A 115,343-nucleotide genomic window follows, 5' to 3' on the forward strand; every position below is an offset into this window, starting at 1 on the left:
CTCGGCGCTTTCTGCTGGACCACAAATCGAAGGCACAACATGCCCGGCATGATCCACGCCGCATGCCGGGCCGTAGCGACGTCTTCAATCCTTACCCGCCATCGCGCATACGACGAAATTCCCGTGCTGCTTGGTTGATAAGCGGGAAAGTACTTTCATCCAGCGTACGATGGTCGGCACCACAGGGCTGAATCTAATGACCTGATATTCAATAGCAGCCTGTAAACGCTTATACGGGTGAGGAATGTGATGCCTCCCTCAGGAAAGGACAGAAACCGTATGTTGCCAGATTCCATTTTCGATGCAGCCATCGGGCAGAAACGGGGGGCTGCCTCGGTAATGGTCAGTGCGGCGCTACGTAATTCCATCCTGTCAGGCATATTGCCTGCGGGCCAGCCCCTGCCACAGTCGGAATTGGCGGCGGGGTTCGGCACCAGCATCATCCCCGTGCGGGAGGCACTGAAGCAACTGGAAGCTGAAGGGCTTGTCACCTTCATGCCCAACCGGGGGGCCATGGTTACGGGCATGTCGGAACAGGATATTATTGAATATTCCGAAATCCGTGCCTCGTTGGAAGAAATGGCGGCCCGTCATGCCGTCAGCCGGATGTCGCGCGTTGATCTTGCGCGGGTGGAGGACGCCTATGATGCCTTTGTGCAGGGTGCGGCACGGGCAACGGGCAGACATCATTCAGGCGAATTGAACCGTGCTTTCCACAATGCGATTTATGCCGCCGCCCAACGCCCGCGTCTGCTGGAAATGATTGATGACCTGCACATACGGCTTAACCGCTATATCCGCAGCCATCTTGAAATCAAAGGGCGTAAGGAAGTCACGGATATCGAACATGAGGCCATCATGCAGGCCTGTCGCCGTCGCGATGCGGAAGAAGTTGCACGCCTGACAAAACGGCATATTCTGGAGGCCGCCGATATTTCCCTGCAGGTCATTCGCGGGCGCATACCGGACTGACAGGCACCCTTTGGCGGGCACATGACAGGGGTGTTGCGTTAATCTGGCTGCGATAGAATGCAGCCCTGTATTCGCGGATCGGGGCACCAACTCGCCTGTTCAGGATAGAACCCGCATCGTTATTCATGTCCGGTCACGCTGTTTATGGTGTGCCGCCAGAAGTCTTTCCGGTTGCCAGCATAACGGTCACCGCTGCATGGTAATGGACAAGCTAGGACCCTACGGTCTGACCAGACGTCAGCCATCAAACATCGTTCCCGATAACCGGGCCGAAAAGAAACAGGAAGCAGTTCAGCCCAGCGTCATCAGGCTGGCGTTACCACCGGCGGCCGTGGTGTTGATGCTCACGGACTGTTCTTCCAGCATACATTCAGCACAGGGCAGCCCACTCCCCGTCAGCCATGCGGAAACGATCGGCCGGTTTTCGTCACACAGTGCCTGTCGGGCGGTGGCGAAGGCCGCATCATCCTTGTCACTCAGGATAATGCTACAGGATTCCGCCGTGGCGCTATCCACAGGCCGGACCCTTGCCCGCACGGCATTAGGCAACGTGGCGTACCATGCAGGCGGCACGACATTGCCCAGTACAAGTGCGGTATTTCCCCCGGCCAGCACAAGGGATATCTGGTCATAAAGCGTCGCCGTGCAGGTTGCGAGGCATAGGACATTGCCGCGACCGGTCAGGTTATAAAGGTTTTCTTCCCCGACCGGGCCGGGCAGGGCCAACGTGCCACCGGTCAGGGGGCTGTCACGCAGGGTCACGGCTGTATTGACCGCAGCCGTTTCCCCCTGTCCCCGCAGCCAGTCTGTCCATGTGGACATTGCTACAGGTGTGTGCCCCTGTATCAGAAGCGGCAGAACGGGTGCCTGCGCCAGCAGCCTGCGCAGGATAAGCGGGCCGCCCGCTTTCGGGCCGGTACCCGACAGGCCACGCCCGCCAAAGGGCTGGACACCCACCACCGCCCCGATCGTATTGCGGTTTACATACAGATTGCCTGCATCCACCCGTGAGAGAACATGTTTCACTGCGGATTCAATACGTGTATGCAGTCCAAATGTCAGGCCATACCCGGTTGCATTGATGTCAGCCAGTAGCTGATCAAGATTGCGGCGGGAATACCGCAATACATGCAGGACCGGGCCAAACACTTCCTTTCCCATTTCCTGCACGTTCAGGATTTCGATCAGGGTGGGAGGAACAAAGCTGCCACCTGCACAGGCCTTCGGCATGGGGGGAGCAAAGACCGGTGCGTTTTTGTGACGAAAAGCGTCGATATGCCGGGTAATGTCCTGTGCCGCCCCTACCGTAATGACCGGGCCGACATCGGTGGAAAGCAGGGCGGGATTGCCCATGCCCAGTTCCCGCATGGCGCCGCGTAGCATGGTCAGGACATGATCCGCACAATCTTCCTGTAAGCATAGCAGCCGCAGGGCGGAGCAACGTTGCCCGGCACTGTCAAAAGCCGATGCCACGACATCCGCCACCACCTGTTCGGCCAATGCCGATGAATCAACAATCATGGCGTTCTGCCCCCCTGTTTCCGCAATAAGCGGTACAGGCTGGCCGGTATGCGTGCGTCGTGTCGCAAGCTGGCGGTTGATACCCTGCGCCACGGTGGTGGAACCGGTGAACATGACGCCCGCGATCCGGTCATCCCCCACCAGTAATGCGCCAATATCCCCTGCCCCGGTCAGCAGTTGCACAACGTTTTCGGGAATCCCGGCTTCGTGCAGTATCCCTATGGCCAGGGCCGCAACCAGTGGAGTTTCCTCCGCCGGTTTGGCCACAACCACGTTACCAGCCGCAAGTGCTGCCGCAATCTGGCCCAGAAAAATGGCCAGCGGGAAGTTCCACGGGCTGATACACGCCACCGTGCCAAGAGGGACATGCGTGGCGTTATCAAAATCCCTGCGGATGGTGGCGGCATAATAGCGCAGGAAGTCCACGGCTTCACGCACTTCGGCAATGCCGTTTGGCAGGGATTTCCCGGCTTCCCGTGACAGTAGGGCCAGCAGTTCATTCTGACGGGATTCCAGCAGGCTGGATGCTCTTTCCAGAATGGTGGCACGGGTTGCAGGCGGCGTACTGGCCCAGTCGGCACACGCGGCCCCTGCCCCCGTTATCGCCTGTCTGACAATCTCCGGTGTCGCAGCGACGACTGTCCCGACCTGATCGCGATGATCGGCGGGGTTGGTTACGGGCATGGCCATGCCATCATGCTGCGCACCGGCAACAAGGGGAACGGCTGTCCAGCTTTCCGGGGCTTTTTCCAGCCCGGCCGCCAGTTCGGACAGGACCCGGTCATCGGCCAGATCCAGACCTGCTGAATTGCGGCGTTCCGTGCCGAACAGATCACACGGCCTGCGTATTTCAGGGTGGGGTGCGCCATAAGGGACAAAGCTGCGTGCGACGACCAATGGGTCTGCCACCAGCTTCGCAACCGGAATGGCTTCATCGCCGATCTGGTTTACGAAAGATGAGTTTGCACCATTTTCCAGCAACCGCCGCACCAGATAGGCCAGCAGGGTTTCATGTGTGCCAACCGGGGCATAGATACGGGTCGGGCGATTGAGCCCATCTGGCCCGACCACCTGTCTGTACAGCGGTTCACCCATGCCGTGCAGGCACTGGAATTCATACGATCCCACGTCAAACGGTTCACCAGCCAGCGTGTGGATGGTCGCCAGCGTGCGGGCATTATGCGTGGCAAACTGGGGAAAGACCACATCGCGTGCCGCCAGCAGCTTGCGTGCGCAGGCAATGTAGCTGATATCGGTATGGCATTTGCGGGTATAGACGGGAAAGTCAGGAAGCCCGTCAACCTGTGCTTTCTTGATCTCGCTATCCCAATACGCCCCTTTTACAAGGCGGACCATCAGGCGACGGTTGCTGCGGCGCGCCAGATCAATTATGTAATCCAGCACATAGGGACAACGTTTGCCGTAGGCCTGTACAACAAAACCGATGCCGTTCCAGCCTTCTAGGCCCGGCGTGTGGCACAGTATTTCCAGCAGGTCGAGTGACAGGTCAAGCCGTTCACTTTCTTCCGCGTCGATATTGATGCCGATATCGTAACTGCGTGCCAGCAGGGTCAGTTCCTGCACTACGGGCAGCAGTTCGGTCATGACCCGTTTACGCTGGGCACGGGCATAACGGGGATGCAGAGCCGAGAGCTTGATGGAAATGCCAGGGCGTTCATATACGTTGGCGCCACGGGCGCTGCGCCCGATGGCGTGGATGGCGTGAAGGTAGTCCTGCCGGTAGCGGTTGGCGTCAGGCGCGGTAAAGGCGGCTTCGCCCAGCATGTCATAGGAATAGGAAAAACCGGCTGCTTCCAGCTTTGCACTGTTGTCACGGGCCAGTTCGATCGTCTCGCCCAGTACGAACTGCTCACCCATAAGCCGCATCGCAGCATCGACCGCCCTGCGGATGACAGGCTTCGTACCGCGGGAGACAAATCCCAGCAGGGCGGATTTCAGGTTGTTTTCGTCATGCCGGGCAACGATCGTCCCCGTCAGTGCCAGTCCCCACGCGGCGGCATTGGCAAAAAGCGGCCGATCACGTGACACATGTGCCAGCCAGTCGCCATCGCCGATCTTGTCTTCAATCAGTGCATCACGTGTGGCCATGTCGGGAATGCGCAGCAGTGCTTCGGCCAGACACATCAGGGCCACGCCTTCGGCTGAGGACAGGGCAAATTCCTGCACCAGCGTTTCCACAAGACCGGGACTGCGTCCGGCGCGCAGGCCATCCGCCAGGCGGGTCGCCAGGACGTCAGTCCGCCCGTTTTCAGTGGGGTCAAGGGTTGCTGCGGATGTCAGTGCCGCAACACATTCGGCTTCCGGTTTACGGATTGCCTCGATAACAGCCTGACGTAAGGGAGACCGGGATGAAAACGCGGGAGCGAACGTGTCATGAAATGACATGAGTGTCTGTTCCGGTATGTGAAAAGGTATCCTTCTGGCACGCGGTACAGAAGGTTCTGGCATCAGAATGATATCTCCATCGCACGATAATATACGATTTGCAATATAATATATAAAATAGCCTGGCAGTTATCGTGGTTGCGTGGCCCGTGCGGGTTCAGTTGCAGGATGAATACGAATAAAATATGTAAAAACAAATAGTTAATAGATGGCAGCACCGTTTCAACGTTGCCGCCATCTCCATCGCTTTCAGGGAAAATCTGGGTTGCGCACGGTTCCGTGCGACCTGAACCGTGACGTGGATGCTGTTGCCGGGCTGGTCGGCATCACGCGGCGTCAGTCAGGTCTGTCATGGTCATGCTGCCCGGACGGATCTGTCAGTCGGCCGTGCCTGCCATGCGCCACACGATGCCGCCGACATCATCGGCGACCAGTAATGCCCCGACGCGATCAAGCGTCAGCCCCACTGGACGACCATGCACATGCGCCTCGTCGGGCGTCAGGAAACCGGTCAGCACATCAACAGGCGTCCCTGATGGCTGTCCATTCGCAAAAGGCACGTAAATGACCCTGTAGCCGCTTTTGGGGCGCCGGTTCCATGATCCATGCTGGGTAACAAACAGTCCATGGCGCCATGTCTCCGGCAGCATGGTTGCATCATGCGAAAACGCAATGCCAAGCGAGGCCGTGTGGGGACCCAGCGCATAATCAGGCGCGATCGCCTTTGCTACCAGATCCGGGCGCTGTGGTGAGACACGTGTATCAACATGCTGCCCATAATAACTATAGGGCCAGCCATAGAAGGCCCCTTCCTTCACGGATGTAATGTAGTCGGGCACGAGATCACTGCCAATTTCGTCCCGTTCGTTGACGACTGCCCACAGCGCGCCACTCTCCGGTTCAAAGGCCAGTCCATTGGGGTTGCGCAGCCCCGTCGCATAGGGCGTCAGCTTTCCTGTGGTCAGATCGAGCCTGTCTATCCTCGCACGCCCCTCCTCCACTTTCATGCCATTATCGGCGACATTGCTGTTGGACCCGATTGTCACATACAGAAAACGACCGTCCGGGCTGGCAAGCAGGTTTTTCGTCCAGTGATGATTATACCCCGCTGGCAGGTCCGTGACCTTTATGCCTGGTGCGGAAATCTGCGTGTCACCGTCATGATAGGGAAAACGGAGAATTTCATTGGCATTTGCGACATAAAGGTCATTGCCAACCAGCGCCATCCCAAAAGGCGAATAAAGATGGTCCAGGAAAACCGTGCGGGTATCCGCTGAACCATTTCCCTTGGTGTCGCGCAGCAGGATGATCCGGTTCGGGCTGGGCGCTCCTGCGCCCACCTTTCCCATCACGAACCCCGCAATACGATTTTTTATCGTCGCAATGTCCGTTTTCGGCGAGTTGCTTTCCGCGACAAGGATATCGCCGTTGGGTAACCGGTAAAGCCATCGCGGGTGGTCGAGGTTTTTCGCATACGGCGCAACCGAAAGCCCCGCTGCCGGTACGGGTTTCTGCTCGCCCGACCAGCCGATGGGCGTTGCGACATTAACGGTCGGGAACAGGGTATGGTTTGGCTGTGGCAGGTGTGGATGGGGACCGGTTCCAGCCATGACGGGAAGCGAGGCCACTTCCGGATGCGCCACAAGTTTCCATGTTACGGCACTGAGCACCGCAAGGCCGATCACGCCGGCACTGCCCCAACGTTTCCATGTTTTCATGATGTTCTCCCGGTTTCATGTTATCAGCAGCATTCCGCAATCAATATGATGCATCTTCGCCATCCTGTGACAGAATAAAGCCCGGCCCCCCTGAAAGATGCCTGTGATCGCCCGACCAATGGCTGGCGCTTTCATGGCGTCCGCCGCGCGACAGGTTGGGTACGGGCTTATGACCGCAAACTGATTGGCCGCGTGGAACGGGGAATAAACTGCATTGATTTCCTTGCCCAAAAGCTTTGCGCCGGATCGACATGCACCATGGAAAAACCGGCAGCCCTCTGTCGAGGACGGATTGCCGATTTCCATGTTCATGTTTCACTATTCGTTGGTATGGAAATCGGACGCGGTGCAGACCGGCGCATAAGCACGCCATACAGTATTGCGGCACGGCCCCCGCCGATAAACAGGAACAGATGATGGATGGCATCGAATGCGGGGAGTAAGACGATCATGCCGCCCACCGCAACCGATATGACCATCGTCACCGGGTTGATCCCCGTGTGGTGCCGGTAAGGCAACGTGGTGTGTCCAGAATAAAGCGCGTTTACATCCATCATACCGCGACGCATGAAATAGTAATCTGTCAGTAAAATAGCGATCAGCGGCCCGATGGACGTGGCCAGCACGTCCAGTGTCAGAATGAGCGACCCTTCCTGTTCCCTGCACCCTCGCAAGAGGAGATCATCGGGCATGGCGGTCTGGAACAGGGAAGTATGGCGCTGGTCGGTCCGGCGCAGCAGGTAGCCGGTCTGCTCATGCAGTTCATCGGTGACATAGGGCGTGTTGTCTGTCCCATCCATGGTGCATTGCAGCCTTTTGTGGTTCCGCCTGTTTCTGGCGTGCAACCGGCAGGTCACTGGCCGGGGCGCCGTCAGCCATTATGTTCCGTCGGGGGCTGGCAGCATGGATTGGCCGGTCCGGCATGGTGGCAATCAGGATCGCCCTGTCGGCGATACATCTGGCAAAGACCGCAGATATCCCAGCGAACCTGGTCAGATTGGTCACCATGAAACCCGCAAGATTGTTGAAAGCATGTTTCCCCTGAAAGGTTAGGGGAAACATCACATGCCGGGTGGAAGTGCAAGCCTTATGGAGCCGTAAGCGGACTGACGATGTGCGTCTCAGGCTTCTTTCCTGGCTTGGTTTCCCGATGCGTGCCGGGGGTATTCCCCGTTGCACGTATCCATGAAAAGAGAAATGAATAACGCCTCTGTAAATGGAATATGAGCGATAAAATCATTGATGCGAGATCATAAGGAGACCAGCAGGCATTTTTGCGCGCTGTTGCCCGACATGGTGATCGGCGATAGCTTGGTGAAACGGACTTCTGTCAGCCCGATCCACCGACCGAGTATCTGACTGACCCGCTTGATGATTCCCTCGGAAGAAGGTGCATATTCCACCCCGCAATCAGGCACCACATAGGCTGCTGCCCGCTCAACCCGTCGGGGATTGCAACGACGGCACTGGCATGAACGGCTGGATGGGTGGCGATGATCTTTTCAACCTGCACGCCCGAAATCCGTTGGCCTGCGACCTTGACGACGTCATCGGAACGCCTAGGCATATGAAGGGCGCGGCTGGCCTGGATCATGCCTTCGTTAAATATGCGGTATCTGCTCCCACTGACTGTTGCCCAGACCATACCGTCGCATTCACATCTCTCCCTGAAAACAGAGAGAAAACACCACAGATCATATGGAAGTACAAGCCTCATCGGGCCGTGTGTTAACTGACGACACGCCCTAATCAAAGAAAGGGCTGCCTCAGGGGCCAATGCGGATACCGGATACGTCTACGGTATCGGACGCCTGCCAGGCCGCGGGCAATGCCTGCGGCCTGGCAGTCTGGTGGGACGGCCCTTGTACACGCGTGGGAAAATCTGGCGGCATGCAGTCTTTCGGCAGGCCAGGTCTGCTGCTCTGCTCTCCCACGAAGGGACTGCCATCATCCATCGCTGGCCCCATACCTGTTGGTACGGGGCCGGGCATACCGCCTGCCCCTGTCATGCCGTTGTCCCCCATGGGGAAACCACCCGTCATGCCGCGTCCGCTACCGACGCCGAAGCCGGTGGTTATGCTGCCATGAAGGCTGCTGTTACGCGAAGATGGGGCACGCCAGCATTTATCCGTATGGTCAGGGGGCTGCTGGCAGCCTGCCATCGTCGCCAGAAGGACAATCAGGAAGAACGTGATGGTACGGTCGGGCATGGACAGCAGCGGTATCTCACCTGTTGGGGGGAAACCTTAACCTGCTGTCCTGTTGTGTGCCCGTCACGAAATGTAAACCTGCGGCTTACCAGTCTTCAACCGTTCCGCTGTCTTCCTCATCCGGTTCAAAGGGATCAAGTGGATCATCGGTGTCCGGGTCAATTGTTTCGTCATCATTATCCCAGTCCGGTACATCCGGTTCGGGGTCATCCAGTGGATCGTCATCCGGGTCGGGCCCGGGGTCCCCAATGGGCGTGGGTGGCACCGTGGGCGGCGGGTCGGACGGCACGGGAATATCCGGATTATCCTTTACCTGCATCCTGAGCATGATGTTCCTCCGCTGGTAGGTCTGCGTGCAACGGAAACAGGAGGTGACAGGTTGCATCCATGCCCCTGCCTGCCTGCATGTTTCTCTGCCGGGTCTGTTCAGACACGCAGATATCGGAAACGTCAGGATGGGCTGCAAGGGGATATGCCGACCGGATGATATCCTTCATGACTGGTGGGAACAGAAGTCGGCAGTTAGCGCAACGGGACAGCCATTGTGCAATGTGCCGTCACGTTGATGCTTCCCCTGCCCTATTGCAGGAGACTGTCTGAAAAGTAACCCAGGGGTACATCCTGCAAATTATACTGAGCGGCCATATCAGCGCCATGGCATATGACATGGATCTGCCTGGCCCCTACGACTGCACGTACTACCTCGATTTTTCTGCCGCGCCTGATGCAGGCCGCATAATACGGCTGGAGCATGTGGCGATCGGGCCGGATTTTTCACCGCCATCCGTGTCACGCTGCGCAGAGCCTGTCAGGACAGCCATGCAGGGTGCATGCAGCGGACCCCTATGCACCCCGACGCTGGTACCGCCTGCCTGCCCTGATATGCGGGGCCGGATACCATGCCCGGCGCTGCGGGCTCGGCAAGGCGGTACGACCATCCACTCCCACCACCAGGCTGATGGTGGTATGGGGATTGTATGGGTTAGTGTTGCGCGGTCGTGGCGGACGTATTGGCTGCAACCGGCGTGCCTGCCGTGGGTGTTGCGGCGGGTGTGGCAGCCGGCGTGCTGGCGGGTATGACTGTTGCGGGCGGAGCCGCGTTGGTACCGGTTGCACCGCCGGTGGCCGACGTGGCGCCATCATCCAGTTGCACGATCTCATCGGGCTTGGCGAACAGGAAGCGGGCGTCCGGCTCATGGTGCAGCGAGTTGTCGAGTGTGCCGTCGCCCTGTTCGGTTTCAAAGCCGGTCATCTGGCCTTTGGCCACATGTCTGAAGATACTGTTCATGTTCTGGGCCACGAATTGCGAACGCGTGCCCTGCACGCCCGATGCGATGGCTGTGACGATCAGCCCACCGATCCCGTGCATGCTGGGGTTTGCCTGCACCGCGTTGACCTGGATGGAGCCGAGAACCACGTTATTGCGCGTTACGACCGCCTCGACCTGGGTCGCGGGGGATTTGTTCCAGCTCTGGTAGCCAATGGTGTCGCCCTTCTGCACGCGGGTAACACAGCCGGTCAGCACATAGGCATCGGGCACCGGGGTCAGGCTGACCGAGGGGAACACGCCATGCTTGCTGTTGATCTTCTCATACAGGGCCTTGGGCAGATGGTCCGCCACTTCCTGCGCGCGGGGGTTGCCAGCCTCGGCGGTAAATGTGCCGATCTGCAGCGGGGCTGCATGCGGTTTGAAATCGGACGAGAATTCATAAACCCATGAAGGCTCGGGGTATGCCTTGATGTCCTGCTTTTTAGGAATGGTGAGGTCCGGCTTCTGTTTGGCCGCCATGACCGCAAAATCATGATATGTCGTGGCCGACAGCGTGCCGCCGGGCTCGATTGCAAAGGGAACCGGGCGTTGTGGGTTACTGCAGGCTGCAAGGACACAGAGCGGCACGATCGGCATGATAGTTTTAAACAGTTTCATGAATGTATGATTTCCATTAAAAATTACGAAGTGTTGCTATGATATAATGACCCCAATTGCCATAATTTTTTCACATTTCATGAAAGAAAAATATCATTCTGTTCCATTTAAAAGATGTATGTTCTGTGCATTTATTGAATATTATATTTTCTTGGAGTATATAATATCTGTTGTTTTTTCTGAAATCCGGTTTCTTACTTCAAAGTATGCGGCATGAGTGCCTGTACCGCGCATGAAACGCCGGGTTCTGTTGACAACGTATCCGATCCCAAGCCTTGCCGCAGTGAAATTGAGGATGCTCATGAAGAACGGGCGGTTCTGTCGTAACGGGTTGCAATGCGCTGCTTCCATATCCCCGATCAGCCAGCATGGTGCCGGGGGCTGGAACCGACAGCTTTATCGCTTTGTAATCCGGGATCCGTCCGCCGGTCAGGACAAAGCCGGGAGGACAGTTCCTGACTGTCGCATCGGACGTGGTCCCTGCCCGTAAAGCCGCAGCGTGATCGACCGGAAGGTTCCGAACGAGCCCCCCTTCTGCGCCAGTGGGGCCGTGAGTGTAACTGGACGACATACGCTGCCAGTCAGCGCTCGGTTCCAGATCCACAAGGGGTTGCGGCAGGGCATCCCGGACACCCGTTCAGCCCACCGATGAAAGCGGATCTGCACGAAGTCCCATTTGCCATAGTGTTCATGCATATCAGCCGGTGGCAACCCGTCTGCAGGATATGCGGCATACCATTGAGTAACCGCGGATTATCTCTGGCAGTCCACGCCCGGCGGGAAGAAGCGGGCCAATTACAGCCCGCTCATTATCCGGCAGATCGCCGCGTGCCATGTCTGCTCCACCGTTCTGCCTCTACATGGCGCCAGTGGATCAGACCTCAGGCCAGCCTGACCGCCCTTTTGCCAACGTAACCCAGGTTACAGGCCACGCGCCAGACCATGCTGGTTGTTACCGGTGCGGCCAGTGGAGCTGTTTTCGGGGGAGAAATGATCTTCCAGGTGCTGTTCCAGTTTCTCCAGAGACATACCTTTCGTTTCTGGCAGGAACCTTGCCACGAAAATCAGAGAAATCAGGTTGATCGCAGCAAAGGCGAAGAAGGTCGATGCACCGATCCAGTGCAGGACGGCCGGGAACAGGAATGAAACTGTAGCATTGAAAACCCACTGTGCAGCAACGGAAAGCCCGGTCAGGACACCCCGCGCGCGCATTGGAAACAGTTCCGACATCAGCAGCCAGTAAAGTGGTGATACCATCATCTGGATGAAAAGCAGGGCCAGAAGAATGAAGCCCAGCGCCATCATGCTCTGCAATGGGGAGCCACCCATGACCAGCAATGTCCCCCCCAGGCCCATATGCGCGCACACAACACCGGCAAGGCCACCCATAAGCGTGAAACGGCGCGGAAACCGACCGATCATCCATATACCGAGAAAGGTCGCGCCCACGGCGACGACGCCCGCGCCGATTGTTGCGGTCAGGGCGGCTTCGGTGCCCAGGCCGGTCTGGCGCAGGATGATTGGCGTAAAATACATGAAGGCATTCACGCCGGTAAACTGGGCAGCAAACCCCAGCCCGATCCCGACCAGCAGCAGGCGCCGGATCCAGACTTCGCCCAGGGCTTCCCGCCATCCCAACTGGTCTGAATCCTCATTCACCTGTGCCTTGATCTCAACCATTTCCTTGTGGACCTGCCTGTCGGTCGACCGGATGAGTTCCAGCACCGTTCTGGCTTCGTCGGTCCGGCCACGACTGGCGAGCCAGCGTGGGGAGCGCGGCACGAAGATCAGGCCAAGCCCCAGCAGGAAGGCCGGAACCGCCGCGATCAGGAGCATGGTGCGCCAGATATCATTGGCGCCGGAATACCGCGCCAGCAGGGCACTAAGGATATAGGCGATCAGTTGCCCTGTGACGATCATCATTTCATTCTGGCTTACCAGCCGTCCGCGCCGGCTTGGGGGCGCCATTTCCGAAATGAACATAGGAACAAGGGCGGATGCGCCGCCGACGGCAAAGCCAAGTATGGCGCGCATCACGACCATGACCGGGACCGTCGGGGCCTGCGATGTGCCGATCGCACCGATCATGAAAATGACGGACAGTCCCATAAGGCTGTCACGTCGCCCTACCCGGTCCGCGATGATACCGCACAGCAACGATCCGACTGCGGCACCCAGTACCAGCGCGGACGTAACCAGGCCCTCGGTCAATGGGGTCAGGCCCAGCCCGCCCTGCGCGGGCGGAAGCTGCATGAACGGCAGCGCCCCGGCAATCACCCCTGTATCATAGCCGAACGCGAGCGCACCCATCGTGACGACCACAACAATTTTGGTAACCAGTTTCTGTGCGTCAGTAAGTTTTTTCATTCATGTATCCACAGCCTTTCAACTGTGTTCCCCCGAACGGACGGGCACTGAAAGCTGTCCATTTCTTTCATGCCAGGAAATCAGAAAACACCTGAAACACCTGTCGGGTTGCAAATTCTCTGTAATGCCGGAAATTCTGCTTATGTTATGTTGTATTATTTTCGTTATTTGATCGACGCTATCGGCTGATATTCACGGACTTCGTGAAACAACATCCGCTGCATTTTTACAGGCAACGAAATATTATTTACCTCTGCCGCCAACATGCATGCGGACATCTGATATCCGACCCCAATTCCATGGGCATGACTGTCTGCAGGCTGTCAGATTATCCCATGTCTGGAAATAGACTGTCGACCTGCCTGTTTAGGCGTGCGGGGATCACGATATTCAGGTCACCGGACAACCGTCGGCGCGTTGCACGGTTGGGTGTGCGCGTTCTGTCTGTCCGGGGACATGACACGGGATTATCCTGCTTACAAATCCCATGGCCCGCCTGCCGCGCGGATTGATCGTACGGGGGGATGTTTTCCGCGTCCCGGTGGTCTGCCATGCCATCGCCAGCTGACTTCCGGGGGGCACGATCCGTTAAGATGACATGTCCCTAAACGAGGTTCTGCGAGAGGACAGCGGTTTGTCACCGATTGCCTTATTGGCGCAGGCGATCCGCTATATCGTCACCACGGGCTGCCAGTGGCGGCAATTGCCGCGTCACTTCCCGGCTTCACGACCGTACAGGGCTATTTCTACCGTTGGATCCGCGAGGGACGATGAGAAGCCATGAACCATATTCTCGTGATCCTGTCGCGTGAGCAGGACGGGCGAGACGCCGCGCCTCCGGTGGGCATTATCGACAGCCAGTCGGTTAAAACCGCTGAAAATGGCGGTCCACGCGGGTATGACGCCAACTGGTTCCGCGATGCTCTGGATGAGACGGGAATAAAGCCCTGCATTCCTGGCCGGAAATCACGCGGGAAACCCGTCAGATACGACAGGAGACAATATAAGCGTCGAGGTCATGTTCGGATGCTTCAAGGACCGGAGGCGTGTCGCAACACGCTACGGCAGATGCCCGCCTGTCTTCTTCTCAGCGATCTGCCTCGCAGCAACCGTCATGTTTGGGCCATGAGTCCTGAGTCTGGTATAAAGTTCAATAAAAATTACGGATATAGGGTATATTGTTAATGTTTCGAATAAATTAATCGCACATCAGTGTCAGAAAACTATTCTGTATCATATAATAAATTGTTTTATGAATTTAAAAATACATATAAAAAATTCTCAATATAATATAACTAATCACAAAATTGTGTTATTTATAAATTAAATCTTTCCCATTCGTAAATCGATACACATCCTGTTCCGGATAACCGAACCCGTGGCCAAAACCGCCCGGGAAGGGAGAGCAGACAATGTGTGTCATCACGACATGCGCCAAGAACGAGAACAAGTCTGCAATAACATGGAACAACTTTCCTGCCCTTATCAGGCTGCTGGCCGTTATGGTGGGAATGCTGTTCGCCGGTTGCATGCTCACTTCCGAAGTATTGGCCCAGACAGAAACCGCCAAGACCGCCTTTACTACCCATTACGAACCTGCCGCCTTTCCCATGACCGAAAGTGGACAGGTGGCAATCGGTCCCATCGTGCCCATGCTGACGGCCAGTCCCCACCTGTTTGGTGACTGGGGTGGCATACAGCCATGGCTGACAAATCGGGGTATTTTCCTTAATGTTACTATCAATGAAGAATATATGGGCAATATTACTGGGGGCAAACAGCGCGCCAACGTGCTGGCTGGTCAGGTCGCCGGTGCGCTGGACATAGACTGGCAACGTCTTGCAGGGATTCCGTCCTTCTGGACGCATATGCTGGTCGTCAACGGACATGGCAACAGCCTGTCCAACGCCATAGGGGATTCGGTCACCAATCCTGAAGAAATATACGGTGCGCGCGGCAATGTGGTAGCCCATCTGGTGGACATGTATGCTGACAAGGGTTTCCTGCGCGACCGCATCATCCTGTCGGTCGGTGTCATACCAACAGGCAGTTTTTTCAATCAGGATTATCTTGTCTGTGCGTTCATGAACGTATCGGTGTGCGGCAATCCCGCCCCATCCAAATACGTACCGGGTGGCCGGGACTGGCCTTCGGGCAATCTTGGGGCAGTCCTGCGGGTGCGGCCCACGCTGCGGACCTATATTATGGGTGGCATCTTTGCCGTCAGCCCCCACGCCTATAATGGCGGCATCTCGGGCTGGGCGCTGGGGCAGGACGGGCTGGGAAAGCTCTCATCCCAGGTCGAGATCGGCTGGAGCCCTTCCTTTGGCAGGCATCATCTGCTGGGGCATTACAAGATCGGATACTGGTATGACAATTCCCGTTATCCCAACCTGTATGCCGACATAAACGGCAATTCGTTTCAGGCGACGGGCCTGCCGCGTCGGTATGAATCCGGCATGAACGCGGCGTGGGTCATGTTCAACCAGATGATTCATCGCAGCGGAGACGGCCTGGCGAACGGCCTGATCGTGATCGGGGGTGTTGATTACACACAGGGTAGCCAGGTCGCCATGCGGGATCATGAATGGATCGGCCTGCTGCAGAGCGGCACCCCCTGGGGCCGCCCGCTGGATCAGATAGGTGTCATGTTCCAGCATATGGAAATGAGCCACACCGTGGCCCTGCAGCAGGAATCCTCACTTGCGCTCGGCCTGCCTTACCTGCCCAACCAGTGGGGCGCCGTTTACGGCATACAGAGCCATGAAAACGTTTGGGAAGCTTTCTACAGCATCCATATTGCCCGTGCGACGGCCTTCCAGCCGGATTTCCAGTACCTGCAGCGCCCCGGAGCCACGACAACCTTCCATGATGCGGCGGTGATCGGGTTCCAGTTCACTACCAATCTCTGAACGTTTCACTGCAGCAGACATCCTGAATGCCAGCAGGAGAAAAAGAAGGACATGGTTTTCACGCCGGTTATGTAGAACAAACAATCCTGTGGACACCATAATATTTCCTGCATTGTAGAAATTTATTGTGAAAAACAAAAAGGAATGCAGCATGACGGAATACGTTGGCGCGATAGACCAGGGCACAACCAGTTCCCGGTTCATGATATTCGACCGGAAAGGAACAATCGTTTCCGTGGCGCAGAAGGAGCACCGCCAGATCTATCCCCAGCCGGGCTGGGTCGAACATGATCCAATGGAAATTCTTGAAAATACCAATGAAATGATTGGTGCCGCCATGGCGCGGGCCAATCTGGGTGCGGGCAGCCTGGTATCGGTGGGCATCACCAACCAGCGTGAAACCGCCGTCCTGTGGGACAGGACAACGGGCCAGCCGCTGCATAACGCCATCGTATGGCAGGATACCCGCGTGGACCAGATGGTCAGCGAATATGGCCGCGATGGGGGGCAGGACCGCTTCCGCGCCGTTACCGGCCTGCCACTGGCAAGTTACTTCGCCGGTCTTAAACTGCGCTGGCTGCTGGATAATGTGGAAGGCGCGCGCCAGAAAGCCGAAACCGGGCAGGCGCTGTTCGGCACGGTGGACAGCTGGCTTTCATGGAACCTGACGGGTGGCGCCAGGGGCGGTATCCATATTACCGACGTGACCAATGCTTCACGCACCCAGCTTATGAACCTGAAAACCTGCGCGTGGGATGAGGACATGCTCAGGGCATTTTCCATTCCTCCTGCCTGCCTGCCCCGCATCGTACCGTCATCACAGGTATATGGCACGATCACCATCCCCAGCCTGAAGGGTACGAAACTGGCAGGTATTCTGGGCGACCAGCAGGCGGCCCTGGTCGGGCAGACCTGTTTTTCACCGGGAGAGGCCAAAAATACCTATGGCACCGGCTCGTTCCTGCTGATGAACACCGGTACCGATCCGGTCCAGTCCAAGGCAGGGCTGCTGACAACGGTGGCCTACCAGTTCGGCACGGAAGAACCCCGGTACGCGCTGGAGGGGTCCATCGCCATTACCGGCGCGCTGGTGCAGTGGTTGCGCGATAACCTGAAGCTGTTCGATCTGGCAACGCAGATTGAGCCGCTGGCCCGCAGTGTTGCGGATAATGGCGGCATCTATATCGTGCCTGCGTTTTCCGGACTGTACGCACCATACTGGAAAGAAAATGCCCGCGGGGTCATCGTGGGACTGACCCGTTATGTCACACGCGCGCATTTTGCACGCGCCACGCTGGAGGCCACAGCCTATCAGGTGCGAGATGTTGTGGCTGCAATGGAGGAAGACAGCGGCATCATCCTGAGCAGCCTGAAAACGGATGGCGGCATGGTGGCGAACGAACTGCTCATGCAGTTTCAGGCCGATATCCTGAATGTGCCGGTTGTCCGCCCGAAGGTGGTGGAAACAACCGCGCTGGGTGCGGCCTATGCCGCAGGTCTGGCCGTGGGTTACTGGAAAAATATCGATGACCTGCGCGCCAACTGGGAGGTGGACCGCACGTGGCAACCCACCATGCCACCAGAGCAGCGCGAACGCTACCTGGCATGGTGGAAGAAGGCAGTACAGAAATCCTTTGACTGGGCCGAATAATCCGGTTTCAGCTCAATACATAAGGAAACAGGCCAATGAATCGGGCATTCCTGGGCGAGCTTATTTCCGAAGCACTTGCCGTGTTCATCATTATCGCCTTTGGTGATTCGGTGGCGGCGATGTACCTTCTCTACGATCCCAGCCCTTACCTGCATGCCTATTGGGGGGTGTGTATCGTATGGGGGCTGGGCGTCACTGTTGCCATCTACGCCACCGGGTCGGTTTCGGGTACGCATGCCAATCCGGCGGTGACCCTGGCGCTTGCTACTTACCGCGCTTTTCCATGGAAAAAGGTGGTGCCTTACTGGATCGCGCAGGTCGTGGGTGGCGTGCTGGGGGCGGCACTGGTTTACGCGCTGTATTATCCTGTCATTGACCATTTCAATGACGTGCACCAGTTGACCCGCATGGCGGGTGGTGCTGCAGGGGTATTCTTTACCGCACCCGCGCCGGGCATAACCATATGGCATGCCTTTAGTGATGAAATCATCCTGACCGCCATACTGGTATTCGGTATTTTTACCATTACCGAACAGTATAACGAAATGGCGCCGGGCGCCAATTTCGGTGCGCTGATCATCGGCTTCCTTGTCGCGGCCATTGGCGCCTCCATGGGATATCTGGAAGCATGGGCCATAAATCCGGCCCGTGACCTGGGGCCACGGCTGTTCGCCTATATTGCCGGCTGGCATGAAGCCGCCCTTCCCTCAGCAGGTCATTACTGGTGGGTGCCCGTTGTGGGGCCCCTGATTGGCGGCCTGCTGGGGGCAACCGTCTATGAATACCTGATTTATCCCTTCCTGCCCGCACAGCTGCGCGCGCAGCAGGCATTGCAGCGCAAAGTCGAAGAAGACACGGTTATCATGGGGAAATAAGGCATCCCCTCCCCTGTGTATCCTTTCCCCTGATATCATCAGGACAGGATTTCCATAGCCGGACAGGGGCTGACATCTCAATACGAAGGAATGGACCAGGTAGATGGATGTCGTCATTGGCATTGATGTGGGGACAGGCAGCGCACGTGCGGGAATTTTTACACTGGGTGGCTACAGGCTGGGCGCAGGCAGCACGCCAACCCGGACGTGGCAGCCACGCGCCGGTTACATGCAGCAGTCCTCCGCTAATATATGGCGTGCGGTGTGCGACAGCGTTGCCATCGCCATGCCCATGGCGCGGGATGCTGCCGGGGAAGCGCTGGATGTACGTGGCATCGGGTTTGATGCGACCTGTTCGCTGGTGGTGGTTGGTCCTGATGGACAGCCACTTTCCATTGATGCTGATGGTGCGCCGGGGCAGGACGTGATCCTGTGGATGGATCACCGTGCCATGGCCGAGGCCGCCGAGATCAATGCAGGCCATCATGACGTGCTGCGTTACGTGGGTGGCGTGATTTCGCCCGAGATGGAAACACCAAAACTGTTATGGCTCAAACGCCATCTGCCCGACGTGTTCGCGCATGCCGCCCTTTTCCTTGATCTGCCGGATTACCTGACTTGGCGCGCGACCGGGGCCAGTTCGCGCTCACGCTGTTCAACCGTATGTAAATGGACTTACCTTGCGCATGAAAACCGCTGGGATGACACTTATTTCCGGGCCATAGGTCTTGGCGTGCTGGCTGATGAAGGGTATCGCCGCATCGGCACGAACATCAAAGCTCTGGGCGAACGTGTCGGGTATGGGCTGGACGCGCGGGCAGCCATGGAACTTGGCCTTCCGGTGGGCACCCCGGTCGCGGTGTCCGCCATTGATGCACATGCGGGCGGCATTGGCGTGATGGGGGGAACGACGGATAACGAGCCATCTGCATTCAACCAGCGTCTGGCATTGATTGGCGGGACGTCGAGCTGTCATATGGCAATTTCTTCCCTGCCCCGCTTCGTATCCGGTGTCTGGGGGCCCTACCGTGATGCCATGCTGCCTGACATGTGGCTGAATGAAGCAGGCCAGTCGGCTACAGGCAGCCTGATCGACTTCATCATTACCACCCATCCCGCCACACCGGCGTTACGCCAGCAGGCTGAAAACGAAGGCAGGACGATCTACCAGGTCCTTAACGATCTGCTTGCCGAAACCGAAGGCAACAGGCCCGCAGGCATGCTGACGGAAGACCTGCACGTCATGCCGGATTTCCATGGCAATCGTTCCCCCCATGCCGATCCGACCCTGCGTGGCATGATCAGCGGGCTTGTTCTAAGCGCCACGGCACATGATCTGGCATTACTGTATCTGGCGACAATACAGGCACTGGCCTATGGCACACGTGATATCATAACAGTGCTGAACAGGCAGGGCTATGCGATCGATACGATCGTTGCAACCGGGGGGGGAACGAAAAACCCCGTTTTCGTGCGCGAACATGCCAACGCCACCGGCTGCCGTATCGTGCTGCCGGAAGAGCCTGATTCCGTGCTGCTGGGCAGCGCGATACTGGGGGCGGTAGCGGCGGGCGCATATCCCTCGATCCGGGCGGCCATGACCAGCATGACGCGCATACGGGCGGAAATACGGCCCAGTGCCGGGAGTGCCGCTTTTCATGCCAGAAAATATGCGGTCTTTACCCAGATGTATGCTGACCAGATCCGTTACAGGCAGATCATGAACAAATAAGACAGGCATCAGGGGAACCGGAAGGTTTCCGTGGCGCTTTACAGAAAAGCCCGGGCACCGGACTTTCAGGCCAAATACCGCAAAAAAAACCTGAATAAATCAATAAAGGGTATTGTAATGGCGACTTCCAGGATACTGGCCTGCATGACCGCTGTTGGCATGTTGGTGGCCGGTGGCGCGCAGGCGGCCGGTACGCTGACAATCGCCACGGTCAATAATGGTGACATGATCATCATGAAACGGCTGTCAGGCGAATTCGAAAAAGCCCATCCCGATATTCACCTGAACTGGGTCACGCTGGAGGAAAATGTCCTGCGCCAGCGTGTGACGACCGATATCGCAACCCATGCGGGGCAGTTCGATATCCTGACCATTGGCAATTACGAAGTACCGATATGGGCAAAACAGGGATGGCTGGCTGAACTCAAACCCGGGCCGGATTATGATATGAATGACATCGTGCCCTCCGTGCGCGCCGGGCTGAGTGTGGACTCCAGGCTGTATGCCCTGCCGTTCTATGCGGAAAGCGTCATGACCTATTACCGGACCGACCTGTTCAGGAAGGCCGGGGTGACAATGCCGCAGCGCCCCACCTATGACCAGATCCGCACCTATGCCGACAGGATTACGGATAAGGACAGTCAGACCTACGGCCTGTGCCTGCGTGGCAAGCCGGGCTGGGGTGAAAACATGGCCTATGTCACCTCGCTGGTGAATACGTTTGGCGGGCAGTGGTTTGGCGAAGGGTGGAAGCCGATGCTTGATAGCCCGGAATGGAAGGCGGCACTGCAGTGGTATGTATCGGCCATGAAAGCTGACGGGCCACCCGGCGCCACGTCAAACGGTTTTAATGAAAACCTGGCCCTGTTCGCCAGCGGTCATTGCGGCATATGGGTGGATTCAACCGTTGCGGGCGGCCTGCTGTTTGATCCCAAACAGTCGCATGTGGCGGACAGGATCGGCTTTGCCGCCGCCCCCACCGGTCCGTACGGCAAGGGACCGACATGGCTGTGGAGCTGGAACCTTGCCATTCCTGCATCATCCCGACATGCAGATGACGCGCGCATCTTCATAGAATGGGCGACGTCCAAAGCCTATGTCCAGCTTGTGGCACAGCATGAAGGCTGGGTGGCGGTGCCGGCGGGAACCCGTGTGTCCACCTATGACAATCCAGATTACCAGAAGGCGGCTCCGTTCGCCACGTTCGTCCATACCGCCATCGACACCGCTGACCCCAATGGTCAGACAAAGCAGCCACGCCCGTATGGTGGTGCGCAGTTTGTCGGCATCGCCCCCTTCCAGGCCATCGGCACCCAGGTTGGCCAGAGCGTTGCGGCAACGCTGTCGGGCCAGATGACGGTCGAACAGGCGCTGGCTGGCGCACAAGCTGCCGTGACACGTACCATGCGCCAGTCCGGTTATCTGCATTAAGGGGGCGAAGATGGACAAAGTGGCAGTACATACATCCGTAATGGCCCGCCCCGCTGCCAGCGCCGCCCGCAGCCGACGCCTGCAGGGCTTCGTGCTGCAGTCCCCCGCAATCGTACTGCTGCTGGTATGGTCGGTGGTGCCGCTGCTCATGACGCTGTGGTATTCCGTGCGTAACTACAATCTGGTGGACCCGACCCAGCAGGGTTTTGCGGGCATCAATAATTACTGGTACCTGCTGACCGATCCGGATTTCATGACATCGCTGGAAAACACGGCCATTCTGGTTGGCGGCGTGCTGGCCATATCGGTGGGGCTGGGAACGCTGCTGGCGGTCCTGTATAATGAGGAATTCGCAGGACGCGGCATTGCCCGTATTCTGGTCATCTCGCCATTCTTCATAATGCCCACGGTTGCCGCCCTGCTGTGGAAGAACCTTATGCTGCACCCGATCTATGGCGTGTATTCTGCCATGATGCGGGCCGTGGGCCTGACACCGGTCGACTGGCTGTCACGCTACCCGCTGGCAACGCTGGTGATGATCGTGGCATGGGAATGGCTGCCCTTTGCGGTCCTGATCCTGCTGACCGCCATCCAGTCGCTTGATACGGAACAGAAGGAAGCCGCGCGCATGGACGGCGCGGGCATGGTGGCGCAGTTCATCAACATCACCCTGCCCCACCTGTCGCGTGCGATTACTGTCGTGATCATGATCGAGACCATTTTTCTGCTGACCGTATTTGCCGAAATCTCGGTCACTACGGCAGGTGGGCCCGGTGTCGCCTCCACCAATCTCGCGTTTCTCATCTATTCACGTGCCCTGTTGCAGTTCGATGTGGGTGGCGCCTCGGCTGGCGGGGTCGTGGCCATTGTCGTCGCGAATGTCGTGGCTGCCTTCCTGCTGCGTGCCGTGGCCCGCAATCTGGAGACCTGACATGGCAAGAACCAGCACACACATGCGCCATGCCGCAATCACCGTTCTGGCCTGGGGCATTGCATTATGGATGTTTTTCCCGATCCTGTGGATGGTCCTGACGGGCTTCAAGAGTGAGCCTGACGCCATCTCCACACCGCCGCATTTCTTCTTCAGTCCCACGATTTCAAGTTATCAGGACGTATTCGCGCGGGAGAATTACTGGCATTTCGCCACTAACAGCGTCGTGATTTCGGCCATGGCAACCGTTGTGGCCCTGCTTGTCTCCGTTCCCGCCGCCTATGCCATGGCGTTTCTGCCGGGGCCGCGCACGCGCATGACCCTGTTATGGATGCTGTCCACCCGCATGCTGCCTTCGGTCGGGGTGCTGGTACCGATCTATCTGCTGGCCCGCGCCACTGGCCTGCTGGATAGCCGGACAGGGCTGATCGTGATCTACATGCTGACCAACCTGCCCATTACGGTATGGATGCTTTATACTTTTTTCAGGGAAGTGCCTGTCGCCATACTGGAGGCCGGGCGGATGGACGGGGCGACACGCTGGCAGGAAGTAACGCAGGTGCTTATGCCGCTGGCGCTGCCGGGCATCGCCTCGACCGGACTGCTTTCCCTGATCCTGTGCTGGAATGAAACCTTCTGGTCACTGAACCTGACTTCCTCCATCGCAGCACCGCTGACCACGTTCATTGCGTCCTTCTCGTCACCTGAAGGACTGTTTTTCGCCAAGCTGTCAGCGGCCTCCACGCTGGCGGTGGCGCCCATCATGGTCTTTGGCTGGGTCAGCCAGAAACAGCTTGTGCGCGGCCTGACATTTGGGGCGGTGAAATAGAACCGGGGCGGGCAGCCCGCGCGGCAGCAACAGGAACATACCATGGCGACAGTAGAACTGCGTAATCTGCGCAAGACCTATCTGCATGAGGAAATCATCAAGGGTGTATCGCTTGTCATTGCCGAGCGGGAATTCATCGTCTTTGTCGGCCCTTCAGGGTGCGGCAAGTCCACCCTGCTGCGCATGATCGCGGGATTGGAGGATATCAGTGCGGGCGACCTGCTGATTGACGGGCAACGGGTGAACGACACCGAACCCGCACGACGCGGCCTGGCAATGGTTTTTCAGTCCTATGCGCTGTATCCGCACATGAATGTCTACCGCAACATGGAGTTTTCGCTGCGGCTTGCCGGCATGCCCGAAGCCGAGCGGCGGCAGCGTATCGGTGATGTGGCGCGCATTCTGCAGCTTGATCCCTATCTTGATCACAAGCCGGGCCAGCTTTCGGGTGGGCAGCGGCAGCGTGTTGCGATCGGACGCGCGATCGTGCGCAATCCCAGGGTCTTCCTGTTCGATGAACCGCTGTCCAATCTCGACGCCGCACTGCGTGGGCAGATGCGCGTGGAACTGGCCAGCCTGCACCGGCGGTTGGGCGCGACCACAATCTATGTAACCCATGACCAGGTGGAGGCCATGACCATGGCCGACAGGATCGTGGTCCTTAACAAAGGTGTCGTGGAGCAGATCGGCACCCCGCTGGAACTCTATCACCGGCCGCGCAACCTGTTTGTCGCACGTTTCATGGGGTCCCCTCCCATGAACCTGCTGCCCGTTACCATCAACGCCCAAATCCCTGAAGGGAGTGTGCAGGTACGGACGGAAACGCTCAGCGTGTCCATCCCCACGCAACAGACGGGGCTGGAAGCAGGTGCACCTGCTACGCTGGGCATTCGACCCGAACATATCCGCATTGACCCGCAAGGCGCAGTACAGGGCGTGATCGAGATCAGCGAGCGGCTGGGGGCTGTCACGCTCCTGCATGTGCGCCTGCCTGACGGACAGATGATTGTCGTGCAGACGGGCGGAGACAATGCCGACCGTGCCGATACCCCCATACGCATGACGTTTGAGGAAGAACACTGCCATCTGTTTGACGCAGACGGTATGGCGCTGGCCCGCAGTACGGACCATCCGCTGCTTGCGGGTGCATGAAAAACGACTTTCCTGTTCAGGATATAGACATATGTATACGGAAAAACTCCGTCTTGACGGACGTGTCGCGGTTGTCACCGGCGGCGCGCAGAATATTGGTCTGGCCTGTGTTACGGCGCTGGCGGAATTCGGTGCCCGCGTCGTCATTGCCGATCGTGATACGGAACTTGCGGCACACGCCGTGGCCGAACTGGCAGCGCAGGGGCTGAATGTATCGGCCATGGCGCTTGACGTAACCGATACGGGACAGGTGGATGCCTGCGCTGCACGCATCGGGACCGAGGAAGGCCGTGTTGATATACTGGTCTGCAGTGCCGGGATCTGCATTTCCGAAGTCCGGGCCGAAGACATGACGGATGCGCAGTGGCTGAAACAGGTCGATATCAACCTCAACGGCATTTTCCGCTGCTGTCGGGCATTTGGCCGCATCATGCTGGAACAGGGTCACGGCACGATCGTGAATATCGGATCCATGTCGGGCCAGATCGTCAACCGCCCGCAGGAACAGGCGGCCTATAACGCATCAAAGGCAGGCGTGCATCAGTATACACGTTCGCTTGCAGCAGAATGGGCCATGCGCGGGATACGGGTAAACGCGGTGGCCCCCACCTATATCGAGACGACCCTGACCCGATTTGGCATGGAAAATCCGCGCCTGTATGCCGCATGGCTGGATGGCACGCCCATGCACCGCGTGGGCCAGCCAGACGAGGTCGCTTCGGTCGTGCAGTTTCTGGCATCGGACGCCGCCAGCCTGATGACCGGGGCCATTGTCAATGTCGATGCCGGGTTTACTATATGGTAAATTACCAGAGGCATCTTTGGATGATGTCTTGCCCGTATGTATGCAGCCCGGTGAGAGCACGTCCAGAAACATATGGCAGGCATAAGGTCATAGCCAATGGTCGGCTCAATCCCTCATGAGAAATAATGCCTGTTATCAATAAGAAATTACATATGAACAATAATATCCTGATCCGGGCTTATGCCTTTTGATGTCAGTTCATTATTATCAAACTGAGACAGGTAATGAACGGCATGAGCGCGGTACAGGTCCAGCCCTTTATAAGCTGACAGGGCAGGATCAAGGTCGCGCAGGACACGATGCAGGCGAATGCGCCATTTGTGTACTAACGCAATATCACGTAACGGCAGAAGATAACAGCGGACCGCGAATAGAATGGCATTGGAACGTGGCAGGCGAAATAATGTCTGTAATTCCACCCGTAAATGTACCAGATCTTTGGCATTGTCGTCAGTGACGACTGTTCGGTCCCTGCCCCAGATGGTGAAATTTTCCGGGGATGTATCAAGGCGTGGGTTGATTGTCATGGTCCAGTTCAGGCGACGGACCGGCATACCATGCTGCAACATCAATAAAAATCGTAGTCCTCGGTCAAATATGCCCATTTCTCCTGCTTTGGGTACGGGGGCATGCCATTGCTTGAATGACATGCCCAGATCAAATTTCAGGGACCAGTCCGCCTGGGATGTGACCATTCCGCCATCCATCCACAGGTCATTGTCCCTCTGGTCCTGCAGGGTGAAATCTCCCTGCATCTGTCGGGCCATGAATTCAAACGGTGCATAGGGTAGTGTGCCCGCATCCCCAAAAACAAAATGCTGGTCGATATTCAGGGGCCGGTTGATCCAGTGCCATCGCATGCCATCGCGCGAAAGGTGAAACAGGTCGGGATAGTCTTCCGACAGGCTGTTCATTGCCAGTTCAATGAAATCCCACTCTGCTTTTTGCATGTGGGGCAGTACGATGCATCGTTTGGGGTCTTCGGACAGGATACGTGCCTTTTCCTGACACTCCACGACATAATGTTCATCCACGTCAAAGGTCCGACGTAGTGAATCAACCTCCCCCGCCTTTACATGCGGCTCGATATTCATGGAATACATGTAAGTATCTTCGGGAAACGGGAACGGAAAGCGCAGGATCGCAGCATCGCTATTTTCCAGAAGATAGGGCGCACGGTAACTGCCTGCCGACCTGAACGTGGTGTCGATGCTCATGCTTTTTTACTCGCTATTCAATCCGTTCTTTACAGATCAAGTGTCAGTGTCGGGGACAGGGATCTTGAAACGCAGGTCAGTATGACGTTACCACCATCACGTTCATCTGCGGTCAGGACATGATCCCTGTGGTCCGGCCTGCCATCAATCACCGCCACGCGACACATGCCACATGCTCCTCCCCTGCACAGGCATGGAGCGGCAATGCCTGCGTTCTCCAATGCTTCAAGCAGCGTTTCATCCGTTCCGACCGTAATGGTTTTTCCGCTGCGCGCCAGTCTGACCTCAAACACGCGACCACCTGCGGGTGAGACAAAGCGTTCAGAATGAACTTTTGCCGTAACGTATCCAGCCTCGGCCGCAGTCTGGCGGACCCATTCCATAAAACTGTCCGGCCCGCAGACATACAGGTGGGACGTAATCGGCTCCCGTTCCAGCAGCATGCTTAATGATGAAACCGCGTTCTGCCGTCCTTCATTTACTCTTATCCTTGATTGATCGTAGGGTGACAGTATTGCCTTGAACGCGCTGGTTTCCTCTGGTCGTGTATAATGATGCAGGGCGTAATCCATGCCGCTTTTCTGCATTTCTGTCATATAGGACAGAAAGGGTGTGATCCCGATGCCGGCGGAAATCATGAGATGCCGACGGCCCGTTCGGAAAATTGGAAACAGGTTGGAAATACTGATTACTGAAACGTTCAGTCCAGGTTTGCCGTGCCGGTATAAAAAATCGGACCCGCCACGGGAGGGTTCGGCACGACGGACAATAATTTCCAACGTTTTGCCATCTTCCGACCTGTTTACAATGGAATAGGCATTTTTCCAGATACGGTGTTCATTCCCGAAGGCAAAAATGCCATGACTGCCGGGGGATATGGCAGGAAACGTACCTTTTGTACAGGACAGCACAAAGCGACGTAATGCAGGTGCTACCATATCGACGGAAGATATCGTGGCGGCATATCCAGTTACCGGATTCATGTTACATTCCTGATATAGAATATGTCTTCTTTACCCGCGTCCCTGCATTCATAGGAAATATCAGTCCTTTACGGTCCTTTTGGTTTTTTTTGGATCATCAAATGGCAGGGAGTGCGTGATACCTTTGAAGACCTTTTCACCGGAATGTACTTCTATCGCGATACCAGCCTGGGCACAGGACGGGTCAAGACGCGCCAGCGCCATTGACTGATTGGTCAGGCTGGAGAACATGCCACAGGTTACGACGCCAATCTTTTTACCCTGCGCATATACGGCGTCCCCACCCTGTGCCACGTCCTGACCGTCCAGCAACAGGCCGTATATCTTGATACGTTCATGTCCCTTCAGTGCATAATGTGCCGCGGCGCCACGGAAATCGGTTTTTTTCGGGCTGACGGTAAACTCCAGACCCAGTTCCCACAGGCTGTCGCCGACAGGCTCCTGCTCGAACGGATACATTTCAGAATTGTCATAGGGATAAAACAGCAGATAGCTTTCCACCCGCAGCAGATCAAGCGCCGTAAAGCTGGTTGCAACAATACCCAGTGACCGGCCATCTGCAAGGATGGTGTCCCATATCCGTGGTGCATCCTCCCCTTTGCAGAAAATTTCATATCCGCGTTCACCGGTATAGCCTGTCCGCGATATCATGACCGGTGCACCGAACAGGACGGTCTGCATGTGATGGAAATACTTCAGCTGTCGAATGCCCGGGATATGCTGTGCCAGGAATTCAACGGCAGCCGGCCCCTGCAATGACAGGTCATGCAGGTCGTCATCAAACAGAAGGCTGGCATTTCTGCCAACTACCATACCTGCCAGCACTTCGTGCAGGGCACCGGCACCATGGACAACCATCCAGCTGTTCGGACCAGTACGATACAGGATACAGTCATCAATGAACTTGCCCTGATCGTTCAGCACTGTGGCATAAGCCGAACGTCCCGGCGTGATTTTCCGGACATCGCGGGTTGTGGCATAATTCAGTATTGCCGATGCATGGGGGCCGACCAGATGCAGTTTTTTCAGGCCCGACACATCCATCAGACCCGCGTGGGTACGGATGGCGACATAATCATCCTGCACATCACCACGGTAAGTCCAGGCGGTCGCCATGCCGTTCCAGTCTTCCAGTGCGGAGCCAAGGGCGGAATGACGATCGGAAAGAGCACTATGACGCCAGCTATATGCCATGTTCATGTTTCCCTGCATGGGTGATGTTTCGTGCATGCGTTCACTATTTCAGGATGCATTGTGGATTAACCTGAAATATCGTTTCTGATGTGCTGCAAGGGCATGTCCGTCGGGGCATGTCCCTTTTTGTACGTGCAAATAATTCTCTTGCATTCTAGGCGCGGGAAAGCGGAAACGTCAACCTTAAAGAATATAACTTTCTCAAAAAGAAAGTTTTCTATATCCTGTCTGGTATGTCCTGCAACTTCCTGTCCAGTACGAATGCAACCAGGGCAAGGAGATAATCCCTGCCCTGTTTAATGCCGGTCTTCTGCGCCGTTACCTTTACGGTATATGTATATTGCGCATAAGGCTTAGAAATGGGCGCTGACTGTTCCAAAATACTGGCGAATTGCCCCGCGTTCCATCGAATACAGATCTCCTGACATGGGATTCCCATTTTCACCCATCATGGAAATGTATTTGCTGTTGGCAAGGTTATAGACGCTGAAATCAAAAGTCAGGTTTTGTATGGGACCATAATCACCAAAGCGATAACGCGCGCCCAATGTTACCAACCAGTATGCGGGTACTGACGTATCATTGGTATAGCTATACTGACGCCGTGAATAATAGTTTGCATCAATATGGGCTTCCATACCACGGAATGCATATGTCAGATTGGATTTATACATAACCTGCGGATAGTTGACGATATTCTTCTTGTTGACAGAATAAAGCTGACCACCCGATTCCAGGTTGCTGCCATATGTTGCGTGATTGTAGCTGACGCTGTTGAACATCGACAGTCCCTTCATGACGCCATGCTGGAAGGGATGCAGGGTCAAAGCAGCGTCCACCCCATACATGGAAATATCCGTGGGGGCGACAGACAGGATCGGGTTGTTCTGGTTGCCTGCATTGATTTCAAGCAGGTGATGGTAATCATTCACGTGATATGCATCGACCGAGAAATTGGCATACTTGCTGTTATATCGGTAACCAACCAGATAGACCCAGTCACGTTCCGCCGGGGTGCTGTTCTGCAGTTTGCGGAATACCGACTGGTCCTGTACAGCCCATAGCGATGCCTGCCCGGCGGATCCCCATGATTGCACACCATACCCACGCATGTTTTCAGCAACGTCAAAATACAGTTCATGTCCGGGCAGAAAGCGCCAGTTGACGCTGACATGGGGCAGGAAGGCTGCAGCCGCCGTCATGCTGCCGTTGGCCAGGGCAGACGCGCCGGTATAGGCTTCGTTATTATACTGTGCACCACCCGATGTAGTGGTTATGAGTGATTTGAAGCCTGCATGTATATCCAAGTTATGCACGGGGTGGTATGTATCGGACAGGAAGTACTGGAATGTATCGGTTGTCCATTTGAAATCATAGGATTCCATGAACGCACGCCCATAGACGTTATAGGGACCGATTGTCTTCAGCGGTGCCAGACCGCTGGCCAGTGAAGGTTCGTTATAGAAAAACTGCCCCATTTCCTGATTGTTGTTTTCCAGCCAGATGCCACTCTGAATGGTGTGATGCGCGATGTTGTATTTGACCGAGGAGGTCATGCCATAACGTGCCTGGTGTGACTGCCAGACTTCTTCCGACAGGGGGGCTGCTTCGGTTGCGCCGGGCAGCACCTGTGATGGCACCGCAGGATCGGCATAGGTTCCGTAAAGCACTTGGCTGTTGGCATAGAACAGGGTTTTCCAATGCAGGTTCCTGGTCATCGCCATATCGAATGTCAGGCCACCAAGATAATTGACCTGATGCTGGCCACCATCATACAGATCGGCGTCGCCACCATATTTCTGGGCTTCGCGGTAGGCTTTTCCATAATTGGGATAAAGGTATTCGCTGCTCCATCCTCCATTCTGCACTTCGGATAACGAAAGGTCGTAATAGGACCACTGGGAATTGTTAGACCAGCTCATGAACCCGGAAATGCGGCTGTCCTGTCCGATAGGCTGTACGATCTTGGCTTCCGCCTGCTGCTGCAGCTGGTCGCCAGCCCCCTTCCATTTGTGTGTATCGGAACGGGCATAGGAAATGTACATTTTGGTGCCGGTTTTGTTCATGGCGCCGGTATCAAATCGCCCATATGTCCGAAATGACGCATTGCTGCCGAACATCTGTGACACGTCCCCGCCCATCTTGTCCGACGGATTGGCGCTTGAAATCTGTATGGAACCACCAAGGTTGGTGGTGGACATGGTATCGACCGCCCCCCCACCCTGGGAAACCGACATGCCGGCAATATTGTTGGTGATAATGGCCTGTGACAGGTTTTCACCATTCAGGGTGCCATAAGACTGGTCGTTCAGCGGAATGCCATCCAGCGAGATCCCGACGCTGTTCCAGTAAAAGCCTCGCATGTACAGGCTGCTTGACCATGCATCCAGCCCCAGCGCATCACCTGAACTGAAGCTCAGCCCCGGCGTGCGCGCCGACAGGACCTTCAGCGGATTGGTGCCGGGTACGAACTGCTGCATGACCTTCTGGCCCATGCGTTGTTCCGTGCCGGTGGAAACGTTGCGGCTGGTGCTGACTGAGAGCGTTTCCGCTTTGGCTGGTCGGGGGGCTGTGGTTCCAGTGCGCACATGTGTTTCTTTTGCACGGCTGTTTTCTCCAGCGGCCTGATTATGCTTCGACTGTGTCACGGGGGCAGCGGTTGCCGCATGACAGTCAAGGGACGTGGCTGCGAGAAGCAAACCACAGAGGGGCAGTTTCCGGACCATATATTCCATTCCCGTTCCAGCTGACTGTTTCGGTGTTACATATATCCAACATGCAAAATAAAAATTTTAAGCGTAAACAATTTATACTTATCAATTGTTTGTTTTATATTTTTAATAGTGTGGTGTTGTGATGCACATATGATCTGGGGATGTCTGTAGTGCCCCCTGTGGCCACACCTGCATAACGTTCCGTTTCCGGAACTATATGGGTAAAAAAATAAATCTACAAGAACTAAAATATCTTGTGGAGAAATATAAGATGTTGATGACAGTCAGGGCAGTCTATTGTTTTTAAATGAAAATATATTTTTTTTATGGATACTCGTCTATCCATTCTGAATGCTGGTCGGTGATACTTTCAATTTTATATTTAATGAACTGATATAAAGAAGAATTTCGTATCACCATGGTTTGCGGGCCACCAGAGAACGGTCGGAACCGTAACCGGGGGCTTTTTTTACTCATGGTCTGAAGTCTGGGTCTGCCTGTGTCCGTATCAAAACATCCACCGGTATATTCTGTCGGAACTTCAGATCCTTAATGTCCGGTTTCTATCCTATATAGTATATAATTTTTTCTTATTATTGATCGTATATACTGTGTGGTGTTACGTGATCAGTCACTGCCAATCCTGTCTGTATGGTAGGCGACTTCACCATGGGATCCAAGGTCCAGCCCCAGAGCCTCTTCATCTTCTTCTACCCGCAATGGACAGACACGGCGGGTCAATGCCAGTGACAGATAGGTTGCAACAGCAGATATCAGCATGCTGAAGGAAATGCCCAGTATCTGGATACCCATCTGTTCCCATATATTGCGGTCTTGTGGATACCCTGTTCCCCCCAGAAGTGATGCGGCAAAGATAACGGTAAGCAGACCGCCTGCGGCCGCACCGACGCCGTGAATTGAAAACACATCAAACGCATCATCAAATCCGAACCGTTTTTTCAGGTTGTTGACTGACCACAGGCAGGCAATGCTTGTTATTATGCCGATTGCCAGGGCTGCCATGGGGGCAACATATCCACATGCCGGTGTAATCCCCACCAGTCCGGCTATGGTGCCGGAAATAATGCCCAGAGTACTGGGACGACCGTGGTACCGCCATTCAGCAAAACACCAGCCAATCGCTCCACCAGCGCCGCCGATCAGGGTATTCAGCATTAACAGGATACTCAGTCCACTGATCGCGTAATTACAGCCGCCACAAAAAGCCAGCCAGCCCACAAAAAGCAGGCATCCCCCTGTATAGGTCATGCTGACATCATGGGGCGCCATATTCGTGGTGCCCAGTCCCTGCCGCTTACCCAGCATGATGGCGGCAACCAGTCCGGCCATGCCAGCATTGAGGTGGACGACATTGCCCCCGGCAAAATCCAGTATGTCCAGGGGGGCAATCCATCCCCCACCCCACGCCATATGGGCCATGGGTATGTAATCAATGAAAAACCATAGTGATATGAATATGATAAAAGCACCGAACCGCATGCGTTCAGCTACGGCCCCGACAATGATCCCGATAGTTATGGTCGCAAACAGGGCCATGAACAGGCAGTAAAGATATTCGGGCAGGCTGCCTACCGCGCTTTCCACTGTAATGCCCTGCAGGAATACCTTGTCAAACCCGCCTACGACCGGCTGCCATGGACCTTTACAGAATATGAGCGAGTAGCCAGCAATCATCCACAGGGCAATAATGAATACCCCGGATGAAAATACCTGTGTCAGAACGGACAGGACATTCTTGCTGCGTGCCATTCCCCCATAAAACAGGGCCAGCCCTGGCAGCAGCATCAGCATGACCACGAAACTGCACGTCGCCACGAATGTGGTGTCAGCCAGGTTGTAAGCATGATCAGGTTGGGCCGTGCTGGCATTCCCCATCGTCGGGAGCAGAACAGAAATAAGGAATGCATGGGAAAACAAAACGATATGTCGATGGTATGCCATGTCATGACCTGCATGTATGCCGGGGGCTGTTTATGTTTCGTGGTGTGGCGGGATCGACAGCACGGGTTCGGGGTCGCGTTCGCGTAGCCGCAGGCCGCCATTGTCCTGTATCCCGCGTCGGTACAGGCACATCAGCAACGCAAGCACAATTGCCGACAGGGCGATAAGCTGTTCACGCCGTCCACCATATCCGACCAGGGACGGATTGCAGAACCCGACGACAAGCATGGAAATATTGAACAGTGTCAGTACTCCGGCCACGCCGATCATGCGCCATGGCGGTGTACAGCCACTGCCGCGCTTGGCGTAATGCAGGCGTATGAAGCCACTCAACGCCAGGATGATACACAGGATATAGCCAACATTCCCCGCAAATATGATGCCGGTTATATCGGATATGAAAAATACGATGAACAGGTTGATGATCAGGTCTATGGTCATGGCGCGTCCCGGCACGCCCTTTTCATTAATGGAGTCCAGCTGCCTGACTGTCAGGCCACGCGCGGCCAGCCCGTGCAGGGCGCGGCTGGAACCGGAAATGGCAGACCCCATGGCGACAAACTGCGCCAGGCACATGACGGGAATGGCGATATTGGCAAGGCCGGGTCCGATAATCCGGTTGAGGATATCAACGTAGAACCCGATCGGATCAGCATTGATCGCGGCCTCCCCTTCCGTTGCCGGCAGCATGACGCAGCTCAGGATGGTAATGCCGATTACCAGGATGGAGGAAACCAGCAGGGCCAGACGGATATGGAACCGGGGGTTATGGTATTCCGGCGCAAATGTGGCGCACAGTTCCGTGCCATACGTTGTCCATGACGCGATGAACGACCACACCAGCATGGCCTGAAAGAATGTGAATGCGGATGTATGCGGCAGGTGCCAGTGCAGGTCATGAAAATTGAGCCTGACCGTAAAAAATGGCCCGACAAGGCAGATCACCGCCATGATTCCCAGCAGGCAGCTTGCAATCCGGTTGATGGAGGCGACAAGCCGGACACCACGTATATTGATCGCGAAAACCATCACCATCATCAGGCCCGCGATACAGTGGGGCAACCCGATTTCGTTTCCCAGCAGGTGAACCGTGCCGGTCCACGTCGGAAACCATTGCGCCTGTGCAAGTCGGCCGATCTGCAATCCGTTGACGGCCAGTGAAAAACTCCAGCCGGTCCAGTAGCCAAAAATTGCAATGGCGCCCAGCGGAGTGGCGTCCCGCCGCCATGCCTGATGCGCAAATGCCCCGATGCCACCCGAACATCCGGGTAGCGCCAGGGCCATGTCTGCAAAAATCATGTTCTGCGCCAGCGCGATCAGGCTGGTCATGCACCATATGGCCAGCGCGCCCCATGCCCCCAGCGGGCCGATTTCAAGACCGATAAGACAAAATGTAGTAATCGGCGGTCCCAGGGACAGCAGGACACCGTCACTCCATTTCAGGGATTGAATATAGCCATTCGTCTTTGGTGAACTCATGCCGTTATTGTCCCAAAATGTCGTGACGGACCCGGTCCTGAATGCCAATGGTCATCCGCGCGGGATCAGATGGCAGCTCCCACGCGCAGGCCGTCGTAAACCGCTTCTTCTGCGGTCCGGGGCGCCAGACTGTCACCAATTATATGGATATCGGGCACAATGCCCCGTGCCACGCTTTCCAGTCCCGTCACGGATGCATGCCCCGTGGCGAGTACCAGCGTGTCCACATCGTTTACCATTATCGGTTCATTCGTGATGACATGCTGCAGGAACACCGTACTGTCATCATGTCCGAAAAGCCGGACCAGCGGCATGATGCCGATTTCCTGACGGGCAAGTACTCCCAGCAGGTCATCACGCACATAGGGCGGTAGCTGGGCCGCGGCATGATGGACCGTGGTGGCAAGCTGGACATCATGACCACGGACCGCCAGGGCTTCCGCAATGCCCGGACCGATCCAGTCACCGCGCCAGTCAACTACGATGACCCGGCGACCGGGATTGATTTCACGCCTGAGAATCTGCCATGCATCGGCAACCTGCATGTCCCCCGCTGCCTCATAAGGCGGCCGGAACGGAATGGCGCCGGTTGCGACGATAAGGGTATCAGGACGCTCTGCCGCCAGCACATCACCCGTAAGCGGCGTATTCAGGACGACCTTCACGCCAGCCAGTTCAATTTCACGCGCCAGATTGGTTATGATGCCACCAAATTCCGCCCGGCGCGGCAGTTCCTGGGCCAGGCGGGCCTGCCCACCCAACTGGCCAGCCGCTTCGAACAGTGTCACGTCATGCCCGCGTTTTGCGGCTGTGACCGCAGCCTTCATGCCGGCGGGGCCGCCACCCGCGATGAACACACGTCGGGTTTTTTCCACCGGGGCAAGGTTGCCATAAACCTCTTCGCGGCCCGTTTCAGGATGCTGGATACACGAAATGGGCACGCCAAGCTGGAAATGCCCGATACAGGCCTGATTGCAGGCGATACAGGCGCGGATATCCTCGCTGTGCCCTGACTGTGCCTTTTCGGGCATGCGCGGGTCACAGATCAGCGCGCGGGTCATGCCGCACACATCTGCGGCACCCGACGCGATAATGGCGTCGGCTTCCTGCGGCTGGTTGATGCGGCCGGTGACAAAGACGGGAATGGACAGTTCAGCCTTGATACGTGACGCCGCCGGGGCGACGTAGCCCGGTGTCCATGACATGGGGGCCACAATATGCACCGCCGCTCCGGATGATGCGGATGTCCCTGTCGTGACATTGACATAATCCACCAGAGATTCCAGTTCGCGGCAGATATCGCGTACTTCGTCTGATGTCAGGCCTTCGTCATCACGTTCACTATCGCTGATACGCATGCCGATGACAAAGTCATCTCCGGTCGCGGCACGGATACCGGTCAGGATTTCACGTGCGAAACGCAGCCGGTTTTCCATTGACCCGCCATATTCATCGCCGCGCAGGTTGACGCGGGGATTGAAGAACTGTGCGGGCAGGTAGCCATGGCTTGCGACGAATTCGACCCCATCCAGCCCCGCGCGCTGCAGACGGACGGCGGCAGCGACAAATCCGTCGATAATTTCGCGTATCATGCCCGCATCCAGCGCGCGCGGTATGACATGGAATCGTTCGCTGGGTACGGCGGAAGGCGCGTAGGCGACGGTCAGCAACCCCTCATGACGTTCACATATCTCACGGCCCGGATGGAATATCTGCCCGAAGATAGTGCAGTCATGGGCATGGCAGGCTTCGGCCAGCCGGGTATAGCCTTCTATGCAGCCATCGTCGTTCGCCATCAGGATATGGGTGGTGTAACGGGCGCTTTCATGCACGCCTGCCACCTGGATCACGATCAGGCCCGCGCCCCCCGCCGCACGCGCCGCCTGATAGGCGACCAGACGGTCATTCACGGTGCCATCCGTCGGTATGGTCGTGTCATGACCGGTGGACATGATCCGGTTTTTCAGGGTCGCCCCCCGGATCTGCAACGGCTGGAACAGATTTGGAAAACTGGAGGTCATCATACGTCGTCCTGACCTACGGGTGCGGGGCTGTCCCATGCGGGCAATTTCGGTACGCCCGCTGTCTTACCGGGACGTTTCTGGAAAAGCGCTGACATCGATGATTATAACCCTCTCCACATTTAATGTTACTTTACCGAAACATGTTTGCGGGCGGAATCGAAACAGGTGAGATATGCCGATGCGGTGTAACCGGGATTATCATTCCGGTCTCGAACATAATAGGATAATATTTCCTTAAGGGGAAATTTTATTCCTGACAGTTGCGCCATCCGGGTAATATCATCGGATGACATTGCCTATCCCTTATTGTGGAACAACATGCACTGCATCTGTATCGCCCACAATGTTGCTTTTACGGAACATTATGGGTGGAAGTGTTTATCACATGGTATGGAAATCGACATATCCGGCCCTGATGGATTTTTCCCGGTATGACGGCTAGCAATCCAGCGTGACCTGCCGTTCCCATTCGGACAGATGGCTGCAATAGGCGTTCCATTCCGACATTTTCAGGTGAATATACGGATCGACCAGTCCGTCCCCCAACAGGCCGCGTATAGCCTTGCACGTATCCAGCGCCCGTACCGCATCCAGCAGGTTCAGGGGTAGCTTCTTGGCGTCCCGGATCGTGTGGCCTTCGGTATACATGTTGATATCAAGTGGTTTTCCCGGGTCCAGCCTGCGCTCCAGCCCATCCAGCCCGGCGGCCAGCAGGGACGCCTGCAACAGGTAAGGATTGGCCGCCCCATCGGGCAGGCGCATCTCAAAACGCCCCTTGCCCGGCACACGGATCATATGGGTGCGGTTGTCGCCCGCATAGGTCACGGAATTGGGTGACCATGTTGCACCCGAAACGGTACGTGGCGCATTGATCCGCTTGTATGAATTCACGACGGGGTTGAGGAACGCGCACAGCGCATCCGCATTTTCAATCAGGCCGCCGACAAAATGATATCCTTCCGCAGACAGGCCCAGTCCCTGCGGGTCATCGTCTGCCTGGCATACATTCGTGTCCCCTTTCCAAAGGGAAATATGGGCATGACACCCACTGCCGGTCAGGTTCATGAAGGGCTTGGGCATGAACGTCGCCCGCAGCCCGTGCTTTTCGGCAATGGAACGCGCCATGAATTTGAAAAAGACGTGGCGGTCTGCCGTTACCAGGGCTTCATCGAATATCCAGTTCATCTCGAACTGGCCATTCGCGTCCTCATGGTCGTTCTGGTATGGCTCCCAGCCCAGATGCAGCATGGCGTCGCATATTTCGGTAATTACGTCATACCGCCGCATAAGGGCGGATGCGTCGTAACAGGACTTGGGCGCATTGTCATGTGGATCGCCAATGGCCTGTCCATCAGGGGTCAGCAGGAAAAACTCACACTCAACCCCCGTCTTGACCGTAAGGCCCATTTTCGCAGCACGCGCGATCATGCGGCGCAATGTGTTGCGAGGTCCCTGTTCGATTAACTGGCCATGCATTTTCAGGTCGGATGCAAGCCAGCCAACTTCCGGTTTCCATGGCAGCTGGATCAGGGTGGAGGAGTCAGGCATGGCGACAAGGTCAGGGTCAGCCGGGGAAAGCTGGAACGCCGCGGCAAATCCGGCAAAGCCCGCCCCCTTTTCCTGCATGCCCCGGATGGCTGACGCCGGGACCAGCTTGGCCCGCTGCGCGCCGGACAGGTCCGTATAGGAAATGAGGAAATAGTTTATGCCCCGCTTTTCGGCCTCGGCAGCAAGATCGACAGGCGTGCGTTCCTTGGTAACATCTTGAACCATCACCAGAATATCCGTATTCAGTATATTTGAAAAAACACGAAAAGGAGCGTCCCCATCAGAAGACGCCCCTTATGGTTTCAGAACCCCTGCTTGCCCGGGTACCACTCCGTTCCCGCCAGCGGGATGCGGGTCATGGCGGCCGCTTCCATCGTCAGGGCGACAAGGTCTTCCGGCTCAAGATTATGAAGATGGCTTTTTCCGCATGCCCGTGCGATCGCCTGTGCTTCCATGGTCATGACGGACAGGTAATTGGCAATCCGCCGCCCTCCCAGGATCGGGTCAAGGCGCGCAGCCAGTTCGGGATCCTGCGTGGTGATGCCAGCCGGGTCGCGCCCGTCCTGCCAGTCATCATAGGCGCCGGGAACCGTGCCCAGCCTGGCGTATTCTTCCGCCAGGTCGGGGCTCTGGTCCCCCAGCGCAATCAGGGCCGCGGTCCCGATGGCTACGGCATCCGCCCCCAGCGCCAGCGCCTTGGCCATGTCCGCGCCACTACGGATGCCGCCAGATACGATCAACTGCACCTTGCGGTGCATGCCCAGGTCCTGCAACGCCTGCACGGCCGGACGGATGGCCGCAAGGATGGGCAGGCCGACATGTTCGATGAACACTTCCTGGGTTGCCGCCGTGCCGCCCTGCATGCCATCCAGCACCACCACATCCGCGCCAGCCTTTACCGCAAGCGAGACGTCGTAATAGGGACGGCTGGCCCCGACCTTGATATAGATGGGCTTTTCCCACGCCGTGATCTCACGCAGTTCCTCGATCTTGATTTCAAGGTCGTCCGGCCCGGTCCAGTCCGGATGGCGGCAGGCGGAACGCTGGTCGATGCCTTCGGGCAGGTCGCGCATCTTTGCGACACGCCTGGAAATCTTCTGCCCCAGCAGCATGCCGCCGCCGCCGGGTTTGGCCCCCTGCCCCACCACTACCTCGATTGCATCCGCGCGGCGCAGGTCGTCGGGATTCATGCCGTAGCGTGAGGGCAGGTACTGGTAAACAAGGGTGGAAGAATGCCCACGCTCTTCCGGTGTCATGCCGCCGTCGCCTGTGGTGGTGGAAGTGCCCACGGCACTTGCCCCGCGTCCCAGTGCTTCCTTGGCCTGCGCGGACAGTGCGCCAAAGGACATGCCAGCGATCGTGACCGGTGTTTTCAGGCGGATGGGTTTCCTGGCAAACCGCGTGCCCAGCACGACATCCGTGTCGCAGCGTTCCCGGTAGCCTTCCAGCGGATAGCGTGAGACGGAGGCACCGAGAAACAGCAGGTCATCGAAATGGGGCAGTTTGCGCTTGGTGCCTGCGCCACGGATGTCATAGATCCCGGTGGCGGCGGCGCGCTGGATTTCGGAAATGGTGAACGGGTCGAATGTTGCGGAAAAACGCGGCTTCGTACGCGGAATCTTTTTAGTGTTGTCTGTCATGGTGGCCTCAGTACGCCGCGGCGTTATCAACATGGAAATGGTACAGGCGACGTGCGGAACCGTAGAGACGGAAGCTGTCCGCCGGGTATTCGGTCATGCCCGCGCTTTCCAGCAGGGACTGCAGCAGCGCGATGTCTTCTGCGGTCATGGCCTTTTCCTCGCAGTCCGCGCCCAGGCTTTTTACTTCGCCGCGTACGAAGATTTTCGCTTCATACAGGCTGTCCCCCAGTGCTTCCCCCGCGTCACCGCATACGACCAGTGTGCCGGACTGCGCCATGAAGGCGCTCATATGCCCGACCGAACCGCGTACCACGATATCGATGCCCTTCATCGATATGCCGCATCGCGCCCCGGCATCCCCATCGATCACCAGCAGCCCGCCATGGCCCGTAGCACCTGCTGCCATGCTGGCATTGCCCCGCACGTGGGTGCGGCCACTCATCATGTTTTCAGCCACGCCGGGACCGGCATTGCCGTCAATGGTAATATTGGCGTGCTGGTTCATGCCGGCCGCATAATAACCGGCCTGTCCGTCAATCAGGACGTCAATCGGGGTGGTCAGGCCAACGGCCAGGGCGTGGCGGCCACGCGGGTTGCGGATGGCCCACGCCCCTGTTGCGTCCTCGCTCTGTAACTGGCTGTTGGCTTCGCGCAGGGTGCACCGGGCCAGATCGATTTCCTGCATGTTGCTCATGCTGCGTGTTCCCAGTGATAGACGCGCTGTGGTTCTGGTTCAAAAACGGTTGCATTCTCTATGCCCGGAAGCTGGGCGAACGCACGGTATTCGGACGCGAAGGCGACATAGTCATCCGTTTCCGCAATGACGGCGGGCTTGCACGCCACGGGGTCGCGCAGGACTGCAAACCCGTCCCGGGTGCCCACGACAAAGGTGTAGAAGCCATCAAGGTCGGCAAGGGAGGCTGTCAGGGCTTCATCCAGCCTCTCCCCGCGCGACAGGCGCCACGACAGGTAGCCTGCTGCTACTTCCGAGTCATTTTCGGTGGCGAATTCCAGCCCCTCGCGCACCAGCTGGCGGCGCAGGGTGTTATGGTTGGACAGCGAACCATTATGCACCAGGCACTGGTCCGGCCCGGTTGAAAACGGGTGCGCGCCAGCAGTCGTTACGGCTGATTCCGTCGCCATGCGGGTGTGCCCGATGGCGTGGGTGCCCCCCATGCCCGCAAGGTCGAAACGGGTCGCGACATCTTCGGGCAGGCCCACACCTTTATACAGTTCGATGCTGTCGCCGCTGGAAACGAACGCGACCCCGTGGCCGAAGGATGAAATGAACTGGCGTACGGCTTTTTCATGTTCGGTTGGCAAGGTGATGACCATGTGATCATTGCGAAAGATCACCGCGATACCGGGACCGGCGATATCCGCCAGCCCCTTTTCAAAGGTCGCGACCTGTTCAGGGGCAAGGTCACGTACCGTAATCTTGGTCTGCCCGTGGTGCGCGCCGCCATAAACGGCAAAACCGGCGCTGTCGGGACCACGCTCCGTCATGACCTTCAGCATCTGGGACGTCAGCCGTCCGAGTTCAGGTTGAAGCGCGGGATTTTTCAGAAATAACCCAACGATGCCACACATCGTTATTCTCCGCCGAGAGAGGAAAGGATGCGATCATCAAGCGCACATCCCGTCGGAGTGTCAACTTAAAAGAACAAAACTTTCTTTTTAAGAAATGTTGTAATCAGTCCTCCTGCCGTGGATACACGATAATCGACAGATAATTCATGGGTTTCTCGATCAGCAGTTCCGGTCCATGCGGTGCCTGGCAGTCAAACAGCAGGGTATCGCCCGGCCCCATTTCATAGGATTCGTTACCATGACGGTAAAGAACGCGTCCGCTGAGCATGTAGATGATCTCCACCCCCTGATGGCGGAAACTTGTATAGGGCCTGGCGTCCTCATGCAGGGTGATGAGATAGGGCTCAACCACCGTGCTGCCGCCCAGCAGGTGCCCAAGCAACTGGTATTCATGCCCCGCCTTCGTGCCCCGGCGTTCAATGACAACGCCCTTCCCGGCCTTGACGAAGGAGCAGTCGCGCTGTTCTTCAAATGTGGCGAATAGCTGGCTCAGGGGCACATTCAGCGCCCGGCCCACTGATTGCAGCGTGGAAAGTGAGGGAGAAATCTGCCCGTTTTCAATTTTTGACAGCATGCCCAGCGATATGCCCGCACTGCTGGCCAGGTCAGCCCCCGTCAGTTCGGCCCGCCGCCGCAGAAGCCGGATCTGCGCACCCAGCGATTCCTCCAGCGTCAGTTCACGGACCGGTCCTGCGGACGATCCGGTGGTCAGGTCGGCCGTGGCCTTTTCGGTTCGGGACTTGCGGGGTGCGGCCATGCATGCTCTCCAGGAAACGCAAAAATCAGGACAGGACGTCCATCTGATCGGCAAAGGCAGGAAAATAGCCTGCCAGTTCGCCAAGTGTCTGCTCTATAAGAACAGTCCGGAGTGATTTAGCAAAATCCAGCGGCAGGCGTCCGAATTCCCGCCGCCGCGCCACCAGTGTCAGCCGCCGCCGGAATGCGCCCGCCGGCAGCCTGTGGCATGTCAGCCCGCAACTGCCGTCAAACCCCGCTTCATACAGGCAGAGTGGCGTTGTGATGGCTATGCCCCCCAGCCTGCAGGCGGCCAGCACCCCCTCCGGCCGGTCGAATTCCTGACCATAGGGTATGTCCAGCTTCAGCCGTCGCAGGTAGCGTTCGATTTCGTTGCCCGTGCGTGAGCGCAGCGAAAACCGCACAAAGGGTCGGGCGGCGAAAAAGGCGGGCAGGTCCTTTACCGCCGTTGGCGGGTGTACGCCTTCGGGGCACAGCAGCATGTAAGGTTCCTCAAACAGCGGCCAGCGTTCGAGGTCCGCGATGTCTTCAAGGTCGTCGACGCTGAGGATGAAATCGATCTGGCGGGTCAACAGGGCAGCGGCGTGGGATTCGGTCAGGCCGGCATGTACAACCAGACGGTCCACGCGCGCGCGCATGAAGCTGGAGACTTCTCCCATTACGGCACGTGACAGGGAATCGACCACGCCAATCCGCAGCAGGTGGACCCTTCCTGATCGCATTTCCTGCAGGCGGGCGGCAATCTGCCGCATCTCGACCATAAGTCCGGTGGCATACTGGCGCAGCACCGTGCCGGCGGTTGTCAGCACCATGGGGCGCACCCCCCGGTCAAACAGCCGCGTGCCCACGCGTTTTTCCAGATCGGCGATCGTCTGTGATACGGCGGGCTGGGTTATGCCCAGCATGCGCCCGGCCGCCGCCATGCTGCCATTATCGCACACGGCCAGAAAGACGTTCAGTGCGGAAAGATCGAACGGTGGAACATGAAGCGCCATCACACCATACCATAAGAAAAATTTATAATGTTTCTATCAAGAAACCATCTAGCATGGATTTCAGTAACGGATTGAAGATTTCGTAATGAAAAATGATCGTTATTCCATTTTTTCCCTGCTGCGGGAAACATTGCGCGGCCAGACCGGCTGGAAACCCGTATGGCGTGATGCCGCCCCCCAGGCCAGTTATGATGTCGTGATCGTGGGCGGCGGCGGCCATGGCCTGGCCACCGCCTATTACCTTGCGCGGCGTTATGGCATCCGCCGGGTGGCGGTTGTGGAAAAAGGCTGGATCGGCAACGGTAATATCGGCCGCAATACGACAATCATCCGTTCGAATTACCTGCTGTCGGGCAACGTGCCCTTTTACGAATGTTCCATGAAGCTGTGGGAAGGGCTGGAACAGGACATCAATTACAACGCCATGGTCAGCCAGCGTGGCGTGCTCAACCTTTTCCATAATGATGCCCAGCGCAACGCCTATATCCGCCGTGGCAACGCCATGCGGCTGCATGGGGTGGATGCACAGATTCTGGATGTGGAGGCGGTACGCCGCAGGCTGCCGTTCCTGAATTATGACGCGGCGCGTTTTCCCATACGTGGTGGCCTGCTGCAGAAGCGTGGCGGCACCGTCCGTCATGATGCCGTGGCATGGGGATATGCCCGCGCGGCCGACCGGCTGGGCGTGGACATCATCCAGAACTGCGAGGCTACTGGCATCCGCATGCGCGAGGGCCGTGTCGTGGGAGTCGAGACATCACGTGGTTTTATCGGCGCGGGACGCGTCGGGCTGTCCTGCGCGGGCAATTCGTCGCGTGTCGCGGCCATGGCCGGGCTGCGCCTGCCGATCGAAAGCCATGTACTGCAGGCCTTTGTCAGCGAAGGGCTGAAACCCTTCATTGACTGTGTGGTGACGTTTGGCGCGGGACATTTCTATATCAGCCAGTCCGACAAGGGCGGCCTGGTCTTTGGTGGCGATATCGATGGCTACAATTCCTATGCCCAGCGCGGGAACATGCCGGTCATCGAGGATGTATGCGAAGGCGGCATGGCGCTCATGCCCCGGATCGGCCGTGTGCGCCTGCTGCGCCACTGGGCGGGACTGATGGACATGACCATGGATGGCAGCCCCATCATCGACAGGACACCGGTGGACAATCTCTATCTCAATGCCGGGTGGTGTTACGGCGGGTTCAAGGCGACACCCGCATCGGGCCTGTGTTTCGCCCATCTGATCGCCCGCGACGAACCCCATCCGGTGGCTAAGGCATTCAGGCTGGACCGGTTTGGCCGCGGGGCCGTGATTGATGAAAAAGGCATGGGCGCGCAGCCCAATCTGCACTGAGGTTCCAATGCGTCTGAACTGTCCCTGCTGCGGACCACGCGGCGTTGAAGAATTTACCTATCGGGGCGACGCCACGGTCCGCCGCCCTGCCCCCGATGCTGCTGCGTCGGACTGGGTCGATTATGTCTACCTGCGTGACAACCCGGCGGGCTGGCACCGTGAACTGTGGTACCACGCCGCTGGCTGCCACGCATGGCTGGTTGTCACCCGTGACACACGCACCCATGAAATCGCCGATGTGGCCCGTGCAGTCGATATCGCACGTCAGGATAGGGAAAATGCGGGGTCATGACACTGTTTGGCAAGAAAATGACTGCCGCCACGCGCACGGGCGGTGGCAATGGCATTGATCCGGCGCGGGTCATCCATTTCACCTTTGATGGCGTGCGTTATCCCGCCCATCCGGGTGATACGCTGGCAGCCGCCCTGCTGGCCAACGGGCAGCGACTGGTGGGGCGGTCGTTCAAGTATCACCGTCCCCGTGGCGTCCTGTCGGCAGGCCCCGAAGAACCCAACGCCCTGATGGAACTGCGCACCGGCGCGCGGCGTGAACCCAACAGCCGCGCTACCGTGACCGAGGTGTATGACGGGCTGGAGGCATGCAGCCAGAACCGCTGGCCATCGCTGCGCATGGATGCGCTGGGGGTAAACGGCCTGTTTTCACCCATCTTTACGGCCGGGTTCTATTACAAGACCTTTATGTGGCCTGCCCCATTCTGGGAAAAGGTGTATGAACCTCTTATCCGCCGGGCCGCGGGGCTGGGGCGTGCGGCGGATGAAGCAGACCCGGACCTGTATGAAAAAGCTACCACCTTCTGCGATGTGCTGGTGGTGGGTAGTGGCCCCGCAGGGCTGGCAGCTGCCCTTGCTGCGGGGCAGTCGGGTGCGCGGGTCGTCCTGTGTGAACAGGACAGCGTGACCGGCGGCAGGCTTCGGGCGGAGCGGAACGAACTGGATGGCGTGCCGGGCTGGCAATGGGCGCGGCAGGCAATGGACAGTTTGCGCCAGATGCCCGAAGTGCGCATCATGACGCGCACCTGCGTTTTCGGGGCGTATGATGGCGGGACTTATGGCGCGCTGGAACGTGTGGCCGACCATGTCGCCACCCCTGCTGCGGGGCAGCCGCGCCAGCGCCTGTGGCGTATCGTGGCGGGGCGCTGCATTGTTGCCAGCGGCGGGATCGAACGCCCCATGGTGTTTCCGGGCAATGACCGTCCGGGCATCATGCTGGCTGGCGCGGTGCGCACTTACATCAACCGCTTTGGCGTGGTCCCGGGACGGCGTGCCGTTATCCATACCAATAATGATGATGGCCTGCGCACGGCAATGGATCTGGTTCATGCCGGGGCGGTGGTCGCCGCCATTGTCGATACGCGGGACACGGAAACCGCGCTGGCCCGGCAGGTTGCGCAGGAAAGCGGGGCCAGGCTGTTCACTGGCGGGGCGATTGCCGCAACATACGGACGGCTGGGGGTACATGCCGCCGCCATCCGTGACCGTTCGGGCAGGGTGCGGCACGTCCCGTGCGACCTGATCGCCATGTCGGGCGGATGGAACCCGGAACTGAGCCTGACGACACATCACGGTGCAAAACCGTCCTACAACGCGGAACTCTGCGCGTTCGTCCCCACCACCTTTCCGCCAGGCATGCAGGCGGCGGGTGTTGCCAATGGGGCCTTCACGACTGCGGACTGCCTGCGCGAAGGAGCCAGACAGGGACAGGACGCAGCGGCGGCATGCGGGTTTGCCGCTGAACCGCCAGCCCTGCCTGTTGTGGACGCGGAAAGTTACGGCATTGTATCCCTCCAGCCCCTGCCCCACGACCAGTCGGGAAAGGATGGCAAGGCCTTCATCGATTTCCAGAACGACGTGACAGCCAGGGATGTGAAGCTGGCGGCATTGGAAGGCTTCCGCAGTGTCGAGCACCTCAAGCGGTACACCACACTTGGAATGGCGACCGATCAGGGCAAGACGGCCAACGTCAATGGCCTTGTGCAACTGGCGCAGCAGACCGGTCGCAGTATTGCTCAGACGGGCACCACCATGTTCCGTCCCCCCGTGCAGCCCGTGGCCATCGGCGCCGTCGCGGGCGCGCATACCGGCACGCATTTCAGGCCCGACCGCCTGACCCCCACCCATGAATGGGCGCGCCAGCAGGGCGCGGTCTTTACGGCCAACGGCATATGGCATCGCGCGCAGTGGTTTGCGCAACCGGGTGAAGGCCACTGGCGCGATACCGTCAACCGGGAGGTCCGGACCGTCCGCACGGCTGTCGGGTTCTGTGATGTCACCACGCTGGGCAAGATCGATATCCAGGGGCCGGATGCCGCGACATTCCTTGAACGGCTGTATGTCAACGGGTGGCAGAAGCTGCCGGTAGGCCGCGCACGCTACGGTCTCATGCTGCGTGAAGACGGCTTTGCCTTTGACGATGGCACCACGGCGCGACTGGGACCGCAGCATTATGTCATGACCACGACCACCGCGCATGCGGGCACGGTCATGCAGCATATGGAACTGTGCCACCAGTGGCTGTGGCCGGAACTGGATGTCCACTTCATATCCGTGACTGACGAATGGGCGCAGCTGGCCATTGCCGGACCGCGTTCGCGCGAGGTGCTGCGCCATGTCGTCGATCCGGATTTCGACCTGTCGCATGAAGCCTTCGGGTATATGGGGGCGGCGGACATCACGATATGTGGCGGACAGGCGGCGCGTCTGTTTCGCCTGTCCTTCTCCGGTGAACTGGCCTTTGAGCTTGCGGTGCCCGCCCGTTATGGCGACGCGCTGGCCCGCCTGTTAATGAAGGTGGGCGCGCCTTACGGCATCACCCCCTACGGGACCGAGGCACTGGGGGTCATGCGTATTGAAAAGGGCCATCCCGCCGGACCTGAACTGAATGGCCAGACCACGGCGCATGATCTGGGAATGGGGCAGATGCTGTCCAGCAGGAAGGACTTCATCGGGCGCACCATGGCCATGCGCCCTGCCCTGACGGATGCGGCCCGCCCCACGCTGGTCGGTCTGCGCCCGGTCAATCCATCTGATGAACTTGTGGCCGGCAGTCACCTGCTTCCCCGTGGTGCCGAACCTACGGGGGCGCATGACCAGGGGTGGATATCGTCCGCCGCATGGTCGCCCACGCTGGATGGCTGGATCGCGCTGGGTTTCCTGTCGAATGGTCCGGCACGCCATGGCGAGACGATCATGGTCCATAACCCGCTGGCCGACAGTGTCATCGCGGCGACGGTAGGTTCACCCATATTCCTTGATCCTGAGGGAGCACGCCTGCATGTCTGATATCCTGCCCGCCATCGCCCCCGTTCCGTCAGGTGTCTTTACGCCGCCCACCGGGATACACGCCGCGCGTATCACCATCGCGTCCGGGCCGTCCCGCCAGCTTGTCAGCCTGCAATGCGGCCCGGAAGTGCGTGCAGTGGTTCAGGCGGCCCTGAAGGCAGCATATGGTGTGGAACTGCCCGAGACCCCTGCGGCCATTACGGGCCATGACGGGATATGCTTCATATGGTCGGGAGCGGACCAGTGGCTGGTCAGCGCCCCGGACGGGCAGCCTGATCTTGCCACCGCCCTGCGCAACCTTACCCGGTCTCATGCAGCCATTACGCGGCAGGGCGACGGGCGCGCCATAGTGCGGGTCAGTGGACCGGATGCGCGCGCGATCCTGTCCAAGCTCATTCCCATCGACCTGCATCCACGGATGTTTGGCCCGGGCAGTACGGCGCTGACCCTTGCGGGGCACGTTCCTGTCCAGATCCTGCAGCAGGATATGGTGCCTACATACGATATTTTCGTTTTCCGCAGCCTTGCGCACAGTCTTCACCACGATCTTTGCCACGCGGCATGTGGCGGCGTGCCTTTATCGGAAATCTCATCATGACCAGCAATGTCAATACAACCTATATTGTTACCATAAGCTGTCCCAACCGGCCCGGCATTGTCGCGGGCATAAGTCACGGCCTGGCCGAACTGGGGGCGAACATTACCGAAGCCCAGCAGTTTGACGAGACGGAAAGCAGGCAGTTTTTCATGCGTATCGTTTTTGAAATACCGCAAGATGCTACGGACAGGTCGGTACTGGAAAACGAATTCAGCCGTCTGGCCCGCGAATTTTCAATGTCCTGGTCGCTGACGACCACAAATGTGCGCCCGAAAGTCCTGATACTGGTTTCCCGGTTTGACCACTGTCTGGTGGATCTGCTGTATCGCTGGCGCATCGGGGAACTGGCGATTGACCCTGTGGGGATCATTTCCAACCATCCGCGTGAGATTTACAGGCATCTGGATTTTGACGGCATTCCCTTCCATCACCTGCCCATCACACCCGTGACCAAACCGGAACAGGAAGCCCGCATCATCCAGATCATGGACGAAAGCGGTGCCGAACTGGTTGTGCTGGCGCGTTACATGCAGATCCTGTCCAATGAACTTTCGTGCAGGCTGTCCGGGCGGTGCATCAACATCCATCATTCCTTCCTGCCGGGTTTCAAGGGGGCCCGTCCCTATCACCAGGCCTTTGCCCGTGGCGTCAAGCTGATCGGAGCGACAGCGCATTATGTGACAAGCGACCTTGATGAAGGGCCGATCATTGAACAGGATGTCGAACGTATTTCCCACGCTGATACCCCTGATGACCTTGTGCGCAAGGGACGTGACATTGAACGGCGCGTTCTGGCCCGTGCCGTCCGGTACCATATTGAACGGCGCGCCATCATGAACGGGCACAAGACAATCGTATTCACGTCCTGAACCAGTACCGCCCTGATATGGAACATCGTGACATGCTCATGCGTAACGTACCGGGAAAACTGATTGATGGCCGGGCTTTCGCAGCCGGTATCAGCACCGAAATCGCGCAGGAAGTCAGCACTCTACGTGCCCGGCATCACTGCGTGCCGGGTCTTGCGGTGATCCTGGTGGGGGACGACCCGGCCAGTGACATCTATGTGCGCAGCAAGGTGCGGAAGACCACGGCGGTCGGCATGCGCTCCTTTCCCCATCGCCTGCCTGCCACCACGTCGCAGGGCGTGCTGCTGGACCTGATCGCCATGCTGAACGCGGATGACGACGTGCATGGCATATTGCTACAACTTCCCCTGCCCGCCCGGATCGACGCGAAAACGGTTCTGGACGCCATTGACCCGGCAAAGGATGTCGATGGCTTCCATATCGTCAACGCGGGCAAGCTGAGCGTGGGGCGCGATGACGGGTTCATTCCGTGCACGCCGCTGGGGTGTCTCATGCTGCTCAAGGCCGAACGGGGGGACCTGTCGGGCCTGCATGCGGTGGTGATCGGGTGTTCCAATATTGTCGGTCGCCCCATGGCGCAGCTTCTGTTACGGGAAAGATGCACGGTTGTCGTCACCCATATCAATACCCGCGATGTCGCGGCGGAAACCCGGCGGGCTGATATAGTCATTGTCGCAGCCGGCCATCCCGGCCTTGTACGCGGATCATGGATCAAGCCGGGTGCCACAGTAATTGACGTGGGTATCAACCGTATTCATGATGATACAGGCAGCCATATTGTCGGGGATGTCGCCTTTTCCGAAGTCCATGCTGTGGCGGGCGCCCTGACACCCGTTCCGGGTGGGGTGGGACCGATGACAATCGCCTGCCTGCTGCATAATACGCTGCGCGCGGCACAGGCCGTGATTGAGAATGCGAAAACCTGAACCGGATACTCCTGTCGTGACCTGCCTGGCAGGTTGGCCATGAAATGGGTGATGTGACCGTATCGGGGGACAATGCGGATATGACGAACAGTAGTCTTCCATTCCAGCGACTGCGTTTTGACATGACGGGAACACGTCATCTCTTTATCAGGCAGGATCCCGACTGTGCCCTTCCAGGTGGCGGGATCCCGCCGGTTTTTGCAATCTGGACCGTCAGGCGGCAATGCGACGTACTGCCCGACGAACATTCACCGGAGGGATTTTTCCGTTCCGTTTCCCACATGCTGGAACAGCTTGCCAGCCGCCTGGAAACCGAACGGGTCGGATTGCGGATTTATGCTGCAGGCAGCACCCAGTTCCTGAGCGATGTCGTGCGGGTTGCAGATGGCGCGGGGCTGTCTGCGGGGGAAGTCTTTCTGGACGTGCCCCTTTCCCCTGTCTGTCGGGTCATGTGCATTCACTGCGATACCATGCATGAAAACGTAACCCATGGTGAACTGACCTGTCATGGTTGTCGGGCGGTCCTGTCGGTCCGTACGCATTTTTCCCGTCGCATCGGTGCGTATATGGGGGTGGCCGAAACCGGCATGGGCTGATTGCGCAGTCTGATGACAATTCCGGTTTGATGTTTTGTGCCAGATGAATATCGTTTCTTTATAATAATAAGATGGGCAGGCAATTTCCATAGAAGGCGCGGATCGCATTAATGATAAAAATTGCATGGAACAACACGATATTGCATGCCAGCCCCGGTGATACCGTTGCTGTCGCCCTGTACCGGCATGGTATCGTATCCATCGCCAGCACACGCAAACTGCATGAACCGATGGGATATTCCGGCAGTTACGTAGGCGGTGTGCTTGCGCGCGTCGATGGGCAGCCGAATATTCGCCTTGACCAGCAGCCTGTGCGTGACGGCATGCGGGTGGAAAGCCAGAACCGTTGGCCCGGCGCATCGTGTGACCTTCTGTCCCTTGCCCGCTTCCTGCCGCCGCGATGGGTCTATGGCGGGTTTGAACATGGCCGTTTTACACCCCGGCACGGCAGGGCTTACCTGTTATGGGAAAGGTTGCTGGCGCATCTGGCGGGGGTTGGTCGGCCACCACCACGCCCCCGGTCCGCCAGTGAACGCCCTGCCCGTAAACTGGGTGTTGATGTACTGGTTGCTGGTGGCGGTCCGGCGGGACAGAAGGCCGCGAATGACATTGCCCGTACCGGACGGACGGTTGCCCTTGTTTCCCGCGGCACGACCCTGGGTCGTTATGCACAGGCCATGGGGGTTACGCCACTTGCATTGCATAAGGACATCATTGTCCTTTCGGGTATGGAACTGTGCGGCAGTTATCGTCGCGGCAGCCTTATGATCGCTGCACCGATGGAATATGAAAGCGGCGCTGTGGCGATTGAAGCCGAAAGCCTTGTGCTGGCCACCGGCAAGTCATCCATGCCGCCGATGGTGCGCAACAGCCATCTGCCCGGTGTCATGGATGCTCATACTGCCCTGTTGCTGGGCCATTTTCATGCGGTGCCGGCCGGAAAGGCGATTGCCGTTGTCGGTACTGGCGCAGAAACCATGGTGGCGCAACGCCTGGCGCTTCTGGGTTCGACTGTTGTCTATTGTGGTCATGTCAGCGAACTGACCTGTATCCATGGCCATTCACGGGTAACGGGTATTGATATCGGGAACAGGCGTATACGATGCGATGCCATGGTGCATGCGGGCGCGTGGCGTAGTGATCCCAGCCTGGCGTTTCAGACCGGGGCCGAAGGGGTATTTCAGGTTTCCGATGTCATGTCCGTGGATGCCGATACAAGCTGCGTCGGGTTCTGCCATGAACCGGATCAGGATATTCATGTGCCCGACATGATGGATCCTGCGGTGCGTATCTGCCCATGCATGGATGTGACAGCGGGTGAAGTGACGGACCTGATCGACCGTGCGGTCACGGATCCGGAAATCCTCAAGCGTCTGACATCGTGCGGCATGGGACCCTGTCAGGGATTCCCCTGTTGGGAAAGCATGCTCGCCCTGCTGGCGAAACGGACAGGTCAGCCTGTGGACAGTCTTGTCCGTCCCAGTCACAGGCCCCCCCGCCGCGCCCTTACGGTTGCGCAGGCTGCGGGCCTGTGTGATGTCGTGCAACCATTATGATATGCCCTGCCCTTCCCAAATCCGCATCGGTCGTGATCGTAGGCGGTGGCATGCAGGGATTAAGCTGCGCCATCAACCTCGCGCTGCTGGGCATTCGTGATATTGTCGTGCTGGACGCCGGGTACTGGCAGGGTGGTGCCTCGGGCAGGAATGGCTGCCTGATCCGCCCTGGTTTCGGGGGGCATGACTGGACCCGGCTGTTTGAACTGTCGTGGCGGGAATGGACGACATTGTCGCAAAAACTTGGCCATAATGTCATGTTTACCGAACGTGGTTACACCATGATTGCGGAAACAGGCCAGAGTGCCGATATGCTGCGCAATGCCAGCCAGTTGCACCGCCAGTATGGCATCACATCGGAAATCCTGACCAGTCGCCAGATATCGAAACTGCTGCCTGCCATAAATCAGGAATATGTGACGGCTGCCCTGCACCAGCCCCGCGGGGGCATGGCCCCCCACCATAGCGTGATGAAGGGATATCTGCATGCGTGCGGGGAAAAAGGCATTGAGGTGCGCTATCGGACCGCCATAACGGGGTTTGACATGCATGATCACAGCGTGCGTGGGGTGTATGTCAATGACCACCTGATCCGTTGCGATACGGTCGTTATCGCGGCGGGTCCCCAGTCGCCCGAACTGGCCCGGTACGCACAGGCCGAAATTGATGGCTACATGATGCGCATCGAGGCGATGGCGCTGGAACCCATGCGGCCGCTTATCGGCCCGGCGCTGGCGCTGATCGACAGTCTGGCCTATTTCCACCAGACAGCACGTGGCGAAGTGGTGGGGGGAACTGAAGTGCCCGAAACACCACAGACAAACCTGCGCGCCGATGTGCCGGCCATGGCGGCCATGGCCCGTGTCTATACCCGTCTGTTTCCCCAGCTTGCGGATATACGGATCCTGCGGCAATGGGCCGGGCTGTTACATATCTCATCCGATCTTGCCCCCCTGCTGGGGCAGCATCCACGGGTCCGGGACCTGTGGTTCAGCGCAGGCTGGTCCTATGGCTTTGCCGGTGCCCCGGGGGCCGGACTGCTTATGGCGAAAGCCATTGCGAAGGGACAGGTGGACGAAATCCTGCGGCCATTCGCGCTGGATCGGTTCGAGAAGGGCAATCCCATACAAGAAGCGGGCGTGGTGATGATAAAAAACTGACAGCAGGCATGGCCATGTCTGGATTATCCCCTGTGTTCCGGTATCTTCCCGCAATGGCGTTTCGCCCTGAGCGGTGGCTGCCAGATGCCAGGCAGCCGCTTCCGGCAGGAACCTCCGTAGGCAGGGGCAAAAGCCGGGCATGGGCCGGGTGACGGGTGTGCCCATGGCGTTTTCCACGACATGGGAACGGCTTGGTCATGCCCGGTGCCAGCTTGCCGACCCTTCCCCGCGCGATATTCAGGTCGTCCGGCAACCATTGACGCATCGCGCGGTTGGGTGTGCGTGTGTCGGGATAGGCACTTTCCCCTGCGGACGGAACCCATGTCGAAGCCTGTTCTTGTCGTTGGTGCCGGGCCGGTCGGCCTGACCATGGCTGCCGAGCTTGCACGGTACCACATACCCGTCAGGCTGATCGACAGTACGGCCGCGCGCACCGACCAATCCAGAGCCCTTGCCATCTGGCCACGAACCCTTGAACTGCTGGATGCCGCAGGCTGTGCCGATGCGTTCGCGGCAGGCGGGCTGCATGCACAGGCCGTTAGCATCCGTTCCGGTCATGACGTGCTGGCCCGTATTACATTTGGAGATATTACGTCGCCATTCCGGTATCTGCTGATGATCCCGCAACCGGAAACCGAACGGCTGCTGGAGGCGCATTTCCAGACCCTTGGCGGCATAGTCGAGCGCAATACGGAACTGACGGATTTTGTTGATACCGGGAATGGGGTATCCTGCACCGTCAGGCTGGCTGATGGTAAAAGCACGCGCATGGAGGCTGGCTGGCTGATCGGTTGTGATGGCGCCCATTCCCTTGTCCGCCGCAGGCTCGGGCTGGTATTTGGCGGGGATACGCTGGCAACGGGCTTTATCATTGCTGACGTGCATGTTGTGGGTCTTGCCATGGCCCCGGATGAACTGGCGATCTTCTGGCATCCTGACGGGGCCGTCATGTTCTTCCCGATAATTCCCGGCCGCTACCGCATCATTGCCGATATCGGCACGGTTCCCGCGCATGCACCGGATCTGGCGGCGGTGCAGGCGATTGTGGACCAGCGCGGGCCGGGTGGCGTTATCCTGTCTGATCCGGTGTGGCTGTCGGATTTCAGGGTCAATGAACGCAGGGTGCGCGAGTACCGTGCGGGCCGGGTGTTCGTGGCGGGTGACGCGGCCCATGTCCACAGCCCCGCTGGCGGCCAGGGCATGAATACGGGCATGCAGGATGCCTTCAACCTTGCATGGAAGCTGGCGCTTGTTGAACGGCAGGCGGCCAGCCCGGACCTGCTGGACAGCTACAGTATTGAACGCAGCGCGGTTGCGCGGCAGGTCCTGTCTGATTCGGGGCGCATGACACGGATTGTCCTGCTAAAAAATCCCGTGGCCCGTCTGCTGCGTGGATTGGTCGTGCGGGGAATGTTCCGCATCCCGGTGGTCCGCCACGCCATCGCCAGCCGGTTTTCTGGGGTGACGACCCGTTATGATGATACGCCTCTCAACGGGGGTTCTGCGCGGGAGCTGCGTGGTCCACGGCCAGGGCAGCGGTTTGTCACCGATTGCATCATCGGCGCAGGCGATATGCCCCGTTTTACGCTGGCCGCGCTGGATGATGCCGAAGCCCGCGCCATGATTGCACGTCATGCCCGCGTGCTGGGCCCAGAAATCTGTCGTCCACCGGATGAAAACGGCATCTGGCTGGTGCGGCCTGATGGTTACGTCGCGGCCACCGCGCGTCGGGGGGACTGGCTGGTGATTGATGCCGCCCTGGCCGCCTTGACCCTGCCCTGTCCCGACAGGATACGTGCCTGCCGGTAGTACTACAGCCTATCGGCTGGATATCCATCCAGATAAGAGGGTGTCTGTGGTGCTATCCTGTCTGTAAGATGTTCTGGAATAACGAAAAATTTTTGATGAAGCTTTTTCCAGAAAGATTCAGGAGATACCGCCTTTTAAAAAAGACGGCACCCGAAAAACCTTTATTGTCGCGCCCCGTTATTTATCCACCGGTGTCCCTGGCCGCATTTCATAGGTGGTTTCAACCAGCGGGAACCGTTTGCCCAGATTCTCGCTGGATTTCCGGGTCCATGCGGCGTCCATTTCCTTGCGCTGCATTTCGATGTTCTGTTTGGGTTCAACGTTGCGGTAGGTGTCAATCGTGCCTTCGATTACGCCTATCGTGGTATCGACAACCGGCTTGATGTCAAACTGTTTGTAGGGATAGGCAATGTGTTCATAATCGAACAGGTTGTCCGACTGGCTTTTTCCCCAGCTTTTCCATGAATCGAAGATACGGTCATTAAAACCCGTCAGGAACGGGCCGGGATTGACCGTCGCCACAGCGACACCGAATTCCTGCAGTTCCTTGCCCAGTGCTTCGGCAATCGCCTCGATGGCATGTTTCGATGCGGAATAGGCCCCGGTAAACGGGTCCGAGGTCAGCCCCGCGCATGACGACATGAAAACGATCTTCCCTGCCCTGCGTGTCGCCATGCGTTTTGCAATACCCTGCGTCAGAAGCACCGGGCCGATCACGTTGACCTCGAACTGCCTGCGCAGGTGTTCTTCGGGTATGTCGACCATGGACCCGCCTTCCCCGATGCCTGCGTTATTGAGGATTACGTCAACATCCAGCATGCTGAACCGGGCGCGGTCTGCGGCACTGGTGACATCCAGCTTTTCAACCTGCAATGCCACGCCGCGCTGTTCGGCCTCATGTTCCAGCTGAAAGATCTGGGACGGGATTTCAACACCCGCGATAACTGTCCACTGCCGCGCGGCCAGCCGTAAGGCGATTTCCCTGCCGAATCCCGTTCCAGCGCCGGTAACAAGGATGGTCCTGCTCATGGTATCTTTTCCGTTTCATGCATGGGATTGTCGTGCCGCGCCGCGCGGGGTGCGCGGTGGCCTGTGCATGACGGTTAATGATCCAGTGCGCGGATAGTTTGATAAAAAGCGGGGCACCGGGCCGCCGTCACGGCTCCGGTCCCCTGCCGTTATGGCCATTGTCTGGCCGCAATCCGCGCCTTACCAGCTATAGGTCACTTTCCCGATCACATTGCGGTTCGCGCCGATATAGCAGCCGGTATCGGCACCCGCGCAGCCGGGATAGTACCGCTGGTTCAGCAGGTTCTGCGCCGTGACCTGAAACAGCATGCCCTTCATCCGTGGCGCCACGGCGTCCAGCGCATACTGGGCCTGCGCATCGACCAGCACATAGCTGGGTGTGACATATTCCAGCGTGTTGTCCACCAGCGTATTGCCGTTGTACCGCACGCCCGCGCCGAACCCCAGCCCACGCAGCGGACCGTTGCGCAGGTCATAATGCCCCCAGACCGAGAACGTCTGCTTGGGCACCGCGATCGGGCGTTCCCCCGTCAGGTCGCCACTGCCACGCGTATAGGCCACGTCCTGATAGGTATAGGCCGCGATGATGTTCAGGTTGCGTGTCAGGTCGACATGGGCTTCCAGTTCGATCCCGCGCGAACGGATGCCCCCGGTCTGGGTATAGAAATCGATATGGACCGGGTCGGTGACCAGCACGTTGCTCTGCTTGAGGTCATACAGCGCCAGCGTGAAAAAACCGTTGAAACCGTGCGGCTGGTATTTCAGCCCCACCTCGAACTGCCGCCCCCGGGTCGGCTTGAACGGCGTGCCGTTGAACGACAGGTTGTTCGCGGGCTGGAAGGATTCCGCGTAATGGAAATAGGGTGAAAGCCCGATGGGGAAGGCATACAGGATGCCGCCGCGCCACGTCGTGGCCTGATCCGCCTGGTTGAAGCTGCCGCCACCATCGGTCTGGTCACGGGTATCGATGGTGGACCAGTCGTGGCGCACGCCGCCCTGCACATGCAGCCTGCCCCATGTCATCTGGTCCTCGCCATATATGCCTTCCTGATTGGTGGTGATGCTCTGGGCTTCATACAGGTCCAGCTTGCCAATGCTCTGCCCGTAGGTGGGGGAAAAGACATCCAGCGAAGGGGCATCGCCGTAATACAGGTTGGCGGAATCACGGATGTTCTGCCAGTTGCCGCCAACGATCACGTTGTGCCTGACCGGGCCGGTGCGGAAATGGCCCAGGATCTGTTCTTCCACCGTGATCGTGTCGAAATGCTCCTCCGACCCGTAGGCCGCACGTTCCAGCGTGCGGTTGTCATCATCCAGCATCCCGCCAGAAGATACCTGCTGGAAAAACGCCCCCACATTCGCGTAACGGGCAAACGACTTGAAGGTCCAGTTGGGGGCGATGCGGTAGCTCAGGTGGTAATTGACCGCCGTCTGGGTGCGCTTGTAGGTCTCGAAATTCGGATCGCCGGGATAGAAATGGTCCGAAATCTTGCCGTTCGGGTTGGGCAGGATGGTGCCCTGCAGGGGGGCGGTGTCAAAATTGCCCCCACGCGGGTCACGCTGCCAGAAGGCGGACAGCGTCATGGTCAGCCGGTCATTGGGCGTCCATGACAGGGATGGCAGGACGCCAAAACGTTCGTTGCGGGTGTGTTCGTCCTGCGTGCCGGACGTGGTGGCGGTTGCGGCCACGCGGTACAGCCACTTGCCATCGCGGTCGATCCGCCCGCCGAAATCGGCGGTGCCGCGCACGTAGCCATATGTTCCCCCTTCGACCGAGACGGAGTGGACGGGTGCTGCCGTCGGCTGTTTCGTGGTCAGTACGATCGCCCCGCCGGGATTGGACTGGCCATACAGGACCGATGGCGGGCCCTTGAGGATATCGATGCGGTCCAGCAGGTAGGGGTCGATCTGCTGTGTGGCGTAATAGGCGCCGTTAAACAGGCGCAGGTTGTCAACAAATTCATCCGCGCCCGCGGCCCCCTGAAAGCCACGGATTTCGACCATGTCGAACCGCGTGGTGTAGCCCGAAGCCACATCGCCCGACACACCGGCATTATACCGCAGGGCTTCGGTAATGGTGCGGGCGTTCTGCTGGTCCAGCTGCGCGCGGGTTACGATGGATATGGATTCCGGGGTTTCTATCAGGGGCGTATCAGTCTTGGTGGCGGCACTGGACGCCTTGGGCACCAGCCCTGCGCGGCCAGAGGTGGCGTAAACCGCGATCTGCTCCTCCCGCGCTGCCCTGTGGCCTACGTTTTCCTGCTGTCCTTCCACCCGCACCGGATCAAGCGAAATGGGGGTGGCGGTGCGGATCAGGGCGATGGAATGCGCGCCAGTCCTGCGATAGGTGACGCCCGTGCCGGACAGCAGGCTGGACAACGCCTGTTCCGCGGTCATCTGGCCGGTAGCCGCTCCTGATCGCGCGCCTGCAACCGTGGCGCTGTCAAATGCGATCTGCATGCCCGTCCGCGCACCAAAGGCTGACAGCGCATGGGACAGGGGCTGGGAAGGGATGTCAAAGTGCTCCGTGGGCGCCGACGTGGTGGCGAGGTTTTCCCCGACCGGTGCGGCAGCGGCCGGATGCCCGGCCGCTGCCCACGCAACGAGCATCAGGGCGGAGCAGCCGCCCAGCAGAGTATTGCGGGACTGCCGGATGCCCCTGTGGCGGCACGGCGGAAAAACACACGGCATGGTCTGGTCTCACGGGCGGACGGTTGGCAAAAGATGCAAACGAATTGCATTCGCGTATCTTCATGTCCGTTGAGACGAATTTTTTTTAACGGGGGGCGAACTTTTTTTTGCAAAAAAATGATCAGGCCGCCCATGCCGGGGTGATCAGGGCGCTTTCGGGGCGGCTTCAGCCAGTACGAACCCCGCAGGCAGCGACACCAGCCTGCCCCCATGCAGCGCGCACAGGGCTTCCAGTGCTTCCTTCGGGTGATGCAGGTCATAGATCCCGCCCACCGGCGTGATATCGCGTTCAAGTCCGCGGGTTACGATAATGCCGGGATAGTAGCGTCCCAGCATCTCCACTGCTTCAGACAGGGGGACGCCGTTCAGCACCATCTGGCCCGACCGCCATGCGCCGACATCCTCCGGGTCAACCGCGCTTCGCTGCGCCTGCCCGGTGGTGGAATTTAACGTCCATTGCTGCCCCGCCGTCAGGTGCAGCGCGGGGGTCGACTGGCGCGCCACACTCACGATCCCTTCGCGTACTGCGACAGTCACATGGGGACCGGTGATCCGGATATCGAAGGCGGTGCCGATATCGCGGGCGGTCACGTTGTTGGCCGTCACGGAAAACCCGCGCTGGCTGTCATGCACGACGTTGAAAAACGCCTCGCCCGCCAGCAGCGTCACCCCCCTTTCCTGCCGCGCATAATGCAGGGCGATGGCGGAGTGCCCGGCCAGCGTCACGCTGGACCCGTCGGGCAGGCTGACCGAGCGGGTCTCGCCTGTTTTCGTGTAATAATCAGCCTGCAGACGGACCATCAGATCGGGTGTGGCGAACGCCCCCACACAGGCTGCGGCCGCCACCATGGCGCAGGCCGCCACCCGCCGGGGCCATCGCCGCGTGGCGGCGATGCGTGGCCTGCCTGTGGACGATGTTGCCGGGGTGGCGGGGCGGACATGGTGGGTGGCATTGTCTGCCAGTGCGCCGGTTGCGGCCCATACGCGTTCCATCCTGCGCCACGCCCGGTCATTTCGTGCATCCTGTGCGCGCCATGCCGCGAATTCCGTCTGTAGCGCCCTGTCATGCGGTGCGTCATTCAGGCGGATTTTCCATGCGGCGGCTTCCGCCATGGCCGTATCCGCGCCCTGCGTCGGTCGTGCGCTCATCGGGTTCCACTTCCTTTCGTTCTGCGCCGGAGGCGCTGAACGTGCCCTGCTGAACAGGGACGCGGCAGGGACCTGTTTTTCAACGGCTGGGGGAAAATCTTTACGGCTCCATATCCGGCAGGGCCGTGGCGCAGGCGACCAGCGCATTCTGGATCATTTTGTGAACGCGGGTGGTGGAAACGCCCAGAACGGTTGCGATTTCGTGCAATGTATACCCACTGACGCGATACATCTCAAACGCGCGACGGGTACGTGGCGGCAGGTTGTCCAGCACGCCCGCCACCGTGTGCAGGTCCTGACGGTGCCCGAACTGCGCTTCGGGCGAGACGGACCCCGCCCCCGTATCGGCCAGCAGTGAATGGTCGATCTGGGTCGGCACCTGCCTGCGCGCGGCGCGCAGGTGATCCAGTGCCAGATGCCGCACGATGGTGGTCAGATAGGCCATGGGGTTGAAGACGGTCCCCCGCCGCCGGGCGCTGGCCACCTGAACGAAGGCGTCCTGGACAATATCTTCCGCCTGTGCCCTGCACCCGACCATGGATGTGGCAAGCGAGATGAAGCGCGGTCGGTTTTCCAGATAGGCTTCCAGAAGGTGATCGGTCGACGCCACGGCCTTAAGGTTCCTTGACACAGCATACGCCAGCGCCCCCGTGGCGGGGGTACGTGGTTTCCTGTAGACCGATTTAAGAATGATTATCAATAAAAGAACCGCGCCGTGATGTTTCGATACGTAACATGGAATTGCAGGATATATATGCGAACGCGTCTTATTTTCTCCTATTGCCCGTTGGCAACCGGCGTGCCAAGCCGGGGCACATGGCTGTTCCGACCCTGAAAACCCTGCGCCCGGTCCTTGTGTGCCTGCATCGGTATGTGGGGCTGCTGCTGTCCGGTGTGCTGTTCATCGCGGGGTTGAGCGGTAGTATCAGCGTGTTCCGGGGGGAAATTGACGCGGCCCTCAACCCTGATCTTTTCCACGCGGCCACACCTGGCCGGCCCCTGCCGCTTTCCACCCTGCTGTCACGCGTGCAGGCGCAGCGGCCTGCGGCGCGGGTGACCGCCGTGCTGTATCGTCCCCCGGCGGGACGCGCGGTCGAGGTCTATGCGGCCGAGGCGGCGCCGGGGGCTGCGGAACCGGTTGAAAACCAGATGTTCCTTGATCCCGCTACAGGGCGGATACAGGGCATGCGCCCGTCGGAGGGATGCTGCATCAACCGCCGTGCCCTCATGTCCTTTATCTACCGCATCCACTATTCCCTCGATCTGGGCTGGATCGGCCTGTGGATCATGGGGCTGTCGGCTGTCTTGTGGTCGATTGACTGCGTGGTGGGCCTGATCCTGACATTTCCGCTGCACCAGCCTGTCTGGCGGGCCGGCTTCTGGCGGCGATGGGGTAAAACGTGGACCATTTCCCCTGCCCGTTCATCCATACGCATCGTGTTCGACCTGCACCGCGCCGTCTCGCTATGGCTGTGGGTCGTGCTGCTGGGCATTGCCATAAGTGGGGTAGCGCTGGCGCTGGAAGATCAGGTGTTCAACCCCGTGGTGCGGGCCATCCTGCCAGTGGCCCTGCCGGTGACGGATGGGCCGTCCCCGCCCCGTCCGGTCACGGTTGCGCAGGCCGAACGTCTGGCGGCGGATTTTGTACACGCCCATGGCCGGGCTGAAAAACCGGCCGCCGTGCTGCTGGATCCCGATGGGGGGACTGCCCTGTTCTATCTGTTCAGCAATGACGGGACGGAGCCTGCGGGCCTTGGTAGCCCGATGGTGACCATCGACCTCGCAACCGGGCAGGTCACTGATGGCACTATCCCCGGTCAGGGCAGGCTGGGCAATCTGGTGATGCAGGTGCAGCCGCAATGGCATAGTGGTGAAATTGCCGGGCTGGCCGGTCGTATCGTCATCTGCCTGTCAGGCATTGTGGTCTGCATGCTGACGGTGACGGGTGTCATGATCTGGTGGCGCAAGCGGCGCGCGCACGGTGCGCGCCCCGCCCGCGGGCAGTCATGATTTCTTGCCTTCGTCGGTTTTCCTGACCATCGCGGGCATAAGCAGGCGGGGCTGGCGCGCCCACGCCGCAAGGTCGGTGGCCGACATGGGGCGGGCGAACAGGTAGCCCTGCAGCACATCGCAATGCAGGCTTTCCAGCAGGTCGTACTGGGCTTCCGTTTCCACCCCTTCGGTCACGACCGTCATGCCCAGCCGGTTGCCAATGCCAATCACGGCGGTGGTGACGGCCTGCGCATTCGGGTCGGTTTCAAGGTTCATGATGAAGCTGCGGTCGATCTTGATTTCCGTCAGCGGCAGGCGTGTCAGCCGTGACAGGCTGGAAAAGCCGGTGCCAAAGTCGTCCATGGACAGGCCGACCCCCAGTTTGCGAATGGAGGACAGCACGTTCATCGTCTCCTCGCTTTCCTCCATCATCACGCTTTCGGTTATTTCCACCGTCAGGCGTTCAGGCGCCAGCCCGTATTTTTCCAGCAGTCCCGCGATCATCGGCACAAGGCCACGGTTGTGGAAATGGGCTGCCGACAGGTTGACCGACACGACGGGTATATGCACGCCCTCGCGTTCCCACAGGGTAAGCTGGCGGCAGGCTTCTTCCAGTGACCAGCGGCCGATCGCTTCGATCTGTCCCGTTTCCTCCGCCACGGCAATGAAACGGGAAGGAAAGATGTTGCCAAGGGTGGGATGGTTCCACCGCGCCAGCGCTTCCACGCCATAGATCTCACCCGTGCGGGCCTCGACCTGTGGCTGGTAATGCAGGTTGAGCAGGCCCTTGGACAGGGAATCACGCAGCGCGCTGCCCAGTACCAGCCGGTCCTGCGCATCCTTGCTGTCAATCGTGTTGACCAGGCGGTAGCCGCCGCGCGCTTCCTTCTTGGCCTGCCGCATGGCCACTTCGGCATGGCTGATAAGGGACTCCCCATCCGGCCCGTTTTCGGGGAAGGTCGCGATGCCGGTGCTGAAGGACGCGGAAATCTGGTTTCCCGCCACATCCAGCGGGCGTTCCATGGCCTTGATGATGGTCTTGGTAAAATCGACCGCCATGTCCGGTGTCGCGTTGGGTATGACGATGACAAAATCATCCCCGCCTGCGCGTGAGAGGACGTAATTGCTGCGACACAGCGTTTTCAGCCGTTCGGCAATGACCTTCAGGAACGTATCCCCCTGCACATGGCCCAGCGCGTCATTGATGTCACGGAAGCGGTCAAGGTCCAGCAGCAGTACGGCGAAGCGGTTGTCGCCCGGCTGGCTTATCATGGACTTCAGCACCTTGTGCAGCGACGTGCGGTTGAGGAAGCCGGTCAGCGGGTCATAATTCGCCAGCTGGGAGATATGCTGCCGTGCCTCATACTGCTCGATCACGACGCCGCAGAACGGCACGGCCCCCGACACGATACGTTTGGGCCATTCCGCGACCTTGTGCTGGTTGCGCGAATACAGCGCCAGGATACCGGCGATTTTTCCGTTGGACGCCTTGATGGCCGAAGCCCAGCAGTCATGCAGCCCAAGCGAGATACCGACCGAGCGATAGCTTTCCCACACCACGGAACTGGCTTCATCCAGGTCATTGGCCAGCGCCGCGATATCGGCTTCCGTCAGCGTCATGTGTTCCAGCGCCGTGGCGAAACGGCGCGGCAGGCCCGACCCGGACAGGATCTGCAGGGTATTGTCCGCGGTCAGCAGCATCAGCACGGCGACGGAATTGGGCACGAAATCCTCCACGCCCTGACACACCAGGTCGGCCACATCCTGGATCATCATGTCGCCCGACAGGGAACGGAAGACCGTATTCTGCAGGTCCAGCAGTTTCTTGCGGTGGCTTTCTTCGGTCACACCCTTCATGAAAGCCATGTAATACCGTTTCTTGTCCGCACCGATCAGCGCGGTGGAAATTGACATCTCGGCCGAGACGTAGTCCCCGTTCTTGCTTTCAAACGTGATCTCGCGCGATGTGCCGACAATGCGGTTCATGCCCGTTTCACGGTTATGCGCGATGAAGCCGTCGTGTCTGTCGCGGTATTCCATGGGCACAAGGCATTTGACATTGCGCCCCATGACTTCAGCCGCAGTATAGTCCCACAGTTTTTCCGCTGCCTGGTTGAAAAAGACGATGCAGTTCCTGTCATCAATGATAATGACGCCATCACGCGCCTGCTGCAGCATGTCCATGCAGATATCGGAATTGACGTTTTCGTCCGTCACCGGAAAAACTTCCTTGCCCATATTTGATTCCCTTTTTTATTTTAAATCTGTGTAATGTTGTGATATTATATTTTTTTTTACTTATTCGCCTGCCCTGTACCCATTGCCCCAGTTCGGTGGCGGTCAGGGGGCGGGAAAAAAGAAGGCCCTGCATCACATCGCAATGCAGCTGTTCAAGCAGGGTCTTCTGGGCTTCTGTTTCGACGCCCGCGCTTATCACCGTCATGCCCAGCATGTTGCCCATGCCGACCACAGCCGTTGTCAGGGCCTGCGCGTTGGCGTTGTGTTCAAGGTCCGTGATGAAACTGTGGTCGATCCTGATTTCGCTCAGCGGCAGGCGTGCAAGGCGCGACAGGCTGGAAAACCCCGTGCCAAAATCATCCATGGACAGGCCAACGCCAAGCGTGCGGATGGCGCGCAGGGCCGCCATCGTATCCGCATTTTTATCCATCGCGACATTTTCGGTCATTTCCACCGTCAGGCGCTGCGGCGCAAGCTGGTAGGTTTCCAGCATGCGGACAATCATTTCCGGCAGCTGGCGCTTGCGCAGCAGTCCGGCGGACAGGCTGACCGCCACAGTAGGCACATGGATGGCGTCATGGTCCCATGCAACGATCTGTCGACACGCTTTCTCCAGCGCCCAGATGCCGATGGTGTCGATCTGGCCGGTATCTTCCGCAACCGCCATGAAACGGGCGGGAAAGATGTCACCCAGATGCGGATGGTGCCATCGCGCCAGTGCCTCCACACCATAAAGCTGCCCCGAGCGCGCCATGACCTGCGGCTGGTAACGCAGGTGCAGCAGGCCGCGGTCCAGCGTTTCACGCAGGGGGACGCCCGGTAGCAGCCGGTCGCGGGCGGTACCCTGCAGCACCGGTGTCGCGATACGGTACGTGCCGCGTGCGTCTTTCTTGACCCGCCGCATGGCGGTTTCCGCCAGCCCGATCAGGGATTCACTGTCCGGTCCCGTATCGGGAAACATGCTGATGCCCACGCTGAAGGAGGGCACGATATAATTGTCATTTATTTCAACAGGCTGCGTCAGCCCCTGCAACATGTTTGCCGCGAATGCGACAGCGGTGTCGTGCTGCGTGTCGGGCAGTACGATGATGAATTCATCAGCACTGGACCGGCTGAGGACATAGCCGACGGGGCTGAGCGCGCGCATGCGGGCGGCCAGTGCCTGCAGGAACAGGTCGCCGTTGGCATGCCCCAGGGCTTCATTGATGTCGCGGAACCGGTCGATATTGAGCAGCAGTACAGCAAACTGGTTATCCCCCGGTTGTCCCACCAGTTTTTCAAGGACACCCTGCACGGCCGAGCGGTTGAGGAAGCCGGTCAGCGGATCATAGCTGGCCAGTCGCGCGATATGCTGGCGGGCCTCATGTTGTTCGATCACCACACCGCAGAATGGCAGGCAGCCGTTTACGATCCTGTCCGGCCCATCGGTCCCCTGACGGGGGTTGCGTGAAAACAGGGCGAAAATACCCTTTACCGTCCCCTCTGGCGATATGATGGCCGAGGCACGGCAGTGATGCAGCCCAAGCGAGCGACCCAGCGAGGAATAGCTTTTCCATACCATAGTCCCCGCCTGTGCCGGGTCGTGGGCCAGGGTTGCGATATCGCTGTCCGACAGGGTGATGTTTTCCAGTGCCGCGGCATACCGCCGGGGGAAACTGGCGCCCGACAGGATACGCAGGCGGTGGCCCTTTTCCACCAGCATCAGCACGGCGACGGTGTCGGGTACGAAAGTCTCCGTTTCGCGGCAGATCAGGTCGGCAATGTCATGCACCGTCATATCGGTAGAAAGGGCGCGGAAGACCGTGTTCTGCAGGGCCTGCAGGTTTCTGCGATGGCTTTCTTCGGGCATGCCCTTGATGGTGGCCAGGTAGTATTTGCGCCCATCGGGCTGCAGTGTGATCATGGACAGGGCCAGCTCGCCCGCCACGTAATCCCCTGCCCGGTTTTCAAACCTGATCTCACGCGATGTGCCGATAATGGTATTGATGCCGGTGCGGCGGTTGCGGTCGACAAAGGCGTCGTGTTCGTCACGCATGCCAGCGGGCAGGAGCATGCTGACATTATGCCCGATTACCTCGGGCTGGCTGTAGCCCCACAGCTTTTCGGCCGCCGCGTTGAAAAAGACGATCCGGTTATGTTCATCGATCACCACAACGCCATCACTGGCACCATGCATGACCTGTAACGCACTCGTTCCGGAAAGGGAATGATTGCGGTGGGAGAAGTACGATGTGTTCTGCTTCATGTCCATGACTGTCTGCTGACGATACCGGGACGTCTTATTTTTTTATGGTAATACAGATTTCTTTTTTGTCCCTGGATTGGTAATGGCGGATGTACAGGTTGGTAAAATCGTTATCGCCTGCAATATATTGGCTGTTGTCTTCAGTCAGGCCACAGACATTGCCCCGCAGCCTGACCACCGCCCATGCATTGCAGTCCAGCGTGGTCGGTGCGCCGCTCAGCAGGCCGATCAGGGTGATGTCCGTGCCGACATCGTACGTGACGGTCAGGCGGGTGACATCCCTGAACACGATGGATACGGCAGTGCTGTCGGCTTCGTCATTCAGGGTAAGGTCAACCAGCAGCAGTCCGGGATCGGCTGATTTCGGGCCGAAGACCAGCCTGCCCCCACCTGTTGCCGCCGTGATGCGCACCCACAGGACATGGAGCGCGCCCGTGCTTTCGAATTCCATCGTGCCGCCGCGCAGGACGTAGTCACGCTGGCAGGTCCGGGCAATATCAATCAGCGATTTACGCAGTAATGCGCCGGTGCCTATGACAGGTCGTTCCGAAATACCTGGATTACCGCCAAACATGGAGGCGTCGCGCGCGACTTCCATGAGGGTGTGCCGCAGGACAAAAAAACCACCACGAATTTCCTGATCCAACTGCGTGCCGGGCAGGTCATGCAGTCTGTCTGTTCGGCGGCCCATAAAACCTGAATCCCACTTCGCAAAAGTCTGAGTGTTTTGATAAGTGGTATTCCAAATACTATTTACTACTCATTAACGCAACATATTTCGACACATATGAATAAACGCGTTTTTAATTGAATGCTGGGAATATATTCCTTAACACTGCACTATGTTGTATAAAAAGAAAGCGGACTTATGCCGTGTCGCCATATAGTACCTGTTCAGTCTGCCTCTTTTTTGACTACATAGCCGATTGAAATTTAATTCTGATTTGATGATAGAATGCTGATCGGTTATGCGCGTGTTAGTACGGATGAATGTACCCTTGACGTTCAAGTGTGGCATTTACATGACACGGGCTGTGAAGTGATCTACGAAGATTCCCTTCTGGAGGATGAGAAGGTGCGGCCAGCGCTGCGCCGTCTCCTGCAGGAAGTGGAAAAAGGCGATATCGTAACCGTGTATCGGCTCGACCGCCTTGCGCGTTCGACACAGCACCTGCTGGAAATCGCGGAATGCCTGCGGCAGAAGGATGTCGGCCTTCGGTCCATCAGTGAACCGTGGCTGGATACAACGTTACCCGAAGGCCGCATTGTCATGACGGTATTCGCGGGGATCGCTGATTTTGAACGGGCCCTGATCCGTGAACGCACGGCGATCGGCCGTCAGAATGCCCGTCAGCGCGGCATACATATGGGACGCCCCGCCAAGCTGGGACCGGCGGAAAATGTACGGATATATGAAATGGTTACGCGGGATGGCCTGTCCGTTGCGGAGGTTGCCGAGCGGTTCAACGTACACAAGGCGACCATTTACCGCATAATTTCCAAATGCCGAAGCAAGAAAAGATGAATTTTATATTCATGTTTTATTGAGCGGATGGCATGTACGGTAGATCAATTGCCATCAAAAATCTGCGCATGACCGCAATGGGGCTGGTTGTCCTGCCCGACGCCGACTGGAATCCGGTCCACATGCAAGCAGGCCGCCTGGTCGCACGGGCAAATAGCCCTTTGCAAAAATTCATCCGTTGAGGTCTCGTGGAAACTATAAAGTGTTTTTGGTGCAGCTTTTTTCCAGAAAGCTTCAGGTAATGCCGCCTTTTTGAAAAAAGACGACACCCGGAAACTTTTATTTTCATTGCCCTGCCCTCTCGGTCTGCCGTGTGCCTGCGGGCCCGGTCCGTAAGGTCAGGGAATATAACGCTCGGCCCGTAGGCGTTCGAACAGGTCGAAGAAGGAATCTGGTGTGTACTGATAACCGGTGAAGCCCAGCCTGCGGCTCAGGCTCATATCGGTCACGCATTCGACGGGGCGGCCGAGGTCGGCATCAGTATGCCATGGCGACGCAAGCTGGCCCAGTGCAGCCTCCCGCAGGCCATGGCGCTGCGCGATATCGGCCCACTGCGCGCCCCGGTTCGCCAGCATGTGTTCCAGCGACGTAGCATGGCCGGGATAGGGGGCTGCATCGATACCGAACCAGGCGGCCAGTTCCCCCCACAGCCATTTCCAGCGGAATACGTCGCCATTGACGACATTGAACGCCCTGTTGCGCCCGGCAGGGCTGGTGGCCGCCCACACGATCTGGCTTGCAAGCTGGCGGGCGTCGGTTACGTCCGTCAGGCTTTCCCACTGCACGGGCGACCCGGGAAAGACGAAGGGCAGCCCCGTCTCGCGGCACAGCGTGGCATAGGCCGCCAGCGTCGTGCCCATGTTCATGAGATTGCCGATCGCATACCCGATGACCGTATGCGGACGGTGGACCGTCCATGCAATGCCCAGCCGGTCCGCGGCTTCGAACAGGACATCTTCCTGACTGTAGTAGAAATTCTCCGCCGCCAGCCGTGGCATGGTTTCTCGGAATGGCGTCTGTGGCGGATTGCCCTGTGCATAGGCCTCGAACGGGCCCAGGTAGTGTTTCAGTCCTGTAACAAGGCTGGCATGGGCCAGCGCGTGTGGTCGTGGCAGGGCGGCAAACACGTTGTGCAGCATCGCGCTGTTGGCGACACAGTTTTCACGCTCGCTTTCACGGCGGGTCCATGTGGTGAAAAACACATGCGTCGGCACAATCCCCGCCAGCGCCGCGCGCAGGCTGTCGGGGTCCAGCGCGTCGGCCGCGACGGGAATGATGGTACCGGGCAGGTTTGCCGTCCGCCGCGCAAGACCGTAGACACTCCAGCCCTCCGCGACCAGGCGGTTGGCAAGGTTCTGGCCGACGATACCGGTCGCGCCGATGATAAGCGCCCTGTGGGACATTATGTTCCTCCATGGATGGGGTTGTGGGCTTCACACGGTGTTGGGAAACACCATAAAAGACAATCCGGCACCTTTCTGTGCCCTGGTTACCTGAACGTTCCCGTGAGCCTGCCCATGGATATCGCCCCCCTGCCCGACGTCTACCGCCATGCGCCCTTTGCACAGGACTGCGCACCGCGTCGTCTGCTGCGCCTGTTTTCGGGCAAATGGACCACCATGATCGTGCATACGCTGCACCTTACGGGCGGCACGTCGCGGCCGGGGCAGTTGCAACGCGCCCTGCCCGGCCTGTCGAAAAAGATGATGACCCAGACCCTGCGTGACCTTGAACGGATGGGGCTGGTGGAACGCGAGATCATGCAGGTCATGCCGCCGGTGGTCGAATACCGGCTGACACAACTGGGGCAGCGGTTTGTCGAACCACTGGAGATGCTCTACCGCTGGGGGGCGCAGCACGCGGCGCTGCTGGATCAGGTGGACCGCAACATGGCAACGGCGGATGACGTGCGCAACGCATCCTGACGGGGCATTCACGCCGCCAGCAGGCCGTGGGGGTCAAGGACGAATTTTTTCGCAGCCCCCTGGTCGAAATCACGGTATCCCTGCGGCGCGTCCTCCAGCGGGATGACCGTTGCATTGACAATATCCGCAATGGGCAGCCGCCCGTGCAGGATGGCGTTCATAAGACGTGCGTTGTAGCGCAGCACCGGCGTCTGGCCGGTATGGAATTCAAGGCTTTTGGCCCATCCCTGGCCGAAGCGCAGGATCAGGTTGCCCGTCTTTGCCGCTTCATCCGCCCCGCCAGGGTCTTCGGTGACATACAGCCCCGGTATCCCGACCGATCCTGCCGGCCGGGTTACCTCCATGGCCTGATTCAGCACGATGGCGGGTTTGGCCCCGCCGCCATATCCCTTTGCCTCGAAGCCGACCGCGTCAATGAAGCTGTCGACCTCCGGCGTGCCGGCAATCTGGGCCACCATTTCCCCCAGCCGGTCATGCTGGCGCAGGTCGACCGGTTCGAACCCCACCTTGCGGGCATGGGTCAGACGTTCTTCATTCAGGTCGCCCACCATGACTACCGCAGCCCCCAGAATGCGTGCGGATGCCGCCGCTGCCATGCCAACCGGCCCCGCGCCCGCGACATACACGACCGACCCCACGCCCACCCGCGCCGTCACGGCCCCATGGAAGCCGGTGGGCAGGATATCGGTCAGCATGGTCAGGTCGCGGATACGCTCCATCGCCATTGACCGGTCCGCAAAGCGCAGCAGGTTGAAATCGGCATAGGGCACCATGACATATTTCGCCTGCCCCCCGATCCAGCCACCCATGTCAACATAACCATACGCGCCGCCCGCCCGGCCGGGATTGACCGTCAGGCACACCCCAGTGTCCCCTTCACGGCAGCACCGGCACCGTCCGCAGGCGACGTTGAAGGGGACCGAGACCAGATCTCCCTTGCGGACCATTTCGACATCGCTGCCGCATTCAATGACCTCACCGGTAATCTCATGACCCAGCACCATGCCCCTGGGTGCCGTGGTGCGGCCGCGCACCATATGCTGGTCCGATCCGCATATGTTGGTTGAAACCACCTTCAGGATGACGCCATGTGTGATCCGGCGGCCCGCTGGCGTTTCCATTTTCGGGTCGGCGATATCCTGCACTTCCACATGTTCTGGCCCAAGATAGACCACACCGCGATTTGTGCTCATTGTTCTGCTCCCTGTCTGCGGGATATGACGCGTAATGTTGCGACTATTTATGGATGTGCAAATAATCGCGTGTCCTGCGTTCATATATGTCCGGGTTCAGGTAACGCTGGTCCTGCTGGCGGGTTTTGTATCTTTACAGGTTCCATATTTACGGATCGGTATAATCCGCTGGCCGCAGCATGGCAGCCGATGACAAATAAAGAAGTTTTTGGTGAATATTTTTTTTAAAGCTTCAGGGAACGCCGCCTTTTTGAAAAAAGGCGGCACCCAGAAACTTTGATCTGTTTTTATTATTGGCCCATGCCGGGCGATAGCAGCGGTCGGGTCAGGTTGTCATCCGGGTCGGGGCCGTGGCTGTGCGGCGCAGGCACGTCGCCTACGGGGGGGGCATTATGCAGGCCCGAATACTGCAACGGATCAACCCCGAACAGTTTATTGGACGCAGGCAGGCTGGCCGCATTCCCCCCCCCGCCACAGGCACGGATCATGCCAACCTGCGCCTGCAGGTAACGGGTCTGGACTTCCGCCTGCTGTATGCGCGCATCCAGTGTGCTGACCTGTGCGATCAGCACGTCCAGATAGGTGGCAAGGCCGCCCTTGTACAGGTTCATGGTAATATCCTGTGTCTGGCTGGCGGCGCCGACGGCTGCGCGCAGGCGGCCGTTTTCCCCATCCAGCCGGTTGGTGCGCGACAGCCCGTCCTCCACATCGCGAAACGCGTTGAGGATGGTGACACGGTAATGGTCGCGTGTTTCACGGTAGGCGGACCAGCTCTGCTGCAGTTGCGCGCGGCGCAGGCCCCCTTCAAATACCGGCATGGTCACGGTCGCGCCATAGGACCACATGGAGTTGGCAAGGTTGGCGAGGTTGAAGCCGTTATCATCAAACCCCCCGTTCATCTGGAACGATACATGCGGATAGAATGCGGCGCGTGCGATGCCGATGGCGCGGTTGGCCTGCGCCATCTGGCGTTCGGCAATGGCGACGTCGGGCCTGCGCTGCAACAGGTCCGACGGCATGGGGGCGCGCAGCCCGAAGCGCGTGGCATTCAGGTGTGCATCTGCTGTGATATGGAATGAAGACGGGGCGACGTTGACCAGAACGGCCACCGCATGTTCCATCACCTCGCGCTGGGCCTGAATGTCCAGCAGGCGGGCCTGTGTGGTGTAAAGCTGGTTCTGCGCGCGCGCCACATCCAGTTGTGACGCCGCCTGGTCCACCAGCCGTGTCTGGGTCACGCGCAGGGATTCCTGATAATACCGGATCGACTGGGTATAGATCGCCGCCTGCGCATCCAGCCCGCGCAGGGTGAAATAATCACTGGCCAGTTCGGCCTGCAGACTCAGTCGGGCTGCGGCATACTGTGCGGCCTGTTCCTGCGCATAGTCTTTCTGCAGGCGTACCCGGTTGCGGATGGAGGACCAGAAATCCGGCTCCCACGATGCCATGCCGCCATAGAATTCATCTGAATCCGTAATCGGCCCCTTGTAGCGGAACAGCCGTTCGGCCGAGCTTTTGTTGTTGCTGCCGCCAAAGGCCACGCCAAAATGCGGCAGCAGGTCGGCCCGGGCCTCGCTTACGATCGCACGTGCCTGCAGAAAGCGCTCGCTGGCCGCCTGCAGGTCTCCGTTATGGGCCATGGCGGTGGTTTCAAGGTCATCAAGCTGCGGGTCGGCAAAGCTTTCCCACCACTGCGCGGGAATGGTGTCGTCCATGGGGTGGGCCACGCCAAACGGGGCCTGTCCCTGCCATGTGGCAGGAATGACGTAATGCGGCGCATGGTAGGTGGGGGCAAGGTCGCATCCCGCCAGCGACAGCAGCGATATGGCGCATGCGCCCCCCATGCATGCCGAACGGTGGATGGTGCGGGCCATCATTCATCGTCCTTTTCATCGGTGTCGTTGCTGTACCCGGTCACGGGCCGGACCACGTGCACGCTCTCGCCTTCCAGCAGGTCGGCGGGCGGGTTGTCGATAATCCGGTCATCGGGCGCGACGCCCGACAGCACCTGCGTCGCCCCATCGCCCATGCGCCCTACGGTTATGGTGTGGAAATGCGCGTGGTTCTGCGCGTCCACCACGGCCACCTGCATGCCGTGTTCCTGAAACACCAGCGCGCCGGTGGGGATGGTCTGGTGGGCGGTCTGTTCAGGTGCCGTCAGGGTGACGGCGGCGAAGGTTCCGGGCCACAGGGCGTGATCGGTGTTGTCGATGATGAACTCACTCACGCTGGTGCGGGTGTCAGGGTCGTAGCCACCCGATACGGTCAGGAATTTCGCCTCGAACCGGCGATCGGGAAACTGTGGCACCTGCACGCTGGCCTGCAGGCCGGGCTGCAGGATGTAGGACATGTTTTCGGGGATCGAGACAAACAGCCGCATCTGGTGCGTATCCGCCACGCTGAACAGTTCGCTGGCCGCACCCGACGCGTTCAGGTTTCCGCCGCCTTCATGCACGTAGTCGCCCACGTTGATGTCACGCTCCGTCACCACGCCGTCAAAGGGGGCGACAATGACCTTGAAGCGTTCAAGGGCTGCGTAGCGGTCAAGGTTGTGGCGCGCGGCCTCCAGATCGGCTGCGGCTGATTTCTCGTTCGCGTCCTGCACGGATACCGACTGGCCCGATACCGCCTGTGACTTGCCCATCAGGCGCCACCGCTGGGCAGTGACCACCGCAAGGTCGTATTTCGCCTGCGAGGATTGCAGGTCCGCCTGTGCCTGCGCAAACTGGGCATCAAGGCCCGGGGTGTTGATTTCCGCCAGCACGTCGCCTGTGGCCACCCGTGCGCCGTAATCCTTGTACCACATGCGCACGTAGCCCGATGCCTGTGGGTAGATGGGGGCCTGGTACCAGGCCTCGATCGTGCCGGGCAGGTCCAGGCTGACATGGCGGGCCTCCTTGCGTGGCGAGATGATCATGACATCAGGCACGGAAGCGATGGCGGCTTCCCGCCGCAGGGCCGCCGCATGCTGCACGCGCCCGACCAGCAGGTACCCGCACCACCCCATGACGACGGCGGCACCGGCCAGCATGATGATTTTTCTGTTGTTCTGGGTGGACATCAGTTCATTTCCCCCGGACGCGGGACGGACGGTTATGCAGGATTGCGTAAACACACGGCACGAACAGCAGCGTGGACACGGTGGCCACCAGCAGCCCGCCAATGACGGCGCGGCCCAGCGGTGCATTCTGGGAATTGCTCATGGCCATGGGCACCATGCCGATCACCATGGCCAGCGCGGTCATCAGCACCGGGCGGATACGGCCATAACCGGCCTCCAGTGCCGCCCGTAGCGCATCGCCATGCTCCTCGATCCGTTCACGGGCGAAGGACACCACAAGGATGGAATTGGCAGTCGCCGTGCCCATGCACATGATGGCCCCCGTCAGTGCCGGGACCGACAGCCGCGTATGCGTCAGGAACAGCGCCCACGCGATACCGGCCAGCGCACCCGGAAGGGCCGTGATGATGATGAAAGGGTCCAGCCATGACTGGAAATTGACCACGATCAGCAGGTAGATCAGCAGCACCGACACAACCAGCCCGAACACCAGTTCGACATAGGCATGGCGCATGGTCTCGGTCTGGCCACGCACCACGACGGCTGCGGTGGACGGCACCTTGCCCCGCGTCTGGTCCAGCACGTGCTGCACGCCGGTCGTGACCTGCCCCAGATCCGCGCCCTCGGCAGAGACATAGATGTCAACTTCAGGCATGGAGTTGAAGTGCGAGACCTGCCCCGGCGTGCCCGTGGCGCTGACATTGCTGATACCGCCCAGCAACTGCATGTGTCGCCCCTGCGGGTCGCCATCGCCCTTGTCCACCGGAATGGTCATGAGGTTGTTGAAATGCGTCAGCTGGTCCTGTGACACATAGACATTCAGCGGAAACGTGATGCCCGTGGCCGGGTCCAGCCAGTATTGCGGGTCCACCGTCTGGCTGCCCGAAAGCGTCATGAGTTCGTTGTTGGCAAGGTCGGCTTCGGTCATGCCGGTGGCCTGACCGAAGGTGCGGTTGCCCTGCACGAACAGGGTCGGCGTCTTCATGGTCTGCTGGATCACCACGTCAGCTGCACCGGGAACTGCGCGCAGGCGGTTCACCAGCAGGCGGGCATAGTCATAGTTGTCGCGCAGGTCCGGCCCCGAAATCTGGATGTCGATGGGCGCGGGTGATCCGAAATTCAGGATCTTGGCCGTAAGGTCGGCGGGCTGGAAAGTGAACACCGTGCCAGGGAAACGGGCCGACAGGTCATGGCGCAGGATGGTGCGGTCATCCCAGACGGGTGTTTCCTCATCCTTCAGCGCAATGGTGATGTCGCAGTCCTGCGTGCCGATGGTTGGCGTGGGAATGAAGGCCTGGTTATGGGCGCCTTCGGGCAGGCCGCAGTTTTCGATCATGCTGTCCACCTTGCCGGGGAACAGGGCGTTGATCCGGTCTTCCACCAGCGATGCTTCGCGCCCCGCCACCTCGATACGGGTGCCCAGTGGTGCGCGCATGTGCATCTGGATCGTGCCCGATTTTGTTTCGGGGAAGAAATCCCGCCCCGCGATCAGGTACAGCCCCAGCGAACAGACCGAGATGCCAAGGAACACGCCCACGAACCGCCTGCGCCCCGCAATGGCGCGTTTCAGTATGCCCGCATAGCTTTCACGGAAACTGTTGAACCCGCGTTCAAACGCCTGCTGGAAGCGTTCGGGCAGGCGCCTGGGGTATTGCAGGTTGTGGACCTGCGGTTCGCAATGGTGGGAATCCCCGTGTCCTGCCACGCTGTGACCGGCCAGCAGGTATTTGGCCATGGTCGGCACCAGCGTGCGCGACAGGATGAAGGATGCGATCATGGCGAAGATGATGGCTTCCGCCATGGGCATGAACAGCCAGCCCGCAACCCCGCTCAGGCCAAACAGCGGCAGCCATACAATGCAGATGCAGGTGGTGGCGACAAAGGTGGGAATGACGATCTGGTTGGCCGCGTCGATGATCGCGGGTTCCAGCGTCTTGCCCATTTCCAGATGCGCGTCGATGTTCTCGATCATCACCGTCGCGTCATCCACCAGAATGCCCACCGCCAGCGCAAGCCCGCCCAGCGTCATGACATTGATTGTCTGCCCCGCCCAGTGCAGGCCGATGATGGCGCACAGGATGGCCAGCGGGATGGAGGTGGCGATGATGACCGTGGGCCGCCACGACCCCAGGAACAGGAGTACCACCATGCCGGTCAGGGCGGCGGCCGTCAGCATTTCGCGCACGACGTCGAAAATGGAATCCTTCACGAAGATCGAGGCATCACCCAGTATGCTGACCTTCACATCCGGCGGCAGGAGCTTCTGGATACGCGGCAGCAGCGCCTTGGCCCCTGCCACGACATCCAGCGTCGAGGCATCGCCGCTTTTCATCACGACGATTTCCACCCCCTGCTTGCCCTTCACCAGCACAAGGTTGGTCTGCGGGTGGCCGCCACGATAGACCTCCGCCACGTCATGGACATAGATTACGGCATTGCCCACGCGCTTGACCGGGATATCGCCCAGTTCCTTCATGGATCGCGGGGTGGCGTTGGTCTGCACCATCCAGTCGGTGGCCGAGATTTTCTGGTCACCTGCCGGCAGCACGATATTCTGTCCGCGCAGGGCGTTCTGCACGTCCATGGCCGACAGGTGATGCGCCTGCAATTGCTGCTGGTTCAGCGCCACCATGACAAAGCTGTCCATCCCGCCATAGGCCTGTGGCACCACCGCACCCGGCACGGTCACCAGCAGCGGGCGCACGCGGATCATGGCCAGTTTGAACAGGTCGGATGGTGTCTGTTTGTCGGACGTGACCTGAAGGGTCAGCACCGGCACGGATGATGCGTCAAGGCTCATTACCATCGGCGAGGGAATGTTTTCGGGCAGCTGCTTTATGACCGTCTGGGATATGGCGGTCACCTCGGCTTCCGCCTTGCCGATATCGGTGCCGGGCTGGAAGTATATGTTGACGATACCGCGCCCGTAATACGAACTGCTTTCCATATGTTCGATGCCCTCGACAGTCGAGGTCACCATCAGTTCGTAATTATAGATGATACGGCCCGCAAACTCCTCCGGCAGCATGCCGCCATAGGTCCAGACAACGGATACGACCGGTATTTTTATATTTGGGAACACATCGGTCGGCGTACGCAATACCGACATGATGCCAAAGACCACGATAAGGATCGATAGCACCACAAAGGTATAGGGCCGACGTAGTGCCGTCACTACGATGGCGTTCATGGAATGGATAATTCCCTGTAGCACGAAGAACCGTGCAGGTATCGTGGGTATGCGCCACGGTACCGGCATGCGGTTTTATTGTATGAATGGGCTGGCCGCCTTCCGCGCGGTGGCGTGCAGGCCCCTAGGGTTTACAGGTCATGGTGGTGGACATGGGACGATGCTCCGGCATGATCGGTAACAGGCGGGGCTGCATGGGGGCATGCGGCATCTGCCTGAAACGACAGATACAGCGTTTTTTTACAAAGTATGAACAGATAAGATTTAAAATAATCTTCATTACCGAAAATATACATTATTATTTCCAATAATTTATGAAGTATAATTTATAACTTATGAAAATGAATGAATAAAAAATACGTCATCAGGGAACTATTGGCCGATGCGGTAAATTTCCCGCATGCATGCATTTTAAAATAAAAATTATGGCATTCATGCCCCGTGTCATGTAACGGGGCGAACAGGACAGAAACCGGCCTGAAAAACATCAGGAAGTTTCTGGTGAAGTGTTTTTTCTGGAAAAATTAGAAAGAACGCTGCCTTTTCAGGAGAAGGCGGCACCCGAAAATTCCTATCCTTATTTATCAGTTGGTTATTTTGAAAAAGGCTGAAAGGGTCTGTCCGGTCCCTGCAACCTGACCGGCCCGCGCGGCGTTTACCATTTCCCCTTCCAACAGGTGACCCATGCCGCCTGCCCACCCCACTATCGTGGCGATTCCGGTACGTAACGAGGCTGCGCGTATCGGTCCCTGCCTGCGCGCCCTTGCGGCACAGCAGGGGGGCTGTCTGTCCCATGTTGTCCTGCTGCTTAACAACTGCACGGATGATACGCGCGGCGTGGTGCGTGCGCTGGTCCCGTCCCTGCCCTTTGGCGTGATTGTGGCGCAGCGGACCTATCCCCCGCCGGTGGAGCATGCGGGCACGGCCCGGCGTGCGGCCATGCAGGTTGCCGCGGGCCTTGCGGGGCCGGATGGTATTGTGCTGACCACCGATGCGGATGGCCGTGTCGCGCCCGACTGGCTGGCCAATACCCTGCGCGCCCTTGATACGGGCGTTGATGCGGTCTGTGGCCGTGCCCTGATCGACCCGGAGGAGTCACGCCTTATCCCCGTGCACCTGCATGAAGATGACCGGGCAGAAACCGATTATGCCACCATGCTGGACCGCATCCATGATCTGGTTGATCCTGACCCGCATGATCCATGGCCGCGCCATACGGAACATTCCGGTGCCAGCATTGCGGTAACGGTGGCGGCCTGGCGGCGCGCGGGAGGCGTCCCTGCCATACCGTTGGGCGAGGACCGGGGTTTCCTGCGTGCCCTGCGACGTGTGGATGTCACCATCCGCCACGCGCCTGATGTCACGGTCTGTGTTTCGGGCCGCATTGCCGGGCGGGCGCGTGGAGGCATGGCCGATACCATGGCGCGGCGCATGGTGCGGCAGGATGACATGCTGGATGACAGCCTTGAGCCGCCACGGGCCTGCCTGCGCCGTGCTCGGGCGCGCGCAGTACTGCGCCGCCTGCGTGCCCTGCCCCCGGCAACCAGCCCGTGGCATGGCGCGGTGGCTGATCTTGCGGCCCTGCTGTGCCTGCCTGCCGCGACCGTGACCCATATGGCCCGGGCACGGTTTGGCGGCATGGCGTGGGACAGGCTGGAGGCATCAAGCCCGGCACTTGTGCGCGTACCCGTCCGCCGTGCCGACCTGCCCATGCATATGGACGCGGCGCGGCAAATCGTGCACGACCTTCTGGTAGCGTCCAGTATCATGCCCGCCCCTGTACCGGCAGTGACATCCGTGGTGCACTGAATGGGGCGTATCGCCAGATGAAACGGATAGAAGGTTCGGGGGTCTTTTTTCAAAAAGGCAGTGTTCTTCGAAGCTTTTGAAAAAAGCTTCACCAAGAATTTTTCCAAAATCAGTCCGGTGTGTGGTTTGCAGGTTCCGGCGTCTCCGGTCCGTTGATTACGTCCAGCCGGTAATGCGCGTACCGCCGGGCATGGGTCACGTGCAGGTCGGCGGCGCGGCAGGTATTGATGAACAGGCGGGCGGCCTCGTTACCCGTGCATGGTGTATCGGTCGGTCCCGTCCAGTTGACCAGCACGACGGGCGCGCCCGCCTGCCGCAAGCGCAGGCAGTGCGCGGCAAGGCTGCGGATATCGCGGCGGGAGAGAAAATACAGTAGCTCCGAAATCACGATCAGGTCACATGCATGGGCGGGCAGTGGCGGGAATGCATCCGGCAACTGCCCGCGATGAAATGACACCCCCGGCAGCCCGGCACAACGGTGGCGCGCGCGGATCAGGGCGGCTTCGGCCACGTCCACCGCCAGCAGCCGGTCGCATTGCCGCGCCAGCCGCGCCGTCATCATGCCGATGGAACAGCCCAGTTCCAGCGCATGATGGAAACGCTGGCCTGACAGCACCGCCAGCGTCCGGCGGTACTTATCATGTTCATAGGTCCGCGTCGCCACACCCCATGGGTCGGGGCAACGTTTGTGCAGACGTTCGAATACGGTCCGGGACCAGCTTGTGGCATTCATGAATGGATAAAAACCTCAAAATCCGTTACCAGCGCCGCAAGCAGGGTGTCCGGCAGACGGAAACCATCGGGGTCGTCGGTAATCAGGCCGCCGTACTGGCTTTCATGCCTGCTGATCGCGCGGGCCTTGGCGGCGAGATGGGCGGTAATGTCCAGCCGCATGCCACGCGGTGGGGCATGATCCAGATCCCTGTCGGGCGGTAGCAGCCAGCCCCATACGGGATAGGCCAACAGCGTCAGCCCGCACAGCCGCCGCACGGCCACGCCCATTTTCCACGCCGCTTCATGATCGCAATGCGGGTCTGCGCGCCATGGGGCGAAAACCGTGGTGCAGTCATGCGTGGCGGCCAGATGGGCCAGACGTGCCGCCATCTGGTCAAACACTGCCCCCTCATGCGGGGCGGCGGCATCGGGCAGGCCAAGGAAGACAAGCCGATCGGGCGCAAGGCCCAGGCACGCAACGGCGTCGCGTGCTTCGCACTGGCGTTTTGCCCGCAGGCGCACAGCAGGCCACTGGCGCGAATGCGGGTGAGACGCCGCGCCGTCGGTCATGATGACGACAAGGGGCGCCTGCCCCGCTGCACAGCACGCGGCGATCAGCCCGCCACAGCCCAGGCTTTCATCATCGGGATGGGGGGCAAGGATCAGGGCCGTGCCGGGCGCAATGGCCGCAAGGGGGGTAACGGGCAGGTCGCGCAGGGCCGCGTGCAGGTCGGCCGCCTTCATGCATGGACGTCCGGCTGCGGCAGGTTGCGCCGGGTGAACCACGCTGCTGCCTCGCACAATGTCTCGTCCGGGGCTGGCTGGCGCAGGTAGGTGGACAGATCGCGGATGATCCGTTCCACCACGTTATCACGCACGAAGGCTGACAGCCCCAGCCCGCGTTCGACCAGTTCGATCACCTCCAGTCCCGCGCGTTCCACCGCAAGCCGGGCCAGGTTGACGGTGCCGGAAATATCGCCTGAATCAAAACGGTCCTGACTGCTGGCCACCAGGGCCGCGCGGCGTGTCCATAACAGCGCGGTTTCTCCCGCGATCAGCGCCAGGCCGATACGCGCCTGCTGTGCCGGGCTGCCCGCCCGGTCGCGGGCGGCAAGCTGGCTGCGCAGCAGGGCGGTCAGGCGTTCGATCCCGCCCAGTGCCACGGCCATGCCGCGCCATGCCCCGGCTGAAAATTCAGGCTGGCGCAGGTAATCCCCCGCCTGCCCCACCAGGCCCGCGGGTAGCACGGTCATGCCGGTAAAGTCGCATTGTCCCGTGCCCGCCCCGCGCATGCCGGTCAGTCCACCACTGGCATTATGGATGGCGCGGTCTTTCCCCAGCGCAACCAGCAGCATGCGCGTGGTATCCCGCCCCGTTCCGTCCTGCCCCGCCCGTGCCGTGACCAGGGCACGGGTGACCTGCCGCGCGCCGGACGCAAAGGCCTTGCCCCCATGCAGCGTAATGCCACGCGGCGTCTGTTCCATGCGCAGCGGTGTCACGTCATCGGTGACCCACAGGCCATACAGCGCGCCTTCATGCACCTCCGCCCCGACATGGGCCAGTTGTTCGGGTGTGCCGTACAGCGCGATCAGGCGGATGGCGTTGACATGGCCTTCCACCACGCGGCCAAGCGCAAGGCTGCCCTGCCCCACCAGCCGCAGCATGTGCAGCAGGCTCGCTGCACCATGCGGTTCGGTGCCAAAGCCCCGGCCGCCCAGCGTCTGTGGCAGGGGGGCGGCCAGTACGCCCAGCTGGCGCAGGCGGTCCAGCCCGCCAGTGGGAAATGCGGCCTGTGCGTCGTTGACCGTTGCTTCCTCCTCCAGTTCCGCGCGACAGGCGGTCAGAGCATCGAAGGGAAAGGTCATGGCGGCAATGCCTTTATGTATCAGGAGACAATTCGAAACCAACCTGTTGATAAAAAAAGATAAAAACTTTTTGGTGCTGCCTTTTGTCAAAAAAGGCAGGGTCTTTTCGAAACTTTATGGAAAAGCTTCACCAAAAACTTCTTTTAGCTTTCAGGTGTAGTCATGCGCTGACTTTTCAAACAGTCTCCAGGCGGAAAAGGAACAGGCCGGACAGAACCCATGTGCTGTCCACCTGCAGGCACAAACAGTGCCGATGGGCTGTTGGTTCCCTATGTAATGTTACAATCGGGCCGGTCCGTCTGTCCTGCGTGTGGCGCATGGGCCTGCGCTTTTCACGGTCTGTTTCATGTGTCAGTGTTTTCAGGACGTAGGGCGCGGGATGCTACCGTCCTGTCCCCAGCCAGATCCAGACGGAAGGCCGTTTCAATGAAGCTGTATTACACGCCGGGCGCGTGCTCGCTTGCCGCGCATATCATCCTTAATGAAACCGGGCTGCCCCACAGTCTTGAGCAGGTGGACCTGAAGACCAAGCAGACCGCCAGTGGTCAGGATTATCTGAAAATCAACCCGCGCGGGGCCGTACCCGCGCTGGAAATCGCACCGGGCACGGTGCTGACGCAGAATGTGGCGGTGCTGACCTATATCGGCCAGCAGTCGGATCATGCTGCCTTTCACCCTGCCCCTGATTCGATCGAATTCTTCCGTCTGCTGGAAGCCATCGGGTTCTGCGAGGACGTGCATGGCGCATTTGGTGCGCTGTTTGCCCCTGAATTGCCTGATGTCATGCGCGAGCGACTGCTGGCGAATGTTACGCGTCGCCTGAAGCAGGCCGAAGTACTGCTGGAAGCAGGTGGCAACGGGCACCTGCTGCCCGCAGGCTTCACGCAGGCGGATGCATTGATGGCCGTGATCCTGAGCTGGGCTGGACCACTGGGGATCGACCTTTCGGCCTATCCCCGTGCCAGTGCCCTGCGCGATGCGGTGTTGGCCCGTCCTGCGGCACAGAAGGCCCGGCGGGAGGAAGGGCTGGACTGAACCATACACGCGGATGGCCCGGACACCATCGGTACCCGGGCCATGTGGTATTGGAAACAGGTCGTTGCGGTCAGCCGGGCTGGATTTCGATCTTGCGTTCGCTCGGCTTGGCCGGTTCACGGCGCGGCAGGGTGACCTGCAACACCCCGTCCTTGATGCGGGCGCTGATCCGGTCTTCATCCACGCCTTCGGGCAGGCTGAAATGTTCGGAAAAAGCACCAAAGCTGCGGGTGGCGACGTGCTGTTTCTGCTCAGACGTTACAGGACTTTTCTTCTCGCCCGAGATGCTCAGTACGCCGTTACTGGCATTTAGCGTGATATCCTTTTCCGAACAGCCGGGTACTTCGATATAGATATGGTAGCCGGTTGCGTCTTCGGTAATGTCCGTGGACCCGATCCGGCCCGAGCCGAAGGTGTCGGGTGCGCGGTAGTCATCGATCAGCCGACCCACCTGGCGCTGCAGCACGGCGAACGGATCGGTTGCCCGCGTCGTGGCCGTACGAACCGGGGTTGCGACAAATGTCGGTCGTGTAATCATGGTCATTGCTCCTCAATACATACTATTGAGCGGTCTGTTCTGGGTCATTTCCGCCCTGCACCATGAATGCTGGGGCCAATATCCGGACCTTACAGTGATACAGATCAATCCTGCCATGCGGTCCATTCCATGCAGGGCTGACCTTTACTTTATCGAAATAAAACGATGCTGGATTTATGCCAGTACGCGGCAGAATTTTCGCAATGCAGGGCAGTATTGCAGCAATAAATCACCTCCGCTGCTTCTGCATGTCGCCAGAAAGGCTATATCTTGAGCGGTCCGTTATAACATGCGGCAACCCGTATCGGGTTTAACCAGAATGGAAAATATGCATGTCAGTTGAAAACACGCTTCGTGACGCCATCCAGAAGAAGTCTGTTGTGGGTTTCACGTTCGATGGCAAGACCTGTACCGGTTCCCCCCATGCGCTGGGTGAGCGCGATGGCATGCCGCATGTCCTGATCTATCGTGGCGAGGACGCACATGAAAAGCGCGTGCCCCCCACGGGTGAATGGAGCGTACTGCCGCTGTCCGACATCACCGGCATCCGCCTGCTGTCCGCTGAACCCTTCCACGTCGGCCACCCCGATGCGAAGACGAAGGCGGACCTGCATAAGGTCAGCGTAAGCGTCGGTTGAACCGGCCGGATACCCCGCCCGTTTGTGGCGGGGTACTGGATAAAAGTTTGGGGCTGGCATAGGTAAGCATTGTTTGCGACGGTTCACGCGGGCAGTTTAACCCATTGAGTGAGGATTTTCAGGAGTTTTGCAGGTGAGCGGATGTTGAAGCGCCACTCGCACTCGGCCAGGAAGAGATGGAAGTCTTTACGTGGTATTCCATTGTATCGCCGCAGATGCCGCTTCGCCTGGCTCCAGAAATTCTCGATGCCGTTGATATGGTTTCTGCCCAGAGCAAGATGCCTGCTGTGATCAATGCGTTCGTGATGGAATTCCGAGACATCCAGCTTGTCGTAAGCGTGCCAGGAATCGCTGTAAACAATTGAATCGGGTTGTACTTTCTTTCGAATGATCGACATCAATGTCTGATGTCCGGCATTGGGGATCATGACGGCATGGACACGGCCATGCCGTTTCAGCAGGCCGAAGACGGCCACTTTCCCGGCAGCGCCCCGGCCTCGTTTTCTTTTGCGATGCCCACCGAAATAGCTCTCATCGACTTCGATTTCACCCGAGACCGGCGCCTCATGAGCAATCTGTTCTGCGATAATCTCTCGTAATTTTCGGTAATACAGGGTCGCTGTATTACGATTGACGCCTACAGGTTCGGCGGCGCTCCGGGCGGGCGTGCCCGCAACGAAGTGCTCCAGAAGGCGCTTTTGGCTGCTGACAGGCAGCCGACTGCGACGACGTGCTTTCATGTGACATATCAAGCCTTTATTCGCTTACCTATGCCAGCCCCTAATATTATTCGATCGCACAATCTATTAAGCCAGCATACCCGACATTATAAATCATGCTGCGGCACGTATCCGGACTACCGCTCGGCCGCTGCCATGTACGTTCAGGTTACGGTTCTCTCGGTACAATGCACCGTCCTTGCCCATCCGGCAGGGGCCGTTATCATGTGACCCGATACGTCATGCATATTTTATCCCGGGACGGGAATACCGGATGCTCGTTGCATATTTACAACAACAACTGCAGCCTTTATGTATATACAAGTAGATGCAAATTTATTGAAAAAGGCTGTTTCCATGGCTGCTTCTTCCACGCCCACCCGGTCAATACGCGTGTCCTCACGTCCCGAGGTTGCCGCCCTGCCCGTCTATAATGCCGGCCTGTCGGAAGATGAGGTGCGCCAGAAATATAATGCATCACATATTTCAAAACTGGGCAGCAACGAAAATCCTTACGGTCCCTCACCTACGGCCCTGAAACAGTGGGACTGCCTGATACAGCGGATGTTCCGCTACCCCGATGCAACGGCATCCACATTGCGACAGGCGCTGGTGCAGGTAACGGACGTGCCTGCGGACCATATCATGCTGGGCAATGGGTCTGAACAGATCATACGCCTGATCAGCGAGGCCTATCTTTCCCCCCGTGAACGGGTCGTGACCGTCCTGCCTTCCTTCGGGCTGCATGTGATATGGCCTGAAATGATGGGCGCGCGGGTCGACGCGGTTCCCATTACCGCCGAAGGCCAGTTTGACCTGCCCGCCATGAAGCAGGCGGTTCAGGCCGCTCCGCTGAAAATCCTCATGTTTTCCAATCCATCCAATCCGGTCGGCTGCATGATGGAGGCACAGGACATGCTGGAACTGGTGGAATGCTGCCCACCGGACACGCTGATCGTGATTGACGAGGCCTATTATGAATACGCCCTGGGCAGCAAGAACTATCCCGACGCCACGAAAATCCTGCCCCGGCAGGCACGGCCATGGCTGGTGTTGCGCACGTTTTCAAAGGCCTATGCCCTGGCCGGGCTGCGGATCGGCTATGCGCTCGCATCCGATACCGGTGTCATCACCACCCTGAACAAGGTACGTGACCCGTTCAACACCAACATGGCGGCACAGGACATGGCGCTGGCGTCCCTGCAGGACAGGACGCATATGCAGACCAGTGTCGCAACAACCGTGGCTGAACGCGAACGCTTCATGCACGAACTGACGCAACTGGGCTATACTCCCGTGCCATCCCATACCAACTTCATATTCCTTGATGTCGGGCGGAACGCCTCGGTCCTGGCGGAAAGCCTGCTGCGGCATGGTGTCATCATCAAGCCCTGGCGTGAAAAGGGGTTTGAGACACATTTACGCGTCAGCGTCGGCCTGCCCACGGACAATGACCGCTTCCTCCGCGCCCTCGCCCTTGAAACCGGACAGACCGATGACAGCCATTGAAACCTTTATCACGCGGCTCCGCCCCCGGCTGGACAACAGGATTTCAACCAACGCGACGGTCCGGCAACATCACGCCCATGGTGAAGGCTGGCAGTCTCCCGATCCGGCCACCCAGCCCGATGTGGTTGTGTTCGCCCGGACAACGGAAGAGGTCGCGGCCATCGTCTCCGTCTGTCATGACCTGTACCTGCCGGTCATTCCCTTCGGCGGCGGGACATCACTAGAAGGACAGCTGACCGCGACGAAAGGTGGTGTCAGCCTTGACCTGTCGCAGATGAACGCTGTCCTCGACATCCGCCCGCAGGATCTGAGCTGCCGGGTACAGGCAGGGGTGACACGCCAGCAGCTGAATGGGCTGCTGCGCAGTGACGGGCTGTTTTTTGCCGTGGATCCCGGTGGGGAAGCAACATTGGGTGGCATGTGCGCCACCCGCGCATCCGGCACGGGTGCCGTTCGCTATGGCACGATGCGCGAAAACGTGCTGGGGCTGACCGCCGTCATGGCAGATGGCAAAATCATCCAGACGGGGGGAAATGTCCGCAAATCCGCGACCGGGTATGACCTGACCGGCCTGCTGATCGGATCGGAAGGAACGTTGGGCATCATTACGGAAATTCAGGCCCGCCTGCATGCGCTGCCCGAAACCGTTCTGGGCGCGACCTGTCAGTTCGGCACGCTGGCGGATGCGGTGAACACCGCCACGTCCATCATTCAGGCCGGCCTGCCCATCGGGCGGCTGGAACTGCTGGATGACGTGCAGATGGATGCCTGTATCAGGTACTCGTCACTGGAGGGATACGAACCCCTGCCGACCCTGTTCTTTGAACTGCATGCATCCCCCGCATCGGTAACGGAACAGGCGGACCTGCTACGCGAAATCACCGAATACCATCATGGCCTGTCATTCCGTGCGTCCGCCAGTTCCGAGGAGCGCACGCAGTTGTGGAAAGCGCGCCATGACGCCTTCTGGGCCTGCCTGGCCTACCGACAGGGGCACAAGGGCATGACCACCGACGCGGTCGTGCCGATTTCCGCCATGACGGACATGATCACGCTGGCCAAACAGGACATTGAGGAATCCGGGCTGGTTGCCCCCATTGTCGGCCACGTGGGGGACGGCAATTTCCATACCGTCATCCTGATCCCGCCCGAACAGGACGGATGGGCGCGCGCGCAGGCGCTGGATCACAAGATCATCCAGCGCGCCCTTGACCTTGGAGGGGCCATAAGCGGGGAACATGGTGTTGGCCTTGCCAAGCAGATGTTCATGCATAACCAGCATGGTGATGACGCCATTACAGTCATGCGCACCATCAAGCAGGCGCTGGACCCGCGCAATATTCTTAACCCCGGCATACTGCTACCTGCCTCCACCATCCCATGACACCCCGCGTATTTTCCATCCAGACGCTGCCCGTCAGCGCCTGGAAAAATGGGCAGGGCATAACACGTACCCTCACGGACGCACCCGGCTGGCGGGTCAGTATCGCAACCATTGACCGGTCATGCCCTTTTTCCACCTATTCCGGCATGCAGCGTCAGCAGGCATTGCTGTCCGGTGATGGGCTGGAACTGATCACACCCACGCATGAAAGCCTGCAACTGGAACGCGCGGGGCCCGTACTATCGTTTTCCGGCGCTGTTCCCCTTACCTGCCGGTTGAAGGGCGGTGCGGTGACCGTGCTGAACGTCATGTTTGTACCCGACAGGTTTCCCCATGCCGGAATCCGGTCAGTCACGACGGCATTCCTTCCGGATGCGATACAGGATACGATTATTGTTCCCGTACGTGGTTCGTGGCGCGTAACATGCATCAATAATGTCGTCCGCCACGTGACGACAGGCAACATCATGCGCGGCAGAATACAGTATATCGCGCCAATAGCCGACCACGACACGTTGTGTTACGTTGCTTCATCATGTATGTAAGACCATGTTATGATGACGCCTGATCATTCCTTCTTCCATCCGGCATCCCCGCAGGCTGCCATAGACCATGAATTGAGTGCTGTAATATGGCTATAGGTATTGCTGAAAATCAGGCTATCACACGCTATGAACAGGTCAAGCAGTATATCACGGCACGCATAAGAAGGGGAGAATGGAAAGTCGGTCAGCGCCTGCCGTCGGAAAGTGAACTGGTGGAGATCACTGGCGTATCGCGCATGACGGTACACCGTGCCCTGCGTGAACTGATGACGGAAGGACTGGTCACGCGCGCACAAGGTGTTGGCACGTTTGTCGCCCGCCCAGCCCCGCGCGCCGAACTGCTGCAGTTACATGATATTGCCGATGACATTATTGCCAGCGGCCATACCCACCGCTCCCGCGTCATCACGCTGGACACAGCGCGGGCCGATGTTGACCTGGCCATGTCATTCGACCAGCGTCCGGGCAGCAAGCTGTTCCATTCCGTGATCGTGCATTACGAGGATGATACGCCACTGCAGGTGGAGGAACGTTATGTCTCTCCGCATTTCGCGCCGGATTACCTGAATCAGGACTTTTCCGTCGCGCATCCGCACCGGCACCTGTACCATATTGCCGGTCCGGACGAGATCGAACACGTCATTTTCGCCATCACGCCGTCACAGGAACTCCAGCACCTGCTGGAACTGGAAACGCCGGAAGCCTGCCTGCAACTGGTCCGGCGCACATGGGTGCAGGACAGGATCGTGATGAAAGGCATCTTTACCTATCCCGGCAGCCGATACAGCCTGGGTGGCCGCCAGTATATGTAAGGATCATCAGGCCCGGCGCAGCAACTGCTTCCGCTGGGTCGCCAGTTCCTGCATATTACGAATTCCGGCCAGTCCCATGACATCGCGCACTTCACCCGACAGGCCGGTTGTCAGGGCGTCCATGCCCCTGCGTCCCCCTGCCGCCAGCGCCCATGCCCATGGACGACCCAGTGCCACACCGGATGCGCCCAATGCCAGCGCGATAACAATATCGCCCCCCTGCCGCACGCCGCTATCCAGCACGACCTCACATCGATCCCCGACAGCTTGCACAATTTCCGGCAATACGGACAGTGTTGCGGGCGACGGGTCCATCTGCCGCCCACCGTGATTGGAGACAATCAATGCATCCGCCCCGTTTTCCACGCACTGACGGGCATCGGTCGCATCCATCACCCCCTTGACGATCAGCCTGCCACCCCATTCCTTACGCAGCCATGCCAGATCCTGCCATGTCAGGGAGGGGTCAATTTCAGCGGCGGCGTTGCGTGCTTCCTCCAGCAGGTTCTGGCCCATGCCGTACGGGGCAAGATTGCCGATGCGGGCTTTTCCCGCCATCAGCATGCGCAGGCTCCATCCCGGCCTGCTGGCCATGGAAAGCAGTTGGGCCACCGAAGGCCGCGTCATGCGCCGGAACCCGTTGCGGACATCACGCGCCCGCATGGGCGTAATGGCGGTATCAACCGTCAGGATAATGCCATCAATCCCGCACGCCTGGGCGCGGCGCAACATGTCACGCGTCAGTTCACGGTCCCTGAAGACATAGATCTGCGCCAGAAGATCCACGCCCGGCACGCGGGCAAGTGTTTCCATGGCAGCGATGGAGAAGGTGGAAACGGCAAACGGAATACCCGCCCGCGCTGCCGCCTGCGCCGCCATGACATCCCCGCCTGCATGCATCATGCCTGCAAAACCGACCGGCCCCAGCATGAACGGCGCACCACGGGACTTGCCCAGCCATGTAGATCCGATATCCACCTGCGATACATCACGTAGGCAACGCGGGATAATTTTCCAGTCAAGAAATGCCTGGCGGTTCGCGCGTATGGTGACTTCGCCATGCGCGCCTCCGTTCACATAATCCCGAAACAGGCGCGGCAGGCGACGGTTGGCCATCTGATACAAGTCATCAACGCCTGAAAATTCCATTGCCCGCTTTCTCCACCACCTGTTGCGTCATTACCAAGAATACCCCCAATCTATTACTTTATAATAATAAAGATACGGAAAGGGGTATATTGTCCCTATCCAACCTGCGGCAGGGCTACATGCTGGCCAATGGTTGTCACCAGACTGCCATCCGCCAGCAGTTCCGCCGCCTTTTCGATATCAGGCGTAAACAGGCGATCCTGTTCAAAGAACGGCACCTTTGCACGCAGGACCTGGGCTGCCGCAACCAGAGGCTTCGACGAAGACAGGGGGGCAAGGAAATCCAGTCCCTGCACCGCCGCCAGATACTCCACCGCCAGGATGACACGGACATTATCGACAATATCCGTCACCCGGCGGGCGGCGAAGGTCGCCATGCTGACGTGATCTTCCTGATTGGCGGAAGTCGGCAGGCTGTCCACGCTGGCGGGATGGGCCAGCGTCTTGTTTTCCGACGCAAGGGCTGCTGCCGTGACCTGCGCGATCATGAAGCCGGAATTCAGACCGCTGTCATTAACCAGGAATGGCGGCAGGCCGCTCATCTGCGCATCGACCAGCAGGGCAAGGCGCCGTTCGGCAATTGCCCCGATTTCCGATACCGCGATTGCCATCAGGTCGGATGCGATCGCCACGGGTTCAGCATGGAAATTACCGCCGGAAATCATTTCATCCGTATCGGCGAAATGAATGGGGTTGTCAGAAACCGCATTCGCTTCCAGCAGCAGGATACCCGCCGCGTGACGCAGGCTGTCCAGACATGCCCCCATGACCTGAGGCTGGCAGCGCAGGCAGTACGGGTCCTGCACGCGCTCATCTTCCTCGACATGCGACGCGCGAATGGCCGATCCCTGCATCAGCGTACGATAGACACTGGCACATTCGATCTGACCACGCTGGCCGCGCAGCTCATGCAGGCGCGGGTCGAATGGCGCGTCCGTTCCACGCGCGGCGTCAAGGGTCAGCCCCCCCGTCGCAAGGGCGCATTGCAGCAGGCGTTCGGCATCGAACAGCGCCGCCAGCGCCAGCGCGGTGGAAACCTGCGTGCCGTTCAGCAGTGCCAGGCCTTCCTTCGGGCCCAGTTCCAGTGGCGACAGCCCGGCCAGACGCATCGCCTCGGCCCCGGCGTATCTTTCGCCATTAAAAAAGGCTTCGCCCTCTCCGATCGCCACCGCGCTCATATGCGCAAGCGGTGCCAGATCGCCGGATGCGCCCACCGACCCCTTGTACGGGATAACTGGCACGATACCGCGTTCCAGCATAGTGACCAGCAATTCGACCACTTCCGCCCGGACGCCCGAAAAGCCACGGGCCAGGCCGTTTGCCTTCAGCAGCATGATCAGGCGCACGATACGCGCAGGCATCGGTTCCCCGATCCCCGCCGCATGGCTGAGGACAAGGTTACGTTGCAGGTCACGCAGCTTGTCATCAGGGATACGCGTCTTGGCCAGTTTGCCAAAGCCGGTATTGACACCATAAACCGGTTCACCCCGTTCCACGATCCGGGTCACGGAAGCCGCGGCTTCATGCAAGTGCGCCACAACGCCCGGCGCCAGCGTGACATCCGATCCGTCAAAATAGAACTGACGCATCTGTGCCAGTGTCAGGTGACCGGGCTTAAGCACCAGCTTGTCTGTTACTGTCATAATTTCAGTTCTTTCGCGTAATCATGGGCAGGTCGAGCCCTTTTTCATTGGCACAGGAAACGGCAATGTCGTAGCCCGCATCTGCATGGCGCATCACACCGGTGGCCGGGTCATTCCACAGCACGCGTTCAAGGCGACGGGTCGCGCCCTCGCTCCCGTCCGCCACGATCACCATCCCGGCGTGCTGGGAGAAGCCCATGCCCACGCCACCGCCATGGTGCAGGGAAACCCACGTCGCACCTGACGCCGTATTAAGCAGCGCATTCAGCAGCGGCCAGTCCGAAACGGCGTCACTTCCGTCCCGCATGGCTTCGGTTTCACGGTTGGGGCTGGCGACCGAACCGCTGTCCAGATGGTCACGACCGATCACGATCGGTCCCTTCAGTTCACCCTTGGCCACCATTTCATTGAATGCGAGGCCCAGGCGGTGCCGGTCCCCGAGGCCAACCCAGCAGATACGCGACGGCAGGCCCTGAAACTGGATTTTCTCACGTGCCATATCCAGCCAGTTATGCAGGTGATGGTCGTCCGGCAGCAGTTCCTTCACCTTCTGGTCCGTGCGATAGATATCTTCGGGATCACCGGACAGTGCTGCCCAGCGAAACGGGCCGATCCCACGACAGAACAGCGGGCGGATATAGGCAGGCACGAAACCGGGAAAGGCAAAGGCGTCCGCACAACCGGCTTCATACGCCATCTGGCGGATATTGTTGCCGTAATCGAAGGTCGGGATACCCAGTTTATGGAACGCCACCATGGCTTCGACATGCAGGCGCATTGAGTCCTTTGCCGCCTTTTCCACGGCAGCCGGATCGGTAATGCGCATTTTTTCCGCCTGTTCCAGCGTCCAGCCCGCAGGCAGGTAGCCGTTAAGCGGATCATGCGCCGATGTCTGGTCCGTCACCGCATCGGGATGGATGCCACGGCGCACCAGTTCAGGGAATACTTCAGCCGCGTTCCCCAGCAGGCCAACCGAAACGGGCTTGCCGCTGCGGTTTGCCTCGGCAATCAGTTCCAGCGCCTCGTCAAGGTTGTCCACGCGACGGTCCAGATAGCCGGTCTCCAGCCGTTTCTGGATACGACCGGGCTGGCATTCCACCGCCAGCATGGACGCCCCCGCCATGACCGCGGCCAGTGGCTGCGCCCCGCTCATGCCGCCAAGGCCACCTGTCAGGATCCAGCGGCCCTGCAGGTTGCCGCCGTAGTACTGGCGCCCCATTTCCACAAAGGTTTCGTACGTGCCCTGCACGATCCCCTGCGAGCCGATGTAAATCCATGAGCCGGCCGTCATCTGGCCGTACATCATGAGGCCAAGCCGGTCGAGTTCGTTGAATTTATCCCAGTTTGCCCAATGCGGAACGATGTTGGAATTGGCGATCAGCACCCGCGGCGCATCGGCATGGGTACGGAAGATGCCCGCAGGCTTGCCCGATTGCACCAGCAGCGTCTGGTCATCTTCCAGCCCACGCAGACATTCAACGATCCGGTCGTAACAGGACCAGTTGCGGGCAGCCCTGCCGATACCCCCATATACAACCAGTTCGGACGGGTTTTCTGCCACTTCGGGGTCAAGGTTGTTCATCAGCATGCGCAAGGCTCCTTCAGTCTGCCAGCTGCGCGCTGTCAACTGGGAACCGTGGGGGGCACGGATAACGCGGTCATTTGCCATGCGATCATTAAAGGGAGGAGAGGTCTCGGTCATAGCGTCGGATCACCTTGCATGCACTTGTATATATCAATAGTTAGCACATATCGATTTTGCCCTGTCAATCCATACCCGAAATGATATGATGGTTTTCTGTGCTGACAGATGCGGTGGTAACCGTGTTCAATGGCGCGGACTGCCCTTAACTTCAGCATCGCATATATTTTTTTGTTTCGTTGAGACAGAATAAGTTATGCAAGCAAATGCTATGCGTCACTTACGATAGGTACAAAACCCCTGCGCGGCAGGGAACGCCATATCGTTACGGAGTATATTCCCTGATGGCAGAGACGGTTCCGACAAAAATCGAATCCGCGACCATATACCGTATTCCACTGGACCAGCGCCACGGACGGCCCCGCGACCTGTTTACGATATGGTTCGGTTCCAACCTGATGATGCTGACGGTTGTGACCGGGGCGCTTGCGACAGGTGTCTTTGGCCTGCCGTTCCTGCCTGCCCTTGCTGCCATCATCACCGGCAACATGATCGGCGCCATTTTCATGGCGCTGCATGCCGCGCAGGGTCCGCGACTGGGCGTACCGCAGATGGTTCAGACACGCGGCCAGTTCGGCATTGTCGGCGCCGTGCCGATCACGGCCCTGATCGTCATCATGTATGTAGGTTTTGCCGCATCCAACCTGGTACTGGGTGGCGAAGGGCTGCAATTTATCGTGCCGCATCTCAACCGTCTGGGGGGGATCCTGATCATTCAGGCCCTGTCCGTCATTCCCGCCATTTATGGTTATCACATGATCCATACGGCTGCGCGGATCATGACATGGGTATGCGGGGTCGCCATCCTGCTGTGCCTGTGCCTGGTCGGCTGGGAACATGGCGCCGACCTGCTGCATGCCAGCCACGCCCATATCAGCACGCGTGGCATACTGGGCACGATTTCAACCGCTGCCCTGTGGCAGATTGCCTATGCCCCTTACGTATCCGATTCATCGCGTTACCTGCCCCCCGGTCCCGATGGGGAACGTAAGGCGTTCCATGCCAGTTTCTGGGGCGCCGTGCTGGGATCCGTACTGCCGATGACACTGGGGGCCATGATCGGCCTGCTGGCCAGCGGCCATAATATTGTCGCGACCCTGGGGCAGATGCTGCATGGTGCGGCCGTGCCGGTACTGTGTGCCCTGTCGCTGAGCATTGCCGTCGCCAACGCGATGAATGTCTATTGCGGCGCCCTGTCCACCCTGACGATCATCCAGACCTTTGTTTCCACGCGCAGGCACCAGAAGGCGCTGCGCCTTGCCATCACATCCGTGCTGCTGACGATCGCACTGCTTATGGCCGTATTCATGGCCCGCAGCTTCATGGCGCTGTACAGCGAATTCCTTGAACTGCTGATGTCGGTCATGATTCCGTGGACTGCAATCAACCTGACGGATTACTACCTGATCCATCGGGGCGAGTATGATGTCGAATCCTTTTTCCACCCTACGGGCGGACGTTATGGCCGCTACAACAAACCGGCCTTCATCTGTTATTTCGTCGGTATCCTGATCCAGATTCCCTTCCTGTCCAATGCCCTGTTCACCGGCCCCATGGCCCGACTGGTACATGGGGTGGACCTGTCATGGATTGTGGGGCTGGTGGTCACCACGCCACTGTACTGGTGGGCCGCCGACCGGCAGGCACGCTCGGCACCAACTGGCCTGGCCGCCACAGCGGATTGAAGTCGTCCCTCAATCCGCGCCTGTTCCCTGCCTGTCTATCGCTGCCGGTCTGACAAGATCATATCGGCAGCTTTTTCAGCAATCATGATACAGGGCGCATTGGTATTGCCGCTAACCAGTGTCGGCATGATCGAGGCATCGGCAATCCGTAGCCCCGTCATTCCCCTCACCTTCAGGTCCGGGGTCACGACCGCGTCTGCATCCGTTCCCATCCGGCATGTGCCGGCCGGGTGGAAAACAGTGCTCGCGCCGCGCCTGATATAGGCCATCAGTTCATCATCGGTTACGATATCCTGGCCAGGCGCCATTTCGCGCCCACGAATGCCATCAAAGATCGGAGCCGCCAGGATCTTGCGCGCCAGACAGATACCTTCCTTCAGAACCTGTCCATCACGGGGATCTTGCAGAAAGCGGAAATCGATCTGGATATCCTGCATGCCATTCTGGCCCAGACGGATCTCGCCCCGGCTACGCGGACGCAGCACGCAGGTATGGATGGCAAAGCCATGTCCCATTTCAAACAGGCGTCCGCGATGACTACGGAATCCTGGCACGAAATGAAACTGGACATCCGGCACGCCATCCGCCAGGGGCGTACGGGCGAAGCCGCCCGCCTCCACGTAATTGGTTGTCAGCCACCCCTTGCGCCACAGGGCATATTTATGTGGGGAAGACAGGACGGCCGGAAGTGATCGCCATGAAAAGCCGAGGCTGCGCGCCTCATCCGAACGCACCGTGACAAGACCGTCCACATGGTCCTGCAGGTTCTGTCCTACCCCCTGCAATTCGTGAATGACGGATATCCCCGCCCCCACCAGGTCATTTCCCCGTCCGATCCCCGACGCCATGAGGATGACAGGGGAGCCGATGGCTCCTGCGGACAGCACCGTTTCCCGTTGGGCAAACAGGCCAAACTGTTGTTCACCATGGACCACATTGACCCCCAGCACCGTGTTTTGCCGGGTAATCAGAGATTTGACCGTCATGCCCGTCAGGATATGCAGGTTGGGCCGATTACGGACCGGATGCACGAACGCGCGGTAGGCGCTCAGCCGTTTTCCATCGCGCTGCGTGACATTGTAAATGCCCACGCCTTCAAATGTATTTCCATTGAAATCGGGATTTTCTTTCTGCCCGACCTGTTCGGCCGCTTTGATAAACATGCGTGACAGGGGATTGGCCTCACGCGGGGTAGTGACATCCAGTTCCCCTCCCGTCCCATGAAAACGGGGATCAAGGCCGAGGCAGTCATGTTCTGATTTCATGAAATATTTCAGGACGGAGGCATAGTCCCACCCCGTACATCCCTGTACCGCCCAGCCATCATAATCTGACCGCTCACCACGGATATAGATCATGCTGTTCATTATGCTGGAACCACCCAGGCCCCGCCCGCGCGGCACGTGGATGCGGCGATTATCCAGATCAGCCTGTGGCACCGAGAAAAACTGGTAGGCCAGTTTACGGCTTTTATACAGGGTCAGGGTACCAGCGGGGATCTGGATACGGGGCGTGTTATCACTGCCCCCCTCTTCAATCAGGCAGACCTGGTTACGCGGATCGGCGCTCAACCGATTGGCCAGCACGCAACCCGAGGAGCCACCCCCGACAATGATATAGTCAAATTCACGAGGAAAGGACGCCTGCCGCATCGATTTACATACCTTGTCACAATCATGATAAGAAGCTGCCTGGAAAAAGCTTCACCAAAACCTTGCTTATGATTGCAGGGCGCTTCCTGACCTGTTTTTTCAAACAGCCTTTGATATCATGTATGTATTTCAGTTCATTGAAATCGTAATGTTTGCCCAATACAGGGCAACAACAAAAAACGTACCGGATGGATAGTCAAAACCTATCCATCCCCACAAAAAAGGGGTCATGCCTGCAGGCATGACCCCTTTATGAAATGCAACGGATCAGAAACCGGTGCTGAATGTTCCCAGACACGCAAAGTTCGGCGCCGTGTAGTACTGCGCGGTGCCCGCGACCGGTCCGGTGTTATACACCCCGGACAGGTAGTGATGATCCGCCAGGTTGATGACGTTCAGCCGCAGTGAAGGTGCCTTGAGGAAGCCGATATCCGGCGCACGGGCACCGATCATCATGTCAACCTGCTTATGGCCGGCAATCTGTTCATCGTTCATGAACGTGCCGTATTCCTTGTCCACATATTTCAGTGAAACACTGCCAAAGAAACGACCATCGTCATATTGCAGGCCAGCCGCCGCCATCCAGCGGGGTGCGGAGGTCGCCATCTTGCCTGCCGTGTGATAGGTCACGCCGTCCATTGTAATGTTGGAATCCTGACGGGCATACAGATATTCAACCGACCCGTAAGGCGTGATGTGATGCCAGGGGTGCAGCGCCAGTTCACCATCGAAACCGCGCGTCGTCATGCTGCCCGCATCCTGATAATACGGCACGTTACCGATGTACTCGTTAATCTGATGGTGCGAGAAGTTGTAATTGAACAGGGTCAGTGACGCCGTGATCCAATTGTCATGGTATCGCGCACCCACTTCTTCCGACACACTGTATTCATCATGCAGGTTCTTGTTCGCAGTCTGATACGTCCCGCCATCCCACGGGCTGTTATACTGGTTGTAGAAAGCGGAACCCAGCGGCAGGCGGTAACTGGTCGTCACGTTGCCGAAGACCATGATCTTCGGATTGAACTTGTAGCTGATGGACATGCGCGGCAGGGGCTGTGCCGAATAATAATTGGCGTTGTATTGCGGGCCGGGCTGGTTCAGCGTGCCGTTTCGTGCCGCCATGACTTCCTTGAAACCAACATCCAGCGTCAGCTTCCTGTTCAGGAAATGCATGGTATCACCAATATACAGCGCATTCGTCTGGGTAATGGTGTGATAGGACCATTCATTCAGCGTGGTGCCATCCTGCTGACGCAGGTAGCCCGTTGAATTGCCGGACGCATCCAGCCCGCTAAGCGGTTCATCAACATGCATGTCGGTATAGCCATACCAGTACCCGAAAACGAGATCATGGTTGGCCACCTTGTAATGCAGGGTGGAGTTGAATCCTGTATAGCCTTCCACGCCAATCCAGTTCTGGATTGCCGCGGTCTGACCATCCTCGGAATAGTTATTCCCGGCCAGCGGTGAAGAATTGGCCGATGTTCCGTTATAATACGGCCCGGTTGTCGGAACTGTTGTCACACCAAAGGGATAGTTTCCGCTGCCGTGGTAATAATAGGGCGTTACGTCCAGTGTCAGATTACGCGCCAGCTTGAAGTGCGAAGGTGCGCTCAGGAAATAATCGGTCCAGCTGGTGGCGTAGGATTTGTAATAATTCGCCTCGCCAAAGCTATACTTGCCCTGCATGTCATTAGGGTTGTTCTTCAGCCCGTATTTGTTCCAGTCGCTCAGGGTCGGGGTGCTGTACCACGCCGTATGTTCATTGTTGTAGGAACCGGACAGGGAAATGTAATTCCCGTCACCCCATTCCTTGATCAGCTTGTAGTCCACATGCCAGCGGTTGTTCCGCCCCGGACCACGCCAGGCGCGACTGGTCAGGTCGGAAAAGGACGCAAATGCCCGCAGACCGGTATTGGCGATATCCCCACTGTCATACCGGATGAACTGGCGGTTCATCTGGTGCGTGCCGTAACTGACATCGAATTCGCCGCCACGGGTATGCTTGGGGCCACGCATCTTGACGGCCATGGTACCACCGGATGACGTGGTGGTGGGGGTTTCGATGCTGGGGGCGCCCTGCTGCAGCTGGACGTTGTCCATGTTCTCGCTATCGACCCATTCGGACGAATTGGGGGTATAGTCATCCGGATCGTTCATTGGCGCCCCTTCGAAGGTGAAGCCAATTTCCTGCTGGTTCAGACCGCGGACATTGATATCGGATTCATCACTGACACCAAACGGGTCACCCATGGACACGTTTGCACCCGGCGACATGGCCACCAGCGCCAGCGCGTTGGATGCAGGCGCCTGCTTGGCAATATAATCATGGGACACGGTACTGACCGATTTTGCCGCCGTTTCGTTACGGATCAGGCCCCCATATGAACGCGTACGCGTAACATGCAACTGTTCACCCGCACCGGTGGCATTGATGCCCGTATTGACCGTCGAGTCCCCTGCCCTGACCGCCGTCGTCTTGCCACCGGATGCGGCCGTCGACTTTGCATTGACAGAATTTTTTTGCACGGTATCGCCCGCATGGGCCATGTGCAGACGCAGTCCATTAGTCAGGAATGTTGATGACAGTATCATACATACAGTCAAGCCAGTCGAACGTCTGCGCATACTGCCCCCTTTAGAAATCACGACAGGAAAAATATCTGCTTGTACCAGCAACATGCGCCATGCATGTGTCTGCTGACTTTTCCGACCTAGGGCCGGACACATAACCGCATGTATGTACAAGCAGAGATATCATTGGTGCATTATTATGTTTCCGTAATGGTAACGCAACAGAATTCCTGCATCCCAAACGTATCGATATGGGCTGTCCATACATTTATCGGGACACGTTGCATTTTAGCAATTATCCTGACTGTTATATAATCATTCGTTGAAATATTTGCCACAAACGCTCAGGGCTGCTGTCGTACCAACAACAGCAGCCCTGATAAAAAACTCTGATGTATAAATGTTTTACGGAATGACGGCGATAACATCCACCTCGATCAGCCATTCCGGACGAGCCAGCGCCACAACTACCAGCCCCGTGAAAACGGGGAAGACCCCCTTCATACGCCGCCCCAGAACACGATATGTTGCTTCCCGGTAACGGATATCGGTCAGGTACACCGTAACCTTGCAGATATGGGACAGTTCAGAACCGGCTTCCTTCAGCAGCAGTTCGATATTGTCCATTACCTTTTCAGCCTGGCCCACCGGATCGCCGACCGCAACATTTTCACGCGTATCAAGATCCTGCGGCACCTGACCGCGTACATAAACCGTCTGCCCCGCGACGACAGCCTGGCACAGGTCATTGTCCAGGTTCTGTTCGGGATAGGTATCACGCGTGTTGAAACAGCGGATCCGCTTATGTGTTACCTGATCTGGCATTATTTGCTCCCTCCCTTGCCCTGCTGCAACACACCTTCGCTCAGCCCGGCTGAACGCTGCACGAATTCCAGTGCGCCGTTCCAGTCAAAGTTACGATAGACCGCAGCCAGATGCGCAAACGGCGGGGCCTGCGCAAACAGCTGGAATGTCAGACGATGGCCAGCATAATCGGAATTGAGCATGTCACGGGCATAGGCCAGCAGCTTGCGCCGGTCCTCGGCCGGCCATGTTTCATTGATGGAATAGAATTTTTCCATCCATGGTGCAGTTTCAGGGTCACGGAATGTCGCCACATCCGGCGTGACACAGATCTGCCCACCACACAGTTCGCGCGTCAGGTGCATCATTTCATGCAGCTTGGAACATGCAAGCACACGCCCGGCCATAAGCAGCGACTGGTTGGGCATGAGCAGGCCACCGGGGCTTTCTTCCGCCATGGCAATGGACGCCGTCAGGTGGGCATTGATCCCTTCACGGTAACAGGCAAGGGTCGCCAGTTTCTCCTGCACCGCCTGCTGGCGGTCCAGTCCGGTCTGGCGCACGTTGAACATGGCGGCGCCGATCATCATGTCGGCCAGCTTCTGGTTACGCTGCACAAAGGCAAACGCGCTGTAGCGATGCAGTGTCGCGCGGATGAAGGTTGCAGCCTTGGTGTGCCGGTAGAACAGCACGTTTTCCCACGGGATCAGCACGTCATCGAAAATGACAAGGGCTTCGACCTCGTCATACCGGTTGGACAGCGGATAATCCTCGATCGGCGCGCGCCCGGCAAATCCGGTGCGACAGATGAATTTCAGGTTGGGCGAGGAAAAATCACAGATGAACCCGACCGCGTAATCAGACAGTTCGGCATCACCCCAGTTGGCAATGGTGGGCTTGGTGAATGCCTGGTTGGCGTAAGCCGCCGCCGTTTCATACTTGGCGCCACGGACAATGATGCCCGCATCCGTTTCGCGCACGACATGCAGCAGCATGTCCGGATCCTGGTCCTGCGGCCGCTTGGAACGGTCCCCCTTGGGGTCTGTATTGGCCGAGACATGGAACGGGTCCGCATACATCGCCTTATGCACGTGATGACGGATATTTTCCGCGAACTGGGGATTGACCTCGTTCAGGATATCCTGCCCGTCATACAGGGACCACATCTCGCCAATCGTCTCGTCACCGACACGCGTGACGATGCCTCCTACTTCATCCAGCACGGTGTCAGTGGCGATACGCTTCGCCTTCCAGTCTTCCTGCGTATGGGGCAACTGCAGGGCCAGCGGGGCTTCATTTCCCTTGTCATCCGTATAGACAAGTCGGTCACGGAAAGCCGCTTCATGCTGCATGTCATACATCCGCGCACGGATGGAAACGATGGGCCTGAACATCGGATGCGTCGTGACATCCTTCACCCGTTCGCCATTCATCCATATCCGCCTGCCATCACGGATGGAGTCCAGATACTGCTGTCCTGTACGGATCATGAATTATCTTCCTGCTCAAGAATTATGAAGAACGGGTTCCGGCCGGTGAAATGCCCGACGGAAATGCAGCAGCGTCATTGCGGGCTGCAGATAGGTATGCTGGACGCCACCAATAATCACCCTGTGCGTCCCGACATCGACGGACTGTTCGAGGGTGCAGTCAAAGGATGCCAGCGCCCCGTCAAGCAGCCATCCCCCTGCCTGCCCCGGCTTCCAGGCCGCACAGCCGAAATCGAATGCTGGGAAGACCCCGGCCCGGCCAGCGAAGTTTTCCGCCACCCCGACATGGTCGTGCGACAGCATATTGATGACGAAACAGCCATTTTCGATAATGGCGGCAAAAGCCGGACTGCGCCGGTTGATGCACGCCATCATCATTGGCGGATCAGCGGACGCGGATGTGACGGAACTGACGGTAATGCCCAACCGCCCGGCGGGGCCGTCCGTGGTGATCACGGCCACGGGAGCTGCAACATGCCCCATGGCCGCGACAAACTGTTCACGTTCGGATGATCCCTGCCCATGTTGTGATACCGATGTCTGGGTGGATATGGCACGTCTCCCGAAAACCAGTGCTTATGACCATGGGATATTCGAACGGAGATTCATTCCGCTAAAGAAATATATATCGAAGATGCACCTCAGAAAAACCGAAGCAATAATGATTGATCAAAGGTTATTGCAATGCTCTACTCATCTCCCGGCACACCATATGAAGGGGCCTGGGCGGGATGCAGCGCACGCTGGACATAATCATACATCTGGGGTTTCCATACAGCCCACAGTTCCGTCAGACGCGCGACCGGATTTTCGCCCCAGTCCACCCGCAGATCCGCAAGCGGCCACTGTTCACGGTCAACCACCAGCATGCCAGCGGAATAGACAGGTCCGGCTTCGCCGCCCGCATCCGCACCAGCCTGCAATGCCAGCAGTATCCGCTCCCCCAGTTCAAGGGACGGGTCGCCCTTTTCAAACGCAGCAACAATTGCTGCCGACACATCCGCATTGGCCAGCAGGTTGCCGGCGGATACGATATTCTTGCCAAAGGCTTCGGCATGGGTGCCCAGCGTGCTGTCGCCAGACCATGCGGCCCCGTGGCCACTGCTGTCGATAAAGGTCATCTGCCGGTATGGTGCATGGGTTGCGACGCGGGCCATGACAACCTGGCATTCAGCGGGTGTCAGTCCGCGTTCCAGCAGGTCGAGAGCCATTGGCCCCAGTCGCGGGTCAGTTACATTCTGCGACGTGACCGCCCCCACGCCCGCGCGGGCATAGGCGCAGCGGGCCGCCACGGCGGGCGACGACGATACGACCGCCACCCCGAACTGCCCGGTGCGCGCGCAATGCGCAACGATGGAAAATGTCATGATCCTGCCTTTCCTTTTTTATCCTGTTTCATCCGATCCGGCGCCACCTGCCGCCATGCGGTCCCTGGTCCCGTCGTGACAGACACAGCAGCCGGAGCCACCCCATGCGTTTCACACTGAAACAGATCGAATATTTTGTCGCGGCTGCCGAAACGGGGTCGATTACTGCAGCATCCAGGCGGGTTCATATCTCCCAGCCATCCATTTCCGCCGCCATCGCCCAGCTTGAGGCCGTGTTCGGGATTACCCTGTTCATCCGCCACCATGCCGCCGGGCTGTCCCTGACACAGGAAGGCCACAGCTTCCTGCGTGAATCCCGTAACCTGCTGCTTCATGCCACCGAACTGGACATGACCGCATCCGGCCTGTCGGGGCAGGTCAGTGGCCTGATTGAAGTGGGCTGCATGGCAACGCTGTATTCCCTGATCGTGCCGGACCTGCTGCAGGAATTCGAAACCCGCCACCCCGATGCCCAACTGCGCATTATCGCCGGCCATCACAGTGAACTGATTGAAAAGCTGCGCAATGGCGAAATCTGCGCCATGCTGGCCTATGACCTGAACATGCCGCAGGATCTTGATTTTTTCCCGCTGGCCGCCCTGCCTCCCTTTGCCTTTGTATCGGCACAGCACCGTCTGGCCCGCAGGCGGCATATCGTCCTGTCGGAACTGGAACACGAACCCTTCCTGTTGCTGGACCTGCCGCTGTCACGGGATTATTTCCTGTCCCTGTTTTCCCATGCGGGCATCGTGCCCAGCATAATGGGACGGTTCCAGAGCATTGATGTCATCCGTTCGCTGGTTGCGCGCGGCGAAGGCTACAGTCTGGCCAATGCGCGCCCGCGCAACAAGGCAGCGCTGGATGGCAGGCCGCTGGCCTATCTTGCGCTCAAGGACACACCCCAGCCGCTGCTGTATGGTACGGCCACGATCGCGAACATACGGCAGACGGCGCGGGCGACGGCCTTCCTGCAGGTATGCCGTGAACTGCTTGCGGGAAAGCCCCTGCCGGGCAGCGACTAGGGCCAGCCGCCTTACGCCACGCACAACGTATCAACAATACGGGCCAGAAAGGCGTCGCCCGCAGCCAGTTCATCACGGGTAATGTATTCATCCGCCTTATGGGCACGGTCAATTGATCCGGGGCCGCATATCACGGTGGGCAATGTCAGTTCCTGCTGGAACAGTCCCGCTTCCGTCCCGAAGCCGATGGTGGTCACCGCATTATGCTGGCTGGCCTGCAGGGCAATATTACGGATGGCGGTATCCGGTTCGGACACAAGGCCGGGATATTCATTGGTGATTTCGAAATCGATTGCCCCACCGGGATAATCGGCCACCACAACCGCTGCGCGTTCGCGCAACTGCTTCAGCCATATATCAGCAGACTGTCCGGGCAGCAGACGCATTTCGAACTGCAGTTCGCACCGATCGGGGACGATATTCAGCGCAACCCCGCCATTTATCAACCCGACCTGTGCCGTGTTGAATGGCACCTCAAATGACGGATCCTGTGTCGGGGCATCCATCATCTCCACCTGGATGCGCGCGACTTCCTGTGCCATGCGTGCTGCGATCTGGATGGCGTTGCACCCCAGCATGGGATTGGCGGAATGCGCCGCGCGGCCGTGGCATATGATGCGTGCGGCCACCTTTCCCTTATGGGCTACGGCTACCTGCAGACCGGTTGGCTCTCCCACGATACAGCCCTGCGCCGTGATTGCGTGTTCACGCAGAAACGCCAGAAGGGAACGCACGCCCACGCAGCCGATTTCCTCATCACAGGAAATGGCGAAATGCAGGGGGCGCCGCAATTCTCTGTTAGCCGCATATCGTGCCGCAGTCAGCATACAGGCCAGAAAACCCTTCATGTCACTGCTGCCGCGCGCAAACAGCTTTCCGTCGCGATCCGTCAGGCTGAATGGGTCGCACGTCCATGCCTGCCCCTGCACCGGCACAACATCACTGTGACCGGACAGGACAATACCCTGTCCAGTGTCTGGTCCGATCGTGGCAAACAGGCCATAACGATCCGTCTCATCATGCCGCACGACCGTAAGGGTGGCGTTCACCGCACGGAACTGCTGCGCATACCATTCGATCAGGTCAAGATTACTTTCCCTGCTCAGGGTCGGCCATGCAACCAGATGCGCAAGGGCTGCAACGGTCGGATTACTGTCATGCAGCAGGGATGTCATGTTCGCTCCATCATCAGGGCCATGCACCTTATCGTAAGACAGTCCGGAGGCATCGCCTGCTCGGAAGTTTCTATGCCAAAGAGAGAAACTTCCGATGGGCTGCATCCATGTAAGGCAACGGGCCTGACAATGGCACCATGCCTCTGCCCGCATTGTTCTCAAACCGGCGGAAGCGGCACAACCAACCAATTGAAAACAATATGCTATTCACTGATTCATTCTGTCAGCAGGTCTGGCTTGCCTGTTACCGCCGGTTCGTGAACCGACGTGTCGTCAGCGGCCATGGCATACCCTTACATTCAAGAAACAATATGCTCTAATCACACCATATTTCCACCTCAGGAACAGATCCATGCCCCTCGACCTTGCCATCATCAATGCTGACATTCACGGCCATGCCCCACCCGTCAATGCAGTCGGCATCATGGACGGACATATCGTGGCGATCGGCACATCATCCGACATCATGGAGCAATGTGTCCCGACAACCGTCATCCGTGATCTGGGCGGCATGTTCCTGATGCCGGGCTTTATTGATGTCCACATGCATATTGCCATGGCCGCTGACTATCTTTCCGCCATCGGGCTGCGGGATGTACGGACCATGAAGGCCCTGCTGGAAAGGGTGGCGGCATGGGCGGCGGCACATCCCGACACGCCATGGATCCGCGGTCTGGAATGGAGCTATGGCTATCCCGACCTGCCCGATGGCGAATTCGATGCGCGCATGATTGACAGCATCCTGCCAGACCGTCCGGTAATCCTGACATCGGGCATGGCGCATGCAGCATGGGCGAATTCGCGTGCCATGGAAATTGCCGGGATTACCCGCGATACCCCCGACCCGGAAAATGGTGAAATCGTCCGCCGCGCCGATGGCACGCCATCGGGCTGGCTGAAGGAAGACGCTGTCAGCCTTGTCACCAGCCATATCCCGCCCATGACCCGACCGGAAATGGATCACGCGCTGGGTCTGGTGCTGGATACGGCATCCCGGCTGGGCATCACCCGTATGCAGAGTGCCGCGTATGACGAAGCCTACCTGCCGCTGCTGTCGGCGCGGGATGCGGCAGGCACGCTGCCGGTCCGCATCGGGATGATGACGGAAATAGAACCCGATCCCGGCCTGACGCCGCAGCGCCTGCGCGAAGCACTGGACCTGCGTGCACGCTATGACAATGCCATGGTGCGCCTGGACGGCATCAAGTTCTTCCTTGATGGCGTGCTGGAATCCCATACCGGCTACATGCCCGAAGGATATGCGGACCAGCCTGATGCACGCGGTACCCTGCTATGGGACCGCACGGCCTATATTGATGCGGTTCGGACCGGCGTGGAAAACGGGCTGGACATATGGACCCATGCCATCGGGCCGGGCGCGATCCATCTGGCCCTTGATGCGGCAGAAATCGCAGGCAACAGCCCGAACCGTGCGCGTATCCGCGTGGAACATGCCGAACTGCCGTATCCCGATGATATTACCCGCTTTGCCAGCACTTCCACCATTGCCAGCATGCAGCCAGTCATGATTGCGCCAGCCGATGAATGGATGGGCATGGAAGGGGTATGGAAAAAACGTGTGGGGGACAATCGCGCGCAACTGGCATTCCCGCTGCGCGCGCTGCTGGATGCGGATAGCATGCTGGCGTTCGGGACGGACTGGCCGATTGTATCCCTTGATCCCCTGCGCGGGCTGCGCAAGGCCGTCCTGCGCCGTCCCATCGGGGCACCTGCATCAGAAGCATGGATCCCGACACAGGCAATCAGCTTGCCCGAAGCATTCGACAGCTATACCAGCAAGGCAGCGGTGGCCGCCGGACGGGAACGGTATGAAGGTCGTATTGCACTGGCCTACCGCGCGGATATTGCCGTGCTGTCGGGCAACCCCTTCGGGATGGATCCGGACAGCCTGCCGGACCTGAAATGCATGCTGACGGTCACGGCAGGCCGTATTGTGCACGATCTTATCTGACGACAGGGCGCGCGGGGGCATCCGACTGTCGGCATATCAGCCAGTAAGCCAGGCCGGGCAGCAGGATTCCCACCACCCATGACAGGTCAACCCCGTCCATCTGCCGTGCCATCAGGCCGGAATACAGATCATTTGAAATAAAGGGTACCTGCACAACAATACCCATGATGTAACAGAAAATGGCCGGTCGGTTGAAACGCCCGTATATGCCGCCATCATGCTGGAAAAAGGACCGGATATCATAATCGCCATGCCGGATCAGGTAATAATCAACCAGATTGATTGCCGTCCACGGGGACAGGACCGCCAGCAGGAATTCAATGAAGCTGTTCAGGATATGCAGTATGTCGCCGCTCAGCATGATGGTCAGCAGTACGGACAGCAGCAGCAGCCCACCCGCCAGCAGCCCGCGACTGCGCGCCGAAGGCCGCCAGGTCGGCCACATGGTATAAAACAGGGTCATGCAGGACAGGGCCGCGCAATAGATCTGCATCGTGCATGAAACCGTGATCGAAATCAGGACAATGCCAAGCAGGACATAGGCCGGCAGCGCATAATGCACCTGGATCGCGGTATAGAAATTCCCAGCCCATGCGGTACTACCGATATAGGCCCCCAGAAAGGTAGGGACCGCAGTTCCAATGATGCTGCCCGTCATGCACGACCAGAATGCATCGCGTTCGGGTGTATCGGCTGGCAGATAACGCGAATAATCCGATACATACGGTGCATACGCTACCTGCCACAGCACCCCGATCGAGACAGCCGCCACAAAATCATGCATGCCGGGAACCGCCATCAACGGCTGGACCGGCAGGGCATGCAGGTAAAACAGGAAAAAAGACGCAAGGGCAAAGAACGCCGTAGCTGCCACATAGGTAAAGCCAACCACAAAACGTTCAATCCACCCATGCCCGACAATACACAGCGACAGGATGGCTGCAGCCAGGACATAGACGGGTAACTGGTGTGGTGGACCGCCCAGGGCCTGCTGCACCTGTTCACGTCCGATGGCCAGCAATGTCGCCGTAAACCCCACATACATGACAATGACGACAACAATGACCAGCAGCGCCCCATAGGCCCCGAACTGACCACGTGTCTGCTGCATCTGCGGAATACCCAGATGCGGCCCCTGCGCGGCGTGCAGGGCCATGAACATGCCCCCCACCCCATTGCCGACCAGAATGGCAAGGGCCGCCCAGAACAGCGAAAGATGACAGACCTGGCAGTAGATCAGGCCTGTCAGGATCGCGAGTATGTTCTGGTTCGCCCCCAGCCAGACCAGACACAGCCCACGCGTATTTCCCCGGCGCCGGTCTGCCGGTATGGGGAAAATCGTATCTTCCTCAACGGCCAGAACCGAATTGCGCAATGGTGCGTCAATGTCCATATACGGCAACTCCTTCAATAACAGGGGATCACTGTTATCAGATTGGTTCCGAAATGATATTTCTAATTTCCGGGATCAATTGCATCAAGGAAGCGGCTGACCACATCCTGCCTTGGTGGCACGGATTCACTGCCGCACATGACAGCAACCGCCAGCCCCGTCAGGGATGAAAGCGGCGTATGGCCACCAGCCCCATCAGCGCACAGATCCATTACCAGCGTAGGGCAGCAGAACAGGCCACACCGGATCGTCGCACGCCAGTCGGCTGGCAGTTGCCCCATGGCGCGCATATGCTTCAGCAGCGGACGCCACAGCAGCACCGCCTTGGAATCCAGAAAGGCGCGCCGCAGGTCGTTCATTTCCCACCCCGACGTGACATCCAGTATGCCGTCAGGCGTCATGCTGGCATGGGTCACCATGTCAGCGGGCAGGTCATGGGGATGATACAACCAGTCTGCATGGGCGAAGATGTTATGGAAGGTCGCCTTGACCTCCGCCATGATGGCAGGAATATCCTGCCCGGCAAAGGCCGGGTCAAAGAAGGTCAGGCTCCTGCCCGTCCCTTCCCACCACACATTGGCGTTATGCGCATCCCCATGCGCCGTAACCCCGCCAAAACGGGCCAGCATGCGTGGGGAAAGCAGCCGCATGCTGCGTTCTAGCACGGTCCGTAGCGTATCGGCATACATCACCCCGTTGATGCGCCACTTCATGTCAAGTAGCGCGTGATCGGCAACACTTACACCCGGAAACGCAAATGTACGGCCCGATGCGAAAAAACGTGCTGCCCGCGCCCCAAGCTGCCTGTCATCGGTTGTCAGGCGATGGTGGAATAGCTGGTGAAAGGGTTCGGTTGCGCATTCGGCTTCGGATATCGGGTGGAAGGTTTCGCGGTAAATGCGTGCCGTCAGCGCATCAAGCTCACGCTGCGCCGCAACGACTGGTCTGATATCCGCATCCGTCGCGTCATATGTACGGCACAGATCCGCCAGTCGTGGCGTTGACCGTTTTGTATAAAGCAGTATCTGCCGACCGACTGCGCGCGACACATAAACCGGCATGTCGATCGGGTAACCAGCGTCGCGCAGGACTTCCCCACGATAGAATTCCTGAAGGGTAATTTCCTCATTTTCCTCATGATGGAACTTGAAGAAGTATTCTTCTCCCGTTGGGATCGTGAGGAAGCCGTTTACGGAATTCAGGCTGTATCCATCATTCCCCAGCGTGATGTTGCTGACCCGTAGACCGAATTCTTCCCGTATCAGGTCGGAAAGGATCGTGCATGTCCGCGTTACGTCTTTCGCACGGAAGGCCTGTAGCGCCTGTGCGGATGCTGAGTCATTCATGAATACAGCCTTTGTTCACAACGGGCGGTTTACTGGCTTTTGGGTAGAGGACGGGCGGAAGATACCGCGCGCGCATGGCCGGAAAACCCTTCATACGATGCAAAGCGGTGCGTATGGGCTGCCATTTCCTTGTATCCGCGCGCGGATACACGGGCGAACGACATCCGTTTCATGTAATCATGCACGGAAAGCGGCGAATGCGTGCGCGCGGCCCGGTTGGTTGGCAGCACGGCATTGGGACCAATGACATAATTACCAAGGCTGACGGGTGTGTGGTTGCCCAGCAGTACCTCGCCCGCGTTACGGATACGCCCAAGGTCAGCCATCGGATCCTGTGTCAGGATTTCAAGATGTTCAGGGGCATAGGCATTGGTGAATTCCACTGCCGCATCAAAATCGCACGTCAACACGATGCCGCCATACGCCCCGCACAGGACGGTGGATGAAAATTCGGCGCGTTTGGCGTCCATCTGCTGCCAGTGACCGGGCAGGGCTTCCTTCACGCCCTGCGCAACGCGCGGACTGTCCGTCACCAGCCAGGCGGAAGAATCCGGCCCATGTTCGGATTCAATAACCAGATCCAGCGCAGCCAGTTCGGGATCAACACTGTCATCGGCCAGGATGATCGCCTCACTGGGGCCTGCGGGCACGCCAGGATCAATGATATGGGAAAGCAGCTTCTTTGCCGCGACGACATACGGGCTGCCCGGTCCCACGATCTTCATGCAGGCCGGGACGGTTTCCGTGCCATACGCCACGGCGGCCACACCCTGCGCACCACCACATTTGTAAACCTCAGTCACGCCAATCAGGCGCGCGGCGACAAGCGTGCCCGCATCCACGCGCCCATCCGGCGCAGGCGGCGTGATGATGACCAGACGCGGCACACCGGCCACAATGCCCGGAATGGCGGTCATGTTCACGACGCTGGGAAACGCACCCTTGCCACGCGGCACGTAGCAGGCCACCGATTCAATGGCGACATTCCGGTCTCCTGCCCATACGCCGGGCTGGACCTCGATCATCCAGCTATCCTCGGGCTTCTGGGCCTCATGGAATTTGCGGATATTGCCAATTGCATATTCAATTGAACGGATCAGTTCGGGATCCATTTCGCGGAAGGCGGTTTCAAACTCCTCCTCCGTGGCGCGGATGCTCATGTCCGGAACGGTCACGCCGTCATAGGCCTGCGCAAAACGGCGCAGGGCTGCGTCACCTTCGGTCCGGACAGCCTCGATAATCGGCTTGACGCGTTCCAGATACGGGCCAAGGTCGGCTTCCGTACGGTCAAGAAGGTGGGCGGGAATATTTTTAGCATTCCGCAAATCGACAAAATTGACAGTCTTGTTCATCTGGTCGCTTCCACTCAGGCAACGCATTATAGGCGAGTGACAACCGTAGCCGGGCAAAAAACCATATCTGTCCCCTGCCACGCACTACAGATCTGTCTGGCCCTGTTCATCCGATTCATATCAACTTCAAAACGAATGGGCAACGATAATATCATACATATATATACAACCTTCAGATGGCAGCCAGAAAACCCCCATCCACATACAGGATCTGACCGTTTACATAGGCTGCAGCATCCGAGCACAGGAACTGCACAATGCCCCCCAGTTCCGCAGGTTCTCCAAACCGTCCCAGCGGAATGCGCGGCATCATTGTCTCACGCCATTTTTCATCACGAAAAAAGGGTTCCGTCATTTCCGTACGGAAATATCCCGGCCCCACCGCATTGACCCGGATACCCTTTGGCCCCCATTCCGTGGCCAGCCCGCGCGTCACACCCAGCAGACCGGATTTTGAGGCACCGTATGGCACCGCCCCCGGAATACCAACCGCGGACGCCAGTGAGCACAGATTGACGATTGCCCCACCCACCCGCATCCCGCGCGCCGCATGCAATGCACAGAAAAACGCCCCGCGCAGGTTGGTATCGACAATCCTGTCCCACAATGCGTCATCCGCATCCGTGGCGGGACGCAGTTCTTCCATGCCGGCATTGTTCACCAATGCATCGATGTGGAGACCTCTTGCGCAGAGGTCATGAAAAGCCCGTTCAATATCGTCAGTACTGGCGACATCCACGATAAAATGGTCCATTTCCAGACCATCATCCCGCGCGATGTCGCAGGTCTCACGCAAGGGTGCTACAGAACGGCCACAGATAAACACCTGCGCGCCCTGCCCTGCCAGATGCAATGCCACCGCCCGGCCAATGCCACGACCGCCCCCCGTCACGACAATGACGCGACCACGGACACAGAACGGGTTTTTCATTATGCTTCCTCCGCAACGGGATGGGGAAAGATCAGTGTTTTCAGACCTGTACGCTGTTGTGCCAGCAGCTCCCCATAGACATCCGGTATCTGCTCCACCCCCTGTATCATGGTGACGAAAGCCTTCAGACGTTCGCGCAGGTCTGGCAACAGGGCGATGGCCTGCGGCATTTCATCGGCAAAGGCGCTGACGCCGCGCACCTCCAGTTCACGCTCGACAATAAGGTTCAGGTCGAGATTGAGCTTTGTCGCGGTCAGTCCGGCCAGAACCAGTCGCCCCCCAGGCGCGGCGTGGTCCAGCAGATGTCCCGCCACCGCAACCGATCCCGTGGTGTCCAGCATGAAGCGTGGTGCCTGACCATCAACAAGGGGGCCGATGGCATCCAGCGCCACGGGCGACACGCCACAGGTTTCCTGCAACAGGCGCACGCGTTGCGGATCGCGTTCGACCAGGTAGACCCGGCCATCATGCCGTTCAGACAGCACCAGTGCGGCAAGGCCGCCAATAGTCCCCCCACCACAGACCACGACCGGCATACCCGAATCGGGGGCAAGCCGGTTTATGGCATGAACCGCCACGGACAGGGGTTCCGCCAGGGCCGCCAGCCAGAACGGCATGTCCGGGGGAATGCGGTGCAACTGACGGGCCGGAAGTGTCACTTCCCCTGCAAACCCGCCATCACAGACCTCGCCCACAAATCCCAGACTGGCACACAGGTTGCTCCGCCCCTGCTGGCAGGCGTGGCATGTCCCACACCCTACCCTGGAATCCGCTACCACGCGGTCCCTGGACCGGAAGCCGGTCACGCCGGGGCCGACTGCCATGACTTCGCCGGAAAACTCATGTCCCGGCGTGACAGGGGTACGGGTCATCCACTGACCCGTGCGGAAGTTATGCAGATCCGAGCCACATATCCCGGCGGCCATGACCCGTATGCGCACCTGATCCGGACCCGGTTCTGCCGGTGCCTGGACCGTTTCGATGCGGATATCCTCAATTCCGTATAAACGTGCTGCCTGCATCTGCCACCTCTTTAGCGTGGTATTCTGCTAGTCACCGAACCTGCGGTGTCCAGTCCAGAACGGTGTCAAGAAATCCTGCCATGGCTGTGGAAAGCTTGCGAAAGGCTGTTTCATCCAGCGGCCATGGGGCTTCTTCCCGCTGGAGGTAGGTACTCTGGGCAATTTCCATCTGCACGGCATGAAAACCCCGGTCCGGCTGCCCATAATGCCGGGTGGTGTACCCCCCGCGGAAACGGCCATTCACGACATGGGTGTAGCCGGACAGGCTTTCTGCATGGGCCTTGATCCGGTCCTGAAGCAGTCCGTCGCAGGATGCACCGCTATTGGTGCCGATATTCAGGTCAGGTAGACGGCCTTCAAACAGCCGGGGAATATGGGTCTGGATGGAATGTCCGTCCCATAACACTGCCCAGCCATGCTGCGACTTCAGCCGTTCGAGTTCCTGACCGACCGCATCATGATAAGGTTTCCAGAACGCGGCGGTCCTGTCGTGAATCTCGTTCTGGTCCGGTTCCTGCCCGGCCTGATAAATCGGCGTGCCGTCAAATGCCAGGCTGGGGACAAGCCCGGTACTGGGCCGCCCCGGATACAGGATGGCGTCATCCGCGCCACGATTAAGGTCCACCACATAACGCGAATAACGTGCACGGATGACCCCTATGCCGCGTTCACGCGCGTGGGCTGTATAAAGCTGGTCAATATACCAGTCCGTATCAGGCAGCTGCTGGCCATACGGGGTCATGCGCGCTGCCATGCCGGGGGGCAGGTCCGTGCCCGAATGGGGCAGAGTCAGCAGGACGGGCACATGGCCGGGCTGGAAATCGAATACCGGGAAATCCGAAAGAAGATTGGTCATCGTATGATCGTAACCTTTCATTCAGCTACCAGCATCGCCAGGGCGCGATGGAAATTACGGGTAATGCCGTCATGATCGGGATGGCGACCGTCCTGCACAACCCACTGCCCCGCACACATCACATCACGCACAGGCAGCGTGGGACAGGCAAAAATGGCTGAATCGAGAATCCTGTCCCCCTGCAGTTCCGGCAGGGACAGTTTTTCCGGGTCCAGCACGCACAGATCAGCCCGCGCCCCTACGACCAGCCCAGATGGCGGCAGGCCACAGGCCTGACGGCCGCCTTCGAATGCCGCACGGTACAGGTAGCCACCAACCGAACCCATCTCCCCCTCCGGCAGGCAGACACAGCGCTGCTGGCGGTCAAGACGTGCACCGTATTCAAGCAGGCGCAGTTCCTCGCCGGGGCTGATCAGTATGTTGCTGTCGCTGCCGATACCGAAACGCCCACCCTGCGCCACACAATCCGGGAAGGGAAAAAGTCCGTCCCCCAGATTGGCTTCCGTAATCGGGCACAGGCCAGCCACGGCGCCACTCCGGGCGATCAATGTCGTTTCGGTTGCTGACAAGTGCGTGGCGTGCACAAGGCACCAGCGCGCATCGACCGTCACATGATCAAACAGGTATTCCACAGGCCGCGCACCGGTTGCCTGCAGGCATTCCGCAACTTCGGCCTGCTGTTCGGCCACGTGGATATGG

89 protein-coding genes and 2 pseudogenes (1 of these 91 running past the window's edge) are annotated in these 115,343 nt (G+C 58.7%); 35 read left to right on the top strand and 56 right to left on the bottom strand.

Features of this window, described 5'->3' with window-relative positions:
* Positions 1-138: pseudogene (locus MSKU9_RS19000) on the top strand (IS1595 family transposase); the annotation flags it as partial.
* Between the two features lie 141 nt (positions 139-279).
* Positions 280-972, top strand: a complete 693-nt coding sequence (locus MSKU9_RS03455) for a GntR family transcriptional regulator (protein WP_141259949.1) — start codon at positions 280-282, stop codon at positions 970-972.
* Positions 973-1,263: 291 nt separating this feature from the next.
* Here the strand turns inward: MSKU9_RS03455 and putA are convergent, their stop codons facing one another.
* The 8 genes from putA to MSKU9_RS03500 form a co-directional block, all read right to left on the bottom strand.
* Positions 1,264-4,899 carry a bifunctional proline dehydrogenase/L-glutamate gamma-semialdehyde dehydrogenase PutA gene (gene putA / locus MSKU9_RS03460; protein WP_141259950.1) on the bottom strand — a complete coding sequence of 1,212 codons (3,636 nt, stop codon included), beginning with the start codon at positions 4,897-4,899 and terminating at the stop codon, positions 1,264-1,266.
* Positions 4,900-5,276: 377 nt separating this feature from the next.
* Positions 5,277-6,617 (bottom strand): PQQ-dependent sugar dehydrogenase, encoded by a 1,341-nt coding sequence (locus MSKU9_RS03465; protein WP_141259951.1) that lies wholly within the window; start codon positions 6,615-6,617, stop codon positions 5,277-5,279.
* Positions 6,618-6,632: 15 nt separating this feature from the next.
* Complete coding sequence (locus MSKU9_RS03470) at positions 6,633-6,923, bottom strand: hypothetical protein (RefSeq protein WP_141259952.1); 291 nt, start codon at positions 6,921-6,923, stop codon at positions 6,633-6,635.
* 2 nt (positions 6,924-6,925) lie between these two features.
* A complete protein-coding gene (locus tag MSKU9_RS03475; RefSeq protein WP_141259953.1) occupies positions 6,926-7,417 on the bottom strand; it encodes a cytosine permease in 492 nt (163 codons plus the stop codon).
* Positions 7,418-8,383: 966 nt separating this feature from the next.
* Positions 8,384-8,827 carry a hypothetical protein gene (locus tag MSKU9_RS03485; RefSeq protein ID WP_227002352.1) on the bottom strand — a complete coding sequence of 148 codons (444 nt, stop codon included), beginning with the start codon at positions 8,825-8,827 and terminating at the stop codon, positions 8,384-8,386.
* Between the two features lie 85 nt (positions 8,828-8,912).
* Entirely contained in the window at positions 8,913-9,155 is a 243-nt protein-coding gene (locus MSKU9_RS03490; RefSeq protein WP_141259955.1) for a hypothetical protein, read from the bottom strand.
* A gap of 654 nt (positions 9,156-9,809) precedes the next feature.
* The gene (locus MSKU9_RS18495; protein ID WP_227002353.1) at positions 9,810-10,754 is read right to left on the bottom strand and encodes a hypothetical protein; all 945 of its coding nucleotides are present in this window, start codon (positions 10,752-10,754) and stop codon (positions 9,810-9,812) included.
* Positions 10,755-11,675: 921 nt separating this feature from the next.
* Positions 11,676-13,121: a sugar porter family MFS transporter gene (locus MSKU9_RS03500; protein ID WP_141259956.1), complete on the bottom strand. Its 1,446-nt coding sequence runs from the start codon at positions 13,119-13,121 to the stop codon at positions 11,676-11,678.
* An 891-nt stretch (positions 13,122-14,012) separates the two neighbouring features.
* Between MSKU9_RS03500 and MSKU9_RS18355 the strand changes: the two are divergent.
* The 10 genes and pseudogenes from MSKU9_RS18355 to MSKU9_RS03550 all read left to right on the top strand — a co-directional run.
* Positions 14,013-14,250 (top strand): annotated as a pseudogene (locus MSKU9_RS18355) (transposase); the annotation flags it as partial.
* Positions 14,251-14,533: 283 nt separating this feature from the next.
* A complete protein-coding gene (locus tag MSKU9_RS03510) occupies positions 14,534-16,033 on the top strand; it encodes a carbohydrate porin (protein ID WP_141259957.1) in 1,500 nt (499 codons plus the stop codon).
* A 151-nt stretch (positions 16,034-16,184) separates the two neighbouring features.
* A complete protein-coding gene (gene glpK, locus MSKU9_RS03515; protein ID WP_141259958.1) occupies positions 16,185-17,684 on the top strand; it encodes a glycerol kinase GlpK in 1,500 nt (499 codons plus the stop codon).
* 35 nt (positions 17,685-17,719) lie between these two features.
* The gene (locus MSKU9_RS03520) at positions 17,720-18,559 is read left to right on the top strand and encodes an MIP/aquaporin family protein (protein WP_141259959.1); all 840 of its coding nucleotides are present in this window, start codon (positions 17,720-17,722) and stop codon (positions 18,557-18,559) included.
* Positions 18,560-18,662: 103 nt separating this feature from the next.
* Positions 18,663-20,291: an FGGY-family carbohydrate kinase gene (locus MSKU9_RS03525; protein WP_141259960.1), complete on the top strand. Its 1,629-nt coding sequence runs from the start codon at positions 18,663-18,665 to the stop codon at positions 20,289-20,291.
* Between the two features lie 144 nt (positions 20,292-20,435).
* Positions 20,436-21,722: an ABC transporter substrate-binding protein gene (locus tag MSKU9_RS03530; RefSeq protein ID WP_227002354.1), complete on the top strand. Its 1,287-nt coding sequence runs from the start codon at positions 20,436-20,438 to the stop codon at positions 21,720-21,722.
* A gap of 10 nt (positions 21,723-21,732) precedes the next feature.
* A complete protein-coding gene (locus MSKU9_RS03535; protein WP_227002355.1) occupies positions 21,733-22,653 on the top strand; it encodes a carbohydrate ABC transporter permease in 921 nt (306 codons plus the stop codon).
* 1 nt (position 22,654) lies between these two features.
* On the top strand, positions 22,655-23,482 hold the full coding sequence (locus tag MSKU9_RS03540; protein ID WP_141259962.1) for a carbohydrate ABC transporter permease: 828 nt from the start codon (positions 22,655-22,657) through the stop codon (positions 23,480-23,482).
* 42 nt (positions 23,483-23,524) lie between these two features.
* Entirely contained in the window at positions 23,525-24,634 is a 1,110-nt protein-coding gene (locus MSKU9_RS03545; protein ID WP_141259963.1) for an ABC transporter ATP-binding protein, read from the top strand.
* 31 nt (positions 24,635-24,665) lie between these two features.
* Positions 24,666-25,439 carry an SDR family NAD(P)-dependent oxidoreductase gene (locus tag MSKU9_RS03550; RefSeq protein ID WP_141259964.1) on the top strand — a complete coding sequence of 258 codons (774 nt, stop codon included), beginning with the start codon at positions 24,666-24,668 and terminating at the stop codon, positions 25,437-25,439.
* A gap of 146 nt (positions 25,440-25,585) precedes the next feature.
* Here the strand turns inward: MSKU9_RS03550 and MSKU9_RS03555 are convergent, their stop codons facing one another.
* From MSKU9_RS03555 to MSKU9_RS03615, 13 genes are all read right to left on the bottom strand, one after another.
* Positions 25,586-26,656, bottom strand: coding sequence for a heme-dependent oxidative N-demethylase family protein (locus MSKU9_RS03555; RefSeq protein ID WP_141259965.1), 1,071 nt, complete (start codon positions 26,654-26,656; stop codon positions 25,586-25,588).
* Positions 26,657-26,685: 29 nt separating this feature from the next.
* Complete coding sequence (locus MSKU9_RS18990) at positions 26,686-27,639, bottom strand: PDR/VanB family oxidoreductase (protein ID WP_141259966.1); 954 nt, start codon at positions 27,637-27,639, stop codon at positions 26,686-26,688.
* A 60-nt stretch (positions 27,640-27,699) separates the two neighbouring features.
* The gene (locus MSKU9_RS03565; protein ID WP_141259967.1) at positions 27,700-28,833 is read right to left on the bottom strand and encodes an aminomethyltransferase family protein; all 1,134 of its coding nucleotides are present in this window, start codon (positions 28,831-28,833) and stop codon (positions 27,700-27,702) included.
* Between the two features lie 353 nt (positions 28,834-29,186).
* Positions 29,187-31,421, bottom strand: a complete 2,235-nt coding sequence (locus tag MSKU9_RS03570) for a TonB-dependent receptor (protein ID WP_227002357.1) — start codon at positions 31,419-31,421, stop codon at positions 29,187-29,189.
* A 753-nt stretch (positions 31,422-32,174) separates the two neighbouring features.
* On the bottom strand, positions 32,175-33,383 hold the full coding sequence (locus MSKU9_RS03575; RefSeq protein ID WP_264371836.1) for an ammonium transporter: 1,209 nt from the start codon (positions 33,381-33,383) through the stop codon (positions 32,175-32,177).
* 156 nt (positions 33,384-33,539) lie between these two features.
* Positions 33,540-34,988, bottom strand: coding sequence for an APC family permease (locus MSKU9_RS03580; protein WP_141259970.1), 1,449 nt, complete (start codon positions 34,986-34,988; stop codon positions 33,540-33,542).
* Between the two features lie 65 nt (positions 34,989-35,053).
* Positions 35,054-37,012 (bottom strand): oxidoreductase, encoded by a 1,959-nt coding sequence (locus MSKU9_RS03585; RefSeq protein ID WP_227002358.1) that lies wholly within the window; start codon positions 37,010-37,012, stop codon positions 35,054-35,056.
* 438 nt (positions 37,013-37,450) lie between these two features.
* The gene (gene glnT / locus MSKU9_RS03590) at positions 37,451-38,785 is read right to left on the bottom strand and encodes a type III glutamate--ammonia ligase (protein ID WP_141259971.1); all 1,335 of its coding nucleotides are present in this window, start codon (positions 38,783-38,785) and stop codon (positions 37,451-37,453) included.
* Positions 38,786-38,862: 77 nt separating this feature from the next.
* The gene (locus MSKU9_RS03595; protein WP_141259972.1) at positions 38,863-40,200 is read right to left on the bottom strand and encodes an FMN-binding glutamate synthase family protein; all 1,338 of its coding nucleotides are present in this window, start codon (positions 40,198-40,200) and stop codon (positions 38,863-38,865) included.
* 7 nt (positions 40,201-40,207) lie between these two features.
* Complete coding sequence (locus MSKU9_RS03600) at positions 40,208-40,894, bottom strand: GltB/FmdC/FwdC-like GXGXG domain-containing protein (RefSeq protein WP_162851905.1); 687 nt, start codon at positions 40,892-40,894, stop codon at positions 40,208-40,210.
* Positions 40,891-41,790, bottom strand: coding sequence for a class II glutamine amidotransferase (locus MSKU9_RS03605; RefSeq protein ID WP_141259973.1), 900 nt, complete (start codon positions 41,788-41,790; stop codon positions 40,891-40,893). The genes MSKU9_RS03600 and MSKU9_RS03605 overlap by 4 nt, the downstream gene beginning before the upstream one ends.
* 103 nt (positions 41,791-41,893) lie before the next feature.
* Complete coding sequence (locus MSKU9_RS03610; RefSeq protein WP_141259974.1) at positions 41,894-42,547, bottom strand: helix-turn-helix domain-containing protein; 654 nt, start codon at positions 42,545-42,547, stop codon at positions 41,894-41,896.
* 25 nt (positions 42,548-42,572) lie between these two features.
* On the bottom strand, positions 42,573-43,541 hold the full coding sequence (locus MSKU9_RS03615; RefSeq protein ID WP_141259975.1) for a LysR family transcriptional regulator: 969 nt from the start codon (positions 43,539-43,541) through the stop codon (positions 42,573-42,575).
* An 85-nt stretch (positions 43,542-43,626) separates the two neighbouring features.
* Here MSKU9_RS03615 and MSKU9_RS03620 point away from each other — a divergent pair, with 85 nt between their 5' ends.
* The 10 genes from MSKU9_RS03620 (at position 43,627) to MSKU9_RS03665 (ending at position 55,700) form a co-directional block, all read left to right on the top strand.
* Positions 43,627-44,886 carry a sarcosine oxidase subunit beta family protein gene (locus tag MSKU9_RS03620; protein WP_141259976.1) on the top strand — a complete coding sequence of 420 codons (1,260 nt, stop codon included), beginning with the start codon at positions 43,627-43,629 and terminating at the stop codon, positions 44,884-44,886.
* A 7-nt stretch (positions 44,887-44,893) separates the two neighbouring features.
* On the top strand, positions 44,894-45,178 hold the full coding sequence (locus MSKU9_RS03625) for a sarcosine oxidase subunit delta (RefSeq protein WP_141259977.1): 285 nt from the start codon (positions 44,894-44,896) through the stop codon (positions 45,176-45,178).
* The gene (locus MSKU9_RS03630; RefSeq protein ID WP_227002359.1) at positions 45,175-48,186 is read left to right on the top strand and encodes a sarcosine oxidase subunit alpha family protein; all 3,012 of its coding nucleotides are present in this window, start codon (positions 45,175-45,177) and stop codon (positions 48,184-48,186) included. Before MSKU9_RS03625 ends, MSKU9_RS03630 begins: the two co-directional genes overlap by 4 nt.
* Positions 48,179-48,784: a sarcosine oxidase subunit gamma gene (locus MSKU9_RS03635; RefSeq protein WP_141259978.1), complete on the top strand. Its 606-nt coding sequence runs from the start codon at positions 48,179-48,181 to the stop codon at positions 48,782-48,784. Before MSKU9_RS03630 ends, MSKU9_RS03635 begins: the two co-directional genes overlap by 8 nt.
* Complete coding sequence (gene purU / locus MSKU9_RS03640; protein ID WP_141259979.1) at positions 48,781-49,653, top strand: formyltetrahydrofolate deformylase; 873 nt, start codon at positions 48,781-48,783, stop codon at positions 49,651-49,653. The genes MSKU9_RS03635 and purU overlap by 4 nt, the downstream gene beginning before the upstream one ends.
* 32 nt (positions 49,654-49,685) lie before the next feature.
* On the top strand, positions 49,686-50,579 hold the full coding sequence (locus tag MSKU9_RS03645) for a bifunctional 5,10-methylenetetrahydrofolate dehydrogenase/5,10-methenyltetrahydrofolate cyclohydrolase (RefSeq protein WP_141259980.1): 894 nt from the start codon (positions 49,686-49,688) through the stop codon (positions 50,577-50,579).
* A 122-nt stretch (positions 50,580-50,701) separates the two neighbouring features.
* On the top strand, positions 50,702-51,175 hold the full coding sequence (locus MSKU9_RS03650) for a dimethylamine monooxygenase subunit DmmA family protein (protein ID WP_141259981.1): 474 nt from the start codon (positions 50,702-50,704) through the stop codon (positions 51,173-51,175).
* Positions 51,176-51,285: 110 nt separating this feature from the next.
* On the top strand, positions 51,286-52,731 hold the full coding sequence (locus MSKU9_RS03655; RefSeq protein WP_141259982.1) for a 2Fe-2S iron-sulfur cluster-binding protein: 1,446 nt from the start codon (positions 51,286-51,288) through the stop codon (positions 52,729-52,731).
* The gene (locus tag MSKU9_RS03660; RefSeq protein WP_141259983.1) at positions 52,728-53,891 is read left to right on the top strand and encodes an NAD(P)/FAD-dependent oxidoreductase; all 1,164 of its coding nucleotides are present in this window, start codon (positions 52,728-52,730) and stop codon (positions 53,889-53,891) included. The genes MSKU9_RS03655 and MSKU9_RS03660 overlap by 4 nt, the downstream gene beginning before the upstream one ends.
* A 321-nt stretch (positions 53,892-54,212) precedes the next feature.
* The gene (locus tag MSKU9_RS03665; protein ID WP_141259984.1) at positions 54,213-55,700 is read left to right on the top strand and encodes an FAD-dependent monooxygenase; all 1,488 of its coding nucleotides are present in this window, start codon (positions 54,213-54,215) and stop codon (positions 55,698-55,700) included.
* Positions 55,701-55,877: 177 nt separating this feature from the next.
* Here the strand turns inward: MSKU9_RS03665 and MSKU9_RS03670 are convergent, their stop codons facing one another.
* The 4 genes from MSKU9_RS03670 to MSKU9_RS03685 form a co-directional block, all read right to left on the bottom strand.
* Positions 55,878-56,729, bottom strand: a complete 852-nt coding sequence (locus MSKU9_RS03670; RefSeq protein WP_141259985.1) for an SDR family oxidoreductase — start codon at positions 56,727-56,729, stop codon at positions 55,878-55,880.
* A gap of 180 nt (positions 56,730-56,909) precedes the next feature.
* Positions 56,910-59,420, bottom strand: a complete 2,511-nt coding sequence (locus MSKU9_RS03675) for a TonB-dependent siderophore receptor (protein ID WP_141259986.1) — start codon at positions 59,418-59,420, stop codon at positions 56,910-56,912.
* A 144-nt stretch (positions 59,421-59,564) separates the two neighbouring features.
* The gene (locus tag MSKU9_RS03680) at positions 59,565-60,569 is read right to left on the bottom strand and encodes a FecR family protein (RefSeq protein WP_162515718.1); all 1,005 of its coding nucleotides are present in this window, start codon (positions 60,567-60,569) and stop codon (positions 59,565-59,567) included.
* Between the two features lie 100 nt (positions 60,570-60,669).
* Entirely contained in the window at positions 60,670-61,179 is a 510-nt protein-coding gene (locus tag MSKU9_RS03685; RefSeq protein ID WP_141259988.1) for a sigma-70 family RNA polymerase sigma factor, read from the bottom strand.
* Between the two features lie 206 nt (positions 61,180-61,385).
* Here MSKU9_RS03685 and MSKU9_RS03690 point away from each other — a divergent pair, with 206 nt between their 5' ends.
* The gene (locus tag MSKU9_RS03690) at positions 61,386-62,579 is read left to right on the top strand and encodes a PepSY-associated TM helix domain-containing protein (RefSeq protein ID WP_162515719.1); all 1,194 of its coding nucleotides are present in this window, start codon (positions 61,386-61,388) and stop codon (positions 62,577-62,579) included.
* On the opposite strand, the gene MSKU9_RS03695 is transcribed toward MSKU9_RS03690, so the two are convergent.
* From MSKU9_RS03695 to MSKU9_RS03705, 3 genes are read right to left on the bottom strand one after another with little or no spacing between them, the layout of a single operon-like run.
* Complete coding sequence (locus MSKU9_RS03695) at positions 62,574-64,799, bottom strand: EAL domain-containing protein (RefSeq protein ID WP_141259990.1); 2,226 nt, start codon at positions 64,797-64,799, stop codon at positions 62,574-62,576. The two genes, MSKU9_RS03690 and MSKU9_RS03695, sit on opposite strands and share 6 nt — an antisense overlap.
* Positions 64,720-67,044 carry an EAL domain-containing protein gene (locus MSKU9_RS03700; protein WP_162853798.1) on the bottom strand — a complete coding sequence of 775 codons (2,325 nt, stop codon included), beginning with the start codon at positions 67,042-67,044 and terminating at the stop codon, positions 64,720-64,722. Before MSKU9_RS03700 ends, MSKU9_RS03695 begins: the two co-directional genes overlap by 80 nt.
* A gap of 34 nt (positions 67,045-67,078) precedes the next feature.
* Positions 67,079-67,735, bottom strand: a complete 657-nt coding sequence (locus MSKU9_RS03705) for a hypothetical protein (protein ID WP_141259992.1) — start codon at positions 67,733-67,735, stop codon at positions 67,079-67,081.
* Between the two features lie 264 nt (positions 67,736-67,999).
* On the opposite strand from MSKU9_RS03705, the gene MSKU9_RS03710 reads away from it, so the two are divergent.
* Entirely contained in the window at positions 68,000-68,569 is a 570-nt protein-coding gene (locus MSKU9_RS03710) for a recombinase family protein (RefSeq protein WP_141259993.1), read from the top strand.
* Between the two features lie 44 nt (positions 68,570-68,613).
* Here MSKU9_RS03710 and MSKU9_RS03715 read toward each other — a convergent pair whose 3' ends face one another.
* Together MSKU9_RS03715 and MSKU9_RS03720 are read right to left on the bottom strand one after the other, a co-directional pair.
* Complete coding sequence (locus tag MSKU9_RS03715; protein WP_141259994.1) at positions 68,614-68,838, bottom strand: hypothetical protein; 225 nt, start codon at positions 68,836-68,838, stop codon at positions 68,614-68,616.
* 69 nt (positions 68,839-68,907) lie between these two features.
* Positions 68,908-69,972 (bottom strand): SDR family oxidoreductase, encoded by a 1,065-nt coding sequence (locus MSKU9_RS03720; RefSeq protein WP_141259995.1) that lies wholly within the window; start codon positions 69,970-69,972, stop codon positions 68,908-68,910.
* Positions 69,973-70,086: 114 nt separating this feature from the next.
* Between MSKU9_RS03720 and MSKU9_RS03725 the strand changes: the two genes are divergently transcribed.
* Positions 70,087-70,494, top strand: coding sequence for a winged helix-turn-helix transcriptional regulator (locus MSKU9_RS03725; protein ID WP_193557628.1), 408 nt, complete (start codon positions 70,087-70,089; stop codon positions 70,492-70,494).
* Positions 70,495-70,502: 8 nt separating this feature from the next.
* Here the strand turns inward: MSKU9_RS03725 and fdhA are convergent, their stop codons facing one another.
* The 4 genes from fdhA to MSKU9_RS03745 all read right to left on the bottom strand — a co-directional run bounded on the left by fdhA (position 70,503) and on the right by MSKU9_RS03745 (position 77,938).
* Positions 70,503-71,687 carry a formaldehyde dehydrogenase, glutathione-independent gene (gene fdhA, locus MSKU9_RS03730; RefSeq protein ID WP_141259997.1) on the bottom strand — a complete coding sequence of 395 codons (1,185 nt, stop codon included), beginning with the start codon at positions 71,685-71,687 and terminating at the stop codon, positions 70,503-70,505.
* A gap of 290 nt (positions 71,688-71,977) precedes the next feature.
* Positions 71,978-73,564, bottom strand: coding sequence for an efflux transporter outer membrane subunit (locus MSKU9_RS03735; protein WP_141259998.1), 1,587 nt, complete (start codon positions 73,562-73,564; stop codon positions 71,978-71,980).
* On the bottom strand, positions 73,561-74,748 hold the full coding sequence (locus MSKU9_RS03740; RefSeq protein ID WP_141259999.1) for an efflux RND transporter periplasmic adaptor subunit: 1,188 nt from the start codon (positions 74,746-74,748) through the stop codon (positions 73,561-73,563). The genes MSKU9_RS03735 and MSKU9_RS03740 overlap by 4 nt, the downstream gene beginning before the upstream one ends.
* Before the next feature lie 4 nt (positions 74,749-74,752).
* Entirely contained in the window at positions 74,753-77,938 is a 3,186-nt protein-coding gene (locus tag MSKU9_RS03745) for an efflux RND transporter permease subunit (RefSeq protein WP_141260000.1), read from the bottom strand.
* Positions 77,939-78,622: 684 nt separating this feature from the next.
* Here MSKU9_RS03745 and MSKU9_RS03750 point away from each other — a divergent pair.
* Entirely contained in the window at positions 78,623-79,747 is a 1,125-nt protein-coding gene (locus MSKU9_RS03750) for a glycosyltransferase (RefSeq protein ID WP_141260001.1), read from the top strand.
* Between the two features lie 109 nt (positions 79,748-79,856).
* Here the strand turns inward: MSKU9_RS03750 and MSKU9_RS03755 are convergent, their stop codons facing one another.
* The 3 genes from MSKU9_RS03755 to MSKU9_RS03765 are packed head-to-tail and all read right to left on the bottom strand — an operon-like array spanning position 79,857 to position 82,326.
* Positions 79,857-80,480 (bottom strand): class I SAM-dependent methyltransferase, encoded by a 624-nt coding sequence (locus MSKU9_RS03755; protein WP_141260002.1) that lies wholly within the window; start codon positions 80,478-80,480, stop codon positions 79,857-79,859.
* Positions 80,477-81,205: a PIG-L deacetylase family protein gene (locus tag MSKU9_RS03760; protein WP_141260003.1), complete on the bottom strand. Its 729-nt coding sequence runs from the start codon at positions 81,203-81,205 to the stop codon at positions 80,477-80,479. The genes MSKU9_RS03755 and MSKU9_RS03760 overlap by 4 nt, the downstream gene beginning before the upstream one ends.
* Positions 81,202-82,326 (bottom strand): acyl-CoA dehydrogenase family protein, encoded by a 1,125-nt coding sequence (locus MSKU9_RS03765; RefSeq protein WP_141260004.1) that lies wholly within the window; start codon positions 82,324-82,326, stop codon positions 81,202-81,204. Before MSKU9_RS03765 ends, MSKU9_RS03760 begins: the two co-directional genes overlap by 4 nt.
* 426 nt (positions 82,327-82,752) lie before the next feature.
* On the opposite strand from MSKU9_RS03765, the gene MSKU9_RS03770 reads away from it, so the two are divergent.
* Complete coding sequence (locus tag MSKU9_RS03770) at positions 82,753-83,361, top strand: glutathione S-transferase N-terminal domain-containing protein (RefSeq protein ID WP_141260005.1); 609 nt, start codon at positions 82,753-82,755, stop codon at positions 83,359-83,361.
* A 70-nt stretch (positions 83,362-83,431) separates the two neighbouring features.
* Here MSKU9_RS03770 and MSKU9_RS03775 read toward each other — a convergent pair whose 3' ends face one another.
* The gene (locus MSKU9_RS03775; protein ID WP_227002360.1) at positions 83,432-83,899 is read right to left on the bottom strand and encodes an Hsp20/alpha crystallin family protein; all 468 of its coding nucleotides are present in this window, start codon (positions 83,897-83,899) and stop codon (positions 83,432-83,434) included.
* Positions 83,900-84,231: 332 nt separating this feature from the next.
* Here MSKU9_RS03775 and MSKU9_RS03780 point away from each other — a divergent pair, with 332 nt between their 5' ends.
* Complete coding sequence (locus tag MSKU9_RS03780; RefSeq protein WP_141260007.1) at positions 84,232-84,537, top strand: hypothetical protein; 306 nt, start codon at positions 84,232-84,234, stop codon at positions 84,535-84,537.
* A gap of 83 nt (positions 84,538-84,620) precedes the next feature.
* Here the strand turns inward: MSKU9_RS03780 and MSKU9_RS03785 are convergent, their stop codons facing one another.
* Positions 84,621-85,277, bottom strand: a complete 657-nt coding sequence (locus MSKU9_RS03785; RefSeq protein WP_141260008.1) for an IS1595 family transposase — start codon at positions 85,275-85,277, stop codon at positions 84,621-84,623.
* Between the two features lie 336 nt (positions 85,278-85,613).
* Between MSKU9_RS03785 and hisC the strand changes: the two genes are divergently transcribed.
* The 4 genes from hisC (at position 85,614) to hutC (ending at position 89,506) form a co-directional block, all read left to right on the top strand.
* Positions 85,614-86,765: a histidinol-phosphate transaminase gene (gene hisC / locus MSKU9_RS03790; protein ID WP_227002361.1), complete on the top strand. Its 1,152-nt coding sequence runs from the start codon at positions 85,614-85,616 to the stop codon at positions 86,763-86,765.
* On the top strand, positions 86,752-88,149 hold the full coding sequence (locus MSKU9_RS03795; RefSeq protein WP_141260009.1) for an FAD-binding oxidoreductase: 1,398 nt from the start codon (positions 86,752-86,754) through the stop codon (positions 88,147-88,149). Before hisC ends, MSKU9_RS03795 begins: the two co-directional genes overlap by 14 nt.
* The gene (locus tag MSKU9_RS03800; RefSeq protein WP_141260010.1) at positions 88,146-88,694 is read left to right on the top strand and encodes a HutD/Ves family protein; all 549 of its coding nucleotides are present in this window, start codon (positions 88,146-88,148) and stop codon (positions 88,692-88,694) included. The genes MSKU9_RS03795 and MSKU9_RS03800 overlap by 4 nt, the downstream gene beginning before the upstream one ends.
* Positions 88,695-88,780: 86 nt before the next feature.
* Positions 88,781-89,506, top strand: coding sequence for a histidine utilization repressor (gene hutC, locus MSKU9_RS03805; RefSeq protein ID WP_141260011.1), 726 nt, complete (start codon positions 88,781-88,783; stop codon positions 89,504-89,506).
* A gap of 6 nt (positions 89,507-89,512) precedes the next feature.
* Here the strand turns inward: hutC and MSKU9_RS03810 are convergent, their stop codons facing one another.
* The 3 genes from MSKU9_RS03810 to hutU form a co-directional block, all read right to left on the bottom strand.
* Entirely contained in the window at positions 89,513-90,655 is a 1,143-nt protein-coding gene (locus tag MSKU9_RS03810; RefSeq protein ID WP_141260012.1) for an alpha-hydroxy acid oxidase, read from the bottom strand.
* A gap of 95 nt (positions 90,656-90,750) precedes the next feature.
* Positions 90,751-92,298: a histidine ammonia-lyase gene (hutH, locus tag MSKU9_RS03815; RefSeq protein WP_141260013.1), complete on the bottom strand. Its 1,548-nt coding sequence runs from the start codon at positions 92,296-92,298 to the stop codon at positions 90,751-90,753.
* Between the two features lie 4 nt (positions 92,299-92,302).
* Entirely contained in the window at positions 92,303-93,967 is a 1,665-nt protein-coding gene (gene hutU, locus MSKU9_RS03820; protein ID WP_141260038.1) for a urocanate hydratase, read from the bottom strand.
* Between the two features lie 317 nt (positions 93,968-94,284).
* Here hutU and MSKU9_RS03825 point away from each other — a divergent pair, with 317 nt between their 5' ends.
* Positions 94,285-95,685 carry a purine-cytosine permease family protein gene (locus tag MSKU9_RS03825; protein ID WP_141260014.1) on the top strand — a complete coding sequence of 467 codons (1,401 nt, stop codon included), beginning with the start codon at positions 94,285-94,287 and terminating at the stop codon, positions 95,683-95,685.
* A gap of 35 nt (positions 95,686-95,720) precedes the next feature.
* Here MSKU9_RS03825 and MSKU9_RS03830 read toward each other — a convergent pair whose 3' ends face one another.
* The 6 genes from MSKU9_RS03830 to MSKU9_RS03855 all read right to left on the bottom strand — a co-directional run bounded on the left by MSKU9_RS03830 (position 95,721) and on the right by MSKU9_RS03855 (position 103,575).
* Positions 95,721-97,337 (bottom strand): GMC family oxidoreductase, encoded by a 1,617-nt coding sequence (locus tag MSKU9_RS03830; RefSeq protein ID WP_141260015.1) that lies wholly within the window; start codon positions 97,335-97,337, stop codon positions 95,721-95,723.
* Between the two features lie 267 nt (positions 97,338-97,604).
* Positions 97,605-99,869 (bottom strand): TonB-dependent receptor, encoded by a 2,265-nt coding sequence (locus tag MSKU9_RS03835; RefSeq protein ID WP_227002362.1) that lies wholly within the window; start codon positions 99,867-99,869, stop codon positions 97,605-97,607.
* Between the two features lie 450 nt (positions 99,870-100,319).
* On the bottom strand, positions 100,320-100,739 hold the full coding sequence (locus MSKU9_RS03840) for a RidA family protein (protein WP_141260017.1): 420 nt from the start codon (positions 100,737-100,739) through the stop codon (positions 100,320-100,322).
* Entirely contained in the window at positions 100,739-102,208 is a 1,470-nt protein-coding gene (locus MSKU9_RS03845; protein WP_141260018.1) for a 4-hydroxyphenylacetate 3-hydroxylase family protein, read from the bottom strand. The genes MSKU9_RS03840 and MSKU9_RS03845 overlap by 1 nt, the downstream gene beginning before the upstream one ends.
* 15 nt (positions 102,209-102,223) lie before the next feature.
* On the bottom strand, positions 102,224-102,691 hold the full coding sequence (locus MSKU9_RS03850) for a flavin reductase family protein (protein ID WP_227002363.1): 468 nt from the start codon (positions 102,689-102,691) through the stop codon (positions 102,224-102,226).
* 206 nt (positions 102,692-102,897) lie between these two features.
* Complete coding sequence (locus MSKU9_RS03855; protein ID WP_141260020.1) at positions 102,898-103,575, bottom strand: DUF1028 domain-containing protein; 678 nt, start codon at positions 103,573-103,575, stop codon at positions 102,898-102,900.
* 104 nt (positions 103,576-103,679) lie between these two features.
* On the opposite strand from MSKU9_RS03855, the gene MSKU9_RS03860 reads away from it, so the two are divergent.
* Positions 103,680-104,597 carry a LysR substrate-binding domain-containing protein gene (locus MSKU9_RS03860; RefSeq protein WP_141260021.1) on the top strand — a complete coding sequence of 306 codons (918 nt, stop codon included), beginning with the start codon at positions 103,680-103,682 and terminating at the stop codon, positions 104,595-104,597.
* A gap of 11 nt (positions 104,598-104,608) precedes the next feature.
* On the opposite strand, the gene argE is transcribed toward MSKU9_RS03860, so the two are convergent.
* The gene (gene argE, locus MSKU9_RS03865) at positions 104,609-105,772 is read right to left on the bottom strand and encodes an acetylornithine deacetylase (protein WP_141260022.1); all 1,164 of its coding nucleotides are present in this window, start codon (positions 105,770-105,772) and stop codon (positions 104,609-104,611) included.
* Positions 105,773-106,124: 352 nt separating this feature from the next.
* On the opposite strand from argE, the gene MSKU9_RS03870 reads away from it, so the two are divergent.
* Positions 106,125-107,744, top strand: coding sequence for an amidohydrolase (locus MSKU9_RS03870; protein WP_141260023.1), 1,620 nt, complete (start codon positions 106,125-106,127; stop codon positions 107,742-107,744).
* Here the strand turns inward: MSKU9_RS03870 and MSKU9_RS03875 are convergent.
* The 7 genes from MSKU9_RS03875 to MSKU9_RS03905 form a co-directional block, all read right to left on the bottom strand.
* Positions 107,737-109,137 carry a purine-cytosine permease family protein gene (locus MSKU9_RS03875; RefSeq protein ID WP_141260024.1) on the bottom strand — a complete coding sequence of 467 codons (1,401 nt, stop codon included), beginning with the start codon at positions 109,135-109,137 and terminating at the stop codon, positions 107,737-107,739. The genes MSKU9_RS03870 and MSKU9_RS03875 overlap by 8 nt on opposite strands.
* A gap of 62 nt (positions 109,138-109,199) precedes the next feature.
* Positions 109,200-110,483: a hypothetical protein gene (locus MSKU9_RS03880; RefSeq protein WP_141260025.1), complete on the bottom strand. Its 1,284-nt coding sequence runs from the start codon at positions 110,481-110,483 to the stop codon at positions 109,200-109,202.
* Between the two features lie 29 nt (positions 110,484-110,512).
* A complete protein-coding gene (hisD, locus tag MSKU9_RS03885) occupies positions 110,513-111,835 on the bottom strand; it encodes a histidinol dehydrogenase (protein ID WP_141260026.1) in 1,323 nt (440 codons plus the stop codon).
* A 172-nt stretch (positions 111,836-112,007) separates the two neighbouring features.
* Positions 112,008-112,766, bottom strand: a complete 759-nt coding sequence (locus tag MSKU9_RS03890; RefSeq protein ID WP_141260027.1) for an SDR family NAD(P)-dependent oxidoreductase — start codon at positions 112,764-112,766, stop codon at positions 112,008-112,010.
* Positions 112,766-113,788 carry a zinc-dependent alcohol dehydrogenase gene (locus MSKU9_RS03895; protein ID WP_141260028.1) on the bottom strand — a complete coding sequence of 341 codons (1,023 nt, stop codon included), beginning with the start codon at positions 113,786-113,788 and terminating at the stop codon, positions 112,766-112,768. The genes MSKU9_RS03890 and MSKU9_RS03895 overlap by 1 nt, the downstream gene beginning before the upstream one ends.
* A gap of 31 nt (positions 113,789-113,819) precedes the next feature.
* Positions 113,820-114,644, bottom strand: coding sequence for an N-formylglutamate deformylase (gene hutG, locus MSKU9_RS03900; RefSeq protein ID WP_141260029.1), 825 nt, complete (start codon positions 114,642-114,644; stop codon positions 113,820-113,822).
* Positions 114,645-114,661: 17 nt separating this feature from the next.
* On the bottom strand, positions 114,662-115,343 hold the 3' end of the coding sequence (locus tag MSKU9_RS03905) for a formimidoylglutamate deiminase (protein ID WP_141260030.1). The gene runs 689 nt beyond the window's last position; 682 of the gene's 1,371 nt are visible here — the last part of the coding sequence; its start codon lies off the right edge, out of view — the gene reads right to left on this strand; the stop codon is at positions 114,662-114,664.

The organism is Komagataeibacter diospyri (assembly GCF_006538165.1).
GTDB classification, from domain to species: Bacteria; Pseudomonadota; Alphaproteobacteria; order Acetobacterales; family Acetobacteraceae; genus Komagataeibacter; species Komagataeibacter diospyri.

Bases quoted from the DNA above. Each gene is read 5' to 3' on its own strand.
- MSKU9_RS03455 (WP_141259949.1), top strand. From the start codon at position 280: ATGTTGCCAGATTCCATTTTCGATGCAGCCATCGGGCAGAAACGGGGG.
- putA (WP_141259950.1), bottom strand. From the start codon at position 4,899: ATGTCATTTCATGACACGTTCGCTCCCGCGTTTTCATCCCGGTCTCCC.
- MSKU9_RS03465 (WP_141259951.1), bottom strand. From the start codon at position 6,617: ATGAAAACATGGAAACGTTGGGGCAGTGCCGGCGTGATCGGCCTTGCG.
- MSKU9_RS03470 (WP_141259952.1), bottom strand. From the start codon at position 6,923: ATGGAAATCGGCAATCCGTCCTCGACAGAGGGCTGCCGGTTTTTCCAT.
- MSKU9_RS03475 (WP_141259953.1), bottom strand. From the start codon at position 7,417: ATGGATGGGACAGACAACACGCCCTATGTCACCGATGAACTGCATGAG.
- MSKU9_RS03485 (WP_227002352.1), bottom strand. From the start codon at position 8,827: ATGCCCGACCGTACCATCACGTTCTTCCTGATTGTCCTTCTGGCGACG.
- MSKU9_RS03490 (WP_141259955.1), bottom strand. From the start codon at position 9,155: ATGCTCAGGATGCAGGTAAAGGATAATCCGGATATTCCCGTGCCGTCC.
- MSKU9_RS18495 (WP_227002353.1), bottom strand. From the start codon at position 10,754: ATGAAACTGTTTAAAACTATCATGCCGATCGTGCCGCTCTGTGTCCTT.
- MSKU9_RS03500 (WP_141259956.1), bottom strand. From the start codon at position 13,121: ATGAAAAAACTTACTGACGCACAGAAACTGGTTACCAAAATTGTTGTG.
- MSKU9_RS03510 (WP_141259957.1), top strand. From the start codon at position 14,534: ATGTGTGTCATCACGACATGCGCCAAGAACGAGAACAAGTCTGCAATA.
- glpK (WP_141259958.1), top strand. From the start codon at position 16,185: ATGACGGAATACGTTGGCGCGATAGACCAGGGCACAACCAGTTCCCGG.
- MSKU9_RS03520 (WP_141259959.1), top strand. From the start codon at position 17,720: ATGAATCGGGCATTCCTGGGCGAGCTTATTTCCGAAGCACTTGCCGTG.
- MSKU9_RS03525 (WP_141259960.1), top strand. From the start codon at position 18,663: ATGGATGTCGTCATTGGCATTGATGTGGGGACAGGCAGCGCACGTGCG.
- MSKU9_RS03530 (WP_227002354.1), top strand. From the start codon at position 20,436: ATGACCGCTGTTGGCATGTTGGTGGCCGGTGGCGCGCAGGCGGCCGGT.
- MSKU9_RS03535 (WP_227002355.1), top strand. From the start codon at position 21,733: ATGGACAAAGTGGCAGTACATACATCCGTAATGGCCCGCCCCGCTGCC.
- MSKU9_RS03540 (WP_141259962.1), top strand. From the start codon at position 22,655: ATGGCAAGAACCAGCACACACATGCGCCATGCCGCAATCACCGTTCTG.
- MSKU9_RS03545 (WP_141259963.1), top strand. From the start codon at position 23,525: ATGGCGACAGTAGAACTGCGTAATCTGCGCAAGACCTATCTGCATGAG.
- MSKU9_RS03550 (WP_141259964.1), top strand. From the start codon at position 24,666: ATGTATACGGAAAAACTCCGTCTTGACGGACGTGTCGCGGTTGTCACC.
- MSKU9_RS03555 (WP_141259965.1), bottom strand. From the start codon at position 26,656: ATGAGCATCGACACCACGTTCAGGTCGGCAGGCAGTTACCGTGCGCCC.
- MSKU9_RS18990 (WP_141259966.1), bottom strand. From the start codon at position 27,639: ATGAATCCGGTAACTGGATATGCCGCCACGATATCTTCCGTCGATATG.
- MSKU9_RS03565 (WP_141259967.1), bottom strand. From the start codon at position 28,833: ATGGCATATAGCTGGCGTCATAGTGCTCTTTCCGATCGTCATTCCGCC.
- MSKU9_RS03580 (WP_141259970.1), bottom strand. From the start codon at position 34,988: ATGAGTTCACCAAAGACGAATGGCTATATTCAATCCCTGAAATGGAGT.
- MSKU9_RS03585 (WP_227002358.1), bottom strand. From the start codon at position 37,012: ATGATGACCTCCAGTTTTCCAAATCTGTTCCAGCCGTTGCAGATCCGG.
- glnT (WP_141259971.1), bottom strand. From the start codon at position 38,785: ATGGTTCAAGATGTTACCAAGGAACGCACGCCTGTCGATCTTGCTGCC.
- MSKU9_RS03595 (WP_141259972.1), bottom strand. From the start codon at position 40,200: ATGACAGACAACACTAAAAAGATTCCGCGTACGAAGCCGCGTTTTTCC.
- MSKU9_RS03600 (WP_162851905.1), bottom strand. From the start codon at position 40,894: ATGAGCAACATGCAGGAAATCGATCTGGCCCGGTGCACCCTGCGCGAA.
- MSKU9_RS03605 (WP_141259973.1), bottom strand. From the start codon at position 41,790: ATGTGTGGCATCGTTGGGTTATTTCTGAAAAATCCCGCGCTTCAACCT.
- MSKU9_RS03610 (WP_141259974.1), bottom strand. From the start codon at position 42,547: ATGGCCGCACCCCGCAAGTCCCGAACCGAAAAGGCCACGGCCGACCTG.
- MSKU9_RS03615 (WP_141259975.1), bottom strand. From the start codon at position 43,541: ATGGCGCTTCATGTTCCACCGTTCGATCTTTCCGCACTGAACGTCTTT.
- MSKU9_RS03620 (WP_141259976.1), top strand. From the start codon at position 43,627: ATGAAAAATGATCGTTATTCCATTTTTTCCCTGCTGCGGGAAACATTG.
- MSKU9_RS03625 (WP_141259977.1), top strand. From the start codon at position 44,894: ATGCGTCTGAACTGTCCCTGCTGCGGACCACGCGGCGTTGAAGAATTT.
- MSKU9_RS03630 (WP_227002359.1), top strand. From the start codon at position 45,175: ATGACACTGTTTGGCAAGAAAATGACTGCCGCCACGCGCACGGGCGGT.
- MSKU9_RS03635 (WP_141259978.1), top strand. From the start codon at position 48,179: ATGTCTGATATCCTGCCCGCCATCGCCCCCGTTCCGTCAGGTGTCTTT.
- purU (WP_141259979.1), top strand. From the start codon at position 48,781: ATGACCAGCAATGTCAATACAACCTATATTGTTACCATAAGCTGTCCC.
- MSKU9_RS03645 (WP_141259980.1), top strand. From the start codon at position 49,686: ATGCTCATGCGTAACGTACCGGGAAAACTGATTGATGGCCGGGCTTTC.
- MSKU9_RS03650 (WP_141259981.1), top strand. From the start codon at position 50,702: ATGACGGGAACACGTCATCTCTTTATCAGGCAGGATCCCGACTGTGCC.
- MSKU9_RS03655 (WP_141259982.1), top strand. From the start codon at position 51,286: ATGATAAAAATTGCATGGAACAACACGATATTGCATGCCAGCCCCGGT.
- MSKU9_RS03660 (WP_141259983.1), top strand. From the start codon at position 52,728: ATGATATGCCCTGCCCTTCCCAAATCCGCATCGGTCGTGATCGTAGGC.
- MSKU9_RS03665 (WP_141259984.1), top strand. From the start codon at position 54,213: ATGTCGAAGCCTGTTCTTGTCGTTGGTGCCGGGCCGGTCGGCCTGACC.
- MSKU9_RS03670 (WP_141259985.1), bottom strand. From the start codon at position 56,729: ATGAGCAGGACCATCCTTGTTACCGGCGCTGGAACGGGATTCGGCAGG.
- MSKU9_RS03675 (WP_141259986.1), bottom strand. From the start codon at position 59,420: ATGCCGTGTGTTTTTCCGCCGTGCCGCCACAGGGGCATCCGGCAGTCC.
- MSKU9_RS03680 (WP_162515718.1), bottom strand. From the start codon at position 60,569: ATGAGCGCACGACCGACGCAGGGCGCGGATACGGCCATGGCGGAAGCC.
- MSKU9_RS03690 (WP_162515719.1), top strand. From the start codon at position 61,386: ATGGCTGTTCCGACCCTGAAAACCCTGCGCCCGGTCCTTGTGTGCCTG.
- MSKU9_RS03695 (WP_141259990.1), bottom strand. From the start codon at position 64,799: ATGGGCAAGGAAGTTTTTCCGGTGACGGACGAAAACGTCAATTCCGAT.
- MSKU9_RS03700 (WP_162853798.1), bottom strand. From the start codon at position 67,044: ATGAAGCAGAACACATCGTACTTCTCCCACCGCAATCATTCCCTTTCC.
- MSKU9_RS03705 (WP_141259992.1), bottom strand. From the start codon at position 67,735: ATGGGCCGCCGAACAGACAGACTGCATGACCTGCCCGGCACGCAGTTG.
- MSKU9_RS03710 (WP_141259993.1), top strand. From the start codon at position 68,000: ATGCTGATCGGTTATGCGCGTGTTAGTACGGATGAATGTACCCTTGAC.
- MSKU9_RS03720 (WP_141259995.1), bottom strand. From the start codon at position 69,972: ATGTCCCACAGGGCGCTTATCATCGGCGCGACCGGTATCGTCGGCCAG.
- MSKU9_RS03725 (WP_193557628.1), top strand. From the start codon at position 70,087: ATGGATATCGCCCCCCTGCCCGACGTCTACCGCCATGCGCCCTTTGCA.
- fdhA (WP_141259997.1), bottom strand. From the start codon at position 71,687: ATGAGCACAAATCGCGGTGTGGTCTATCTTGGGCCAGAACATGTGGAA.
- MSKU9_RS03735 (WP_141259998.1), bottom strand. From the start codon at position 73,564: ATGATGGCCCGCACCATCCACCGTTCGGCATGCATGGGGGGCGCATGC.
- MSKU9_RS03740 (WP_141259999.1), bottom strand. From the start codon at position 74,748: ATGTCCACCCAGAACAACAGAAAAATCATCATGCTGGCCGGTGCCGCC.
- MSKU9_RS03745 (WP_141260000.1), bottom strand. From the start codon at position 77,938: ATGAACGCCATCGTAGTGACGGCACTACGTCGGCCCTATACCTTTGTG.
- MSKU9_RS03750 (WP_141260001.1), top strand. From the start codon at position 78,623: ATGCCGCCTGCCCACCCCACTATCGTGGCGATTCCGGTACGTAACGAG.
- MSKU9_RS03755 (WP_141260002.1), bottom strand. From the start codon at position 80,480: ATGAATGCCACAAGCTGGTCCCGGACCGTATTCGAACGTCTGCACAAA.
- MSKU9_RS03760 (WP_141260003.1), bottom strand. From the start codon at position 81,205: ATGAAGGCGGCCGACCTGCACGCGGCCCTGCGCGACCTGCCCGTTACC.
- MSKU9_RS03765 (WP_141260004.1), bottom strand. From the start codon at position 82,326: ATGACCTTTCCCTTCGATGCTCTGACCGCCTGTCGCGCGGAACTGGAG.
- MSKU9_RS03770 (WP_141260005.1), top strand. From the start codon at position 82,753: ATGAAGCTGTATTACACGCCGGGCGCGTGCTCGCTTGCCGCGCATATC.
- MSKU9_RS03775 (WP_227002360.1), bottom strand. From the start codon at position 83,899: ATGATTACACGACCGACATTTGTCGCAACCCCGGTTCGTACGGCCACG.
- MSKU9_RS03780 (WP_141260007.1), top strand. From the start codon at position 84,232: ATGTCAGTTGAAAACACGCTTCGTGACGCCATCCAGAAGAAGTCTGTT.
- MSKU9_RS03785 (WP_141260008.1), bottom strand. From the start codon at position 85,277: ATGAAAGCACGTCGTCGCAGTCGGCTGCCTGTCAGCAGCCAAAAGCGC.
- hisC (WP_227002361.1), top strand. From the start codon at position 85,614: ATGGCTGCTTCTTCCACGCCCACCCGGTCAATACGCGTGTCCTCACGT.
- MSKU9_RS03795 (WP_141260009.1), top strand. From the start codon at position 86,752: ATGACAGCCATTGAAACCTTTATCACGCGGCTCCGCCCCCGGCTGGAC.
- MSKU9_RS03800 (WP_141260010.1), top strand. From the start codon at position 88,146: ATGACACCCCGCGTATTTTCCATCCAGACGCTGCCCGTCAGCGCCTGG.
- hutC (WP_141260011.1), top strand. From the start codon at position 88,781: ATGGCTATAGGTATTGCTGAAAATCAGGCTATCACACGCTATGAACAG.
- MSKU9_RS03810 (WP_141260012.1), bottom strand. From the start codon at position 90,655: ATGGAATTTTCAGGCGTTGATGACTTGTATCAGATGGCCAACCGTCGC.
- hutH (WP_141260013.1), bottom strand. From the start codon at position 92,298: ATGACAGTAACAGACAAGCTGGTGCTTAAGCCCGGTCACCTGACACTG.
- hutU (WP_141260038.1), bottom strand. From the start codon at position 93,967: ATGGCAAATGACCGCGTTATCCGTGCCCCCCACGGTTCCCAGTTGACA.
- MSKU9_RS03825 (WP_141260014.1), top strand. From the start codon at position 94,285: ATGGCAGAGACGGTTCCGACAAAAATCGAATCCGCGACCATATACCGT.
- MSKU9_RS03830 (WP_141260015.1), bottom strand. From the start codon at position 97,337: ATGCGGCAGGCGTCCTTTCCTCGTGAATTTGACTATATCATTGTCGGG.
- MSKU9_RS03840 (WP_141260017.1), bottom strand. From the start codon at position 100,739: ATGCCAGATCAGGTAACACATAAGCGGATCCGCTGTTTCAACACGCGT.
- MSKU9_RS03845 (WP_141260018.1), bottom strand. From the start codon at position 102,208: ATGATCCGTACAGGACAGCAGTATCTGGACTCCATCCGTGATGGCAGG.
- MSKU9_RS03850 (WP_227002363.1), bottom strand. From the start codon at position 102,691: ATGGGGCATGTTGCAGCTCCCGTGGCCGTGATCACCACGGACGGCCCC.
- MSKU9_RS03855 (WP_141260020.1), bottom strand. From the start codon at position 103,575: ATGACATTTTCCATCGTTGCGCATTGCGCGCGCACCGGGCAGTTCGGG.
- MSKU9_RS03860 (WP_141260021.1), top strand. From the start codon at position 103,680: ATGCGTTTCACACTGAAACAGATCGAATATTTTGTCGCGGCTGCCGAA.
- argE (WP_141260022.1), bottom strand. From the start codon at position 105,772: ATGACATCCCTGCTGCATGACAGTAATCCGACCGTTGCAGCCCTTGCG.
- MSKU9_RS03870 (WP_141260023.1), top strand. From the start codon at position 106,125: ATGCCCCTCGACCTTGCCATCATCAATGCTGACATTCACGGCCATGCC.
- MSKU9_RS03875 (WP_141260024.1), bottom strand. From the start codon at position 109,137: ATGGACATTGACGCACCATTGCGCAATTCGGTTCTGGCCGTTGAGGAA.
- MSKU9_RS03880 (WP_141260025.1), bottom strand. From the start codon at position 110,483: ATGAATGACTCAGCATCCGCACAGGCGCTACAGGCCTTCCGTGCGAAA.
- hisD (WP_141260026.1), bottom strand. From the start codon at position 111,835: ATGAACAAGACTGTCAATTTTGTCGATTTGCGGAATGCTAAAAATATT.
- MSKU9_RS03890 (WP_141260027.1), bottom strand. From the start codon at position 112,766: ATGAAAAACCCGTTCTGTGTCCGTGGTCGCGTCATTGTCGTGACGGGG.
- MSKU9_RS03895 (WP_141260028.1), bottom strand. From the start codon at position 113,788: ATGCAGGCAGCACGTTTATACGGAATTGAGGATATCCGCATCGAAACG.
- hutG (WP_141260029.1), bottom strand. From the start codon at position 114,644: ATGACCAATCTTCTTTCGGATTTCCCGGTATTCGATTTCCAGCCCGGC.